Raw genomic sequence first — 114340 nt, forward strand, 5'->3', positions numbered from 1 at the left:
CCGCGTCCAGCTCGAACAGGGGACGAGGGTCGTCGGCGTAGTCCGAGGCCCGGCGAAGCTCCACGCCCGGGGGCGGGTCCTGGAGCGGGGGGAGCGTGCCGTTAGCCAGGTCCAGACGCAGGAAGTAGGCGGAGCGGCTGGGGCGGTAGCCGTGCGACCGGGCGAAGGCGCGGTTGCCCGGCTCGTCCAGGACCCAGGAGTACAGCCGGGCCGCCCCGTGTTTCGCCAGGTGTTCTTCGGCGGCCCGCACCAGCAGTGTGCCGACGCCGCGGCGGGTGTGCCCGGGATGCACGTACACGTTGATGTTGCCCTGGCCGGGCTCGGTGCTCTCGTGGGACAGGTGCACCTGCGCGGTGCCGATCACCTCGCCGTCCGCCACGGCCACCAGGGGCCGGTAGTGGGCGTCGGGGTGCAGGTGGGTGAGGTCGTGGACGAGCGAGTCGGGGGTGACGAGTATGTACGGCATCGCGAGGTGCCGGACGCGGGCGAAGCCCTTGAGGTCGGCCGGCGCGTCGGGGCGCAGCTCCCGGATCATCACGGTCATGGTGGGGCACGCTACGGCGGGGACCGGCGGGGCGCCTCCCATTTTCCGTTGGGTCCACGCGTACGCGTGCGGGACAATCACCCCGTGACCTTGAAGATCCACATCGAGGACGGGGCGCCTCCCTACGAGCAGGTGCGGGCGCAGATCTCCGAGCAGGCGCGGTCGGGGGTGCTGCCGGTGGGCCACCGGCTGCCCACGGTGCGCGGGCTGGCCGAGTCGCTCGGGCTCGCTGCGAACACGGTCGCCAAGGCCTACAGGGCACTGGAGGCGGACGGCGTGATCGAGACGCGGGGGCGCAACGGCACGTTCGTCGCCGCCGCGGACTCGGCGGCGGCGCGGGAGGCCGCGGCCGCCGCGCAGGCGTACGCCGAACGGGTGCGGCGGCTCGGGCTCACCGAGGACGACGCGCTCGCCGCCGTGCGGGACGCCCTGCGATCGGCCTACGGGGAGCGGTAGGCCTTCTCGGAGCGGCGGCCGCGGCGTCACCGGCGCGGCGGGACCTTCTGCCGGTCACCGGTGAGCGCCGGGGTGCGGGTCACCGCCAGCCCCGCGCTCCTGCCCGCCCGCGCGAACACCACCGCGTCCTGGACCGCCGCCCCCGTCGGGTCGTTGTTGAAGTAGGCGTACACGTCCCGCTCGCCCGGCCAGGTGGTGGCGATCCGGTCGACCCATGTCTCCAGCGACCGCCGGCCGTAGTGCGGCCAGGCCCGGGCGCGGCCCACGTGGAAGCGGACGTACCCCCAGCCGGCCGTCCGCCACAGCGGCGTGACCGGGCGGGCGTAGGCGTCGGCCCAGCACAGGGCGGCGCCCCGGGCCCGCAGGACCTCGCGCACCCGCGGTGTCCACCACGAATCGTGGCGCGGCTCGACCGCGACCCGGGTGCCGGACGGGAAGCACGCCAGGCAGGCGTCGAGCAGCCCCGGATCCGCGCGCAGGGTCGGCGGGAGCTGGAGCAGCACCGGGCCCAGCCGGTCGCCGAGGCCCGCCGCGTGCGTCATCAGGCGGTGCACCGGCTCCTCGGGGTCCTTCAGCCGCTTGATGTGGGTGAGGAACCGGCTCGCCTTCACCGCGACCAGGAAGTCCGCCGGGACCCGCTCCCGCCAGTTCTCGAAGGTCTCCCGCGCGGGCAGCCGGTAGAAGGCGTTGTTGACCTCCAGGGTGGCGAAGGCGGCGGCGTACTCCTCCAGCCACAGCCGTGCGGGGCACCCCGGTGGGTACAGCACGCCCCGCCAGTCCTTGTACTGCCAGCCCGATGTCCCGACGAACAGGGTCATACGCCCATCAAAGCACCGGCGCCGGCCCGCAGAGACCCGTCACAGGTACAGACCCGCGTCGGCCCCCTCGCGCGGCTCCGGCAGTGCCGTCGGTGACGTGCCCCGCCGCAGCGCGTACAGCTCGGCGAGGGTCGCTCCGTCGCGGCCCACCCCTTCCTCGGTGCCCAGCCAACTCACTGCCTCCCGGCGGGTCAGCCGGCCCACCTCGATGCGGGCCAGGCACCGGCCCGGACGGACCACGGCCGGGTGCAGGCGCTCCAGGTCCTCATTGGTCGTCACCCCCACCAGCACGTTGCGCCCCTGGCCGAGCAGGCCGTCGGTGAGGTTCAGCAGCCGGGACAGCGCCTGGCCCGCGGTGTGCTTGGCCTCGCCGCGGATCAGCTCGTCGCAGTCCTCCAGCAGGAGCAGCCGCCAGCGTCCCTTGCCCGCCGTGTCCTCCTCGCCGATGGCGATGTCCATGAGGTAGCCGACGTCGCTGAACAGCCGCTCCGGGTCCAGGACGCAGTCCACCTGGCACCAGTCGCGCCAGGACCTGGCCAGGGTCCGCAGCGCCGAGGTCTTGCCCGTGCCGGGCGGGCCGTGCAGCAGGAGCAGCCGGCCCGCGATGTCCTCGGGGGTCGTCTTCATCAGCCGGTCCATGGCGTCCGCGACCGGGGCGGTGTAGTTCGCCCGGACGTCGTCCCAGGTGCCCGCCGAGATCTGCCGGGTGGTGCGGTGCGGACCGCGCCGGGGCGAGACGTACCAGAAGCCCATCGTCACGTTCTCCGGCTGCGGCTCCGGCTCGTCCGCGGCGCCGTCCGTCGCCTCCTCCAGCTTCTTCGCGGCCAGCTCGGCGCTGGTCGCGGTGACCGTGACGTCGGCGCCCCGGTTCCACCGGGAGATCAGCAGCGTCCAGCCCTCGCCCTCGGCGAGGGTCGCGCTGCGGTCGTCGTCGCGGGCCGCGCGCAGCACCCGGGCGTCCTCGGGCAGCAGGGTGGCGCCGGTACGCACGCGGTCGATGTTCACCGCGTGCGAGTACGGCTGCTCGCCCGTCGCGAAGCGGCCGAGGAACAGCGCGTCGACGACGTCGGACGGCGAGTCGGAGTCGTCGACGGTGAGCCGGATCGGCAGAGCGTCGTGTGGGTTCGCGGACATGCCGCCATGATCTGTCACGCGGGCGCCGTGCGCACCCGGTTTCCCCCGCGCGTCCTGTGCCGGCGCCCGGACGGAGCCCGTCGTGGGCCGAGCCTGCCGCACCCCTGTCCCGCGGATGATTTCCGCCCGTACTGTGGTCCTTGATGACACGTCATGGGGGGAATATGGGGGCGGGTCGGTGGCGGCTCACCGCGCTGCTCGGCGTGGGAGCGACGGCGGTGGCCCTGCTCGTGGCCCTGATCAGCACGCTGCCAGGCGGCGCGAGCACCGAGGGCACCACACGCGACGGCGACAGGGTGCACGGCACACCGGCCACCCCGCGCAACGCGGACGTGCCGGACGTCGGCTGGGGCTTCACCCACACCCAGTTCAGCGCAGACGAGGGCGGCGCGGCCGCGACCGGCCGGGTCGAGGCGCTGCTGTCGAAGGACGGCGGCCTGCCGCAGAACCAGGCGATCATGGGCTGGGGCGCCGACAACCCCGAGCCGGTCAAGGGGCGTTACGACTTCGAGGCGCTGGACCGGCGGATCGACTTCGTCCGCGCCTCGGGCGGCACCCCGGTGATCACGCTGTGCTGTGCACCCGACTGGATGAAGGGCGGCCGGGCCGGCGCGGACAACACCGACTGGAGCCAGAAGGCCCTGGAGACCGCCCCCGACCGCGACCACTACAAGGACTACGCGGCCCTCGCCGCGACCGTCGCCAGGCGCTACCCGGACGTACGCCACTTCATCGTCTGGAACGAGTTCAAGGGTTTCTGGAACAACGCCGGGGGCCGCTGGGACTACGAGGGCTACACCGACCTCTACAACCTGGTCCACAAGGCGCTCAAGCAGGTCGACCCCAAGATCATGGTGGGCGGACCGTACCTGGTCATGGACAGCGTCGACCCACGGCACCAGGACGCCTCCACCGTCCTGCGCGGCCCTTGGGGAGCCATGGACCAGCGGGTCCTGGACGCCTTCGCCTACTGGAACCGGCACAAGGCGGGCGCCGACTTCGTCGTCGTGGACGGCTCCAGCTACACCAAGGACGACGACCTGCTGCCCGACGAGTTCCACGCCACCGACAAGCTCACGGACGTCGGCCGCTGGGTACGGCGGCAGACGGGCGGACTGCCGCTGTGGTGGGCCGAGTACTACGTCGAGCCCGCCGACCGCAACGACGACCGCAAGGAGTGGTCCGAGCCGCACCGCGTCGCCGTACAGGCCGCCGGCCTGATCGCCATGGCCAAGGGCGGTGCCTCCACCGGCTTCTACTGGAACCCGGAGAACCGCACGGGCGCCTGCCCCGGCTGCCTGTGGACCCCGACCGGCTCCTCCGGCGGCGGCCGGGCGCTGCCCATGCACGACCTGGTCTCCCGCTTCGGCCGGGCGTTCCCGCCGGGCACCGGGTACAGGACGGTGTCCGTCGCCCCCGACGACGTGCCCAACGTGCGCGTCCTGGCCGACGACCGGACGGTCCTGGTGGTCAACACCCTGAACCGCACGATCAGCGCGCAGGTCGACGGCAGGCGCTTCGACCTGAAGGCGTACGAGGTGAAGTGGCTGCAGCGGTAGGTCGCCGCAGCCGCTCCACCCGACGCGTGCTCAGCCGCCTCCCAGTGTCAGGAACCGCTGCACCAGCGATGCGAACAGCACCGCAAGCAGCGGCAGCGAGAACCAGAAGCTGCTCCGGAGCCACCGCAGCCGGCGCACACTGGGCCGCATCGCGACCCGGACGAGCTCCCGGGCCGTCAGCATCACCGTCAGCGCCAGCGCCGCGAGTCCGCCGGCCACCGACCACGGCGTCCACGTCACCTTCGGCCCGATCGGACCCGGATGCGGCTCGGGCACGGGACCGCCGGGCCGCTCGCGCAGCTCGTACAGGGTCACGTCGTCGTTGGCGAGAACCTTCCTCAGCTCGCGCCGGTCGTCGAGGTTGCGCACGAGCCGCGACTCCCAGGCGGCCGAGTAGCCCACGTCCATCCGCAGATACGTCACCTGGCTGCGGTTGATCATCAGGTACGCGTTGGGACCCGCGTCCTTCAGCGACTCGACCAGCCCGGAGACCAGCACCGGGTCGGCCGGCGCCAGGGTGGGCACGTAGTCGACGCGCTCCATGTCCCGCGCGCCCCACGGCATGGCCGGAGTGACGTTGGTGGCCGGGTCGTTGCTCAGCCACAGCAGCCGCACCGTCGGCCGGTCGTGGGCGTACACGTAGTCCATGGCCGCGACCTCGCCGGGCCGGATCCGCTCGAAGGTCTCGTTGCCCCACCGGGCGACCAGGAAGCCGCCCATCAGCAGCAGGCCCGCCATCAGCGCGGCCAGCGGCGCGAGGCTCACCCGGTCCTTGTCCCGTTCCTCCGCGGTGGCGCCGGTGCGCGGGAAGAGCGCGAGCGCGGCGAGCAGCGCGGCCCCGGGCAGCGCGAACATGAAGACCCGCAGCGCCATCTCGCCGCCGTAGGACTGCATGCCGAAGCCGAGGAACGGCACGAAGCTGAGCACCAGCAGCGACCGCTCCCGGTACTTGTGCTCGCGCCGCCGCCACCAGCCCCAGCAGGCGGCTGCCATCACGGAACCGGCCAGCAGCACGCGTGCGTACAGCACCAGTTGGTGGGTCGAGTCGCCGCCCTGGATGCGGCCCGAGACGGACGTCGAGACATTGCTGCCGACCCCGCCGACCCCGCCGAACAGCTCGTCGAAGTGCCCCGACCAGTACGGCTCGGCCATGAAACCCAGCCAGAAGGCCGCCATCACCGCGAACAGCACGGGCAGGCCGCGCAGTTCGGACCTGCGGACCAGGACCAGCACGGCCAGCACACCCAGCATCACGAACGGGGTGAGCTGGTGCGCCGGGACGCTCGCGGCGAACAGGCCGATCACCACCAGAAGCAGCACCGCCCGCTGTCGCCGGTCGGCCGGTTCCACCTCCGCCTCGCCCGGCCGCGCCGTGGTCCACAGCATCCGCGGCGCCCGGAACCAGACGAGGAGGATCGCCACGAACGCCAGGTACAGCAGATAGGTGAAGCCCTGCGGGGAGAAGTAGTCCTGGCCCACCCAGCCGCTGAGCACGAAGATCCACACACCGGTCCATCTGGCCCGCCAGCTCGCCCGCAGCGAACGGGTGAGCAGGAACATGGGGGGCAGGTAGAGCAGTTGGACGGTCAGCGGCCACCAGCGGATGACCTCGGTGAAGTCGCTCAGACCGCAGGCGCGGGCGACGAAGGCGGCCACCGCGAAGAACCCGGGCCAGCTCCACCGCGCGTCCAGGTCCGGCACGGCCGAACCGGTGCGGTCGATGAAGTCGATGAAACCGAGGTGCTGCCAGGCGGTGGCGAAGCGCGGCGCGCTCTCGATCACCGCGGGCAGCGCGTGCAGGGAGACGACGGTGGCGACCAGGGTGACCAGCAGCAGCGTCCGGTGCTCGCGGCGCAGCCACAGCAGCGCGGCGAACACCCCGGTCAGCAGCGCCGCGCCGGCCAGGGTCGGCAGCGGCAGCACCGAGATCAGGCCCAGGCCGCCCATCCGGTCCAGGTCGGAGTCGCCCAGGCGCAGCGCGGGCACCCAGTACAGCAGCAGCGCGGTGATCAGCAGGCAGCCGAGCAGGACACCGGCCCGGGTGGGGACGAGCCGCTCCCGCCAGGAGGGGCCGGGGCCGCCGCCCCGGGCGGGAAGGGACTCCTCCGCCGAGGCCTCTTCCTCCGGGGCCGCCGCCTCTACGACGGACCGGTCCACGGCCGCGGAGGCCGCCTCCGGTACGTCGGCCGAATCGCCGGTGGTGTGTGTCCCGTCCGGTACGACGGCACGCTCCTCCGTCCCGAACGGGGCGTCCACCTCCGGTCCGCCGGCCGGTCCCAGCTCCTGGACGGGCAGCCCCAGGGCCTGCGGCCCGTGCGGTCCGGCCGGCGGCCGGCCGGGGGCGTTGGCGGTGGTGCCGGCGGGCGGGGTGCCCGGTCCGGGCCGTACGTCCGGGCGGCGCTCCACGTGGTCGAAGTCGGCCTGGATACCCAGGGCGAGGGTGTCGGACTCCAGCGCCCAGGCGGGCGTCCGGTGCGGCGTGGTCCGGGCGGGGGCCTCGCGCGCCCCCAGATCGGCGAGGTCCCCGTCGGGTGCCGTGTCGTCGGGGACGCCCACGGCGGGCCCGGCCCTGACGGTCCGGTACAGCTTCGGCGCGGCGATCGCGACGATCACGGCGAGGCTGGAGATCTCCGCGACGCCGGCGCCGGTCAGCCCCATCCGGGGGAGCAGCAGCAGCGTCAGACCGAGCACCAGCGCGCACAACAGGCCCTGGAGCCAGGCCAGTCCGGCGGTACGGCTCTGGGCGCGCAGCACCGCGAAGTACGTCTCCATCACGACCCGCAGCAGCGCGCCGACGGCGAACCAGCGCAGCAGCGGGGTGGCGGCGTTGGCGTAGCCCTCGCCGAAGACGTGCAGGATGTACGGGGCCAGCAGGAACAGCAGCCCGCAGATGGGCAGCATGATGCGGGCCATCCGCTTCAGCGCGGCACGGGTGTTGGCGGCCAGCCGGGCCGGGTCGTGCGACCCCTCGACGGTCAGCGAGGCGCCCATGTTGATGGCGAGCAGGTTGACCGTGCCGCCGATCGTGGTGGTGATGTAGAAGTACGCGTTGTCGGCGGAGCTGACCTGCGCGGCGATGATCACCGGCACCAGGTAGACGACCGCGAGGGAGAACAGGGAGCCGGTGTAGTCGCCCGCCAGGAACCGCCCGAGCTCCTTCGCCGTCGGCGGCCGGGCGTGGTCCTCGGTGGCCCGTACGTGCCGGGGCACCAGGCGCCGGAACACCAGCCAGCCCAGCGGCACGATGGAGAAGGCGATCGCGGCGACCCAGGAGACGAAGACGCCGGTCGTCGGGATCGCGGCGGCCAGTCCCACCAGCAGGGCCAGTTTCACCGCCGAGAACGCGGTGTTGCCCACCGGGACCCAGGGCGCGCTGCGCAGTCCGGTCAGCACCCCGTCCTGGAGGGTGAGCAGGTTCCAGGCCATGACGGCGACGACGAAACCGAGACCGTGGGCGAGTCCGTGCAGGAAGCGGTACGACGGTCCCCACACGTCGAGGGTGAGCAGGAACACCCCGGCCGCGCACGCCACGATCACCGAACTGCCCATGTACGTGCGGGCGATGAGATGCCGTGTGGCACGGCCGGAGATAGGGATGAAGCGGGCCAGGGCGCCGGTGAGGGTGACCGCGGTCAGTCCGGCGAGGAGCTTCATGGCGGCGATGGCGGCCGAGCCCTGGCCGACGGCGTCGTCGGAGTAGTAGCGGGCGGCGACCAGCCAGTAGCCGAGGCCCAGCACCGCGGAGATCCCGGTGTTGAGCATCAGCGCGTAGGCGTTGCGGAACAGCGGGTTGCCGCCGGGGGACCGGCCCCGTCCGGGCAGTCGCAGACGGCGCCCCGGCTGCTCGGGCGCCTCCGGCCCGGTGGCCGATGCCTCGGTGGTGGTGGTCGTGTCAGACACGGGTACGGATGGCCTTCCGGCGGACCTGTCGGGCTCTGCGGACCATGGCGTAGCCCTTGGTGAGGGCGCGGTCCCTGGCGAAGTTGCGGGTGATCGCGCGGCCCTGGACGATCCGCTCGAACTCCTCGGTGGTCGTACTGCGGCGCACGGTGAGCCGCCGCAGGGCGTACGGGCCCTGACGCCGGCGGGCGAGGTCGTTGCCGACGGCGAGGGCCTGGGTGAAGCCGGCGGCCCGCACCAGGGTCCGCACCCGGTGGCTGGAGTAGCCGTAGGGGTAGGCGAACGAGGCCGGCACGGAGCCGAGTTCGGCGGCGACGACCTCCTTGCAGCGGATCAGTTCCGACCACAGGGTGTCGTCGTCGAGCTGGTCGAGCTGCGGATGGGTGTGGCTGTGCCCGCCGATCTCGACCCCGCCGGCGGCGAGTTCGCGCACCTGGTCCCAGTCGAGCATGGTGTCCAGGCCGCCTCCGGTGTCGTGGGCGCCGCGGATCCAGCCGGTGGAGACGAACAGCGTGGCGGGGAAGCCGTAGTGGTCCAGCGTCGGCAGGGCGTAGCGGTGCACGCCCTCGTAGCCGTCGTCGAAGGTGATCAGGACGGGGTTCGCGGGCAGTGGGGGCAGGCCGGTGCCACGCCAGTGCCCTGCCAGCCGGGCCGTGGTGACCGGCTGGAAGCCGCGGTCCTTGAGCACGGCCATCTGCTCCCCGAACGCCTCCGGCGTCACGGACAGTTCCCGGGTGGCCTCGTTGGGCTCCGCCGAGACCGCGTGGTACATGAGCACGGGCACGGGGGGCACGCCGGCACGGCCGTTCATACGGAAGATCCCTCCTCGTTCCGCCCGGCCGTCCCGCCGGGCGGGGCCGGCGCGGTCCTTCCGCCGGGCGGGGTCTGGGCGGCCCCTTCGATCCCGGACACCGAGAACGTCGTGCCGGTCCGCCGCGCCCTGGCGGTGCCGACGGCGTAGCCGCTCGCGGCGGTGAGTACGCCGGCGACGATCGCGCCGGCGCGGCCCGCGGCGCCCGGGCGGGCCAGCAGGGCGTCCCGCAGCCCGCGGGCCAGACCGGCGGGCAGCACCCGGGTGGTGTAGCGGCGCTCGGACTCGAGGCCCTTGGCAGCGCCGACGCTCCGCGCGACCAGCGCCTTCGACAGGCCCTCGGCGTAGACGCGGGTGCGGAAGTAGCGGAAGTGCTGGCGTGCCTCGGGCACCCGGTGGTGGATGACCGCCCGGTCGTCGATCAGGAGGACCGCGTCGGGCCGGGCCCGGGTGAGCCGGATGCACAGCTCCGTCTCCTCGCAGCCCAGGGGCCGCTTGTCGCCGTCGCGGCCGATCCCCGTGGCGAAGCCGCCCGCCGCGTCGAACGCCGTGCGCCGGAAGGAGGCGTTGCCGCCGAGCACGTTGCGCACCCGGACCCGGCCCGGCGGCAGGCCGCGGTAGGTGCAGCCCACCACCCAGTCGAACTCCTCGGGGAACCAGGCCGGCCGGCGGCCCGACGCCCAGACCGGGACCGTCCGGCCGCCGATCGCCATCACGCGCGGGTCCGCGTACCCCTCGGCGAAGTGCCGCAGCCAGTCCCGCTCGGCCACGGCGTCGTCGTCGAGGAAGGCGACGACCTCGCCGCGGGAGGCGGCGATACCCGTGTTGCGGCCGGCGGACAGGCCGCGCGGACCGGCGTTGGCGAGCACCCGCACCTCGCCGCCGCCCAGGTCCTCCGCGTACTCCTCGGCCAGCCTCGCCAGCAGTGCCGGGTTGTGGTCCACCACCAGGAGGATCTCCAGGGCCGGCCGGGACTGCGCCCGCACCGAGGAGACCGCCGCGAGGATGTCCTCCCAGCGGTCCTCGGTGTAGACGCAGATCACGACGGAGATGCCGAGACCGCTCAAGACGCCTCTCCCCGCACCGCGTCGAGCATCGGCGACCGGCGGATCCGGCGCGCCTCGCGGCGCAGTTCGCGCCGGTTGGAGCGCTCCCCGAGGATCACCTTCAGCACCCGCAGCCCGTCCCGCACGGCACGCAGATTGCTCATGCCGTGGATGCGCAGGTACTCGTGGCTGGGGATCTCCTGCACCTTCAGCCCGGCCTTGACCACTCTGATGTTCATCAGCGTCTCGACCTCGAAGCCGGTGCAGTCCAGCTCGATCTTGTCCAGGCAGTGCCGCCAGAACGCGTTGTACCCATAGCACAGATCGGTGTAGCGGGCGCCGAACTTCTGGTTGACCACGGTGCACAGGGCCCAGTTGCCGAGCTTGCGGATGAAGGTCATGTCGTCGGTGCCGCCGCCGTTGGCGAACCGGGAGCCCTTGGCGAAGTCCGCGCCCGAGACCAGGGCGGAAACGTAGGAGACGATCTCGCCGCCGTCGGCCGATCCGTCCGCGTCGACCATCACGATGATGTCGCCGGTGCACTCCTCGAAGCCGGTGATCAGGGCATCCCCCTTGCCCTTGCCGCGCTGCCCGACGACCTTCACCTCGGGCCACAGTTCCCGTGCCACCTCGACGGTGTCGTCGGTGGAGTTGCCGTCCACGAGAACCACTTCGTGGATCCAGTCCGGAAGCGTCTTGAAGACGTAGGGCAGGTTCTCCGCCTCGTTCATGGCGGGGATCACCACGCTCACCGGCGGGGTGATGGCCAAGTGCGAGGAGATGGGCCGGTATTCCGCGGCGAGCGTCGGATCCTGTTCCGACGAAGGCGAGCGCAGAACGGAACTCATGACTGGTCTTCCCTCTCGTCCGGCGGACCGCCCACACCTCGGGCGGCCCGGCTGTGTATCCGGTTCGAAAGGGGGGTTGATCACCCGGGGCGCGCCGGAACGGTTCTGTCGGACACGCCGGGTGAGCTGGCAAAGCTGTCCGGCGTGCCGCGGAACGGCAGCCGGTCGCGCGGCACGGCTCGGTCACACCTGCGGTCACCGAGCACGGCACCCCCCTACCGCGCTCCGCGCCAGAACGTCCCGGCCCCTGAGCCCTCCCCTTGAGCCGCTTGCAGACGGTCCGATGCGGGTGAGATGTACGACGGTATTGACGATTGCACCAGTATGGCAAGACCTGGAACCAGGTCTCACGTTTTTGTTGGTTTTGTCGTAACGCGACCCTGTGCGTGCTGTTCAGTGCCTGGAGCGGATTTGTCCGATGCGCTTCAGAGCCCGGTCCGCGGGCTCGAACAGCTCCGGCCGCGACAGCACCGCGTTGCGCAGCGCCCGGACCGGGGCGCGGCGCGCCCGGTGTCCGACCGCCACCGGGTGACGTCGTGTCACCCACCCCTCGGACACGTTGAGTTCGCGTGTCTTCAGGGAGTCCTTGTACTCCTTCTGGCCCCGGCCGAGATCCAGGTACGCGATGCCGTCGGCGGCAGCCGCCTCGGCCATGCGCAGATGCAGGACCAGTCCCGGGGAGAACTTCGCGTACGCCGGGTCGTAGGCCGGGAACCAGCAGGCCAGCACTCGTTCGGTGCGCAGTCCGAAGTGGGCGGCGACCGGCCGGCCGTCCGCGTACAGCACCGACAGAATGCCCGCGAAGGGGTCCGAGCGGGTGTGGAAGAGCCGCGTGACCAGGCGGTTGATCCACTCGGAGGCGAAGCGGTCGCTGCGCCCGGTCCGCCGGTACTGGGCGGACTTCCAGGCCATCAGCCGGCGCAGTGCGGCGGGGTCGCGCTCGTCGTGGACGTAGCGCACCGGGCCCGCGTCGCGGCCCAGCTTCCGGTCCTTGGCGAGCGTGGTCCGGGTGAACTTCGGGGAACGGTCCCGCAGTTCGCGCAGATAGGTGTCGTACCCCTGGTCGATGTCCATGACCGGGGACGGGAAGGTGCCGGAGGCTCCCGCCTCGAACGGCTCCTGGCCCGCCACCAGGTGGTCGAACTCCCAGACGGCCAGCGAGCAGGCCCGCAGCAGCTCACGGGCGTCCCAGGTGAAGCCGGGCCGGTGGACCAGGCCCTGGCAGTCGGAGACGCCGAGCCCGACGGCCCGGCCGACGCCGGTGGCCGATCTCTGGAACGGGAAGAACGCGGCGGGCTCGCCGTCCTCGCGGATCACCGCGATCCGCACGCCGCGTCTGCACCGGCCCACCGCGAGCGCGAACTCGGGGGACAGGAAGGGGTTCGCCAGCTCCTCCGCGCCGTGCAGATGAGCCTTGGACTGCATCGCGGTCCACGCCGCCCGGTCGGCGGCCGTCAGCTCGCCGGGGCGGTACACGCTGATGTCCACGTCAGGAGCCCTGTCTTCTCGCCGTACGGCCGCGCCCGCGCCGCACCAGAACCAGCAGGAGAACGAGGGAGCAGAACGCGGTGACGGCCAGCAGTCCGCCGCCGACGGACCACCGGTGCACGGCGAGCATCCCCTGGGCGACCAGCATGTCGAGGGCGACCGCGCCCGCGACCGAGGCGAGGGCGCGGCCGAAAGGATCCAGCCCGCGCAGCGCGGCGGCGATGGCCGCGGCCGGCGCCGCGAGCAGGAAGAACAGCGTCAGCGGGCCGCGCAGTGGAGAGCCGGAGCCGGTGAGCGCGAGCAGCGCGCCGGTCCCCCCGGCCGTCGTCGCGGCGCCCGCGAGCAGCGGTGTCAGGTCCCTCCCCGGACCCGGCCGCGCCCGCTGTGTGCCCGGTGTCGCAACTGACTTGATGCGTATGGTCTGCATTGGCGACTTTGCCCCCCGAAGCGCCGGATGCCGGGCTTCAATGTCGCGCAGCCCCGCTGCCGCGTCAAGACGCGGAGGCGGCCGTACGGGTTCACGCGCGCCCGCGCGCCCCTCTTGAGCGTCCGGTTCCATACCTCCCAACCCACTTGTGCCACAGCGGATTTCGTTGATCGTTGGAAAGTTTTGGCATGGACACTTCCTGTCAACACGCGTAGCTGCTACCACGGTTACGGCAGAGATCCTGCTAAAGGGAGGTTCCATGAGACGAAGTTCCCGAATTTCCGCCTATGTCGGCTCTCTCCTCCTGACCCTCGCCCTCGCCCTGACCGGGGCGACGACGGCGCAGGCGTCCCAACTGGCGGCGACCGGGCCGTATGTGGCCCTCGGCGACTCCTACTCCTCCGGTGTGGGCGCCGGCAGCTACATCAGCTCCAGCGGCAGTTGCAACCGCAGTACGAACGCGTACCCCTACCTGTGGAACGCCGCCCACTCCCCGTCCTCGTTCTCGTTCAACGCCTGCTCGGGCGCCAGGACCGACGACGTGCTGGCCAACCAGCTCGGCTCGCTCAACTCCGCCACCGCCCTCGTCTCGATCACCGTCGGCGGCAACGACGCGGGATTCTCCGACGTCATGACGACCTGTGTGCTGCAGTCCGACAACGACTGCATCTCGCGGATCAACACCGCCAGGGCGTACGTCGACTCGACGCTGCCCGGCAAGCTGAACAACCTCTACTCGACGATCAGCGCCAAGGCCCCCAACGCGCGCGTGGTCGTCATCGGCTACCCCCGCTTCTACCTGCTCGGACAGCTCTGCCTGGGCCTCAGCGAGGCCAAGCGCTCCGCCATCAACGGCGCCGCCGACTACATCGACGCCGCCACCGCCAAGATCGCCGCGAACCACGGCTTCGTCTTCGGCGACGTCCGCACCACCTTCACCGGCCACGAGATCTGCTCCGGCAGTTCCTGGCTGCACAGCGTCAACTGGCTCAGCATCGGCGAGTCGTACCACCCGACGGCGGCCGGCCACTCCGGCGGCTACCTCCCGGTGTTCACCAAGGCCGCCTGACCCACCGTCACCACCAGGCCGTCTTCCCGGCCCGAAGCGGAGACTCCCGCCCGCAGGGGTCTCCGATTCGGGCCGATCCGTTCCGGGACCCCCGGACGACGACGGCTCAGCCCAGCGCCGCCGCCGCCCCCTTGAGCATCAGCCCGGCTCCCAGCGCGACGACCACGCAGGCCGACCCGAGCGGCGCGGACCTGCGCACCAGAGCCGCCGCCGGGCCCGCGGTCCAGCGGGGCCGCCCGTCCAGCAGCCGGTTCATCCCGCTGCCCAGCCTGACCACGGCGAACCCGGCCGCGGTGAGGGTCAGGGCGAGCCCGACGCCGTACGCCACCACGAGCAGCAGCCCGAACCAGGCCTGCCCCATCGCCGCCGCGCCCACCAGGACCACCACGGCCGACGGACTGGGCACGAGCCCGCCGGCGAAACCCAGGAGCAGGGTGCCGCGGAGCGTGGGGACGGCGGGGTGGGTGTGGGTGTGGCCGCCGTGGGTGTGTTCCAGGCCGTGGTCGTGATCGTGGCTGTGGGTGTGCCCGTGTCCATGACTGTGCCCATGCCCATGCCCATGCCCGTGGCTGTGCCCGTGGTCGCGGTGGCGCCAGGCGCGGCGTACGAGGGCGGCGCCCCCCAGGGTGACCAGGACGCCGCTCGCGATGCCCAGCCAGGCGATCACCGACGGCGCGGCCGCGGAACCGGCGGCGACCAGCAGCCCGAGGGCGACCACGCCAAGAGTGTGCGTGACGGTCACCGAGGCGGCCAGCGGCAGCACGTCCCGCATACGGGCCCGGCCGCCCCGCGCCGCAGCCATCGCCGCCATCACGGTCTTGCCGTGGCCGGGGGCCAGAGCGTGCAGGGCGCCGAGCCCGACCGCGACGGCCAGGGCGAGGGCGGCGAAGCCGAGGGTGAGGTCGTGCCGGGCGACCAGGTCGTCCAGGGCCCGCGTCCAGCGGTCGGCGCCGCGGGGCAGCACGGAGGCGGCGGGCGCGTCGCGCCGGTCGTCGGCGAGCGCGGGGCCGCCCGGCCGCACCCGCAGGGACGCGGCGGCGGTGTCGGCGGGGGAGGACAACAACTGCGCCGGATAGCCGGTCAGTTCATGCGACACGGAGGTCGTCGGCACGTCGGACGCGGTGAGCGTCATCCGGTCGCCGCGTGCCGTGATCTCCCGCCAGCCGGGCCCGGACGCCGCCTCCGCGCCCCGGAAGCCGACGGCGACGGTGGCGTCCTCGGGCAGCGGCGCGCTCAGCCCGCACTCCACCCGGAGGGTGTCGAGCCCCGCCTGGCCGGGGCGCACGCGCGCGTGGCTGCTGTGCGCGGTGAGCGCGACCCCGCGTCCGTCGACGGTGACGGCGCTGTCCCGCGCGGCCTTCTCGCACCGCTGCCGGGCCCACGCGGCGAGGCCGGTCCGCTCGATGTCCGGCTTGGCCTGGGTCGCCGGGATCTCGGCGAGGTCCTCGACGTGTTCCACGCGGAGCGCGCCGGGGGAGGCGACCAGTCCGTCGTAGCGGTTGACGGTGAAGTTCCCGAGCGGGTGGGCGCTCGCGGCGCCGGCCGGGACGAGGACGAGCGCGCAGGCCGCGGTGAGGGCGGCCGCGGCGGCGCGGAGCGTACGGAGGTGCTTCACCGTGCTGCCTCCAGGGACTTCAGGGCCGTACGTGCGGCACGGGCTCCCAGCGGCGAGAAGCCCGGGTTCAGCCGCAGGGCGGCGGTCAGGTGGGTGCGGGCGTCGTCGTCGTGGCCGGTGGCGCGCTCGATCATGCCGCGGTGGTAGAGGAGCGCGGCGTTGCGGTAGCCGGTGGCCGTGGCCTGCCGGGCGTGGGTGAGGGCCTCCTGGGCGCGGCCGTTCCGGTACAGCGCCCAGGCGAGCGCGTCCGCGGTGTGCACGGTGTGCCGGCGGGCCCACTCGGCACGGGCCGCGCGCAGCGCCGCCCCGGTGTCGCCGTGGTCGGCCGCCGCGAGCGCGGTGTCGAGGTCCGCGTTGACGCCGCCCGCGCGGGCGAGCGCGATCCAGGCGTCGACGAGGGCGTACTGGTTCTCCGCCTCCGCCCGGTCCCCGGTGGCGGCGCGGGTCTCGTACAGCTCCCCGAGTTCGACGAGCGGACCGGGCAGCGGGTAGCGGGAGACGACGTCCTCCAGGTCCCTGACGGCGTCGGCGCGGTCACCGCTCGCCGCCCGGGCGCGGGCGCGGCCCTCCAGAGCGGGCAGGTAGCCGTCGTCGGCGGCCAGGGCCCGCGCGTAGTGGCCGAGGGCTTCCTTGTACTCACCCTGGTTCCAGGCGAGTTGGCCGAGCTGGGTGGCGACGTAGGCGATGTCGCCGCGGGCGGTGGCGGAGGCGAGCGCCTGCTCGAGGACGCGGCGGGCGGTGGTGACGTCGCCGCGCAGTTCGCGCACGTAGGCGTAGCGCGTGAAGACCGGTACGCCCGGGCGCCGGGCGTCGGCGGTGTCGGCGGCCTCGGACGCCTCGTCGTACCGGCCGAGTTCCACGAGGGCGTCGATACGGGAGCACAGGGCGCGTTCGCTGTAGGGGTTCTGCTTCAGGGCCCGGTCCGCGTGGGCCAGGGCGCCGGCGAAGTCGTGCCGGGCGGCGGCGAGGGCGGCGCGGCCGGCGAGGGCCTGTTCGTTTTTGGGCGCCAGCTCCAGCGACCGTGCCAGCGCCTTCTCGGCCTGCGGGTACCGCGCGGGGTCGCCCTTGGTCCGCGCCTCCTCGACGTAGGCGAGCCCGAGGGCGGCCCATCCGCCGTGGTCCTTGGGCTGCGCCCGGAGATGCGCCTGAAGGGATGCGACGTCGGCGCCGCGACTTCCGCCGACGAGCGGTTCCGGCGCACCGGCCGCGTGGCCGGCCGCCCCACGGCCGTCCCGCGCCGCCCCCACGGCCAGAGCGCTCCCGGTCATGACCACGGCCAGCAGCACCACCATGCCGGCCATCGGCCCCCACCGCCGCCGACGCCCCTTCCCGCCGCCGCGCCCGTCCAGGGGTGCCGGAGCGGTGACGGTGTTGCCGTGGGGGTCTTCGGCCCCGCGTTCCCGCGCGGCGGTGGTGCCGTCCTGCGAACCTTCGGCCTCGCGCTCGGCGGGGGTGGCGGGGGCGTCGTCCCGCGGGTCTTCGGCTCCGGGCTCCGCCGGGGCCGTGGGGGTGTCCTCGTGCGGGTGTTCGCGGTGGTCCTCCCTCGGCGGGGCCGCCGGGACACGGTCGTGCTCCGGGGGTCGGGGTTCCGGGGGCGGCGTCGGGCCCGTGGCGTGTTCGTCGTTCGAAGGGGTGGGGTCGTCGCGCCGGGCCATGCCCTCTCCTTGGTCGCCTCAGTGGTTCGGGCCGTGTCCGAGGTACGGCCGTGGGGTGGGCGGCGCGGCCCGCGTCGTGGGGGATGGGTGGAACGCGGACCGCGCCGGTCGGTGGGGGTGTGGGTCAGTACGCGCGCTGCGAGCGGCGGCGCCACCAGGACAGGCCCGTGCCGAGCAGCAGGACTCCGGCCGCTCCCGCGGCCGCCGAACCGGCCATCAGCATCGTGTCGCCGGAGCCGCCCTTGGGCCGCAACGCGTCGGCCAGCCCGCTGCGCACGTCCGCGCTCGTGCCCGCGGCGGCCCGTGCCTGCGAACCGGACGCCGGCTCGGCCACGTACGGGAAGGAGTTCTCGAACTCCCTGTCGTTCGCGTCGACCCCGTCGCTCAGGTCGTTCTTGGCGCCGAGCAGCGCGCCCTCCATCACCAGGAGCGCGGCGTCGACCACGTCGTCGCTGAGCCGGCGGCCGTTCGGGAAGCCCGCGGTGTCGCCGTCGAGGACGCCAAGACGCTTCGGGTGCGGGCTCGGCGCGATCGAGGTGTTCAGCCGCAGCTGCTCCGAAGGCCTCACGTACGGCGGCTGGTTGAGGTCCTTCACGCCCTTGAGGAACACCTCCACGAGATCGTCGCGCGGCTCGGCGGGCGCCTTGATGTCGTAGATCTGCTCGATGAGCTTCGGCAGCTCGGGATGGGTGACGTTCCCCAGGAACTGCGCGTCGCCGTCCGGCGAGGACGCGTTGAACGTGTCCTTGTCCTTCTGCGGGTTGACGACCTCGTTGACGAGCGGGTTGCCCAGGCGCGAGACCTGCGTGAAGGCGCCGCGGGCGTTCTTGCGCTGCGTCGTCGACCAGATGCCCACAACCGGCTGCCCGGCCGACTGGCGGATCAGGTCGTTCGGCACCTGGAGGGCGATCGTATTGACGTTGTAGCCGGCGAGCGTGTCGTTGCCGACCTCGGAGAGGTCACCGCCGTACAGCAGGTCGAAGACGCGCAGGTCCGCGAAGAACGGGTCGTCGGCCTGTCCGGCGAACGTCGCCGCGCCCGCCGCCGTCCGGTGGACGGCCTGCTTGCGCAGTTCGCCGTAGTCCGGCATCGACGCCTTGCCGACGTTCGACGGTGCCACCGGCACAGCGTCCGCCAGCCGTGTCCTGGACACCTGCCTGTGGTGGCGGAACTTGATCAGGTCGACGTCGTAGGTCTGGGTCACGTTCAGGTTCGGGTCGTCCAGGCTGTGCACCGGACCCGTGTTGTAGAGGAACGTGTTCTTGTTCTTGACGTGCGTCCTGAACGTGTACCGGAAGATCAGGTCGCTCTGCGCGTCACCGTCGTTGTCGATGTGCAGGTCGTACTGGGCGTCGTCCGCGAACGTGTAGAAGTTCGGACCCCCGGCCGGCTCCTCGAACGGTATCCAGTTCGCCACGATGGTCGTCGTGTCGGGCTTGTCCGGACTGACGAACGCGTACAGGTCCGTGTTGTCGTACTGCGGTGTGCCCGAGATGAGCGGCGCCTCCCGGTGGCTGGAGGCCGCGGCCCGCCCGGGTTCGAGCACGGCCGTGCCGGCGGCCGCGAGACTTCCGGCGGCCAGCGCGCCGCAGAGGAGAGAGGCGAGGCCTCTGCGTCCCTCCCCGGGAGCCGAACGCCTGGGGGCGCCCCCGCCGCGCCTGGGGAGACTGGGGAAACTTGTCATGCCGATCCGTCCTCAGTGCCGACTTGCCTGTCGCATGGGGATTCGGAGACCGGGCCGGTCCGGATGGGTCCGTCACCGGATTTCTTTTCTTCCGGTCCGACCCGCGTTTTCGGCCCGCCGATCCGTACCTCTTCAGAGGGGCGCGCACGCAGCACGCCCCGCGTGCGCGAGGACGGGCCCACTGCGGCCGGCGGAGAGGGGACGGCGGGTGGAGGCGGACGAGCTTCTGGTGCTCGTGGCGGGGGGCGACCACAACGCGTTCGAGGAGCTGTACGGGCTGGTGTCCGGGCCCATCTACGGCCTGGTGCGGCGCGTGGTGCGCGACCCCGCCCAGTCCGAGGAGGTCGCGCAGGAGGTGCTGCTCGAACTGTGGCGCTCCGCCCCGAGGTTCGACCCCGGACGGGGCAGCGCCCTGTCCTGGGTGCTCACCCTCGCCCACCGCCGCGCCGTCGACCGGGTGCGCAGCGCCCGCGCCGCGGGCGAGCGGGAGCAGCGCGAGGCCGCGCGCGCCGCGTCGCCCGCCTTCGACCACGTCGCCGAGGAGGTCGAGGCAGGCCTGGAACGCGAGTGGGTACGGCGCTGCCTGGACCGCCTCACCGCCCGGCAACGCCAGTCCGTCACCCTCGCCTACTACGACGGCTATACGTACCGTGAAGTGGCCGAGCGGCTGTCCCTGCCGCTGGGCACGGTCAAGACGCGGATGCGCGACGGGCTCATCCGGCTGCGTGAATGCCTGGGATGTGCCGCATGAGCCTGCTCGACCGCCTGCTGCGACGCGAGGACCCGCACTCCCTCGCAGCGCCCTACGCCCTCAACGCGCTGGAACCGGCCGAACGGGTCCGCTTCGAGAAGCACCTGCGGAACTGCCCCGCGTGCGCCACCCAGGTGCGGGCCCTGGCCGAGGACGCGGTGCGTCTGGCCCGGTCCACCGCTGTACCGGCGCCCGCCGCGCTGCGCGAGCGGGTGCTGGCCGCGGTGCGCGACATCCCTCAGGACCCCGCGCCGGCGCGGGAGCGCACGCCCCAACTGCCGCCGCACGTCTGGGGCACCCGGCCGCCGCCCACGCGCACCCGTGCGCCCCGGCCGCGCCCCCTGTTCGTGCCGTTCGCCACGGTGACGGCCGCCGCGGCCCTCGTCGTGGCGGCGCTCTTCGCCGTCCAGGCGAACCGGACCCAGGATGAACTGGCGGCCCAGCAAAACCGCGCACGTGAGATCGACCACGTCCTCGCCGCACCGGACACACGGGCCGCCACCAGCCTGGACGCGCAGGGCCGCAGTATAGGAGTGATCGCTTCCGCCTCCCGGGGACGGGCCGTGGTGACCCTGGGCGGGTACGCGGACCCGCCCAGCGGCCGAGTGCGCCAACTGTGGGTCATGCGCCCCGGCGCGCCACCGCGCTCCCTCGGCCTGTTCGCGGATGACGCGCCCCTGGTCGTCGTGGGTCTCACCCGGTCGGCTGCATCACTGGCCGTGACAGTGGAGCCCGACGGGGGGTCACCTCAGCCCACTACGCAACCAATTGTTCAACTCGCCTTGAAATCTGTCGGATTCGGAGAGTAATCGTCAACACCCCTCCAGGGAAGGTGAATCCTGGCACCGCGATACACGAGTGCCCCAACGGGGCGATAGGGTTACCCTGCCCGGGCCGGGTGGACTCGTACGGGTGGGGAGTGACATGGAGCAGATAACAGTGCGCAGCAGGGCCAGGATCCCTGCGATCACTTGCGGGAGCAGCGCGACCAGCTCGCGTCTCGACCGCCATCTGTCGGTGCTGGCCGGCCCAGCCGTGCCGCAGCGGGAGACGGCCGAGGCGACGTCGCTGATGCGCGAGCTGACCGCACGTGGTCCGCACGACCGCACGGGCAGGCGCGCCCGGGTCCACCGCGTGTCGCTGTTCGCACCGCTGCGCCGGCTGCGCCGCTCGCTGTTCGGCGCGCGCTGAGTCCCGGTCGGCGGCCGCCAAGCCGGCTCGTCCGACCCGCGTTCAGACCATCACGCCGTCCCGGCGCGGCGCCGCGATCCCGCCGTCCGTCATTCCCGCGGCACGCGGCGCCCCAGTGTGCTGTCCGAGCGCGGGTACTTCCCCGTGCCCGGCCCGGTCCCGCCCGGCAGCGTGATCGGCGGCAGCGGCGCCCTGAGCGGCCGACCGGCGTCCCCACCTCCCGCCACCGCTCCCGGGCCGCCGGTACACGTCCCTCGGACACACGCAGGCGATGCCCGCGCCCTCCAGCCGGGCGCCGTCATGGCCCTGTACAACTACGTCCCCCCCGGCAAGGGACGGGTTCGCGCCGCGCGGCTGAGGCAGCCCCTCAGAGCAGGGCGAACTGACCCTCCGGGCCCTCCTCGCGGTGATCGAGGACCGAGGCCGGGCGGCGGGCCGCAGCCGGTACCGGCAGGATTCCCGCGGCGCGCAGGCCGGTCGCGGTGATCGGCGCCGTCACCGTCAACGCCTCGCGCAGCGGCCGGAGTTCCGCCAGCAGGGCGAGGACCGTGATCAGCTCCAGCAGCTCGGACGTCCACGCCTGCGGCCAGGTCGCGGGCCGGACGGCCGCGAGGGTGCCCGGTTCGCCCTGGGCGGTCCTGGCGGCGAACCACTGCTCCAGGACCCGCTCCGAGCCGGCCTCGAAGTCCCAGGCCTGCGGCGGGACGGGGGAGACGCGGCCCTCGTCGAGGTGCAGGGTCTCCTCGTCGCGGTCGTAGCTCAGGGTCAGCGGGCGTGCGGGCAGCGGGGCACGGACGTAGGGGCGGCGGCCGCCGGGAAGTTTGGGGCGCTCGCCGTCGCGGCGCATCAGCCACAGCGTCCTGCGGCCCAGTTCCACTCCGGCCGCCCAGACCCCGGCGTCCCCGGTGAGCGGGACCACCGGGCCGTCAGGGCCGGGGCGGGCCGCCGCGAGCGTCCAGGCGAGGACGTCCTCCGGGGCGGGGCGGTGCCCGAGACGGGCGGTGAGGTGGTCCAGCAGGCCGGGCGCCAGGTTCGGTTCCGCGGCCGCCGGACGGCGGTACAGGGGCCGGACGCGGCCCGGGCGCAGGAGGGGGAGCAGGGACGTCGCCAGCAGGGGCGGTCCGGTGCCGGACGCGGCGGCGGTCTCCGCCACGAAGACCTGACGCGCGTCCGCCACCCGCCACAACTCGGGCCGGGCCGCGTCGATCAGACGGTGGTCGGGGATCAGCCACTGCTCGTCGAAGGGCGCCACGAGCACACGGGCCGGCTCCGGACAGGGCCCGGAGGCGCGGATCAGCCTCTCGGTGCCGCCGGACCGGCCCGGCAGCTGCCCGACGGCCGTGTACGGCGTGCGCGAGCGCGTCGGCTCGAACAGGGCCTCCCGGCCGGGGCCCCGGGCCTTCAGCAGGGCCTCCCAACGGGCTTTGAGCGAGCCCGCGTCGGGGGCCACCGGCCACCCCCGGCCCAGCCGCGGCGGTGCGACGGACCACGGCATGAGGTCGGCCAGCGGCGGAGCGTCGTGGTGCGTCACGCCGGGCATCGTACGACCTGTCCCGGGCGGCCGGGTCAGGTTGCGTCGAGGGTGACCGAGAAGGAGAAACGGTCCCCCCGGTAGTGGATCACCGCCACGTCCAGCGGCCGCCCCGCCGTGTCGTAGGTGATCCCGGTGTAGTGCAGGATCGGGCTGAGCAGCGGGACGCGCAGCAGCCGCGCCGTCTCCGGATCGGCCAGCCGGGCCTCGACGGTGTCCGTGATCCGGCTGATGTCCGCGCCCGCCACGTCCCGCAGCACCTTGGTCATCGGCCACCGCACCAGATCCTCCGGCGCCATCCGGCGGGCCAGCTCCGGACGGACGTAGTTGCGGGCGTGGTTGGTCGGCTCACCCGTCTTCTCGTCGCCGCGCAGCCGGTGGTACGCCGCCACCTCGTCCAGACCGGGGAAGAACTCGGCGAGTTCGGCGGGCACCGGCTCCGTGCCGTGGGCCAGCAACTCGGTGGTCATGCCGGACTGCTGGGCCACGATGGCGTCCACCGAGCCCAGCAGCCGCACCGGGGCGCCCCGCCGGGCACCGGGCTCGATGAACGTGCCGCGCCGCCGGTGCCGGGTGATCAGCCCCTCGTCCTCCAGCTCCTTCAGAGCCTGACGCATCGTCAGCACACTCACCCCGTAGTGCCCCGCCAGTTGTTCCTCGGTGGGCAGGCGCAGCGGGTCCTGGGGTGAGCGGCCGAGGATCGAGGCGCGCAGCGACTGCGACACCTGGTACCACAGCGGCAGCTTGCGGTTCAGCACGATCGAATCCGGAGCGAAGGAGGTCACGGGTCATCCGTACCGGTAGGTAATCGATCAAGGCAAGGGTCTCTCGTTTGGATCAGGCCGGATCAGGGCCCGCGAGCCCGGCATGATCCGAACGAAGGGCCCTAGGGGCGGAAGTTCCGCTCCAGCCCCTTCCATACGTCGTCGTACCGCCGCTGAAGCTGCTCGGCCCCGGCCGCGTGCGGGGTGAGCGTGAGCGGCCAGCGCGTCTCGAACATGAACGCCAGCCCGTCGTCCACCTTCTGCGGCTTCAGCTCCGCCGCGCTCGCCCTGTCGAAGGTCTCCCGGTCCGGGCCGTGCGCCGACATCATGTTGTGCAGCGAGCCGCCGCCCGGCACGAAGCCCTCCGCCTTGGCGTCGTAGGCGCCCTCGATCAGGCCCATGTACTCGCTCATCACGTTCCGGTGGAAGTACGGCGGCCGGAAGGTGTCCTCGCCGACCAGCCAGCGCGGCGCGAAGACGACGAAGTCCACGCCGGCCAGACCCGGGGTGTCGGAGGGCGAGGTCAGCACCGTGAAGATCGACGGGTCCGGGTGGTCGTACGAGATCGTGCCGATCACGTTGAAGCGGCGCAGGTCGTAGACGTACGGCACCAGGTTGCCGTGCCATGCCACCACGTTGAGCGGGGAGTGGTCGTAGGTGGCGGTCCACAGGTTGCCGCAGAACTTGTTCACCACCTCCACCGGGCCCTCGGTGTCCTCGTAGGCGGCGACCGGCGCGCGGAAGTCCCGGGCGTTGGCCAGCCCGTTGGCGCCGATGGGGCCGAGGTCGGGGAGGCGGAAGGGGGCGCCGTAGTTCTCGCAGACGTAGCCGCGGGCGGTGGCGTCGAGCAGCTCCACCCGGAAGCGCACCCCGCGCGGGATGAGCGCCACGTCGCCCGGCTCCGCCTGCAGCAGCCCGAACTCGGTGCGCAGCAGCAGCCCGCCACGCTCCGGCACGATCAGCAGCTCGCCGTCCGCGTCGCTGAAGACGCGCTCCATCGAGGAGTCGGCGTGGTAGAGGTGCACGGCCACGCCGGTGCGCTGGGTCGCGTCGCCGTTGCCGCCCAGGGTCCACAGGCCGGCGAGGAAGTCCGTGCCGCGGGCGGGCTCCGGCAGCGGGTTCCAGCGCAGCCGGTTCGGGTCGGGCACCGTCTCGGTGAACGGCGCCGTACGGATCGTGCCGTTGCCGGTCCGGGTGAACGCCGGGTGGGCGGCCGACGGGCGGATCCGGTACAGCCACGAGCGGCGGTTGTGGGCCCTCGGCTCGGTGAACGCAGTACCGCTGAGCTGCTCTGCGTACAGCCCGAGCGGGGCGCGCTGCGGGGAGTTGCGGCCGTCGGGCAGCGCGCCCGGAACCGCCTCGGAACCGTGCTCGTTGCCGAACCCGGAGAGGTAGGTCAGTTTCTCGGCGGTCCTGCGTGCGTCCCCGCTCATGATCGCTCCCTTGCAACCTGATTCCTATGGAACACCGTAGGATTGCGTTTTCCGGGGCGCAAGACCCCCTACTCCGGGCGGAGGACGGAACCCGACTTCCGGGGGATCCGCCGGGTCGGGCCGCTGCTCTACGCTCCCCGTCATGTCGTCGTGGACGCGGGGATCACTCGCTGCGCTCGCGGCCTCGGCCCTGCTCTTCGCCGGGCCGGCGGGCTGTGGACGGAAGGCTGGGCACGGGCAGGGGGACGAGAGGCCGCCCGAGCCCGTGGGCAAGCTGCTCGACCACACCGACGAGGAGGGCCGGCGCTACCGCGAGGTGGACCGGAAGACCGCTCCCGAGGTCCGTGTCGAGGTGCGCCCGGGCTCCGGCGGCGACTGGAACGTACGGCTGGCCGTGCGCCGCTTCCACTTCTCCCCGGCCGGCACGCCGGCCCGCGCGACCTCCGGGCGCGGCCTCGCCCAACTGCTGGTGGACGGCCGGCTCGTCGTCCGCCTGCGCGCCCCGGAGTACCGCCTCTCCGGCGGGCTCGTGCCCCACGGCACCCATCACGTCACCGTCCGCCTCCTCGCCGACGACGGCACGGTCTGGGCGGTGGCCGGCGACCCGGTCCAGTCCACGGCCGACATCACGGCCGCGCCGCAGGACCAGGGCGGGTCGTCCCCGGCCGTGTCCGCGAGGCCGTAGCGGGGCTGCCGGGAGGCGCGCTTCACCCGCCCGCCGGGGGAAGGCATGATGAAGCCGTGTCCCACCCCGCCCCGCTTCGCCGCACGCCCGTCCAGCGGCGCAGTGCCGAACGGCTGACCAGGATCCTCGACGCCTGCGCCGACCTCCTCGACGAGGTCGGCTACGACGCGCTGACCACGCGGGCCGTCGCGGCGCGCGCCGGTGTGCCCATCGGCTCGGTCTACCGCTTCTTCGGCAACAAGCGGGCGATGGCGGACGCGCTGGCCCAGCGCAACCTCGACCGGTACACCGAGCGCGTCGCCGGGCGGCTGAAGAAGGCACGGAAGGCGGGGAAGGCGGGGAACGGCGGATGGAGTGCCGCCATGGACACCGTCCTCGACGAGTACCTGGCCATGAAGCGGACCGCCCCCGGGTTCTCCCTCGTCGACTTCGGCAACCAGATCCCCGTCGGCGTCCGCCGCGCCGAACCCAACCACCGCGTCGCCGACCGGCTCACCGAGCTTCTGGCCGGCCACCTGGGCCGCGTGCCGGACGACGACCTCCGCCGCACCTTCCTGATCGCCGTCGAGACCGCCGACACCCTGGTCCAACTCGCCTTCCGCGTCGACGCGCAGGGCGACGAGCGGATCATCGAGGAGATGCGGCGGATGCTGCGCGCCCACCTGGCGCGGGCGCTGGACTGAGGCCGTTTCCCCCATGCCGTGAGGTGTCCGGCGGGGAGGGGCGGAACACGGTTGCTCCGGCCGGGCGAAAGCTGACGGCGCGTCGGGTGCGGGTCGCCTCGTGACGCGAGCGCATATGAAAGACAGTCAGTCGAAAGAGCGATTTGTATGAAAATCGTCTGACTCGGAGGAACGCACATGCCCACCCTGACAATCCCACGCACCTTCGGCTCCCGTGCCGTCGCCGTCGGTCTGACGGCCCTGACCGCGGCCGGTGCCACGTGGCTGGTGGCGCCGTCCGCCATGGCCCAGGGGGAAGCCGGCGACATCAAGATCCACAGGGTGGGCGTGCCCTTCGGCGTCTCGAAGGACGACCCCGTCGCCTGCCGGTTCTACCTGGACGCCGTCAACTTCGACGTCCTGCCCAACGTGACCTACACCATCCACGCGCAGCCACCGCTGCCCAACAGTGCCACCGTCACCGGCGCCGTCGCCCTGGGCGCCGGCGCCGGCCACACCGAGCCGCTGGGGCTCGCCGACGGGCAGTACAAGCTCTCCTGGACCATCGACGGTACCTCCAAGGAGAAGATCTTCCGCGTCAACTGCCGCGGTGACAACGGCCGGCGCGAAGGGGCGCAGGGTCCCGGCCGCCAGATCGAGGACCAGGGCCGCGGCCGCGACGACCGGGGCCGCGGTCACGAGGATCACGGGCGCGGCAACGAGGTGTCGGGCCCGGTCCGCGACGACCGCGGCGGCCCACGGGGCGGTGTCCAGGCGGGCGGCGGCGGCCTCGCCTCCTCGGTCGCGGCGTTCTCGCCGGTGACCGGGGCCGCGGCCGTGGGGCTGGTCGTGGTCAGTGGGGTCGTGTACACGCGGCTGGTCCGCCGGCGCCCGCATGGCGCCGCGTAGGCGCAGACGCAGGCCCTGGTACCGGACCCGCGCCTACCGCCTGGCCAGGACGACTGTGCTCGCGGTCGTCCTGGTCACGGCCGGGAACCGGTGCGGTGGACAGCACGACGGCACCGCGCCGGAGCGAGCCGCAGGGCCGGGCGCGGTGGCCCCGGCCCACCCGGGCCCTTCCGGCGCGGACGGCGACGGCGCGGCCGGCGACGGGGCGAACGGCGGCAGGGCCGGCGGCAGCGGCACACACCGCGGCGGTGGCGGCACGGACGGAGCGAACGGCGACGGCCCGGCCCGCGGCAAGTCCCCCTCGCCACGGCCCGGTTCTCCCTCCCCGCGCCGGCCCTCGCCGCTGCCCCGCTCTCCCGCGACCACCCTGCGCATCCCCTCCCTCGGCGTCGACGCGCCGATCATCCGGGTCGGCCTCGACGGCGACCGGGAGCTGAAGACGCCACCGGTCGACAAGCCCAAGCTCGTCGGCTGGTACGACGGCGGCCCCACACCCGGGGAGCCCGGCACGGCGGTCGCGGTCGGGCACCGCGACACCAGGACCGGCGCAGCCGTTTTCGCCGGACTCGGCCAGCTCGGTCCGGGCCACCGCATCGAGGTCCGGCGCCAGGACGGCCGCACCGCCGTCTACACCGTCGACAAGGTACGGGTCTTCGACAAGGCCCGCTTCCCGGACAAGGAGGTGTACGCCACGTCCCGCCGCCCCGAACTCCGCGTGATCACCTGCGGCGGCCTCTACACCCACAGAGCCGGCTACTCCAGCAACGTCGTCGTCTTCGCCCACCTGACGTCGACGACCTGACACCGCGCGGCGCGGCGGGCGGGTGGCCCACGACCGGCCGCCCGCCCTTGAACATGATCGTCCGCCGTCTCGTCTGGCGGACGCCGGCTTCCGATCCTGCCCGGTCTCTTCCCCCCGGCGCGCACCGTCCGTTAACTTCCGTGACTCATACGCCCCGTACGACCCGCACGAGGCGTTCGACCCGCGGAGCCTCAGTGCTCTGGTGAGTCCCGGGGGAATGCCTCATGACACGCGCCATCTCTCTGCACGACGTGAGCAAGACCTACGCCAAGGGCGTCCGCGTGGTGGACCGCCTCTCCCTCGACATCGCGCCCGGCGAGTTCCTGGTGCTGCTCGGGCCGTCCGGCTGCGGGAAGTCCACCGTGCTCAGGATGATCGCCGGACTGGAGGAGATCACCGAGGGGCAGTTGCTGCTCGACGGCGAGTACGGCAACGAACTGCCGCCCTCCGGACGGGACATGGCGATGGTCTTCCAGAACTTCGCGCTCTATCCGAACATGACCAGCCGGGACAACATCGGCTTCCCGCTGCGCATCGAGTCGCCCGGCACGGACCCCGCCCGCCGTGTCGACGCCACCGCCCGGATGCTGGGCATCGAGGACCTCATGGACCGCTTCCCCAGCCAGCTCTCCGGCGGCGAACGCCAGCGCGTCGCCATGGGCCGCGCGATCTCCCGGCACCCCTCCGCCTTCCTGATGGACGAGCCGCTGTCCAACCTCGACGCCAAGCTCCGCAACCACCTGCGCGCCGAGATATCCAAGCTGACCCGGGAGTTGGGCGTCACCACGGTCTACGTCACCCACGACCAGTCCGAGGCGATGTCCCTGGGCGACCGGGTCGCCGTCCTGCGCGGCGGCGTCCTCCAGCAGGTGGACACCCCGCGCGCGGTCTACGCCCTGCCCCGCAACGTCTTCGTGGCCGCCTTCATCGGCACCCCGCGCATCAACCTGCTGCGCGGCCTGATCCGCGCCCCGCTCGACGGCGCCATGACCATCAGCCTGGGCAAGCAGTTCCTGCGCCTGCCCGAACCCCTGTCCCTGGACCACCAGTTGCTGCGCGTGCAGCAGGGCCGGGAGGTGATCGTGGGGCTGCGTTCGGAGGCCGTCCGGATCGCCCCCAAGTTCTCGGCCTCCTCCCGGCGACCGGGAGTCCCCGCGCCCGCCGCCCGACCCGGGGAGGTGGCGATCACCGGGCTGGTGGAGCACATGGAGTTCCAGGGCCACGAGGTCCTCGTCCACTTCAACACCGGCTCCCGCCCCGCCGTCGTACCGGACCTGGAGGCCCCGCGTCCCACCCGGCGCCCGACCCGGCGGCGCCGGCGCGAGGGCACGGTCCTGAACCGGCTGCGGGGCCGGGCGGGCGGCCTGCGCGCGGGCCCCGTGGTGGTGCTGGACCACCCCTCAGGCCCCGAGCCGGATCCGGTCGCCGCGCCCGACCCGCGCCTGCCCGGCGACCTCGTCGTGCGGACCACGCCGGACATCGAACTGCGGCACGGCATGCAGGTGCCGCTCCTGGTCGACCTCGCCCGCCTGTTCGTCTTCGACCAGCGCGGCGAGCGCATCTGCCCGGCCCCGGACCGCCTGCCCGACCTGGAGGAGTGAGGCGCCCCGGCGGGGCGAACGTTGCCTGTCGGGACGCTAGTTTATGGACCGTCACCAGCTTGCCCGCGACAGTGATCACGCGGACGAGACCGACGACGGCCCCCGCCCCGGAGGAGCACGATGAAGGCACACGACGGCATGTACATCGACGGCGCCTGGCGTCCCGCCGCGGGCCGCGACGTCATCGAGGTGGCGAATCCGTCCGACGAGCAGGTGATCGGCACCGTGCCCGCGGGCACCGCCGAGGACGTCGACGCGGCCGTACGCGCGGCCCGCGCCGCCCTGCCCGGCTGGTCCGCGACAGCGCCCGCCGAGCGGGCCGCCCGGCTGGGCGCCCTCCGGGACGTGCTGGCGGCCCGCGAGGAGGAGATCGCCGAGACCGTCACCGCCGAACTCGGCTCGCCGCTCGCCTTCTCCCGTACGGTCCACGTGGGCATGCCGATCGCGGTCGCCGGCTTCTACGCCGAGCTCGCGGCGACGTACGCCTTCGAGGAGAAGGCCGGCAACTCCACCGTGTTCCACGAGCCCGTCGGCGTGGTCGGGGCGATCACCCCCTGGAACTACCCGCTGCACCAGATCGTCGCCAAGGCCGCACCCGCGCTGGCCGCCGGCTGCACCGTCGTCCTCAAGCCCGCCGAGGACACCCCGCTCACCGCCCGGCTGTTCGCCGGGGCGATCGACGAGGCCGGGTTCCCGGCGGGCGTGTTCAACCTGGTCACCGGGGCCGGCCCGGTCGCCGGACAGGCCCTCGCCGAGCACCCGGACGTGGACCTGGTCTCCTTCACCGGCTCCACCGCCGTCGGCAGGCGGATCGGCGCGATCGCGGGCGGCGCCGTCAAGAAGGTCGCCCTGGAACTGGGCGGCAAGTCCGCCAACGTCATCCTGCCGGGCGCCGACCTCGCCAGGGCGGTGAACGTCGGCGTCGCCAACGTCATGTCCAACTCCGGCCAGACGTGCAGCGCCTGGACCCGCATGCTGGTCCACCGCGACCGGTACGAGGAGGCGGTCGAACTGGCCGCGACGGCCGCCGCCAAGTACGGCGAGCGCATCGGCCCCGTGGTGAACGCCGAGCAGCGGGCGCGTGTGCGCGGTTACATCGAGCAGGGCGTCGCCGAGGGCGCCCGCCTCGTCGCGGGCGGCCCCGAGTCCCCGCGCGAACGGGGCTACTTCGTCAGCCCCACCGTCCTCGCCGACGTCACCCCCGGCATGACCGTCGCCCAGGAGGAGATCTTCGGCCCGGTCCTCACCATCCTCCGTTACGACGACGAGGAGGACGCCCTGCGCATCGCCAACGGCACGGTCTACGGCCTCGCCGGCGCCGTCTGGGCGGCCGAGGAGACGGAGGCGGTGGCCTTCGCCCGCCGCATGGACACCGGCCAGGTCGACATCAACGGCGGCCGCTTCAACCCCCTCGCCCCCTTTGGCGGCTACAAGCAGTCCGGCGTGGGCCGCGAACTCGGCACACACGGACTCACCGAGTACCTCCAGACCAAGTCCCTCCAGTTCTAAGGGAGTCACGCCCCATGGCCGTACGTGCCGCCGTTCTGCCCGCCGTCGGGTCTCCGCTGGAGGTCACCGGGATCGAGCTGCCGGAGCCCGGGCCGGGCCGGGTCCGGGTGCGGCTCGCCGCCGCCGGGGTCTGCCACTCCGATCTGTCGCTGACCAACGGCACCCTGCGGGTTCCGGTGCCCGCCGTCCTCGGGCACGAGGGCGCGGGAACCGTCGTCGCGGTCGGCGAGGGCGTCACCCGGGTTGCGCCCGGCGACGCGGTGGTGCTCAACTGGGCCCCCTCCTGCGGGACATGCCACGCCTGCTCGCTCGGCGAGGTCTGGCTGTGCGCCAACGCGATGAACGGCGCCGCCGACGTCCACGCCCGCACCGCCGACGGCACCGAACTGCACCCCGGCCTGAACGTCGCCGCCTTCGCCGAGGAGACGGTGGTCGCCGCCTCCTGCGTGCTGCCCCTCCCGGACGGCGTTCCGCTCACCGACGCCGCGCTCCTCGGCTGCGCCGTCCTCACCGGCTACGGCGCCGTCCACCACGCGGCGAAGGTGCGCCCCGGCGAGACGGTCGCGGTGTTCGGCGCCGGCGGGGTGGGGCTCGCCACCCTCCAGGCCGCCCGGATCGCGGGCGCCGAGAGGATCGTCGCCGTGGACGTCTCCCGGGAGAAGGAGGAACTCGCCCGCCGGGCGGGCGCCACGGACTTCCTCCCGGCCACGGCGGACACACCCCGCGAGATCCGCGCCCTCACCGGGAAACAGGGCGTCGACGCCGCCGTGGAGTGCGTGGGGCGCGCGGTCACCATCCGGGCCGCCTGGGAGTCCACCCGCCGCGGCGGCCGCACCACGGTCGTGGGCATCGGCGGCAAGGACGAGCAGGTCACCTTCAACGCGCTGGAACTGTTCCACTGGGGCCGCACCCTGACCGGCTGCGTCTACGGCAACGCGGACCCGGCCAGGGACCTGCCCGTGCTCGCCGAGCACGTCCGCACCGGCCGGCTGGACCTGACCGCTCTGGTCACCGACCGGATCTCCCTGGACGACATCCCCGCCGCCTTCGAGAACATGCTGGCCGGCAAGGGCGGCCGGGCGCTGGTGGTGTTCTGAGACCCACGGCTCACGCCCGGATCAGGGCACGCGTTCCGGACGGGGCTCCTCGCGCGCCGTACGGGAGGTCCGGCGGGGCGGGCGGGAGCGGGAGACCGCCACTCCGGCCAGGCACAGGGCCCCGCCCACCAGGGTCACCGTCCCCGGCACCTCACCCAGCGCCAGCCACGACATCAGCACGACCAGGGCGGGTACGGCGTACGTCGTCGCGCCCATCCGGCTCGCGGTCGTGCGGGACAGCGCGTAGGCCCAGGTCGTGAAGGCGAGCGCGGTCGGGAACACACCCAGGTAGACCATGTTGAGCGTGGCAGGCAGCGGGGCACGGGCGGCCTCGTGGAGCAGTTGGCCGGTGAAGGGGAGGCAGACGACCGCGCCGACCAGGCACCCGAACGTCGTCACCTGCAACGCGCTCGCCCGGCCCAGCGCCGGCTTCTGGGCGACGACCCCGGAGGCGTACGCGACCGCCGCCAACAGGCACAGCACCACGCCGAACACCGAGGAGCCGCCCCCGCCCGACATCGACAGGCCCACGGTCACCGCGCCCGCGAACGACACCGCCATGCCCGCCAGCAGGCGCGGCGGCATCGGATCACCCAGCAGCCGCGCCCCGAGCAGCGCGATCAGCAGCGGGCCGACATTGACCACCAGGGCCGCGGTACCGGCGTCGACCTGCTGCTCGCCCCAGTTCAGGGCCACCATGTAGAAGCCGAACCACAGCAGCCCGGATATCGCGATCCCGCGCCAGGCCGCCCGCGGCGGCCACCCCTCCCGCCGCACCAGGCAGATCGCGCCCAGCGTCAGGGCCCCGGCCAGCAGCCGGCCGAGGGCGAGCGCGCCCGGCGAGTACGCGGCTCCCGCGCTGCGGATGGAGACGAAGGCGGAGGCCCAGAGCACCACGGTGACCGTGGCGGCCGCGGCGGCCGCGCGGGACGGGGAGACGTTCATCATGTTTCCTGAGGCTAGGCGGGCAGGGCAGGGCGAGGCTGGCGGATTTCGGACGGCCAGGGCGGGCTGGCGGCGTGTTCCCAGCGGTGCGCAATCAAGAGTCCGGCGCCGCCCGGAGTTCTGAGTATGCGAGCTGAGTATTCCGACGGATGCGGCGGTGGGCCCGTGGGCCGACGCTGGTCGCCATGAGTGACACACCGGTCAAGCAGCAGAACACGGCGGCCTTCTACGGCCAGTCGGTCGCCTCGTTCGCCATCGCCATGGCGGCCACCACCATCGGCATCTTCAGACTGAACGCCGACGCCTGGGTGCGCGCCTTCCTCGCCATCGCCGTCCTGTACCTTGTCACCTCCGCCTTCACCCTGGCCAAGGTGATCAGGGACCGCCAGGAGGCCGGGCGGATCGTCAGCCGGGTCGACCAGGCCCGGCTGGAAAAGCTGCTCTCCGAACATGATCCGTTCGAGAAGCTGTGACGCCCCGGGCCTCCGCACACCACTGGCCAGAAGGCTAAGCGAGCGCTCACCCTCGGCGGTATGGTGGACCCCCTGACGCGAAAGAGGGCGAGCGAGCGATGACTACGGCGGAGGAGACGGCCGGCGGCGACCCGCAGCCGTGGGGCGAGGTCACCCCGGACGCGGCCCGGCGGCTGCTCGTGGCCGCCGTGGAGGCCTTCGCCGAACGCGGCTACCACGCGACGACGACCCGTGACATCGCGGGCCGGGCCGGAATGAGCCCGGCCGCCCTCTACATCCACTACCGGACCAAGGAAGAACTGCTCCACCGCATCAGCCGGATCGGCCACGAGAAGGCACTGGAGATCCTGCGCACGGCCGCCCGGCGCGAGGGCAACGCGACGGAGCGGCTCGCCGACGCCGTGAGCTCCTTCGTGCGCTGGCACGCGGGCGGGCGCACCACGGCCCGTGTCGTGCAGTACGAGCTGGACTCGCTCGGCCCGGACGCCCGTGCGGAGATCCTCGCCCTGCGCCGCCAGGTCGACGCCGAGGTGCGCGGGATCATCGAGGACGGCGTCGCCTCGGGCGAGTTCGACGTGCTGGACGTGCGCGGCACCACGCTGGCCGTGCTCTCCCTGTGCATCGACGTCGCCCGCTGGTTCAACGTCGACGGCCCCCGCACGCCCGAGGAGGTCGGCGCACTGTACGCCGACCTCGTGCTGCGGATGGTCGGGGCCGGACAGCCCCGTCCCGAGAGGGACTAGAGGTAGTACCGCACCACCGACTCGGCCACGCACACCGGCTTGTCGCCGCCCTCGCGTTCCACGGTGAAGGCGACGGTCACCTGCGCCCCGCCCGGTACCTCGTCCACGCCGGTGATCACGGCGGTGGCCCGCAGCCGCGAGCCGACCGGGACGGGGGCGGGGAAACGGACCTTGTTGGTGCCGTAGTTGACGCCCATCCGCACGCCCCGCACCTCGATCAGCTGCGGCCCGAAGACCGGGAGCAGCGACAGGGACAGATAGCCGTGGGCGATGGTGGTGCCGAAGGGGCCCGCGGCGGCCTTCTCCGGATCCACGTGGATCCACTGGTGGTCGCCGGTCGCGTCGGCGAAGAGGTCGATCCGCTTCTGGTCGATCTCCAGCCATTCGGTGTACCCGAGCGGCTCGCCCACCGCGGCCCTGAGTTCGTCGGGGGACGTGAAGATCCTCGGCTCCGCCATGTGTCCGGCCTCCCGCCTCGCGGATGAAGTCTAAGCAACTGCTTAGCATGGTCGGGTGAGGGGCCGCTGTCAACGGACCGGGCGGGTGGCGCGGTGGGTAGGCTCTGAGAGGTGCCCCAGATTCCCGAGAAGATCCACGAGCTGAGCGTCGGCCAGGTGGCGGCGCGCAGCGGCGCCGCCGTCTCCGCTCTGCACTTCTACGAGTCCAAGGGCCTGATCAGCAGCCGCCGCACATCGGGCAACCAGCGCCGCTACTCCCGCGACACGCTGCGCCGGGTCGCCTTCGTCCGGGCGGCGCAGCGCGTGGGCATCCCGCTCGCCACGATCCGCGAGGCGCTCGCCCGGCTCCCGGAGGAGCGCACGCCCACGCGGGAGGACTGGGCCCGCCTCTCGGAGGCCTGGCGCTCCGAGCTCGACGAGCGCATCAGGCAGCTCAACCGGCTGCGCGACCACCTCACCGACTGCATCGGCTGCGGCTGCCTGTCCCTGGACACCTGCGTGCTGTCCAACCCGGACGATGTCTTCGGCGAACGCCTGACGGGCTCGCGCCTCATGGCGGAGCGGGGGAGCAGCCCCGGCCGCGCGTAGGCCCCTCGCGCCGAAGCGGCCATCGCCGCGCCGGATTCCTCGCACTGCCCCACGGGATACGCCGGTCCGACGCCCCGCGAGGCGCGCCGATCCGTACGGTGCCGGCGGCCGGCAGTCTCTCCGGCCGCCGGGCGGGCGGGTTCCGAGGCATCCCCGTCAGCCGCCCGGCGGGACCGGCGCACCTTGCCTCAAGCGCCTGCCGTCGTGGTCACGCGGACATCAACAGCCGCCCCCGCCTGGCGTACGCCAGGGCCTCGGGGCCGAGAACGGGCAGCGGGACCAGTATCCCGCAGTTCGCGCAGACCGGCCCGGACGACGGCTCGTGATCCAGGTCGTGGGACCAGCCGAGCCGCTCACCGCCGCACACCGGGCACGACGCGCCCGGTTCGCGCTCCAGCGCGGCGATCAGCCGGCGCAGCACCTCGGCCAGCGGTTCGCGCGGGTGCACCCGCGGGTCGTCGCACCAGGCGACCCCGAATCCGCCCCAGGTCATCCGGTGCCAGTCGTCCACGCTGCCCGGCCTGCGCAGCCCGTCGTGCTTCTCCTGCTTGCGGCGCCTGGCGAACCCGGCCTCGTAGTCGAGCCACACCGAACGCGCTTCTTCCAGTTCGTCCAGTGCGGCCACGAGCCGCACCGGATCGGGGGACCTGTCCTCGGGACCGAACCCGGCCCGCGAGCACAGATGGTCCCAGGTCGCCCTGTGCCCATAGGGAGCGAACCGCTCGAGGCACTTGCGCAGCGAGTAACGCCGCAGCGCCAGATCGCACCGCGGGTCCCTCACCTGTCTCGCCAGACTCCGGAAACCGGCCATCGCCCTGCACCTCCGTCACACCTGCATCCGCACTTCGGTCACTGCGGCGTCTTCGTGCGGAGCCGTCACGACGGCTCCGCCGGATAGACGTGCCGACGTCCCATCCGGCTCCATCCGTTTTCCGATGCCCGCCATAACGCCGCCCTGGTTGACCTTCACGGGGTGGCGCCGAAAAGTGACGCACGTTCATCTTCCCCCTGGGGGGATACCGGCGGTAACGTCCGGCACCACCCCTCGGGAGGAGTTGCCATGCCACGGCGCACCCCACACAACGCGCTCGACAGACTGAGAACTCCCCGCACATTCCCCGGGTTCCTGAAGACCGCCTCGGTATGCGTTCTCATTGCCGGTCTTTTGTCACCCTTTTCTCAAGCGGCGGCGGCCGGAACCCCGGCCGGCGCCGCCGCCGCGACCGCCGCGGCCGCGAACGACTACTGCGGCGGTCAGTGCTCCGACATCCTGCCGCCCGGCGAGAACGGCAACGCCACCCTCGCCCAGGTCCTCCTCAACCAGGCCCTCGGCATCCAGCCCGACCACGCCGAGGACCAGCTCGGCCCGTACGCGAACCTGGCCACGGGCTACCCGGCGCTCACCGACGCGAAGATCAACTCCTTCTTCAACGACGCCTCGTTCGGCGTCCCCTCCGGACAGATCGCGTCCACCGAGAAGCCGGCGGGCCGCGCCGACGTGACGATCGTCCGCGACAAGAAGACCGGTGTACCCCACATCACGGGCACCACCCGTTACGGCACCGAGTTCGGCGCCGGGTACGCCGCCGCCCAGGACCGGCTGTGGCTCATGGATGTGTTCCGGCATGTCGGCCGCGGGCAGCTGACCTCCTTCGCCGGCGGCGCGGCCGCCAACCAGGGCCTGGAGCAGGAGTTCTGGCGCAACGCCCCGTACACCGAGGCCGACCTCCAGGCGCAGATCGACCGCGCCGTGGCCGGCAACGGCGCCCGCGGGCAGCAGGCGCTCGCCGACGTGAACGCCTACCTCGACGGCATCAACGCCTACATCGACGCCTCCGACTCCGGCCGCTACTTCCCGGGCGAGTACGTCCTGACCGGCCACAAGGACTCGATCACCAACGCCGGTACCATCGCCCACTTCAAGGTCACCGACATGGTCGCGCTGGGCTCCGTGGTCGGCGCCCTGTTCGGCTCGGGCGGCGGCGGCGAGGTGAACAACGCGCTGTCCCTGCTGGCCGCCCAGTCCAAGTTCGGAGTCGCGGAGGGCACCAGGATCTGGGAGTCCTTCCGCGAGCGCAACGACCCCGAGGCCGCCCTGACCGTCCACGACGGCAGGAGCTACCCGTACGCGACGAAGCCCGACGACCCCAGGGGCCGGGCGCTGCCCGACGCCGGCTCGGTGGCCCAGGAACCCCTGGTGTACGACCGCACGGGCAGTGCCACGGCCAAGACGGCGCGGGGTGCCACCTCCTCGGCCGCGAAGAGCGCCCTGTCCTCCGCCCGGCGCGGCATGTCCAACGCCCTCGTGGTCGGCGGCGAGCACACCGCGAGCGGCCACCCGGTCGCCGTCTTCGGTCCGCAGACCGGCTACTTCGCGCCCCAGTTGCTGATGCTCCAGGAGATCCAGGGTCCGGGCATCAGTGCCCGCGGCGCCTCCTTCGCCGGGCTGAGCATGTACGTCGAACTCGGCCGCGGCCAGGACTACTCGTGGAGTGCCACGACCTCCGGCCAGGACATCGTCGACACCTACGCCGTCGAACTGTGCCAGGACGACTTCCACTACCTGTACCGCGGCACCTGCACGGCCATGGACAAGGTCGAGCAGCCCAACTCCTGGAAGCCCACCGTCGCCGACGGAACGGCGGCCGGCTCCTACACCATGCGCGTGTGGCGCACGAAGTACGGCCCCGTCGAGTACCGCGCCACCGTCGGCGGCAGGAAGGTCGCCTACACCACCCTGCGCTCCTCCTACCTGCACGAGGCCGACTCGATCGTCGGCTTCCAGATGCTCAACGACCCCGACTTCGTGAAGGGCCCGGAGGACTTCCAGAAGGCCGCGCAGCACATCAACTACACGTTCAACTGGTTCTACGCCGACTCCCGGCACACCGCGTACTACAACAGCGGCGACAACCCGGTGCGGGCGAACGGCGTCGACGCCGAGTTCCCGGTGTGGGCACAGCCGGCGTACGAGTGGCGCAACTGGGACCCGGCGGCCAACACCGCGGACTACACACCGCCCTCCGCCCACCCCGCCTCCGCCGACCAGGACTACTACATCTCCTGGAACAACAAGCAGGCCCTCGACTACTCCGCGGCCGCCTGGGGCAACGGCTCCGTGCACCGCGGCGACCTGCTGGAGGACCGGGTGAGCAAACTGGTCGCGGCCGGCGGCGTGACGCGCGCCTCGCTGGTGAAGGCGATGGCGGACGCGGCCGTGACCGACCTCAGGGCCGAGGACGTGCTGCCGAACCTGCTGAAGGTGATCAACAGCTCGCCTGTGACCGACTCCACGGCCGCGGCGGCGGTGGGCAAGCTCCAGGCATGGCTGGCCGCGGGAGCGAAGCGCACCGTGACCTCGGCCGGCTCCAAGGCGTACGCCAACGCCGAGGCCATCAGGATCCTGGACGCCTGGTGGCCGCTGCTGGTGAAGGCCGAGTTCGAACCGGGGCTCGGCAGCGACCTCTACGGCGCCTTCACCGCCAATCTGCCGGTCGACGAGTCACCGTCGGCCGGACACGGCCCGACCGGCTCCCACGCCGGAAGCGCCTTCCAGTACGGCTGGTGGAGCTATGTCGACAAGGACATCCGGGCGGTGCTCGGCGAGTCGGTGCAAGGTCCGCTGGGCCGGACGTTCTGTGGCGGCGGCACTCCGAGCGCCTGCCGCGACACCCTGATCAGCACGCTGAAGCAGGCGGCGGGAGCGAAGGCGGCCCAGGTCTACCCCGGCGACGACGAGTGCTCCGCGGGCGACCAGTGGTGTGCCGACTCGATCGTCCAGCGTGCCCTGGGCGGCATCAAGCACGGCAGGATCAGCTGGCAGAACCGCCCGACTTTCCAGCAGGTCGTGGAGTACACCGGCCACCGGTAGGGCCTCGCGAACGCGGGGTCCGAGCCAGGCGGCGGGCCGGTGTCAGTGGACGCGGCCCGCCGCCAGCACCACCCGCGCCAGTTCCGGGTGCAGGATGTCGCTGTGCGCGCCGGCCGGCGGGCCGCCGCGCCTGACCACCTCGGACACGTCCACGTTGACGCATCCCGACACCGGGAACGGCCCGGCCAGCGCTGCGGTGAGGCTGCACGCGCGCGTGCCGGGCACCGCCCGCACTCCGTCGTGCCCCATCGCGCCCCAGGCGGGCCCGAGCAGGGCGCCCACGTCGACGCCGAGCACCGACCGGTCGTCGTCCGCCATCCGCGAGGCCAGCGGATACAGCGTGCCGAGGGCCGTGTCGAAGCGGGAGTGGCAGCACACCAGAGGGCCGTCGACACGGCGCTCCCGGCCCCGCAGCACCCCGCCCGCGCGCGGATCGCCGGGCAGCCGGGACGTGAACGCGTAGTGCGAGAAGGCGCCTTGGAGCAGCGTCACGGACTTCACCGTCCGTGCGCCCTCGGGCAGCCCGCCCAGCGCGAACGACACCAGCCGCCCGCCGAAGCTGTGCCCCACCAGATGGACCCGCACCCCGGGCGCCGACTGCGCGAGCCGCCCGAGCACCGGGCCGAGCCCCCGCTCACCGACGACGCCCGCGCGCCGCTTCATCGTGTAGTACGTCGCCTGCCGCAGCAGTTCCTTGGCGCCGTTCCACGGGTTCGGCAGCGTGAACGACCGCTGCCCGCCCGGGTCCTGGAGTCCGGCGAGGGCGCCGGCGAACTCGGCGCAGACCTCCGCCGCGGGCCGTGCGAACATCGCCGGCTCGCGCTGCGGCACGCCCTCCGTCACGGTGTCCGCCGCGAACCGGGCAGCCGGCCCCGGCGACACGTCCTCCGTCAGCCGCCCCAGGAGCCGTCCGAACTCCTCCAGCGCGGCCGGCTCCCGCGCGGGGCCGTCCAGCATCCGCGCGAGCGCGTCGACCACCTCTGCCCGCCCGGGGAAGGTGTCCCGCAGTGCCTTGCGGGTGTCCTTGTCGAGTGCCGTCGACGGCACCGGTCCGGCGGCGGTGGAGCGGGGGAAGTCGGGGATGGGCTCGTCGCAGAACCGCATCGAGGGCCACACCACCCCGACGTACCCGATCCCGGCCGCCGGGGCGAGCCGTGGGATCGGCGCGAAGAAGCGGCCGTAGAGCCGGGTCGCGCCCGAACGGTCGTTGTTCCAGCCGTGCGCGAAGACGATCAGGTCGCGCACCGCCCGCCGTCCGGCTCCGGCGAGCAGCCGGTCCCGCTCGGCGCCGTCCACGTCCCCGTCGGCGTCGAAGGTCAGCTCCCAGTAGGGCGCCACACCGATGTCCGGATCCGCCATGACCGGCCCCCTCGTCCCCAAAGGCTCAGCGATGTGTCGGGCATCGTCCTGCCAACGGGGGAGAGGGGCCAGGGGGCACGGCACCTCAGTAGAGGAGGTACTGCTTCCGGATCCTCCGGAACGCGGCCAGCTCCTGCCGCCAGGCCGCCACCACCTCGTCGGTGTCCGCCCCGGCGTCGATCATCGTGCGCACCCGGGTGGAGCCGGTGAGCTTGTCGATCCAGTTGTCCGAGCGCCAGGCGAAGCCGCTCCAGACCCGCTTGGCGGTCACGAGCAGACCGATCCCGGTCCGCACCGGATCGAAGGCGTCCCGGTTGTGCACATGGATCTGCACGCCGCCGACGGTCCTGTCCTGGAACTTGGAGAAGGTGGGCGCGAAGTAGGCCTCCCGGAAGTGCACCCCCGGCAGGTGCAGCGCGCCGGCCGCGGCCGCCCAGCGCCCGTCGACGCCCTCCGCGCCGAGCAACTCGAAGGGGCGGGTGGTGCCCCGGCCCTCCGACAGGTTGGTGCCCTCGAACAGACACGTCCCGGAGTAGACCAGGGCGGTGTCGGGGGTCGGCATGTTCGGACTCGGCGGCACCCAGGGCAGCCCGGAGGCGTCGTAGAAGTCCGAGCGTCGCCAGCCGGTCATCAGGACGGTCTCCAGCGGGACCGGCGTGGTCAGGAACTCGCCGTTGAACAGCCGGGCCAGCTCGGCGACGGTCATACCGTGCGCCTGCGCGATCGGCTGCCGTCCCACGAAGGTCGCGAACTCGGGGCGCAGCACCGGACCGAGCGCCTCCCGGCCGCTCACCGGGTTGGGCCGGTCGAGCACCACGAACCGCTTGCCGGCGAGGGCCGCGGCCTCCATGCAGTCGTACAGCGTCCAGATGTAGGTGTAGAAGCGGGCGCCCGCGTCCTGGATGTCGAAGACCACCGTGTCCACGCCCGAGGCCGTGAAGACGTCGGCGAGCGGCTGCCCGCTCTTGAGGTACGTGTCGTACACCGGCAGCCCGGTGGCCGGGTCGTCGTAGCGGCCCTCCGAGCCGCCTGCCTGCGCGGTGCCGCGGAAGCCGTGCTCGGGGCCGAAGACGGCCACCAGGTTCACCCGGCGGTCGGCGTGCATCACGTCCACGATGTGCCGCACGTCCCGGGTGACGCCGGTCGGGTTGGTGACCACCCCGACCCGCTGCCCGCGCAGCGAGGCGTAGCCCTCGGCGTCCAGGCGCTCGAAACCGGTGCGCAGCGGGCGGTTGCCCCCGGGGGCGGCCTGGGCCGGGGCCGCCACGGCTCCGGAGGCCGCGGCGGCGGCGGTGGTGGCGAGCAGGCTCCGTCTGGACAGCTTCATACAGTGACCTCCGTGATCGCTGCGGGTGTCATGTTCACGCACGCTAGCGTGCGCCCGTCCCCCAGGGAACGAAGCGGACGGCGCCTCCTGCGGAACATGTCTTCCAGCACCACATACCGACTGGTTAGTCTGGAGCGGCGGAGCCGTTCCGTGTCATGCCACAGCCAGGCCGAAGGAGACCGATGGTGCAAGCCGTGCAGGGTGCGGGAGTGGTGGTCACCGGAGCCGGCGGCGGGATCGGCGCCGCGCTGGCCCGCCGGTTCGCCGCCGAGGGCGCCCGCGTCGTCGTCAACGACCTCGACGCCGACCGGGCGGCGGCCGTCGCCGCGGAGATCGGCGGCACCGCCCTTTCGGGCGACGCCTCCGAGGTCGTCGCCGCGGCCCGCGACGCGCTCGGCGGCACGGTCGACGTCTACTGCGCCAACGCGGGCCTCGGCGCGGGCGGTTCCGAGGCGGCGGGCGAGGAGGTGTGGGCGCACGCCTGGGACGTCAATGTCATGGCCCACGTCCGCGCCGCCGAGACGCTGCTCCCCGGCTGGCTGGAACGCGGCAGCGGCCGGTTCGTCTCCACCGTGTCCGCGGCCGGGCTGCTCACCATGATCGGCGCCGCCCCCTACAGCGTCACCAAGCACGGCGCGTACGCCTTCGCCGAGTGGCTGTCGCTGACCTACCGCCACCGCGGGATCAAGGTGCACGCGATCTGCCCGCAGGGCGTGCGCACCGACATGCTGGCCGCCACCGGCAGCGCCGGCGACCTGGTGCTCCGGCCCACCGCGATCGAACCGGAGGACGTGGCCGATGCCCTGCTCCAGGGCATCGCCGAGGACCGCTTCCTGATCCTGCCGCACCCCGAGGTCGCCAAGTTCTACCGGGCCCGGGCCGCCGACCCGGACCGCTGGCTGACCAGCATGAACCACATGCAGCGGACCTGGGAGGAGACCGGCTGACACCCGGGGAACGGGGGCGACCGGGGCCGACCGGGATCCTGCCGGACGCGCCAGGGGCGGCAAATGGGAAGATCCTCCGTCGGGAACCGCGTTCCCCCAGGCAGTAAGCGAGCAGGAACACGGAAGGCAGGTGGCGGCAGGTGCCCAGGACGACGGACTCAGGAGGCACGCCGGTGCCGCAGCGGCTCCTGGCCGCCGCCACCCGGCTCTTCGCCGAACAGGGCTACGACCGCACCTCGGTGCAGGAGATCGTCGAGGCGGCCGGCGTCACCAAAGGGGCGCTGTACCACTACTTCGGCTCCAAGGACGACCTCCTGCACGAGGTGTACGCGCGCGTGCTGCGCGTCCAGCAGGAGCGCCTCGACGCCTTCGCGGACGCCGACGAACCGGTCGAGAAGAGGCTGCGGGACGCGGCGGCGGACGTGGTGGTCACCACCATCGAGAACCTCGACGACGCCATGATCTTCTTCCGCTCGATGCACCATCTCGGCCCGGAGAAGAACAAGCAGGTGCGCGCCGAGCGCCGGCGCTACCACGAACGCTTCCGCGCGCTCATCGAGGAGGGCCAGCGGGCCGGCGTCTTCTCCACGGCGACACCGGCCGACCTGGTGGTCGACTACCACTTCGGCTCCGTCCACCACCTGTCGACCTGGTACCGCCCCGACGGCCCGCTCGGCCCCCAGCAGCTCGCCGACCATCTGGCCGACCTGCTGCTGCGGGCACTGCGGCCCTAGGACCTTTCGTTTGGATCAGGCCGGGCTCGCGGGCCCTGGCACCACGCCTCGCGGCGTTGTCGTCGGTTGGCAGGGCTCCGCCCTGCCGCCCTCCTCCGCCTTGCGACGCTCCCCCACTGCCTGAACGGCGTGGGAGGTGCCCCCAGCACCAGACCCCGCTCCCTGATCCGGCCTGATCCAAACGAAAGGCCCTAGCCGATCCGCGCGGCGCCACCGGTTCACCCCGGTGACCGGTGCCCCTTCAGGCGCTCGTAGGCGGCCAGCCCGTCCGGTACCCACTGCCACTCGTCCAGGCGGCGTTCCACCTCGTCCTCGGGGAGGAAGTCGTACCAGGCGACCTCCTCGGCCTGCGGGCTCACCGGCAGCTCGCAGCGCACCTGGTAGACCGCCGACCACCAGGTACGGCCCGCGCCGTCGTCGTACAGGAACTTGAAGAGGTACTCGGGGCGGGGCAGCCCCGTCACGCCGAGTTCCTCCTCGGCCTCGCGCAGGGCCGCGTCGTCGTAGGACTCGCCCGCGCCGACCACCCCGCCGACGAACATGTCGTGGAGCGAGGGGAAGACCAGCTTGGTGGAGGTGCGCCGGTGGACGAAGAGGCGGCCCTCCGCGTCCCGGGCCTGCACGAAGACACAGCGGTGGCGCAGCCCATCGGCGTACACCCGGCCGCGCGGGGACTGCCCGACGACGCGGTCGTGCTCGTCGACGACGTCGAGGATCTCGTCAGCAGCGCTCATACGGCCATCCAAGCAGGCCGCCGTCGCCGGCGGCGCGGCGCGGGACTCAGCGTGGCTGCAGGTCGCGTTTCTGTTCCGGTACCGCGCCGCACGGCATCGCCGGGTGCATGCCGAGCAGGACGATGCCCGTCACGATCGCCGCGAGCCCCGAGGCCTCCCAGGCCAGCGCCCCGGTGTCGGTGCGCAGCCGGTCGCCGAGGAAGCCCACCCCGCAGGCGATCCCGGCCAGCGGCTCGGCCGCGGTCAGCGCCGGCAGGGACATGCGCAGCGGCGCCGTCTCGAACGCGCTCTGCACCAGGATCAGCCCGGCGACGCCGATCACCAGCAGGCCGTACGGCTGCCAGCCGGTGAACAGCTCCGTCCAGCCGCCCGCCGAGAACCGCTGCCCGCTCACCCGGGTCAGCGCGTCCTGCACGCCGTACAGCAGCCCGGCGGCCACCGCCAGCAGGACCGGTCCCCAGCTCAGCCGGGAGCGCTTGGCGTAGGCCGTCAGCAGCAGGGCCAGGCCCACCATCACGCCGATGATCAGCCAGTGCCGCAGCGGGTCGGTGACGGCGCTGCCCGCGTGCGGCCGGCCCGCCACGATGAACGCGGTCACGCCACCGGCCAGCAGCGCGAGCCCCGCCCAGCCCTGGCCGCCCAGGGGCTGTCTGGTCTGCCGTCGGGACAGCGCGAGGGCGAACAGCAGGTTCGTGGCCAGCAGCGGTTCCACCAGCGAGATCTCGCCCCGGCCAAGGGCGAGGGCGCCCAGCACCATGCCGCCGATCATCAGCCCCAGACCGCCCAGCCAGCGCGGTACCCGCATCAGGTCCAGCAGCAGCCGGGGCGAGAGGAAGTCGCGGAGCGGTGCCCGCTGGGCCGCGTTCTGCTGGAGCACGAAACCGAAGCCCAGACAGCAGGCCGCGCTCACGGCGAGAATCACAACCAGAACCGACACGCTGCGTACCTCGATCATCCGGCCGGGCCACGGGGTGCGTAGTGGCCGACTGTAGCGTTCCGGGACCCGGTCCGCCGCCGGGATGGCCCGGATTCGGGCGGATCGCGCGGTCACGACGCCCCGCGGCCGGGGGCGCCGGCGTGGCCACTGGCCGTGCCGGGACCGGCGGCGACCGCCGCGCCGTCGCGTAGGCCACAGGAGTGACCCTCCCGCCGGAGGGACCGCCGCCACGACCCGGTGACCCGCCCTCTTCGCAAGTGGCGCCTGGGCAGCGGCAGTTGACGCGTGTAACGCACGGCTGACCCTTGACGGGGTGCGTTGGCTGGGGGTTTGCTGTCCGTGATCAGCCGATGGCAAGCCGATGACCGACGAGCAAGCCGAGGCCGGTGAGCCGAACGGGGGCCGCTCCCGGGGCGTGCGCCGGGCCACGAAAACAAAGAGCGCGTGAGGAAGTTCCGCGGTGTCCCCACCCCCGCCTCCCCTCGGACGCGGCCGCAAGCGCGCCGCCCAGGCCTTCGACACCGCGCTCGACGACACGGAACTCCGCGAGGCGCGCGCGGCGTTGGCGCAGGGAAGGTGGCAGGCGGTGCGCTCGCTGCTGGTGCGCACCAAGGACGACTGGGACCGCCGCGGCCACCGTGTCACCGTCCTCGCGGAGGAGTCCCACACCGCGGCCTGGACCCGTGACTGGCTGCTCGCCGAGCCCGAGTCCGCCGACGCCTCCGTCCTCCTCGGTATGTCCCTGGTGCAGGGCGCCCTCTCCGGCAGGGAGAAGCCCGACCGGGCCCGCGAGGCATGCCGGACGGCGGCCGGGCTGGCGCCCGCCGACCCCACGCCCTGGCTCGGCCTGCTCCTGCTGGAGCGGGGCCTCGGCGACGAGGAGGAGGTCGTCCGCCTCTTCGACAGGATCCGCCAACGCCATCCCGACCACCACCACGCCCACCACCTGATGGTGGCCCAGCTGGCCGAGCGGCACGCCGACGCCGGCCCCGACCCGCTGCACGAGGTCTACGACTTCGCCAACTGGGCCGCCGAGCAGGCGCCCGCCGACTCGCCCCTCGCCATGCTCCCGGTGGTCGCGCACGCCGAGCGCTACCGCGTCCTGGCCGGCGCGGGACACGCGCAGGCCGACCCGGCCGCCTCCGGGCACTGGACGGGCCGCAGGGCCCGGCAGGTGATGAAGGCCGCCTTCGACTGGTGGCTGGAGTGGGAGCAGGAGGACCATCCGCGTCGCCTGGTCGATCTGAACTTCCTCGCCCACGCCAAGCACTGCGAGGGCCGGGGTGCCGAGGCCGCCGCCCTGTTCCACCGCATCGGCGACCATCCCGCCCAGGCGCCGTGGGCGTACCCCGACCGAGATCCGTACACCGCCTTCCGCATCGCGCGCGCCGCCGCGCTCGGTGCGGTGTAGTGCCCAGCAACCCCGTACGCACCACGACCCCGACGCCCGAAAGGACGAACCCCCGATGACGACGGGCAGTTCGAGCACGAACAGATCCACCGCCGACGGTGGCGGCATCAGCACCTTCAAGGGGCAGGAGCGCGCCCTGCGCGCCGACCGCCTCGGCACGGGGGGTCTGCTGCTCTCCGTGCTCGCCGCGACCGCCCCGCTCATGGTGGTCGCGGGTGTCATGCCCACTACATTCGCGGTGATGGGGATCGTCGGGCAGCCGCTGCTCTTCGTGCTGCTCGGCACCGTACTGATCCTCTTCAGCTTCGGTTACGCGGAGATGAGTCGCCACGTCCACAACGCGGGCGCCTTCTACGCGTACATCTCCCGGGGCCTCGGCGGCACGGCGGGCGCCGGCGCGGCGCTCGTCGCCCTCGTCGCCTACAACGCGCTCCAGGCCGGCATCTACGGGATCTTCGGCTTCGAGGTCTCCAACCTGTTCGCCACCTACGCCGACCTCACCGTCGCCTGGTGGATCCCCGCGCTCGTGGCCGCCGGCGTCGTCGGCGCGCTCGGCTGGCTGAAGATCGACGTCAACGCGCGCGTGCTCGGCGTCCTGCTGGTCATCGAGGTCGTACTCGTCGTGATCTTCGACGTGGCCGCGATCGCCGACCCGGCCAAGGAGGGCCTGTCCCTGCACGCCTTCAACCCGGACACGCTCGCCGGCGCCGGCATCGGCACCGCGCTGTGCTTCTGCATCGCCGCCTTCCTCGGCTTCGAGCAGGCCCCGGTGTACGCCGAGGAGACCAGCCGCCCGCACGTCCTGGTCCCGCGCGTGATGTTCCTCGCCGTCGCCGGCGTCGCCGTCTTCTTCGCGATCAGCAGTTGGGCACTCACCATCGCCACCGGCCCCGCGGCGATCATCGGCACGTCCCAGAAGGAGAGCGCCGGACTGCTGTTCACCCTGACCGAATCGCGGCTCGGCGGCACCTTCACCGACGTCCTGCACGTCCTGTTCGTCACCGGGATGTTCGCGGCCATGCTGAGCTTCCACAACGTCGTCGCCCGGTACGCCTTCGCCATGGGCCGCGAGGGCCTGCTCCCGGCCGCCTTCGGACGCACCTCCAGCTCCAGCGGCGCGCCCGCGACCGGATCCCTCTCGCAGACCGTCGTCTCGCTGGTCATCGTGATCGCCTTCGCCGTCACCGACGACAAGCCGACCGGCGACCCGACCGCGCCCGTGCTGCACCTGTTCACCTGGTTCGGCAACCTCGGCGCGCTCGGCGTCATCGTGCTGATGGCGGCGGCCAGCGTGTCGGTGATCGTCTTCTTCGTACGGCGCGGCGCCGCGGCCGCGCAGGCCTGGCGGCTGGTCACCTCCGCCGTGGCCGGCCTGGCCCTGCTGGTGATCGCCACCTACACGGTCAAGGACTTCGACGTCCTGGTCGACGCCGGCCCCGGCTCGCTGCTGAGCCGGGTGCTGCCCGGCATCATCGGCCTCGCCCTCGTCGTCGGCCTGGTCCAGGGAGCCGTACTGCGCTCCCGCCGGCCGGAGGCGCACGCCCGCATCGGCCTGGGCAACGAGGCCTTCCAGCTGGAGAAGGCGGCCGAGGCGGCGGAGACCGCTGAGGCGGCGGAGGCGGCTGAGACGGCGTCCTAGGCCCGGGTACGGAAACCCCGGGTACGGAAAAAACAATGACGGAAGTCTGACGAGCACTCGCGATCCCTGGCCCGCCCGGGGCGCGGGTGTTCGAATGAAGACGTGAACCCCGAACTCCCCCAGGACGAGGGGCGGCCAGAGGAGGAGGGCCGCCCCGTCGGCCGCCGCGTCTTCCTCGCCACCCTCGGCCTCGGCGCCCTCGGCGTGGCCACCGCGCCCACACTCCAACGCGGCATGGAGGGCCTGCTCGGCGCGGTGTCCGGCAAGGACCCCACCGGTCTGACCGGCCTGCTGCCGAACGGCGGCGGCTTCCGCTACTACTCGGTCGCCGCCTCCGTCCCGCACAAGGACGCCACGGACTACCGCCTCACCGTCGACGGCCTCGTCGACCACCCCGCCACCTACACGCTGGACGACCTCAGGGCCCTGCCCCGGACCCGGCTGGTCCGCGACGTCCAGTGCGTCACCGGCTGGCGGGTGCCCGGCACCCCCTTCGAGGGCGTACGGCTCTCCCGGCTGCTCGACGCGGCCGGAGTGCGGGCGGGCGCCCGGGCCGTCCGCTTCACCTGCTTCGACGGCACCTACACCGAGAGCCTCACCCTCGCCCAGGCCCGCCGCCCCGACGTGCTCGTCGCGCTGCGCATGCAGGGCAAGGACCTGGCCCACGCGCACGGCGGGCCGGTCCGCCTGTACGTGGCCCCCATGTACTTCTACAAGTCGGCCAAGTGGCTCTCCGGCATCACCGTCACCGACCGCGTCGAGCCCGGCTACTGGGAGAACCTCGGCTACGACGTCGACGCCTGGGTCGGCCGTTCGAACGGACGCAGCGATGTCCCTACGAGCTGACGCCCCGGCCCCGCCCGGCACCCGTGTCCGCCGCTTCACCCGGGCCGAGCGGTGGGTGCACCGGACCACGGCCGCGCTCATGGGCGTGTGCGTGGTCACGGCGGCCTGCCTGTACATCCCCCAGCTCGCCGAGCTGGTCGGCCGGCGCGAACTGGTCGTCCGCGTCCACGAGTGCGCGGGCCTCGCCCTGCCCGTACCGGTCCTGCTGGGCCTGGCCTCCCGCGCCTTCCGCGCCGACCTGCGCTTCCTCAACCGCTTCGGCCGGCACGACCGGGTCTGGTTGCGCGCCGCCCTGCGCCGCGACCGCCGGCCCGCCTCCCGCCCGGCCGGAAAGTTCAACGCCGGCCAGAAGATCTACGCCGCCTGGATCGCCGGGGCCGGCCTGGTCATGCTCGGCACGGGACTGATGATGTGGTTCACCCACCTCACCCCGGTGGCCTGGCGCACCAGCGCCACCTTCGTGCACGACTGGCTCGCCCTGACCGTCGGCGTCGTCCTGGCCGGCCACATCGGCATGGCCCTCGGCGACCCGGAGGCACGCCGAGGCCTGCGCACCGGCCTGGTGACCCGCGCGTGGGCGGACGAGCAGCACCCGCTGTGGCGGCCGTAGAGCCACCGCGCGGGCCCGAGAGCCGGCGGCGCGGGCACGAACGGAAGCGGCGGCCGTGACCGGGTGGTGCCCCGGTCACGGCCGCCGCCCGACCGCGTATCCCTAGGGCCTCTCGTTTGGATCATGCCGGGCTCGCGGGGCCTGGCACCGCTCCCCCAAGCTCTTCGAGCAGGGGGCACCCCCAGCGGCGTTGTCGTCGGTTGGCAGGGCTCCGCCCTGCCGCCCTCCTCCGCCTTGCGATGCTCCCCCACTGCCTGAACGGCGTGGGAGGTGCCCCCAGCACCAGACCCCGCTCCCTGATCCGGCCTGATCCAAACGAAAGAACCTAGATCACCAGGGACAGCAGCAGCACCAGGGCGCCCGCCACCACCGAGATGATCGTCTCCATGACCGACCAGCTCTTGATCGTCTGGCCGACGCTCAGCCCGAAGTACTCCTTCACCAGCCAGAACCCGGCGTCGTTGACATGGCTGAAGAACAGCGAGCCGGCACCGATGGCCAGCACCAGCAGAGCGGCGTGGGTGCTCGACATGTCGGCCGCGAGCGGGGCGGCCAGACCGGCCGCCGAGATGGTCGCCACGGTCGCCGAACCGGTCGCGAGCCGGATCGCCACCGCGATCAGCCAGCCGAGGAGCAGCGCCGGGATCGACCAGTCCTTGGAGATGTCCAGGACCATCTGGCCCACACCGGCGTCGATCAGCGTCTGCTTGAAGCCGCCGCCCGCGCCCACGATCAGCAGGATGCCGGCGATGGGCATGAGGCCCTTCTCGACGGTCGAGGAGATCCGCTCCTTGCTGAACCCGGCCGGCATCCCCAGCGTGAAGACGCCGAGGAGCACGGCGGCGAGCAGCGCGATCATCGGGGAGCCGATGACGTCGAAGACACGCTGGGTCATGTTCGCCGGGTCGTCCACGACGATGTCGACCAGGGCCTTGGCCAGCATCAGCACCACCGGGAGCAGCACCGTGGCCAGCGTGGCGCCGAAGCCCGGACGCCGCTGGAGCTCCTCCGACGGGCGCTGGGGCAGCATCCGCTCAGGGACGGGAACGTCCACCCAGCGGGCCGCGACCTTGGCGAACAGCGGACCGGCTATGACCACCGTGGGTATGGCGACGAGGATGCCCAGCGCCAGCGTCACGCCCAGGTTGGCCTTGACGGCGTCGATGGCGACCAGCGGGCCGGGGTGCGGCGGGATCAGGCCGTGCATCACGGACAGACCGGCCAGCGCCGGCACACCGATGCGCATCAGGGAGTAGTTGCCGCGCTTGGCCACCATCAGCACGACCGGGATCAGCAGCACGATGCCGACCTCGAAGAACAGCGGCAGACCGATCACGGACGCGATCAGCACCATCGCCCACGGCATCGCCCAGCCCCTGGCCTTCGCCAGGATCGTGTCGACGACCTGGTCGGCGCCGCCGGAGTCGGCGAGCAGCTTGCCGAGGATCGCGCCGAGGGCGATCAGCACGCCCACGCCGGCGACGGTGGAGCCCAGGCCGGCGGTGAAGCTGGCGATCGCCTTGTCGAGCGGTGCCCCGGCGACCGCGCCGAGCACCAGTGTTCCGATGGTCAGGGACAGGAAGGCGTGCAGCTTGAACCGGGTGATGAGCAGGACGATGACGGCGATGCCCACGAGTGCGGCGATGCCGAGCTGGGCATGGCCGGCCGAGGTGATCGGCGGGGGCGCGTCCGCTGCCAGCATCTCGACGCTGAGTCTGGTCACGGTGTTCCCTTGCTGGTGAAGAGGGACGGTGGGGAGAGGTGTGCCGCAGTCGGCGAGCGTGGGGGTGAGGCTCCGCGGCTCAGGGCCGCTGCTCCTCGGCGGACTGCGAAGAGCTGTCGAGGCCGTCCAGCGCGGACAAGGCGCGTGCGGTGATCTCCTCGGGCGACCCGGAGACGTCGACGTCGACGCCCCGCTCGTCCCGCTGGAGCGGCTCCAGCGTGGCGAACTGGGAGTCCAGCAGCGCCGTCGGCATGAAGTGCCCCTGACGCTGCGCCATCCGGTCCTCGATCAGCTTCCGGTCGCCCGTCAGGTGCACGAAGACGACGCCGGGAGCCGCGGCCCGCAGCCGGTCGCGGTACGACCGCTTCAGCGCCGAGCTGCTCACCACCCCGCCGAGCCCCGCCCGCCCGTGCGCCCAGGCACCGATGGCATCCAGCCACGGCCACCGGTCCTCGTCGCGGAGCGGGATCCCGGCCGTCATCCTGTCGATGTTGGCCCGCGGGTGGAAGTCGTCGCCCTCGGCGTACGGAACGCCGAGCCGGGCGGCGAGCAGGGGACCGATCGTGGTCTTGCCCGTGCCGGCGACGCCCATCACCACGACGACGTGGGGGGTACGCATCACTGCCTCGCTGTCTTCCTCGACATGGGACGCCGACATCCGGCGTCCGCCACACTGAAACCTATAGGTACGACTAATTCAAGGGTGTGTGACATATAAGTCTGACTTTTTGGGATCGTGATCCGCCCCGTACGCTGAGTGCATGAGCACACCGGGCCGAGGGCTGCACGGCCGCGTACTGGACACCCTCGGCCCCGCCATCACCGCGGGCGAGTACCCGCCGGGCAGCGTGCTGCGTACCGACGAACTCGCACAGCGCTTCGACGTATCACGCTCCGTGATGCGCGAGGCGGTGCGCGTCCTGGAGTCCATGCACCTGGTCGCCTCACGCCGCCGCGTCGGCGTGACCGTCCTCCCCCGGACCGAGTGGAACGTCTACGACCCGCAGGTCATCCGCTGGCGCCTGGCCGGCGCCGACCGGCCCCGGCAACTGCGCTCGCTGACCGTGCTGCGCTCCGCCGTCGAACCGGTCGCCGCGGGCCTGGCCGCCCGGCTCGCCACCCCCGAGCAGTGCGCCGAACTCACCGAGTGCGCCCTCGGCATGGTGGCCAACTCACGCGGCCACAACCGGCTTCAGGCGTACCTGGTCCACGACATCGCCTTCCACCGGGTGATCCTCGGCGCCTCCGGGAACGAGATGTTCGCCCGTCTCGGCGACGTGGTCGCCGAGGTCCTGGCGGGCCGCACCCACCACGAGGTCATGTTCGAGGAGCCCGACCCCGCGGCCGTCACCCTCCACGTCCAGCTCGCCGAGGCGGTCCGGGCCCGCGACGAGGACCTCGCCGAGCGGCTGACCCGCGAGATCACCACGGGAGCCCTCCAGGAACTGGACGTCCTGGCGCCGTAGCCCGGCGCTCGCCTCACTGCTCGGGGAAGTCCCCGTCCACGTACACCCACGCCCCGTCGACCCGCTCGAACCGGCTGCGTTCGAGCAGCGAGCCGCCGCGGTAGGACGCCCGGAACGTCACCGTCCCGGTGCCGTGGAAGGCCGATCCGTCCGTCGTGCCGAGGATCTCCAGCCCCGTCCAGCGCATCCCGGGATCGAGGTCGAGCCGCGCCGGCCGGGTCCGCGGGTGCCAGGTCCGCAGCAGATATCCCGCGTCCCGCCGCACGAAGGCGCAGTACCGCGACCGCATCAGCGCCTCGGCGGTCGGCGCGGCGGCCGCACCGCCGTGATAGCGGCCGCAGCAGCTCTCGTACGGCTCGGGCAGCCCGCACGGGCAGGAACGCGTGGTCATGCCCCCCATTCTGCCCGCGGCGGCGCACCCGCCCGCCGCCGGTACGGCCGCTGCCCCGGTTCGTCCCCTGCCCGTACGCCCTCCGCTCCCTCGCGCCCGTGCGGCACGGGCGCGAGGGAGGCACAGTGGAAGCACGGAGGCTACGCCGGGTCGCTCGTCGCCTCGACGCCGTGGCCTTGCCTCCCACCGGAGTTGAGGAGACACGGACGATGACTCGACCCGTCGGCAGCCGGCCTCCGTCCGTCAAGGAGTGGCGGCTCAGTCTGTACCTTTCGGAACACGACCCGGACACCACCGCCCGGATCGTCCTGGACACCGGCGACAACGTCATGGAGACCCGCGCGGAGGCCCGCCGCAATCCGTACGACAGGGCCGTGCCCGAGATCGGCGACGAACTCGCGGCCGGCCGCGCGCTGATCGCACTCGGCCGCGAGCTGCTGCGCGCCGCCGCGGGCGACATCGACGCGGTGGGAGCGCCCGAGGCCACGCCTCCCGCTCCCCTGTGGACCTCCAGGGAGTGAAGGAGCCGCACGGTGCTCTTCACGGACCGTATCGACGCGGGACGGCGGCTGGCCGCCCGCCTGGACCACCTCACCGGCCAGGACGTCGTGGTGCTCGGCCTGCCCAGGGGCGGCGTCCCCGTGGCCGAGGCCGTCGCGGACGCCCTCGGCGCACCGCTGGACGTGTGCCTGGTGCGGAAGCTGGGCGTCCCCTCCCATCCGGAGCTGGGCATGGGGGCGATCGGCGAGGACGGCGTACGCGTCCTCGGCGAGGACGTGCTGCGCGAGGCGCGCGTCACACCCGGGGAGCTCGCGCGCGTCGAGGAACGCGAACGCCGCGAACTCGACCGGCGTGCCGCGCGCTACCGGGGCGAACGGCCGCCCGCCGCCGTCGCGGGCCGGACCGTCGTGGTCGTCGACGACGGGGTGGCCACCGGCTCGACCGCACGCGCGGCCTGCCGGACGGTACGCGCCCGCGGGGCCGCGCGGACCGTGCTGGCGGTCCCCGTCGCACCGCCGGACTGGACGTACCGGCTCGGCGGCGAGGCGGACGAGCTGGTCTGCCTGGACACCCCGCCGGACTTCTTCGCGGTCGGCCAGTTCTACGCCGACTTCGCCCAGCTCGACGACGAGGACGTCGTCGCCTGCCTCCACCGGGCGGCGGCCCGCTCCCGCGGGGTCCCCGTCGACCGCGAGGTGGAGGTGGCGGCCGGCTCCGTGCGGCTCGGCGGCCACCTGACCGTGCCCCCCGGTGCCGTCGGCGTCGTGGTCTTCGCCCACGGCAGCGGCAGCGGACGGCACAGCCCGCGGAACCGGTTCGTCGCCGAGGGCCTGAACCGCGCCGGACTCGGCACCCTCCTGTTCGACCTGCTCACCGAGGAGGAGGCGGAGGAGCGGGCCAACGTGTTCGACACCGCGCTGCTGGCCGCCCGGCTCACCGCCGCCACCGACTGGCTGCGCGGCCGGCCCGGCACCGAGCGGCAGGCGGTCGGCTACTTCGGCGCCAGCACCGGCGCGGCCGCCGCCCTCCGGGCCGCGGCGGAACCCGGCGCGGACATCGCCGCCGTGGTCTCCCGCGGCGGCCGTCCCGACCTCGCCGGGCCGCGCCTGCCGGACGTGACCGCTCCCACGCTGCTGATCGTGGGCGGTGCCGACGACCTGGTCCTCGGCCTCAACCGCGAGGCGCAGGCCCGTCTGCGCTGCGAGAGCCGCCTCAGCGTCGTTCCCGGCGCCACCCACCTCTTCGAGGAGCCCGGCGCCCTGGAGACGGTGACCGAACTGGCCCGGGACTGGTTCACGGACCACCTGGCGGCCGCGCACGTGTAGCCCGGGGCCGGTACGCGGTGTGTGCCGGCGCGGTGCGCGGGCGCGGTGGGAACGCCAAAAACGGTGTCGACCGACAAGCGGTCGACACCGTCTTCTGGTGGTGTCCGAGGGGGGACTTGAACCCCCACGCCCGATAAAGGGCACTAGCACCTCAAGCTAGCGCGTCTGCCATTCCGCCACCCGGACGAGGTGTCTGTCGTGCGGGTCTTCCCGCGGCGACGAAGGAAACATTACCAGGCTTTCGGGCAGGTCCGATCACCTGCCCTGCCCCCAGGCCGCGCGGGCGCGGGCCGGGGCGGGAGGCTCTCTTGGGGTTGGCGCGGGGGAGGGGGAGGATGAGTGGACCACCGGCACACGGGGTGGCCACCAGCACACAGCGGGAGGAAGCAGCGTGAGCGAGACGGGCACGGCCAGGGGCGTCACCGGCGAGGACGAGGTCGTGGACCTCTGCCGCGAGCTGATCCAGATCGACACCAGCAACTACGGCGACCACTCGGGGCCGGGTGAGCGCGCGGCGGCCGAGTACGTCGCCGAGAAGCTCGCCGAGGTGGGCCTGGAGCCGAAGATCTTCGAGTCGCACCCGGGCAGGGCCTCCACGGTGGCCCGTATCGAGGGCGAGGACCCCTCCCGGCCCGCGCTGCTGATCCACGGCCACACCGACGTCGTACCGGCCAACGCCGACGACTGGACCCACCACCCCTTCTCCGGCGAGGTCGCGGACGGGTGCGTGTGGGGCCGCGGCGCGGTCGACATGAAGGACATGGACGCGATGACGCTGGCGGTCGTGCGCGACCGGCTGCGCAGCGGGCGCAGGCCTCCGCGGGACATCGTGCTCGCCTTCCTCGCCGACGAGGAGGCGGGCGGCACGTACGGCGCCCGGTACCTGGTGGACCGGCACCGGGACCTGTTCGAGGGGGTCACCGAGGCGATCAGCGAGGTCGGCGGGTTCTCCTTCACCGTCAGCGAGCAGCGGCGGCTGTACCTGATCCAGACGGCCGAGAAGGGCATGCACTGGATGAAGCTGACCGTGGCCGGCACCGCGGGGCACGGCTCGATGATCCACCGGGACAACGCGATCACCGAGCTGTCGGAGGCCGTGGCACGGCTCGGGCGGCACAGGTTCCCGGTGCGGGTGACCAAGACCACCCGCGCCTTCCTGGACGAACTGGGCGACGCGCTCGGCACCGAGCTCGACCCGGAGGACATGGACGGCACCATCGCCAAGCTCGGCGGCATCGCCAAGCTCATCGGCGCGACCCTGAGCAACACCGCCAACCCCACGCAGCTGGGCGCCGGTTACAAGGTCAACGTCATCCCGGGCGAGGCGACCGCGCACGTCGACGGACGGTTCCTGCCCGGCTTCGAGGAGGAGTTCCTCGCGGACCTGGACCGGATCCTGGGACCGAAGGTCAAGCGCGAGGACCTGCACGCCGACAAGGCCGTGGAGACCACCTTCGACGGGGCCCTGGTGGAGGCGATGCAGTCCGCGCTGCTGGCCGAGGACCCGGCCGCGAAGGCCATCCCGTACATGCTCTCCGGCGGTACCGACGCCAAGTCCTTCGACGACCTGGGCATCCGGGGCTTCGGCTTCGCGCCGCTGAAGCTGCCGCCGGAGCTGGACTTCGCGGGCATGTTCCACGGCGTGGACGAGCGGGTGCCGGTGGACGGCCTGAAGTTCGGGGTGCGCGTGCTCGACCGGTTCATCGACGCGTCCTGAGACGCGTCCTGAGGCGTGTCCTGCGATCCACCCGGTCTGTCATCACCGGCTTGACCCCGGTATTCGACCACGCGTGCGGGAATGACCGGGACGGGTGAATGCGACCATAAGCTCGTATCCCGATTAGTTCCTCCTCGTTACAGGTGATGCGATCAGCAACATGAGATCGCTTTTGCCAACGAGGAGGAATAATGATCAAGAAGGTCGTCGCTGCCGCGGTCGCCACCGGTGGACTGGTTCTCGCGGGTGCCGGGATGGCCGCCGCCGACTCGGGCGCCCAGGGTGCTGCCGTGCAGTCCCCGGGTGTCCTTTCCGGCAACGTCATCCAGGTGCCCGTTCACGTGCCGGTGAACGTGTGCGGCAACACGATCTCGGTGATCGGGCTGCTGAACCCCGCCTTCGGCAACACCTGCGTCAACCACTGACGTTGTGCCCCGCCCCGTGAGGGTCTGACTCCATCGACTCCGTGGGGGGTCTGAACCCGTCGGCCCCGGAGCGCCCGCCATGCGCTCCGGGGCCGACCGGTTTGCAGGCGCGGTCCCGACGTCGGAACTCCGACGGGTGCGGCCGCGCGTTCCGGAAGGTTCGAGAAGGTCGAAGGCAGGGATTCAGCAACATGCGACAGGTCACCCGCAAGGGCCTGATGACGGTGGCCGCGGCCACCGGTGTGATCGCCGCGGCGAGCGGTTACGCCCATGCCGACGCGGGCGCGTCCGGCGCCGCGTCCGGCTCACCGGGCGTGCTGTCCGGCAACACGGTGCAGGTGCCGGTGCACGTGCCGGTGAACGTCTGCGGCAACACGATCAACGTCGTCGGGCTGCTCAACCCGGCGGCGGGCAACACCTGCGTCCAGCAGGGCGGCAGCCACGCGGGCGGGAACAACGGCGGCTCCCACGCTGAGGGGCGCACCAGCGGCTCGCCGGGCGTCGGCTCCGGCAACACGGTGCAGGTGCCGGTCGACGTGCCCGTCAACGTCTGCGGCAACAGTGTCGACGTGATCGGCGTGGCCAACCCGGCCCTGGGCAACCACTGCGCCAACGGCGGCGGGAGCCACACCACGCCTCCCGGCGGCGACCGGGAGGTCCCGCCCGGCACGCCGAGGCACCCGGGCCACCCCGGTCACCCGAGCCACCCGGGACACCCGAGCCACCCGGGACACCCCGGTCACCCGAGCCACCCCGGGAACCCGGGGACGCCCGGGAACCCCGGCACTCCGGGAACGCCGGACACTCCGGGAACTCCTGGAAACCCCGGCACTCCGGGCACTCCCGAGACGCCTGGTACGCCCTCCACGCCTCCCTCCGCGGGTGGCGGCAGCGGCACCCCCGGTGGCTCGACGCGGGTGAACCACCCGGCCGCGCATTCAGTCACCGTGGCCGACAGGGCGCAACTCGCCCAGACCGGCAGCGAACTGCCGATGGGCACCGTCCTGCCGGTGGGCGCGGGCGCGCTGCTCGCGGGTGCCGTGCTGTACCGCAGGGCACGGGCCTCGGCCAGGTAGTCCGGCGACGGCCGAGTGTCAGGCGGCCTGACGGCTGTGCGCATGACAAGGCGGGCCTCGCGTCGAGCGGGGCCCGCCGTGGCTCGGGCCGCCTCAGCTCACCACGTGGCGCGCACCTGGCGGATGATCCGCCGGCGCAACCGCACCCTGCGGCTGCCGTCGCGCAGCAGGCTCAGACGGTGCAACTCCCAGTGTCCGTACTCGGCGTGGTCCGTCAGCAGACGTGCCGTCTCCTTGCGGGACACCCCGCGCGGGACATGCACGTCGACAAATTCGTATTCCGGCATCGCATCTATTGTGCGGGCTGGGGCCCGGTACGGATAGCGTCTGCACTATGTCTGATGCTGCGCAGCCCACCGCTGCCGAGGTACGCGCCGCCGCCGAGGCGGTCAAGACCGCGCTCGACCGCCACCTGGCCGCGGTCGAACGCCGGTCGGGGGACGAGGACCCGGCCGTCTACGAGGCGTTCAACCAGCTGGCCGCGGCCGCGGAGGCGTACGACGAGCTGCTCTACGACCGCTACGACGAGGTCACGCCCTTCGAGATCCCCGGTGACGACTCGCTGCCGCCGTACACGGGCCCCGAGGAACCGAACGCGATCAGCGTGCTGATCCGCCGCGACTACGCCGTGGCCGAGCCGCAGCGGCTGCTGGCGCAGGCCCAGCGGGTGGAGGCCGCGGACTCCGACGCCGTCCTGGGCACCGCCGAGGGCGCCTCCGGCACGGTGCACGGGGCCATCGGCATCCTGTTCGGCGAGTTCGAACCGGACGAGATCGCCTCCCGGCACAAGGAGTTCGGCCTGGAGGAGGGCGACTCCACACTGTGGGTCACCGCCGCGGACGAGCCCGCCGACCCGGGCGACTGGCTGGACGCCCCCTTCGAGCACGTCGATCCGGAACGGGTCGTGTGCCGCTTCGACGTCAGCGCGGTCTTCGACGAAGAGGACGACTTCAACGCGCCCCTCGACGACGACCTCGAAGAGGATGAGGACGAGGACCTCGACGAGGACGACTTCAACGCGCCCCTCGACGACGAGGACCTGGAACCGCTGGACGCGAACGACCGCTGAGGCCGTCGGCGGACCGGCGGCCGGCCGTTCCGCCCGGCCGCGCGCCGGTGGGCCGGGCCGCGCGCCGGGTGGTTCCGCGGCGGCCGAGTCGTGTGTTCCGGGCGGTCAGCCGGCCGTCCCCTCCTGGGCCCCGGGGTCCTGCGCCGGAGGCTGGAGCAGGGCGGGCAGACGGGTCGTACGGGGCTTGGCCGGGACCTCGGCAACGGCCCGCGGGAGCGCCTGCTCCACGCCGTGCACCACGGACAGATGCCGGGCGGCCCTGCTGAACGCCGTGCAGACCCACGGGCGGCTGAGCGCCTGTGCCGCGTCGCCGGGCAGCACCACGACCACCGCCGGCCACCGGCCGCCCACCGCCTGATGCGCGGTCAGCGCCCACCCGTGCCGCAGACGAGTCTCCACCCGCTCCTTCGGGACCACCACGAGGGCACCCGAACAGGACAGGTGCAGCCCCTCGGCGTCGGCCTTCACCACATGACCGGGCAGCGTACGGCCCGGGGCGGGGGAGTAGGCGACCCGGTCGCCGGGGTCGAAACCGCCGAAGCGGCCGGGCCCCGGGTTGAGCCGCTCCTTCAGCGCCGCGTTCAGCGCGCGCGTGCCGGCCGCGCCGCCGTGACCGGGGGTGATCACCACGGTCTGCTCGGCCGGGATGCCGATCGCCCGCGGCACCGAGTCCGCGACGAGCTGCACGGTCCGGTGCACGGCCTCGCCCGCGTCCCGCACCGGGACGATCACGACCTCCTTGCCGGGCGCCGCCACCTGGTTCAGCTCGCCCACGCCGATGCCGGAGACCAGCTCGCCCAGCGGGCCCGGGTCCGGCACGCGCGAGGCGATCTGCGGGCACACCCGCGCCGCCAGCAGATCCGCGAACACCCGTCCCGGTCCCACGGACCACAGCACAGTCGGATCCCCGGCCAGCACCAGCCGCGCCCCGTCCGGCAGCGATTCGACCAGCAGGGCCGCCGTCTCGACGTCCAGCTGGGGCGCGTCGAGCACGACGAGGAGGTCGAGGGCGAGGGAGCCGTCCTCGTCCCGGCCGGGGCCCTCGGCGCCGGACAGCAGTCCGGCCACCGTGGCGACGGGGGGCGCGGACGCCTCAGCGGGTGCCTGCGACTCCTGTGCTTGCGGGAGCCGCCGGAGGAGCTGCCCGAAGCCGTCCCGGCCGAGTGGGCTGTGGGCGGCGGCCCAGGTGCGCAGTCCGAGGCGCCGTGCCTCGCCCAGCAGCCGCGCGGGCTCCACGCGGGACGCCTCCCCGCCGGTGTGCAGCACCAGGCAGTGCCCGGCAGCGGCGCGGAGCAACTCGGCGGCCGAGCCCTGGGCGGAGGCGGCGGCCCGCTCCCAGTCCGGGGCCGAACCGCCTTCCTTCGGCGTGGAGTTGATCAGGTGGGCGAGTCCGTCGGCCAGGCTCTCCTCGGCGAGCGCGTACCGCTCCAGGCCGACGAGCACGCGCACCGGGCGCTCGCCGTCCTCGTCCGCCTCCTCGGCGGCCGGGGCGTCCTCCAGGGCGTCCTGGAACGCCAGGGCCTCGCCCTCCGCCAGCGTGGCGTTCAGGGCCGCCTCGGGATCGGGCACCGCCCGCTGGGCCAGGGCGGCGGTCAGCGCCGGGGCCTCCAGGGCCGTGTGCCCGGCGAGGGCGGCCTGCTCCAGCAGCCACACGGTGAAGGCCCGGCCGCGGCGCTCGTCGTCCGGGCCGCACTCCGCGCCGAGCAGGGCGCGCGCGAATCCGTCGGCCTGCTCCGGTCGCACGCCGGTGACGTGCAGCAACTGCCAGGGGTCCTCGTGCAGCCGCTCCTCCGCGCCCTCGCCGAGAGCCGCGGCGACCTGCGGCGCGAGCGTCTCCGGGGCGCCGCCCCGGGCCAGCACCCGGCCCACCGCCTCGACGGTCCGAGGCTCCGGAGCGGCGGGTTCGCCGGTGGGCTCGGGGGCTTCGGTCATCGGCCGCCGTGCCGGTTCGGGGGCCGGGCGGCGCGGTGCGGGCTCGGGCTCGGCGAAGACGGTGGCCGCGGGCTTCTCGCCGCTCTCCACGGCGCGCACGGCGGCCAGCAGGTCGGCCGCGGTGCCGCTGAGCCTGCCGCCGCTCTCGATCGGACCCTTCCGCTCGGCCTTCCGCTGCTCGATCCGTTGCCGCTCGACCCGCGCGTGTGAGCCGTCCGTGCCGTCCGCCGACGTGTCGGCCCGCCCGTCCTCCGCGCCTGCCCGCCCGTTCGCCTCCGTGCCGGGCCGTCCGTCCTCCGCGCCTGCCCGCTCGGCCTCCTCCGCGCCGGACCGCTCGTCCGTCTCGGCATCCGACTGCCCGTCGTCCGCCAAGCCGCCGTCGCCCGCGTTGCCCTCCGGGCCGCTGTCCGAGTCCGGAGCGGCGTCCGTCCCCCCGGCTTCCGGCGTGCCGCCGCCCGCGTCGGCCTCCGCACCGCCCCCCGGCGTACCGCCCTCCACGACCGGGCCGTCGTGGCGCTGGCCGTTGTCCGCCCCGGGGTCCGGGGTGCCAGGCCCGGTCTGTTCCGTGGTCTCCGGCTCCGTGCTCACAGCGTGCTCCAGTCGTGATCGGGATAACGGTGCACGGGCTCCGACACGTCGTCGAGGGCCCGGCAGATCTCGTCAGGAAGACTAAGCGCCTCCACTGACAGCACGGCCGTGAGCTGCTGCGCGTTGCGGGTGCCGACGATCGGCGCGGCCACGCCGGGCCGGTCCCTGATCCAGGCGAGGGCCACCTCGAGCGGGGTCACCGCCAGCCCGTCCGCCGCCGTGGACACCGCGTCCACGATGCGGCCCGCGGTGTCGTCCAGGTACGGCTCGACGAACGGCGCCAGGTGCTCCGAGGCGCCCCGCGAGTCCGGCGGTGTCGCGTTGCGGTACTTGCCGGTCAGCACGCCTCGGCCCAGCGGTGAGGACGGCAGCAGACCGACGCCCAGGTCCAGCGCGGCGGGCAGCACCTCGCGCTCCACGCCGCGTTGCAGCAGCGAGTACTCCATCTGCGTGCTCGCCAGCCGCGTCCGGGCGCCGGGCGCCGCGAGCTGCCAGGTCGCCGCCTTGGCCAGTTGCCAGCCGCAGAAGTTGGAGACGCCCGCGTAGCGCACCCGGCCGCTGCCGACGGCGAGGTCGACCGCGTGCAGGGTCTCCTCCAGCGGCGTGTGCGGGTCGAAGGCGTGGACGTGCCAAACGTCGACGTAGTCCGTGCCGAGGCGGGCGAGGGAGGCGTCCAGCGCCGCCAGCAGATGGCCGCGGGAGCCGTCGAAGCGCCGGTCCGGGTCCGGCACGCTGCCGGCCTTGGTCGAGAGGACCAGGTCACGGCGGGGAACGAGACCTTCCATGAGCCGCCCGAGCAGATACTCGGCCTGTCCGTCGCCGTAGACGTCCGCCGTGTCGACGAGGGTGCCGCCCGCCTCCCAGAACACCTTCAGCATGTCCGCGGCGTCGTGCTCGTCGGTGTCCCGGCCCCAGGTGAGGGTGCCGAGGCCGATGCGGGACACGCGAAGGCCCGTACGGCCGAGATGCCTCTGCTCCATGGTCGCGAGATTACTGGCCACGGCCGACACGTGGGTGACCTGTGGACAACCCGGTTTCCGCCCTCCTGGCAGGCGCCGCGAACCCGCCGTACCGCAGGTCGTGCACTGCCGTGGGCCGCGGCGCCGCGCTAGTGTTCCCCGCACAACGGACGTTACTGATGGGTAAGGGGAACGGCATGCAGCTCGGGATCAACCTCGGCTACTGGGGTGCCGGCATGGACGCGGACAACCTGGCCGTGGCGCAGGAGGCGGACCGGCTCGGATACGCCGTGTGCTGGGCCGCCGAGGCCTACGGCTCGGACGCGGCCACCGTGCTCACCTGGGTCGCCGCACAGACCGAGCGCATCGACGTGGGCTCGGCCATCTTCCAGATCCCCGCCCGGCAGCCCGCGATGACGGCGATGACGGCCGCCACGCTGGACTCGCTGTCCGGCGGCCGCTTCCGGCTCGGCCTCGGCGTGTCGGGACCGCAGGTGTCCGAGGGCTGGTACGGCGTGAAGTTCGACAAGCCGCTGGCCCGCACCCGCGAGTACGTCGAGATCGTCCGCAGGGCGATGACGCGGGAGCGGCTGACGTACGACGGCGAGCACTGGACGCTGCCGCTGCCGGGCGGCCCCGGCAAGCCGATCAAGCTGACCGTGCACCCGCAGCGTGAGCACATCCCGCTCTACATCGCCGCCATCGGCCCAAAGAACCTGGAGCAGACCGGCGAGATCGCCGACGGCGCGCTGCTCATCTTCCCCTCCGCCGACCATCTGGAGGAGACCGCCGTCAAGCACCTGCGCGCGGGCCGGGAGAAGGCCGGCCTGACCCTGGACGGCTTCGACGTCTGCCCGACCCTGCCGCTGGCCGTCGGCGACGACAAGGACGTGTCCCGCCTCGCCGACACCTTCCGCCCCTACACCGCGCTGTATGTGGGCGGGATGGGCAGCCGCAAGCAGAACTTCTACAACCAGCTCGCCCGCCGCATGGGCTACGAGAAGGAGGCCGCCGAGATCCAGGACAAGTACCTGTCCGGCGACAAGCAGGGCGCCGCGGCCGCCGTACCGCAGCAGCTCATCGACCAGACCACGCTGCTCGGCTCCGTCGACAGGATCGCGGACCGCATGAAGGCCTACGCGGCGGCCGGGGTGACCACGCTGACCCTCGCCCCCGCGGGGTTCACGCTGGAGGAGCGGCTCGCCTCGCTCCGGGCCGGCACCGAGGCCCTGGAGCGCTCCGGGCTGGCGTGACCGCCCGCCGCGACAAGAGCGGGCGGCACGTCCGGGAGCTTTTCGCGGCCGTGGTGGGGGCTCGGGGGTCTTCCCCGCCACGGCCGTCACGGAGAACAACGCGCCGGCCGCCGCCCGGTTACGCCCGCGCCCGGCCTTGTTCCGCCCGGCCAGATGCTCCGCGTGTCCGGCGTCCACGCCGTGTGCGTCTCCGAGCGGCCGGTGGGCCCTACAGCCAGCCCCGTCGCTTGAACAGCCGGTACAGCAGCATCTCCAGAAGGGCCATCAGCAGGATCACGGCCGGGTAGGACCAGAGCCGGCGCAGCTCGGGCATGTGCGTGAAGTTCATGCCGTAGATGCCGGCGATCATCGTGGGCACCGCGGCCATGGCCGCCCACGCGGAGATCTTCCGCATGTCGTCGTTCTGCTGGACGCCGGTCTGCGCGAGGTGCGCCGACAGGACGTCCGAGACCAGCCGGTCCAGGCTCTCCACCGAGTCGTTGACCCGGCTCAGATGGTCACTGACGTCCCGGAAGAAGGGCCGCGCCCGGTCGTCCACGAACGGCACCGCAGGGTTGAACAGACCCGTGCCGGTGCCGCCCAGGCGGGACATCGGCAGCGCCAACGGGCCCGTCGCCCGCCGGAACTCCGTGACCCGGCGCTTGAAGGCGTAGATCCGTGAGGCGGAGTTCCGCGAGCCCCCGTCCGGCGAGAAGACCTCCGCCTCCAGCTCCTCCAGGCCCGCCTGGAGCTCGGCGGCCACGTCCAGGTAGTGGTCGACGGTGGTGTCGGCGATCGCGTACAGCACGGCGGTCGGGCCGTGGCCGAGCATCTCCGGCTCCTGTTCGAGACGGTGCCGCACGGCGGCCGGCCCGTCGCCCTCGCCATGGCGGACCGTCACCACGAACGAGTCGCCCAGGAAGATCATGATCTCGCCGGTGGAGACGGCGTCGCCACGCGGCTCGTACTCCACGGGCTTGAGCACCACGAACAGCGAGTCCTCGTAGACCTCCAGCTTGGGCCGCTGATGTGCCTTCAGCGCGTCCTCGACCGCCAGGGGATGCAGCGAGAACTCCTCGCTGACCAGGCCGAACTCCTCCTCGCTCGGCTCGTGCAGCCCCACCCACACGAAACCCCCGGCGGCCCGTGCCGCGGCCAGGGCACCAAAGAGGCCGCCGGACCCCGATGTGCGGTGGCCGTCGCGATAGACGGCGCAGTCGACGATCACAGAGTGTGTTCTCCCTTCGTCCGGTCACCACCCGAAGCGTCCGTACGCCTACCCTGGCCGCATGCCCACGCTGATCCTCGTCAGGCACGGACGCTCCACCGCCAACACCGCCGGGCTGCTCGCCGGCTGGACCCCCGGGGTCGCCCTGGACGAACGCGGCACCGCACAGGCCGCGGCGCTGCCGGGGCGGCTCGACGGACTGCCGATCGCCGAAGTCGTCACCAGCCCGCTCCAGCGCTGCCGGGAGACCGTGGGACCGCTGCTGGACTCCCGGCCGGAACTGACCGAGCACACGGACGAGCGGATCGGCGAGTGCGACTACGGCGACTGGTCCGGCCGCAAGCTCGCCGAACTCAAGGACGAGCCGCTGATGGAGGTGGTGCAGGCGCACCCCTCGGCCGCCGCGTTCCCCGGCGGCGAGTCCATGCGCGCGATGCAGACCCGCGCCGCCGAGGCGGTGCGCGAGTGGAACGCGCGCGTGGAGCGCGACCACGGCGCCGACGCCGTCTACCTCATGTGCTCCCACGGTGACATCATCAAGTCCCTCGTCGCGGAGGCGCTCGGACTTCATCTGGACCTCTTCCAGAGGATCTCCGTCGAACCCTGTTCCGTCACCGCGATCCGCTACACCCGGTTGCGGCCCTTCCTGGTGCGGCTCGGCGACACCGGGGACTTCGCGTCCCTGGCGCCGCGCGAGGAGCAGGAAGGCGGCGACGCACCGGTCGGGGGCGGCGCGGGCGCACCGTGATCGTCGGCCGCAGTAGGGTGAAGCGGTCGCCCTCGACTTCCCCATTCAGACGTACTCACGATTCCCATGGAGACAGGACGTGTCCCGTCAGGTGTTCCTCTACGACCCCCCGGACCGCTTCGTGGCCGGCACGGTCGGGCTGCCCGGGCGCCGTACGTTCTTCCTCCAGGCCGCCGCGGGCCCCCGGGTGACCAGCGTGGCCCTGGAGAAGACCCAGGTCGCCGCGCTCGCCGAGCGCATGGACGAACTGCTGGACGAGGTGCTGCGCCGCAGCGGCGGCAGCGCCTCCGTGCCCGCCGTGGCGCCCACCGAGATCGCCGACAGCGACCCGCTGGACACTCCCGTCGAGGAGGAGTTCCGGGTGGGCACCATGGCGCTCGCCTGGGACGGCGAGGAACAGCGCATGATTGTCGAGGCGCAGGCCCTCGTCGAGCTCGACGCGGAGTCCGAGGAGGACCTCGCCGAGGCCGAGGAGCGGCTGCTCCAGGACGAGGAGAACGGCCCCCCGATGCTGCGGGTCCGGCTCACCGGCGCGCAGGCGAGGGCCTTCGCCAAGCGTGCCCTCGACGTCGTCAACGCCGGGCGGCCGCCGTGCCCGCTGTGCAGTCTCCCGCTCGACCCGGAAGGACACGTATGTCCGCGCCAGAACGGATACCGCCGCGGCGCGTGACGCCCGGCGCCGAGGCCGCCGAACTGCTCGCCCACGGTGAGCTGACCGTGCGCGGCCGCATCCGCGAGGCCTCCAACGCGGCACTGTTCTGCACGGTCGCCCTGGACGGCCGTGAGGCGTCCTGCGTGTACAAGCCGGTCGCCGGTGAGCGGCCGCTGTGGGACTTCCCCGACGGCACCCTCGCCGCGCGCGAGGTGGCGGCGTACGAGGTCTCCGAGGCGACCGGCTGGTCCCTGGTGCCGCCCACCGTGCTGCGCGACGGCCCGTACGGCGAGGGCATGGTCCAGCTGTGGATCGAGGCGACCCCCGAGGCCGAGCTGCTCGCGCTGCTGGACGCCGAGGAACCCGGCCCGGGGTGGAAGGCGATCGGCTTCGCCGAGGTCGGCGAGGGGCGTACGGCCCTGCTGGTGCACGCCGACGACGAGCGGCTGCGCCGTCTTGCCGTCCTTGACGCGGTGATCAACAACGCCGACCGCAAGGGCGGCCATCTGCTGCCGACCACCGACGGGCACCTCTACGGCATCGACCACGGCGTCACCTTCAACATCGAGAACAAGCTGCGCACCCTGCTGTGGGGCTGGGCGGGCGACCCCCTGCCGCCGGAGGTCCTGGCCGTCCTCGAGATGCTGCGGGACGCCCTGCGCGACGGCGCCGCGCTCGCGGCCCGGCTGGCTGCCCTGATCACCCCGGCCGAACTCGACGCGACCCGGGCACGGGTGACCGCACTGCTCACCTCAGGCGCCCACCCGGAGCCGGCCGGGGACTGGCCGGCGATCCCGTGGCCGCCTGTCTGAAAGCAGAGGGGGACTGGCCGAGAGCGGATGGGCCGACCACCTTTCGGGGTGGTCCGGTTCGAAGACGGGACCGCGGTCCGGTTACGCTCATGACATGCATGCCTGGCCCGCTTCCGAAGTCCCCGCCCTGCCTGGTGAGGGCCGCGACCTCAGGATCCACGACACCGCGACCGGTGGTCTGGTCACTCTCGACCCCGGCCCCGTCGCCCGTATCTATGTCTGCGGCATCACGCCGTACGACGCCACCCACATGGGGCACGCGGCGACCTACAACGCGTTCGACCTCGTGCAGCGCGTGTGGCTCGACACCAAGCGGCAGGTGCACTACGTCCAGAACGTGACCGACGTCGACGATCCCCTGCTGGAGCGGGCGCAGCGCGACGACGTCGACTGGGTGGAGCTGGCCGAGCAGGAGACCGCGCTGTTCCGCGAGGACATGACGGCCCTGCGGATGCTGCCGCCCCGGCACTACATCGGCGCCGTGGAGGCCATACCCGGCATCGTCCCGCTGGTCGAGAGACTGCGCGACCTGGGTGCGGCCTACGAACTCGAGGGCGACGTCTACTTCTCCGTCGAGTCCGACCCCCACTTCGGCGAGGTCTCCCGCCTGGACGCGGCGGCCATGCGGCTGCTGTCCGCCGAGCGCGGCGGCGACCCGGACCGCCCCGGCAAGAAGAACCCGCTCGACCCGATGCTGTGGATGGCCGCCCGCGACGGCGAGCCGAGCTGGGACGGCGGCTCCCTCGGCCACGGCCGGCCCGGCTGGCACATCGAGTGCGTCGCCATCGCCCTTGACCACCTCGGCATGAGCTTCGATGTGCAGGGCGGCGGCTCCGACCTCGCCTTCCCGCACCATGAGATGGGCGCCTCGCACGCCCAGGTGCTCACCGGCGAGTTCCCCATGGCCAAGGCGTACGTCCACGCCGGCATGGTCGCCCTCGACGGCGAGAAGATGTCGAAGTCCAGGGGCAACCTGGTCTTCGTGTCGAAGCTCAGGCGCGACGGCGTCGACCCCGCCGCGATCCGCCTCGCGCTCCTCGCCCACCACTACCGCTCCGACTGGGAGTGGACCGACCAGGTGCTCCGGGACGCCGTCGAGCGTCTGGACCGCTGGCGCTCGGCCGTCTCCCGGCCCGACGGCCCGTCCGCGGACGCGCTGGTCGAGGAGATCCGCGACGCCCTCGCCGACGATCTGAACGCCCCGGCGGCTCTCGCCGCGGTCGACCGCTGGGCGGCCCTCCAGCACGAGCGTGGCGGAGAGGACACCGGCGCCCCCGGCCTCGTCTCGCGCGCCGTGGACGCCCTGCTGGGCGTGGCTGTCTGACCCGGACGGCCCGACACGGCATCAGGGGCGGTGCGCACCAAGCGCACCGCCCCTGATCCGTTCACTCCTCCGACGAGTCGTTCCCGGCGTCGCCCTCGTCCGACTCCGCCTTCGGCGGTCGCGGCGGCCGGGACCGGCCACCGGAGCCGTCCCGCAGATACGAGCCGCCGTCGCCGCCGTCCGCCGTGGCGTGGCCGCCCGGCGATGGGCCGCCGCCGTCCCGGCGGCGCAGATACCGCTCGAACTCACGGGCGATCGCCTCGCCCGACGCCTCGGGCAGCTCGGCGGTGTCGCGGGCCTCCTCCAGCGTCTGGACGTACTCCGCGACCTCGCTGTCCTCGGCGGCGAGCTGGTCCACGCCCACCTGCCAGGCACGCGCGTCCTCCGGCAGCTCACCCAGCGGAATGCGCAGGTCGAGCAGGTCCTCCAGACGGTTCAGGAGGGCAAGCGTCGCCTTCGGGTTCGGCGGCTGGGACACGTAGTGCGGGACCGCCGCCCACAGCGACACGGCCGGGACACCCGCGTGCGTGCAGGCCTCCTGGAGGATTCCGACGATGCCCGTCGGCCCCTCGTACTTGGTCTCCTCCAGGTCCATGCGGCGGGCCAGATCCGCATCCGACGTGGTCCCGCTGATCGGGACCGGACGCGTGTGCGGGGTGTCGCCGAGCAGCGCGCCCAGGATGACGACCAGCTCCACGCCCAGTTCGTGCGCGAAGCCGAGCAGCTCGTTGCAGAACGAGCGCCAGCGCATGGACGGTTCGATGCCGCGGACCAGCACCAGGTCGCGTGGCTTGTCCCCGCCGACGCGCACCACCGACAACCTGGTCGTCGGCCAGGTGATCTTGCGCACGCCGCCGTCCATGAACACGGTGGGACGGTTGACCTGGAAGTCGTAGTAGTCCTCGGCGTCCAGTGCCGCGAAGACCTCGCCCTTCCACTCCCTCTCCAGATGCGCGACCGCGGTGGAGGCGGCGTCGCCGGCATCGTTCCAGCCCTCGAACGCGGCCACCATGACCGGGTCGATCAGCTCGGGAACCCCCTCGAGCTCGATCACCCAGCGCCTCCTTCCGACGTGCCCTCGCCTGACCCACCAACCTTACGGCGTTCGGCGGGGGCGTCCGCAGCCCCCTTGCACGGGGGAGTGAACGGATCACTGCCCCGTCCGAGTCCTTCGAACACCCCATGGTGGCCAGGCCGGGTCACCTCCCGTCGAGGAGGTCCCGCACCTTCGCCCGCACCTCGTCCGTGGCCAGGCCGCGGATCGTCAGTGTCGTACGCCGGCGCAGCACGTCGTCCGCCGTCCGGGCCCACTCGTGGTCGCGGGCCCAGACGACCTGCGCCCAGATCTCCGGGGCGTCCGGGTGGACGCGCTCGCCCAGTTCCGGGTTCTCGTTGGCCAGCCGGGCGATGTCGAAGGCCAGCGAACCGTAGTGCGTGGCCAGGTGCCTGGCGGTGTCGGCGGCCATGCGCGGGCCGGGCGCCGGACGGTCCACCAGGAGCCGGTGGGCGACCGCGCGCGGGTTGGCGATGCCCGGCAGCGGCAGCTTCCTCGGCAGCGAGGAGACCGGTTCGGGGCCCTCGCCCAGCGGGGCGCCCGGCAGCGACTCCAGCTTCCTCATCACGGTGCGGCCGATGTGCCGGAAGGTGGTCCACTTGCCGCCCGCCACGGACAGCATGCCGCCCCGGCCCTCGGTCACCACCGTCTCGCGCCTGGCCCTGGCGGTGCCCCCGGGGCCGCCCGGCAGCACCCGCAGCCCGGCGAAGGCGTACGTGATCAGGTCGCGGTCGAGCTGCTGGTCGCGGACGGAGAACGCGGCCTCGTCGAGTATCTGGGCGACGTCCTTGTCGTCGACCGCGACGTCGGCCGGGTCGCCCTCGTACTCCTCGTCGGTCGTGCCGAGCAGCAGCATGTCCTCCCAGGGGAGGGCGAACGTGATGCGGTACTTGTCGATCGGAGTGGCCAGCGCGGCCTTCCACGGGGAGGTGCGCCTCAGCACCAGGTGCGCGCCCTTGGACAGGCGGATGGACGGCGCCGCGTTTCGGTCCTCCATGCGGCGCAGATGGTCGACCCACGGTCCGGTCGCGTTCAGCACCAGACGGGCGTTCACCCCGAACTCCTCGCCGGACAGCCGGTCCCTCAGCTCGGCGCCGGTGACCCGGCCCCGGGTGAGGCGCAGGCCGGTCACCTCGGCGTGGTTGAGGACGACCGTGCCCGACTCGACGGCCGCGCGGACCGTCATCAGGGCCATGCGCGCGTCGTTCATCTGGTCGTCGCCGTAGACGGCCACGGCCCTGAGGTTCTCGGTGCGCAGCTCCGGCACGTCCTGCGCGGCCTTCGCCGGACTGAGCAGGTGGCCGACGCCGTCGCCGAAGGCGGACAGCGCGGAGTAGGCGAACACGCCCGCCCCGAGCTTCGCCGCGCCGTGCGGCCCGCCCTTGTACACGGGCAGGTAGAAGGTGAGCGGGTTCGCCAGGTGGGGGGCCACCCGGCGGGAGACCGCACGGCGCTCGAAGTGGTTCTCCGCCACCAGCCGCACCGCGCCGGTCTGCAGGTAGCGCAGGCCTCCGTGGAGCAGCTTGGAGGAGGCGGAGGAGGTGGCGCCGGCGAAGTCGCCGGCGTCGACCAGGGCCACCCTGAGACCGGACTGCGCGGCGTGCCAGGCGGTGGAGATGCCCAGGATGCCGCCGCCGATCACAAGGAGGTCGTAGGCGGCCTTCGAGAGCTGTTCCCGGGTCTCGGCACGGCTCGGGTTCGGGCCGAAGGAGGGCACCGTCCCCAGGGCGGGCACGGACTGCAGGGTGGACTGACCGGTCATCGCTTGTTCTTGCTCCTCGTCGGCTCTCGTCAGCTCTCGTCGTCGAGCCAGCCCATGGTCCGCTCGACGGCCTTGAGCCAGTTCTTGTACTCGCGGTCGCGGATGTCCGCGTCCATGCGGGGCGTCCACTCGGCGGCCCGGCGCCAGTTGGCGCGCAGATCCTCGGTGCTGCTCCAGAAGCCGACGGCCAGACCGGCGGCGTAGGCGGCGCCGAGGCAGGTGGTCTCGGCGACCATCGGGCGCACCACGGGTGCGTCGAGGAAGTCCGAGAGTGTCTGCATCAGCAGGTTGTTGGAGGTCATGCCGCCGTCGACCTTCAGCGCCGTCAGCTCGACTCCGGAGTCCTTGGTCATGGCGTCCGCGATCTCCCGCGTCTGCCAGGCGGTCGCCTCCAGGACGGCGCGCGCGAGGTGCGCCTTGGTCACGTACCGGGTCAGGCCGGCGATGACACCGCGCGCGTCGGAGCGCCAGTACGGGGCGAACAGGCCGGAGAAGGCCGGGACGAAGTAGGCGCCGCCGTTGTCCTCGACCGAGAGCGCGAGCGTCTCGATCTCGGCGGCGGTGGAGATCAGGCCCATCTGGTCGCGCATCCACTGCACCAGGGAGCCGGTGACGGCGATCGAGCCCTCCAGGGCGTAGACCGGCTTGTCGTCGCCGATCCGGTAGCCGACGGTGGTCAGCAGTCCGCTGTAGGAGTTGATGATCTTGTCGCCGGTGTTCATCACCATGAAGGTGCCGGTGCCGTACGTCGACTTGGTCTCGCCCTCGGCGAAGCAGGTCTGGCCGAACAGGGCCGCCTGCTGGTCGCCGAGCGCGGAGGCGACCGGGATGCCGCCGAGCAGGTCGCCCAGCCTGCCGCCCTTGATCTCGCCGTAGACCTCGGCCGAGGAGCGGATCTCGGGCAGGATCCGCGTGGGTACGCCGATCGACTCGGCGATCTTCTGGTCCCACTCCATGGTGTGCAGGTTCATCAGGAGGGTCCGGGACGCGTTGGTGACGTCGGTGACGTGCCTGCCGCCGTCCGTGCCGCCGGTGAGGTTCCAGATGACCCAGGTGTCCATGGTGCCGAAGAGCAGATCGCCCGCCTCGGCGCGCTCGCGCAGGCCCTCGACGTTGTCGAGCAGCCAGCGGGCCTTGGGGCCGGCGAAGTAGGAGGCGAGGGGGAGGCCGGTCTCGCGCCGGAAGCGGTCCTGGCCGACGTTGCGGCCCAGCTCCTTGCACAGGGCGTCGGTGCGGGTGTCCTGCCAGACGATGGCGTTGTGGACGGGCTCGCCGGTGTTCCGGTCCCAGAGCACGGTGGTCTCGCGCTGGTTGGTGATGCCGATGGCCTTGATGTCGTCGCGGGTGATGCCGGCCTTCGCGATGGCTCCGGCGACGACCTCCTGAACGTTGGTCCAGATCTCGGTGGCGTCGTGTTCGACCCAGCCCGGCCTGGGGAAGATCTGTTCGTGTTCCTTCTGGTCGACGGAGACGATCCGGCCGTCCCGGTCGAAGACGATGCAGCGGCTCGAGGTGGTGCCCTGGTCGATGGCGGCGATGAAGGGCCCTTCGCCGTGGGATGCGAGGCCGGCGGTGTGGGCGTCGGTCACTTGTCTGCTCCTGTGGTCCGTGGTCGATGGGGCGGGAGGACGGCGTTCCGGTGCGGCGCGGTGCCCGTCAGGCGAAGGCGGCGTTGTAGATGCCCGCGCCGACGGCGCCGCCGATGAGCGGGCCGACCACCGGGATCCAGGCGTAGCCCCAGTCGGAGCCGCCCTTGTTGGGCAGGGGCAGCAGGGCGTGGACGATGCGCGGGCCGAGGTCGCGGGCCGGGTTGATGGCGTAGCCCGTGGGACCGCCGAGGGAGAGGCCGATGGAGACGACGACGAGGGCGGTGATCAGACCGCCGAGGACACCGAGGCCGTTGCCCTGGTCGTTCAGGCCCTGGGTGAGGACGGCGAGGATCAGCACGACGGTGCCGACGATCTCCGTGGCGAGGTTCTGCACGGCGTGCCGGATCTCGGGGCCGGTGGAGAAGATGCCGAGGACGGGGCCCGCGCCCTTCTCCTGGGCCTCGACCGCCTTGGCGGCGGTGGTCTGGGCGCCGGGGCCGCCGACGATCTCCCGGTCGGTGAGGTGGGCGTGGAACTGACCGTAGTAGGCGACCCAGACCAGGGCCGCGCCGATCATGGCGCCGAGCATCTGGCCGCCGAGGTAGGTCGGAACGTCAGTCCAGTCGCTGTTCTTGATGGCCAGGGCGACGGTCACGGCCGGGTTGAGGTGGGCGCCGGAGAGCGGGCCCGAGATGTACACGGCCGTCATCACGGCGAACCCCCACCCGAAGGCGATGGCGAGCCAGCCGGTGTTGCGGGCCTTGGAACCCTTCAGCGTCACCGCGGCGCAGACGCCGCCGCCGAGCAGGATGAGTACGGCGGTACCGATGGTCTCGCCGATGAAGATGTCGGAGCTGGACACCCGCGACTCCTTTGTCCTTCGTCCAGAGGTGGCCGAAACCCCGGGTCCCTCCTGCCGGGGGCTCGCGCCCTCGTGGGTGAGGGCGATGCCGGCCCATGGCGTTGTCACACCCTAGCGCGTATTGCCGCAAGCTGTTCGACAATGCCGACCGTTGGACGGGAGTCTCGCCCCACGTTTCCCAACCGTCAAGGCCTCTCACCATCCGAACCACGATCACTACCGTCCGTCACATCCGCCGGGCCGGTGCGTTCCGACCGTCGGCGGACCGCGCCCGGCGGGAGCTGCTGGGGCGGTGGCTCCCGCCGTGCGGGCGCGGCGGCCCGCCGCGAGGGCTTCGGTCCCCGCCGTGCGGGCACGGCAAAGGCCGGTGTGCCCGGCGGCGCACCGGCCTCGTCGTACGGCAGGCAGAGGTCCGCGCGCGGACGCCGGCGGCTTCGGCCGGTTCGGAAGCGGCTGGCGCGCAGAGGCCCGCGGTGCGGCCCGGTCACAAACGGCCCGCGCGCGAACGCCGACGGCCTCGGCCGGGTCAGGAGCGGCCTGCGCGGAGAGGCCTGGGGCCCGGTCGGTCAGGAGCGGCCCGCGCGGAGAGGCCTGGGGCCCGGCCGGGTCAGAAACGGCCCCCGCGTAGAGGCCTGCAGCTCGGCCGGGTCGGGAGCGGCCCACGCGCAGAAGCCCGCGGTCCGGACGGCTCAGAAGCGGCCCGCGCCCAGGTCCCGGGAGACCGCGCGGGCGCAGTCGCGTACCGCTGCCACCAGGTCGTGGCGCAGTTCGCCGTCACGGCAGACGCGCTCCACGGCACCGGTGATGCCGACCGCGCCGACCGGCATGCGCCGCCGGTCGTGGATGGGGGCGGCGATGGAGGCGACGCCCTCCCAGGTCTCCTCCACGTCGGCGGCGTAACCACGCGCGCGCGTGACGTCGAGGATGTGCTCGAAGCCGTCGATCCCGCACACGGTCCGGTCCGTGAACGCCTTGCGGTCGGCCTCGACCGCCTCGCTGTGCGCCACCGGGTCGTACGCCGCCAGCACCTTGCCCAGAGCCGTGCAGTGCAGCGGCTGCATCGCGCCGATCTCCAGCACCTGCCGGCTGTCGTCCGGGCGGAAGACGTGGTGCACGATCAGCACGCCGTGCTGGTGGAGCACTCCCAGGTAGACGCTCTCCCCACTGGACCGGGCCAGATCGTCCGTCCACACCAGGGCACGCGCCCGCAGTTCGTGCACGTCGAGATAGGTGGTGCCCAGGCGCAGCAGCTCCGCGCCGAGCTGGTAGCGCCCGGAGGCCTCGTCCTGTTCGACGAAGCCCTCGTGCTGGAGGGTGCGCAGGATGCCGTGGGCGGTGCCCTTGGCGAGGCCCAGTGAGGAGGCGATGTCCGACAGGCCCAGCCGCCGCTCACCGCCCGCCAGCAACCGCAGCATCGCGGCCGCCCGCTCGAGCGACTGGATGTTCCGTGCCATCGCCGTCCTGCCTCCGTCCCCTTCGACCGCCGACGCCGCGACTGTGGCCGTAGCGCCCGTTCGGCAATGCCGAACACTACCGGTCCGTGCCGATCCCCCGCCAATGCCCGGCCGGCACCTGGTGCGCGACCGGGCCCCCGGGGGTCTTCCGGCCGCCATCCTCGTCCGCTTGGTGGACGCCGCGTCCGCCAGGGGCCGGTCCCGGCTACCCTGGCGGCGTGCGCCTCGCCCGGAGTGAGCCCTGCTCGCTTCACGGCAAGGCGCAAAGCCGACAGCCGTCGCACACCGAGGGAGCCCCTTCATGGCCGCGTTGCCGCCGACCCCTTCCGCCGACAGCCGGACCCGCGCGTCCGCCCTGCGTGAGGCACTCGCCACCCGTGTGGTGGTCGCCGACGGAGCGATGGGCACCATGCTCCAGGCCCAGGAGCCCTCGATGGAGGACTTCCAGCAGCTGGAGGGCTGCAACGAGGTCCTGAACGTCACCCGTCCCGACATCGTCCGTTCGGTCCACTCCGCCTACTTCGAGGTCGGCGTGGACTGCGTGGAGACCAACACGTTCGGGGCCAACCTGACCGCCCTGGGCGAGTACGACATCCCCGAGCGGGTCGCCGAGCTGTCCGAGGCGGGTGCCCGTATCGCCCGCGAGGCGGCGGACGCGTGCACCGCCGTGGACGGCCGCCCGCGCTGGGTGCTGGGCTCCATGGGCCCGGGCACGAAGCTGCCGACACTGGGCCACACCACCTTCGCCGCCATCCGCGACGCCTACCGGCAGAACGCCGAGGGCCTGCTCGCCGGGGGCGCGGACGCGCTGCTCGTGGAGACCACCCAGGACCTGCTCCAGACCAAGGCCTCCGTCATCGCGGCCCGCCGCGCGATGGAGACCGCCGGGTACGAGGTCCCGCTGATCGTGTCGGTCACGGTGGAGACGACCGGCACCATGCTGCTGGGCTCGGAGATCGGCGCCGCGCTGACGGCGCTGGAACCGCTGGGCGTCGACATGATCGGCCTGAACTGCGCGACCGGCCCCGCCGAGATGAGTGAGCACCTGCGCTACCTGTCCCGGCACGCGCGCATCCCGCTGTCGTGCATGCCGAACGCCGGCCTCCCCGTGCTCACCAAGGACGGCGCGCACTACCCGCTGACGGCGCCGGAACTGGCCGACGCGCAGGGGCACTTCGTGCGCGACTACGGACTGTCCCTGGTCGGCGGCTGCTGCGGCACCACACCGGAGCACCTGCGCCAGGTGGTCGAGCGGGTGCGTGACCTGTCCCCGGTCGAGCGCAGCCCGCGTCCGGAGCCGGGAGCGGCCTCCCTGTACCAGACGGTGCCCTTCCGGCAGGACACCTCCTACCTGGCGATCGGCGAGCGGACGAACGCCAACGGTTCGAAGAAGTTCCGCGAGGCCATGCTCGAGGGCCGCTGGGACGACTGCGTGGAGCTGGCCCGCGACCAGATCCGCGAGGGCGCGCACATGCTGGACCTGTGCGTGGACTACGTCGGCCGGGACGGGGTCGCGGACATGCGCGAGCTGGCGGGCCGGTTCGCCACGGCCTCGACGCTGCCGATCGTGCTGGACTCCACCGAGGTCGACGTGATCCGGGCCGGGCTGGAGCAGCTCGGCGGCCGCGCGGTGATCAACTCGGTGAACTACGAGGACGGCGACGGGCCCGACTCGCGGTTCGCGCGGGTGACGGCCCTGGCGCGGGAGCACGGGGCGGCGCTGATCGCGCTGACCATCGACGAGGAGGGCCAGGCCCGCACCGCCGAGAAGAAGGTGGAGATCGCCGAGCGGCTGATCGAGGACCTGACCGGCAACTGGGGCATCCGCGAGGAGGACATTCTCGTCGACTGCCTGACCTTCACCATCTGCACCGGTCAGGAGGAGTCCCGGGGCGACGGTGTGGCCACCATCGAGGGCATCAGGGAGCTGAAGCGGCGGCACCCGGACGTGCAGACCACGCTGGGCCTCTCGAACATCTCCTTCGGCCTGAACCCGGCCGCGCGGATCCTGCTGAACAGCGTGTTCCTGGACGAGTGCGTCAAGGCGGGCCTGGACTCGGCGATCGTGCACGCGAGCAAGATCCTGCCGATCGCCCGCTTCGACGAGGAGCAGGTCACCACCGCGCTCGACCTGATCCACGACCGACGCCGCGAGGGCTACGACCCGCTGCAGAAGCTCATGCAGCTCTTCGAGGGCGCCACGGCGAAGTCGCTGAAGGCGGGCAAGGCCGAGGAACTGGCCGCGCTGCCGCTGGAGGAGCGGCTCAAGCGGCGGATCATCGACGGTGAGAAGAACGGCCTGGAGCGGGACCTCGACGAGGCCCTGAGCACGCGCAGGGCCCTGGACATCGTCAACGACACCCTGCTGGACGGCATGAAGGTGGTCGGTGAGCTGTTCGGCTCCGGCCAGATGCAGCTGCCGTTCGTGCTCCAGTCGGCCGAGGTGATGAAGACCGCGGTCGCCCACCTGGAGCCGCACATGGAGAAGACCGACGAGGCGGGCAAGGGCACGATCGTGCTGGCGACCGTACGCGGCGATGTGCACGACATCGGCAAGAACCTCGTCGACATCATCCTGTCCAACAACGGCTACAACGTGGTCAACCTGGGCATCAAGCAGCCCGTCTCGGCGATCCTGGAGGCCGCCGAGGAGCACAGGGCCGACGTGATCGGCATGTCCGGGCTGCTGGTGAAGTCCACGGTGATCATGAAGGAGAACCTGGAGGAGCTGAACGCCCGCGGCCTGGCGACCGGCTACCCGGTCATCCTCGGCGGCGCCGCCCTGACCCGCGCCTACGTCGAGCAGGACCTGTACGAGCTGTACGACGGGGAGGTCCGCTACGCCCGTGACGCGTTCGAGGGCCTGCGCCTGATGGACGCCCTGATCGGGGTCAAGCGGGGCGTGCCCGGCGCGAAGCTGCCCGAACTCAGGCAGCGGCGGGTACGGACCGCCACCGCCCAGGCCGTGGAGGAGCAGCGCCCGGAGGAGGGGCACGTCCGCTCCGACGTGGCCACCGACAACCCGGTCCCCGAGCCGCCGTTCCGCGGTACCCGGGTGATCAAGGGCATCCAGCTCAAGGAGTACGCGTCCTGGCTGGACGAGGGCGCCCTGTTCAAGGGCCAGTGGGGGCTGAAGCAGGCCCGCACCGGCGCCGGGCCCACCTACGAGGAACTCGTCGAGACCGAGGGCCGGCCCCGGCTGCGCGGCCTGCTGGAGCGGCTCCAGACGGACAGCCTGCTGGAGGCCGCGGTGGTCTACGGCTATTTCCCCTGCGTGTCCAAGGACGACGATCTGATCATCCTGGACGAGCGGGGCAACGAGCGCACCCGCTTCACCTTCCCCCGCCAGCGGCGCGGCCGCCGGCTGTGCCTGGCGGACTTCTTCCGCCCGGAGGAGTCGGGGGAGCAGGACGTGGTCGGCTTCCAGGTGGTCACCGTCGGCTCCCGGATCGGCGAGGAGACCGCGCGGCTGTTCGCCGCCGACTCCTACCGCGACTACCTGGAGCTGCACGGGCTGTCCGTGCAGCTGGCCGAGGCGCTCGCCGAGTACTGGCACGCCCGCGTGCGTGCCGAGCTGGGCTTCGGCGGTGAGGACCCGGCCGACATGGAGGACATGTTCGCCCTGAAGTACCGGGGCGCCCGCTTCTCCCTCGGCTACGGAGCCTGCCCCGATCTGGAGGACCGCGCCAAGATCGCCGATCTCCTGCGTCCCGAACGCATCGGCGTCCACCTCTCCGAGGAGTTCCAGCTCCACCCCGAGCAGTCCACCGACGCCATCGTCATCCACCACCCGGAAGCCAAGTACTTCAACGCCCGCTGACCCGGGTCCGTCCTGGTCCCCGGGCGGCCCCGCGGACCTGAGCCGCGGGCGGTTCGTGCGCGCGTTTCCGTTGTGGGCGTCGTACACTTATCGGTCCATCGCAGGCCGGTTCCCCGTGTGGGAACCGGCCTGATCGTCCCCTAGAGGAGGTATGCGCGGATGACCAGCACGGTACCGGCGCTCGGAACCCGTATGGCCGAAGGCTCGGCCCTGCAGGCCGTGCTCCTGGACATGGACGGAACCCTGGTGGACACCGAGGGCTTCTGGTGGGACGTCGAGGTGGAGGTATTCGCCGCCCTCGGACACACGCTCGACGAGTCCTGGAGACATGTCGTCGTCGGCGGCCCCATGACCCGCAGCGCGGGCTTCCTCATCGAGGCCACCGGCGCCTCCGTCACCCTCGCCGAGATCACCACCCTGCTCAACCAGGGCTTCGAGGCCCGTATCGACGGCGCGCTGCCCCTGATGCCGGGCGCCGCACGGCTGCTGGCCGAACTGTCCGAGCAGCGGATCCCGACCGCCCTGGTCTCCGCCTCGCACCGCCGCATCATCGACCGCGTCCTGACCACGCTCGGCCCCCACCACTTCGCCCTCTCCGTGGCGGGCGACGAGGTCCTGCGCACCAAGCCGCACCCCGACCCCTACCTGCTGGCCGCCGCCGGACTCGGCGCGGACCCGGCCCGGTGCGCCGTCATCGAGGACACCGCCACCGGCGTCGCCGCCGCGGAAGCCGCAGGCTGCCGGGTCGTCGCCGTCCCCTCGGTCGCCCCCATCCCCCCGGCCTTCCGGCGGACCGTCGTCCCCAGCCTCGAGGACGTGGACCTGTCATTTCTGCGCGGCCTGATGACAGAAATGCGCTAACCGTTCACCCAGCGTGCCGCGTCGCGCGGGAAAAACACCTTCGCGGATGTCCGAACGAATTCGCAGCTCGCCGTATGGCCGAATTCCGGTACTCGTCTCCCTACATGTGGGTGTGACGTTCCCCACTCGCCAAGGGGTCGACAAGGGGCCCGTAGCGTGCTGTCCGCCTCCTTTCGGGCGCCGCGCGCGTGTCCTTGTGTCCCGTTTGGTGGGACGCTGCACGAATCCTTCCGGTGACGGGTTTCCGGTCCGTCCGCACCCGGTTCCGCAGCGTGATGGGAACTCAACTCCGGTGAACGCGAACGGTCCTGCGAAGGAGGACTAATCTCATCGCGAGAACATCGACCCTGCCCCTGTGATCCGTCGCGACATCCTGCATGCCGGATACACAGACATGACAGCTCTGGAGAAACTCGAGCATGAACCGCAAGACTTTGGTGCTGCCGGCCGTGGTCGGTCTGCTCGCGCCGGTACTCGCCGCGTGCGGCGGTTCCGACAGCGGCGGCAAGAGCGGCGACGCGATCGTCGTCGGCACCACGGACCGGTTCACCGCTGACGAGGAGGCCCCGGCGCCCATCGATCCGGCGTACGCCTACGACGTCGGCACCTGGAACATCCTGCGCCAGACCGTGCAGACGCTGATGGTCCAGCCCAAGGGTGACGGCGACCCCGTTCCCGAGGCGGCCGAGAAGTGCGGCTTCACGGACAGCGGCAACGAGCGCTACGCCTGCACGCTGCGCGAGGGCCTGAAGTTCTCGAGCGGCGAGCCCATCACCGCGGCCGACGTGAAGTTCTCCATCGACCGCGCCATCTCCATCAACGCCGACAGCGGTGTGTCCGGACTGCTGTCCACCGTGGACACCGTGGAGACCCAGGGCGACCGTGAGGTCATCTTCCACCTCAACACGGCCGACGCCATCTTCCCGTACAAGTTGTCGACGCCCGTCGCGGGCATCATCAACCCCAAGGACTACGACAAGACCAAGCTGCGCGACGGCTTCGCCGTGGACGGCTCCGGTCCGTACACCATGAAGGCCAACGTCAAGAGCGGCGAGATGGTCGACGCGGTCTTCACCAAGAACCCCAATTACCAGGGGACGTTGAAGCTCAACAACGACAAGGTGCAGATCCGCTCCTTCCCGGACGCCGACGCGATGGGCGCCGCTCTGGAGAAGGGCGACATCGACGTCATGACCCGCTCCATGTCGCCCGAGCAGATCCGCACGCTGTCGGCCGCCAACAAGGACAGCAAGGTCGGCATCGTCGAGACGGCCGGCCTTGAGATCCGCTACCTGGCCTTCAACACCGACGCCGCGACGGTGAAGACCAAGGCCGTGCGTGAGGCCATGGCCCAGGTCATCAACCGCAGCGAACTCGTCTCCGAGGTCTACGGCACCCAGGCCGAGCCGCTGTACTCGATGGTCCCGGCCACCATCACCGGCCACTCCAACTCCTTCTTCAACCGGTACGGCGACCCGAACGTGACCAAGGCCGGTTCGCTGCTGGAGAAGGCCGGAATCACCACCCCGGTGAAGCTGACGCTGCACTACACGACGGACCACTACGGTTCGGCCACCAAGAAGGAATTCGAGGTCCTTCGCAAGCAGCTCAACGACAGCGGCCTGTTCGACGTCGACATCCAGGGCACCCCCTGGGACCGCTTCCGCCCGGCGGAGAAGAAGGGTGACTACGACGTCTTCGGCATGGGCTGGTTCCCGGACTTCCCCGACGCCGACAACTACCTGGCGCCGTTCCTCGACAAGGGCAACACCCTCAACATCCCGTACGCCAACAGCGACATCCGCAACACCCTGATCCCGCAGTCCCGTCGCCAGGCCGACCGGCTCTCCGCGTCCACCAGCCTGACGACCATTCAGGACCTCGTCGCCAGCGACGTCCCGCTGATCCCGCTGTGGCAGGGCAAGCAGTACGTCGCCTCCCGCGACAACATCACGGGCACCGCGTACGCCCTCAACTCCTCGGCGACGCTCCAGCTGTGGGAGCTCGGCCGCGGTGTGAGCGGCTGATCCGCGAGCACGTCCACGACGAAGGGCGCCCCTTCCCGGTCTTCCGGGAAGGGGCGCCCTTCGTCGTCGAGTCGGTCCGCGGGGCCGCCCGCTACTGCGCGCCGGGGCGTACCAGTCCGCTCTCGTACGCGTACACCGCGGCCTGCACGCGGTCGCGCAGCCCCAGCTTCGTCAGTACGTGCCCGACATGCGTCTTGACCGTCGTCTCGCTGACGAACAGATCGGCGGCGATCTCGGCGTTGGACAGGCCGCGCGCCACCAGCTTCAGCACCTCCACCTCACGGTCGGTGAGGGTGTGCAGCGTGTCCGGCACCTGCTCCTCGCCGGAGGGCAGGTGCGTGGCGTACTTGTCCAGCAGCCGGCGTGTGATGCTCGGCGCGAGCATCGCCTCGCCGGCCGCGACCACCCGGATCGCCTGCACCAGCTCGTTGGCCGGCGCGTCCTTGAGCAGGAAGCCGCTCGCGCCGGCGCGCAGCGCCTCCACCACGTACTCGTCGAGGTCGAAGGTGGTCAGCACCAGCACCTTCGCCGGACCGTTCCGCTCCGGTCCTGTGATCTGCCGGGTCGCCTCCACGCCGTCCATCCGCGGCATGCGGATGTCCATCAGCACCACATCGGGCTGAAGGGCCCGCACCTGGTCCAGGGCCTGCAGGCCGTCTCCGGCCTCGCCCACGACCGCGATGTCCTGCTCGGCCTCCAGGATCATCCGGAACCCGGTGCGCAGCAGCGGCTGGTCGTCGACCAATAGGACGCGGATGGCCACGTGAGTCTCCTTCGCTAGTCCGGCCCCATTCTGCCCTGCGCCGTGCTGCCGGATTCCTCCGCCCTCACCGGCAGCGGATAGGGCGGGGGAGTGCCGCCGAACTCCGGGCAGTGGGCCCGGTGGTCGCACCAGCCGCACAGCTTGGTGGGGCGCGGCCGCCAGTCGCCGGTCTCGGTGGCCAGCCGGATCGCCTCCCACAGAGCCAGCAGCTTGCGCTCCACCCGCTCCAGGTCGGCGGGGACCGGGTCGTAGGTCAGTACGTCGCCGCTGCCCAGGTACACCAGTTGCAGCCGCCGCGGGATGACCTTCTTCAGCCGCCACACCACCAGGGCGTAGAACTTCATCTGGAACAGCGCGCCCTCGGCGTACTCGGGGCGCGGCGCCTTGCCCGTCTTGTAGTCGACAATCCGCACCTCGCCCGTGGGCGCCACGTCCACCCGGTCGATGATGCCGCGCAGCGTCAGCCCCGAGTCCAGCTCCGCCTCGACGAACAGCTCCCGCTCGGCCGGTTCGAGACGGGTCGGGTCCTCCAGCGTGAACCAGCGCTCCACCAGCCGCTCCGCCTCCGCCAGCCAGCGGGCCAGCCGCTCGCCGTCGGCGTCGTCGGCGAACAGCTCCACCAGCTCGGGCCGCGCCTCGCGCAGCCGCTGCCACTGGCCCGGGACCAGCGCCTTGGCCCGCGGCGCGGTCCGCTCCACGGCGGGCGCGTCGAAGAGCCGCTCCAGCACGGCGTGCACCAGCGTGCCCCTCGTCGCCGCCTCACTCGGCTTCTCCGGCAACCGGTCGATCACCCGGAACCGGTACAGCAGCGGACACTGCATGAAGTCCCCGGCCCGAGAGGGAGACAAGGACCTGGGCGGCACGACAGCCCGCCCGCTCGACGTCGCGTCCGTCCCGTGTCCACCCGCCGCGCCCGGCTCGTCCCCGTCCGGCACCGAGCCCGTCGCCGCGCCGCCGGCGACGGGGCGGCCGGCGGCTGTCGTGCGCGCCTCTGTTCCACCGCTGTCCGCGGTCACGAGATCGGCGGCGGGCGCCTGCGCGGGGACCGCCGGGGCCGGTGCGGCCGGGCGCTCCTGCGCGGCCCCTGGCGCGTTGTTGCGTGAGGGGGCCGGTCCGACGGCGTTGTGCGGGGTGCCGGGCTCGCCCTCCGTGCTCGTCTCCATGCCCCAGACCCTACGGCCCGCCACTGACAGTGACCCGGGGACGGTCATGTTGTGCGCGAAGAGGGGAAAACACTTGGGGTGCCGGGCATGAGCGATCGTCACGGCCGCATACCATCGACCCGAGACCTTCCGGCCGTCAGGCACGGGAGACTGCTTCGAACGAGGGGACACCGTGGACGTGAGCGGCGGGAGCGGACAGCCGCGTTCCGGCAAGGACGAGTCGGCAGAGCGCCGCACGGGCCCGGTCGACCCGGCCCCCGACTCCATGGGCCCGGGCACCGAGCCGGCCGACGCGGCCCCGCCCGAGCCGTCCCCGTTGACCGGCACCCCCGTCACCGGAGCGGAGGGCGACCCGGAAGAGCCGACGAGGGAGACGCAGGAGGCAGAGGGGACGGACGAGCCGAAACGCTCCGCCGACGCCCCCCAGCAGCCGCAGGCGACCGCCGACGTCCCGCAGGAGCCGTCCGGCACCGGCGATGCCTCAAAGGACCCGTCGGCCGGCCGCGACGTCCCGCGGCAGCCTCCCGCCACCCACGAGGCCCCGCAGGAGTCGTCGGCCACCGGCGACGCCCCGCAGCCGTCCGCCGCCGGCGACGCCCACCACGGCGCCCATCCCGAGCGCGGTTACGCCCACAGCGGTGACCCGGCCGCCGGACGTGAATCCGGCGCCCGTGCCGAGAGCCCGGCCCCCGCGCCCGGCGACCGCGACCGCCCCGAGACCCACCCCGACCGCGCTCCGGCCCGTTCCGGGGCCGGGCAGGAGCCGCCGCGGCGCCCCAGCGAGCCCAGAGGCGGGCTCCTCATGGGGCGGCCCTTCGGCGTGCCCGTCTACGTGGCGCCCAGCTGGTTCCTCGTGGCCGCGCTCATCACCTGGGTGTTCGGCGGGCAGCTCGACCGGGTGCTGCCCGAGCTCGGCGCCGCCCGCTACCTCGTAGCCCTCTTCTTCGCGGTCGCCTTCTACGGCTCCGTCCTCGTCCACGAACTCGCCCACACCATCGCCGCCCTCCGCTTCAAGCTCCCGGTCCGCCGCATCCAGCTCCAGTTCTTCGGCGGCGTCTCCGAGATCGAGAAGGAGGCCGAGACCCCCGGCCGCGAGTTCGTCCTCGCCTTCGTCGGCCCGCTGCTCTCTTTGATCCTCGCCGGCGTCTTCTACGCCGCCCTGCGGCCCGTCGAACGCGGCACGGTCGTCGGTGTCCTGCTGGCCGGACTGATGATCTCCAACCTCATCGTCGCCGCCTTCAACCTGCTGCCCGGACTGCCCCTCGACGGCGGACGCATGCTGCGCGCCGTCGTCTGGAAGATCACCGGCAGACCGATGAGCGGCACCGTCGCCGCCGCCTGGGTCGGCCGCGCGCTCGCCGTCGCCGTGCTGGTCGGACTGCCCCTGGTCACCCAGTCCGGCGCCCTCGGCGCCCCCGCCGAGGACAGCGTCGGCGTGGGCACCGTCACCAACGCCCTGCTCGCAGCCATCCTGGCCGCGATCATCTGGACCGGCGCCGGCAACAGCCTGCGCATGGCCCGGCTGCGCGAACACCTCCCCGAGCTGCGCGCCCGCGCCCTCACCCGCCGCGCCGTCCCGGTCGAGACCAACACCTCCCTGGCCGAGGCGCTGCGCCGCGCCAACGCGTCCGGCGCCCGCGCCCTGGTCGTCGTCGACGGCCACGGCGAGCCGCTCTCCCTCGTCCGCGAGTCCGCCATCGTCGGCGTACCCGAGCACCGCCGCCCCTGGGTCTACGCCAGCGAACTCGCCCAGGAGCTCACCGACGGCATGCGCGTCTCCGCCGAACTCGCCGGCGAGGACCTCCTGGACGCGCTGCGCGCCGCCCCGGCCACCGAGTACCTCGTGGTGGAGAACAGCGGCGAGATCTACGGTGTGCTGTCCGCGTCCGACGTGGAGCGCGCCTTCGTCAAGGCCATGGCCCGCCCGTCGCCCTCCGCGTAGGGCTCCCGGCGGGCCCCTCCGCGTGGTCGGAGGGCCCGTCGGGGACCGGTAGGCTGGTCACATGTCCGAACCGACCGGTGCCGCCCGCCGCCGCGGGCCCTTCAAGGTCGGGGACCAGGTACAGCTGACCGACCCCAAGGGCCGCCACTACACGTTCACGCTCGAGGCCGGGAAGAACTTCCACACCCACAAAGGTTCCTTCCCGCACGACGAACTGATCGGCGCACCCGAGGGCAGCGTTGTCCGCACCACCGGCAACGTCGCCTACCTCGCGCTGCGCCCCCTGCTCCCCGACTACGTCCTGTCCATGCCCCGCGGGGCAGCTGTCGTATACCCGAAGGACGCGGGGCAGATCCTCGCCTTCGCCGACATCTTCCCCGGCGCACGCGTCGTGGAGGCCGGCGTCGGCTCCGGCTCGCTGAGCAGCTTCCTGCTGCGGGCGATCGGCGACCAGGGCATGCTGCACAGCTACGAGCGCCGCGCCGACTTCGCGGAGATCGCCCAGGCGAACGTGGAGCGCTACTTCGGCGGTCCGCACCCCGCCTGGCAGCTCACCGTCGGAGACCTCCAGGACAACCTGTCCGACGCCGACGTCGACCGCGTCATCCTCGACATGCTCGCCCCCTGGGAGTGCCTGGAGTCCGTCTCCAAGGCACTCGTCCCCGGCGGCATCCTGTGCTGCTACGTCGCGACCACCACCCAGCTCGCCCGGACCGTGGAGTCCATCCGCGAGATCGGCTGCTTCAACGAGCCGACCGCCTGGGAGACGATGATCCGCAACTGGCACATCGAGGGCCTGGCCGTCCGCCCGGACCACCGCATGATCGGCCACACCGGCTTCCTGCTCACCGCCCGCCGGCTCGCGGACGGCGTCGAGCCGCCCATGCGCCGCCGCCGCCCCGCCAAGGGCGCCTACGGTGAGGACTACGAGGGCCCCAACGCCGACGGCGGCGCCACCCGCTGACGCGGCCCGCCACCACGCGCAACACACGGGCGCCGTGGTGGAGTTCCCGACGACCACCGGGAACTCCACCACGGCGCCCTCGCGTTGATCCCCACCCCGCCGTTCCCCCGCACTGTGACGTGTGGCACGATGCTGGCCACCCCCACCGGCACAGCCCTCGCAGGAGATGCTCCTAGTGCAGCAGTCCGCCGTTCCGGAACTGGCCCACACGCACACCCGCCCCATCCACTGGATGGCCACCGCCACCGCGGTCGCCGGTGTGGTCGCTCTCTCCTCGCTCGTGCAGCCCGGCGCGGCCACGGCCGCCCAGCCGCAGGGCCCCCGCACGCACTCCGCACCCGCCGCCGCGGCCGCCCCGGGCACCACCGGCGTGACCTTCCCGATCGACTGCGGCCCGGTGCGGGCCGTGGTGGCGAAGAAGGCCTCCGGGGACCTCGACGGGGACGGCCGGCCGGAGACCGTGGCCGTCGTGCACTGCGACGCCGCCATGGGCACCCCGCCCGACGCCGTCTACGTCCTCACCCAGGCCGTCGGCGCCGCCGAGCCGCGCGTGGTCGCCACCCTCGTCGAGGCCAAGGACCGGTATTCGGTCACGGACTTCGCCGTCCGTGACGGCGCGGTGACCGCCACCCTGCTCGGCTACTCCTCGCCGGACGTGCCCAATTGCTGCCCCGACCTCAAGGACGACGTGAAGTGGCGGTGGCAGAACGGCGCGTTCGTCCGCTCCACGGACGCCGGGGCGCGCGGTATCTGACCGCGTCCCGGACCACAGTCACTGAAAATGTGAGAAAACAGACAATGGTGACGCCTCGCGCCGAGGTTGTCACTCCGCGTCAGGTCCGTACACCTCGACCCGGTCCGCGACGCGGCGTACATGGATGCACTCGCCCGGGCACTCCTTGGCCGAGTCCACCACGTCCGTGAGGAGCGGAAGCGGCACGGGCGTTGCCGCTCCGGCCTCCTGAAGGAGCTCGTCCTCCGGGCCCTTCACATAGGCCAGACCGTCGATGTCCAGCTCGAACACCTCGGGCGCGTACTGTGCGCAGATGCCGTCGCCGGTACACAGGTCCTGGTCGATCCAGACCTCCAGGGCCTCGCCACCGTTCGAGGTCTGCTGCTGCACGGTCATCTCTCCTGCCGTATCACGTCGAGCCGTACGGGAATCCGGCCAGCTCTGACGGGTGTTGAACATGTCGACCCTACCTCTGCCCGCTTTCCAATCATGTTCGGTGGGTATTCCCCTGGCGTGAGGGAGAGCGCAAGGGTGAAGATCGGACACACCCCGACAGTCTTTGTGATCTAGGGGTTTCAATCGACACCCACCCAGGTAGGGTCTGGAAGCGTCCAGCTCCCCTTGGAGGAGGTGAGGACCGTGGCAGCCCACGACGACGACATGAACCGCGGCATCCGCCCGGGACGCGGGTCCGACGACCCGGCCGGGCAGATCGCCTACCTTGAGCAGGAGATCGCCGTCCTGCGCCGCAAGCTCGCCGACTCTCCGCGTCACACGAGGATTCTCGAAGAGCGGATCGTCGAGTTGCAGACCAACCTGGCCGGCGTCTCCGCGCAGAACGAACGGCTTGCGAACACGCTCCGCGAGGCCCGCGACCAGATCGTGGCCCTCAAGGAAGAGGTCGACCGGCTCGCCCAGCCGCCGGCCGGCTTCGGAGTCTTCCTGCAGGCCAACGAGGACGGCACCGCCGACATCTTCACCGGTGGCCGCAAGCTCCGGGTGAACGTCAGCCCCAGCGTCGAGCTCGACGAGCTCAGGCGCGGCCAGGAACTGATGCTCAACGAAGCGCTCAACGTGGTCGAGGCCATGGAGTTCGAGCGCGTCGGCGACATCGTCACCCTCAAGGAGATCCTCGAGGACGGCGAGCGGGCCCTGGTGCTCGGGCACACCGACGAGGAGCGGGTGGTACGGCTCGCCGAGCCGCTGCTGGACGTCACCATCCGCCCCGGCGACGCGCTCCTGCTCGAACCCAGGTCCGGCTACGTCTACGAGGTCGTGCCCAAGAGCGAGGTCGAGGAACTCGTCCTCGAAGAGGTGCCCGACATCGGCTACGAGCAGATCGGCGGCCTCGGCAACCAGATCGAGGCCATCCGTGACGCCGTGGAGCTGCCGTACCTCTACCCGGACCTGTTCAAGGAGCACGAGCTGCGCCCGCCGAAGGGCGTCCTGCTCTACGGGCCTCCCGGATGCGGCAAGACGCTCATCGCCAAGGCCGTCGCGAACTCGCTCGCCAAGAAGGTCGCCGAGGTCACCGGACAGGCTGCGGGCAAGAGCTTCTTCCTCAACATCAAGGGCCCGGAGCTGCTGAACAAGTACGTCGGCGAGACCGAGCGGCAGATCCGCCTGGTCTTCCAGCGTGCCCGGGAGAAGGCCGGCGAGGGCACCCCCGTGATCGTCTTCTTCGACGAGATGGAGTCCCTCTTCCGCACCCGCGGCTCCGGTGTCAGCTCGGACGTGGAGAACACCATCGTCCCCCAGCTGCTCGCCGAGATCGACGGTGTGGAAGGCCTGCAGAACGTGGTCGTGATCGGCGCCTCCAACCGCGAGGACATGATCGACCCCGCCATCCTGCGGCCCGGCCGCCTCGATGTGAAGATCAAGATCGAGCGTCCGGACGCCGAGGCGGCGAAGGACATCTTCGGGAAGTACCTCACCGAGCGCCTCCCGCTGCACGCGGAGGACGTCGCGGAACACGCGGGCGACAAGGACTCCACGGTCCAGGGCATGATCCAGACCGCGGTGGAACACATGTACGCCGAAACCGAGGAGAACCGCTTCCTGGAGGTCACCTACGCCAACGGCGACAAGGAAGTCCTGTATTTCAAGGACTTCAATTCCGGCGCCATGATCGAGAACATCGTGGGCCGCGCCAAGAAGATGGCGATCAAGGACTTCCTCGAGAAGAACCAGAAGGGCCTCCGCGTCTCCCACCTGCTCCAGGCATGCGTGGACGAGTTCAAGGAGAACGAGGACCTGCCGAACACCACCAACCCGGACGACTGGGCCCGGATCTCCGGAAAGAAGGGCGAGCGGATCGTCTACATCCGCACCCTCATCACCGGAAAGCAGGGCGCGGACACCGGACGCTCCATCGACACGGTGGCGAATACCGGGCAGTACCTGTAAAAGCAGGGTGGCTGCGGGTGCCCTCCAGGGGGTACCCGCAGTCGGCTGTTTCCGGGGCCACCGCATGGAGCAGGCAATGACGCAAATGATCTCCCCACCAGCGCAAAGGCGTTCTAGGCTCTTTCGTACCGCCGGGTCGCGCAGTGCGGGGACGGGCACCGCACAGGCACCCGGGCACGAGCGGTACTTGAGCGCCGCCCACGACCGAGGGCGCCGCCGGGCAAGGAGGGCCGCATGACCGTACGGCGAGTAATGGGCATCGAGACGGAGTACGGGATCTCCGTCCCCGGCCACCCCAATGCCAATGCCATGCTCACCTCATCCCAGATCGTCAACGCCTACGCGGCGGCCATGCACCGGGCCCGCCGGGCCCGCTGGGACTTCGAGGAGGAGAATCCGCTTCGGGACGCCCGGGGCTTCGACCTCGCCCGCGAGGCGGCCGACGCCAGCCAGCTCACCGACGAGGACATCGGCCTGGCCAACGTCATCCTCACCAATGGCGCACGGCTCTACGTCGACCACGCCCACCCCGAGTACAGCGCGCCCGAGGTCACCAACCCGCGCGACGCCGTCCTGTGGGACAAGGCCGGCGAACGGATCATGGCCGAGGCGGCGGAGCGGGCGGCCCAGCTGCCCGGCGCCCAGCCGATCCACCTCTACAAGAACAACACCGACAACAAGGGCGCCTCCTACGGCACGCACGAGAACTACCTGATGAAGCGGGAGACCGCGTTCTCGGACATCGTGCGCCACCTCACGCCCTTCTTCGTCTCCCGCCAGGTCGTCACGGGCGCGGGACGCGTCGGCATCGGCCAGGACGGCCACGAACACGGCTTCCAGCTCAGCCAGCGCGCGGACTACTTCGAGGTCGAGGTCGGCCTGGAGACCACGCTCAAGCGGCCGATCATCAACACGCGCGACGAGCCGCACGCCGACGCGGAGAAGTACCGCCGCCTGCACGTGATCATTGGCGACGCCAACCTCTCGGAGATCTCCACCTACCTCAAGCTGGGCACGACCGCCCTGGTCCTGTCCATGATCGAGGACGGCTTCATCGCCGTTGACCTGGCCGTCGACCAGCCCGTCCGCACGCTCCACCAGGTCTCGCACGACCCGGGCCTCAAGCGTCTGATCACGCTGCGCAGCGGCCGGACGCTCACCGCGGTGCAGCTCCAGATGGAGTACTACGAGCTGTCGCGCAAGTACGTGGAGGAGCGGTTCGGCGCGGACGCCGACGAGCAGACCAAGGACGTGCTGTCCCGCTGGGAGGACACCCTCAACCGGCTGGAGAACGATCCGATGAGCCTGGCCGGCGAGCTGGACTGGGTCGCCAAGCGGGAGCTCATGGAGGGCTACCGGCGACGTGACGGCCTCGACTGGGACGCCGCCCGCCTCCACCTCGTCGACCTCCAGTACGCGGACGTACGCCCCGACAAGGGCCTGTACAACCGCCTGGTGGCCCGCGGACGCATCAAGCGCCTGCTGGACGAGACCGAGGTGGACCGGGCCCGCAGGAAGCCGCCGGAGGACACGCGCGCGTACTTCCGCGGCCGCTGCCTGGAGCAGTACGCCGACGACGTCGCCGCGGCCTCCTGGGACTCGGTGATCTTCGATCTGCCGGGCCGGGACTCGCTGCAGCGCGTCCCAACCCTGGAACCGCTTCGCGGAACGCGTAATCACGTCAAGGAGCTCCTCGACCGCTGCCGTACCGCCGAAGACCTGGTCAGGGTGCTTTCCGGCGGCTGAGCGGATCTTGGACCGGGCCGCCCGCGCAGGGTGGAAATCCCCGGTGCCGGGAATCATCGAGGTGGCCCTCGTACGTTGGAGAAAGTGCGGGGCCGATGTCGGACCCGGCTTGTAGGGTCGGAACATCACCGATCGGCCGTAATGCCGACCATGTCGGGCGAACTGAGCGGGGTGAGGGTTATGGCAACGAAGGACACCGGCGGCGGGCAGCAGAAGGCCACGCGTTCCACCGAGGAGGTCGAGGAGCAGTCCCAGGACGCGCAGGCCGCGGACGACCTCAAGGAACGCCACGAGAAGCTGAGCGACGACGTGGACTCCGTTCTCGACGAGATCGACGACGTCCTGGAGGAGAACGCCGAGGACTTCGTGCGCTCCTTCGTGCAAAAGGGCGGTCAGTGAGCGCCTGAGAAGCGGTGGCGGTGACGGACGAGCCGGTTGACGAGGAGCTGCGTGCGGTGCGGTGGGACCGCGCCGCGCGCGGCCTTCGTTTCCGGGCGCCGGCCGTCGCGCGGGCGCCCGGTGTCAGGCTCCGGCGAACCGCCTCAGGGCTAGCGTTCTTCATGTGGATCACCCCCGCGGGACGGGTAGGGTCCGTGGCGTAATGTGCATCAACTGCAACTCCGGCCTCGGCCAGTTGAGGGACGATCCCGAAGCGGTGGACCGAGCTGCCGACCACCTGGAAGGAAACGTGTGGAAGCCAACACTCGTAGCACCGGGCGTCTGCCGGCCGCCTTCCTGACGCCCGGGTCCTCGTCGTTCATGGACTTTCTCGCCGAGCACCAGCCGGAGATGCTTCCGGGCAAGCGGCAGCTGCCGCCGACCCAGGGGGTGATCGAGGCGCCGCACGGGACCACCATCGTGGCGGTGGCCTTCCCCGGCGGCGTCGTCCTGGCCGGTGACCGGCGCGCCACCATGGGGAACATGATCGCGCAGCGGGACGTCGAGAAGGTGTTCCCGGCCGACGAGTACTCGGCGGTCGGCATCGCCGGCACCGCGGGTCTGGCGGTGGAGATGGTGAAGCTGTTCCAGCTGGAGCTGGAGCACTTCGAGAAGGTCGAGGGAACGCAGCTCTCCCTCGAGGGCAAGGCGAACCGGCTGTCGACCATGATCCGCTCCAACCTGGGCATGGCCATGCAGGGGCTGGCCGTGGTCCCGCTCTTCGCGGGGTACGACGTGGACCGCGACAGGGGCCGGATCTTCTCCTACGACGTGACGGGCGGCCGTTCCGAGGAGTGCGGCTACGCGGCCACGGGCTCCGGCTCGATCTTCGCGCGCGGCGCGATGAAGAAGCTCTACCGGGATGACCTGACCGAGGCCGAGACCACGACGCTGGTGGTCCAGGCCCTGTACGACGCGGCAGACGACGACTCGGCGACCGGTGGTCCCGATGTCGCCCGCCGGATCTATCCGATCGTCACCGTGATCACCGAGGACGGATTCCGCCGGCTCACCGAGGACGAGTGCTCCGAGATCGCCCGCTCGGTGCTCCAGCGGCGCCTGGAGCAGCCGGACGGCCCTCGGGCCGCGCTGCTGTAGCCCGGCGCCGGTTCTTCTTGTCCGGGGTGATCCAGTGACTTCTACAGAAAGGGACGGATAACCGGTGTCGACGCCGTTCTATGTCTCACCTCAGCAGGCCATGGCCGACCGGGCGGAGTACGCCCGCAAGGGCATCGCCCGTGGCCGCAGCCTGGTCGTGCTGCAGTACGCCGACGGAATCGTGTTCGTCGGTGAGAATCCGTCCCGCGCGCTGCACAAGTTCAGCGAGATCTACGACCGGATCGCATTCGCGGCGGCCGGCAAGTACAACGAGTACGAGAACCTGCGCATCGGCGGCGTCCGCTATGCCGACCTGCGCGGTTACACCTACGACCGGGACGACGTGACCGCCCGCGGCCTGGCGAACGTCTACGCCCAGACGCTGGGCACGATCTTCTCCAGCGCCGCGGAGAAGCCGTACGAGGTGGAGCTGGTGGTCGCCGAGGTGGGGGAGACCCCGGACGGCGACCAGATCTACCGGCTGCCGCACGACGGCTCGATCGTGGACGAGCACGGCTCGGTCGCGGTCGGCGGCAACGCCGAGCAGATCAGCGGCTACCTGGACCAGCGCCACCGGGACGGCATGTCCCTGGCCGAGGCGCTGAAGCTGGCCGTGCAGGCCCTGTCCCGCGACACCAACGGCAGCGAGCGGGAGATCCCCGCCGAGCGCCTGGAGGTGGCGGTGCTGGACCGTACGCGTCCGCAGAAGCGCAAGTTCAAGCGCATCGTGGGCCGTCAGCTGGCCCGCCTGCTGGAGGCCGACGGCGCGGCGACCGAGGCGGAGAGCGCCGACGAGGACGGCTCCGAGGAGAAGTAGTCCCGACCTCCGTAGTCCCGTTCCCGGGTGCCCCGGCCCTCCAGTGGGCCGGGGCGCCCGGGCGTTTCAGGGGGCTGGACGGCTTCAGGAGGGGCTGGGCGGCGCCGTGGAGCCCCGTACCACGAGCTCCACCGGGATGTCCCCGCCGTCCGGAGCGCGGCCCTCCAGGACGGCCAGCAGGGCGTGCATGCCCCGTTCGCCGAACAGTTCGGCGTCCAGCCGCACGGTGGTGAGCTCGGGGTCGATGGCGGTGGCGAGGGCGAGGTCGTCGACGCCGGTGACGGAGACGTCGTCGGGCACGCGCAGGCCGAGGCGGCGCAGGGCCTTGTACGCGCCGGCGGCGAGCTTGTCGTCGTCGCAGACCAGCGCGGTGGGCCGGGGCCCGGGGGCGCTCAGGGCGGCCTCGGTGGCGGCCCTGGCGTCCTCGATGGAGATGGGGGCGCGGGCGGTGCGCACGGAGGTGCCGGGCACCGCGCCCAGCCGGGCGCCGAGTTCCCTCGCCCGCACCTCGAAGGTCCAGGAGGCGACGTCCGCCGCGAGGTGCAGGAAGCGCCGGTGGCCGAGCCCGAGCAGATGGTCGGCGATCTGGCGTACGCCGTCGGCGATGTCCAGGTTGACGGTCGCGGCGCCCAGGCTGCCCGCGGGGTCGCTGTCCAGCATGACCAGCGGAAGCTGGTCGCCGCGGATCGCCGTCAGCGCGTCGGCGGCCATGGAGGAGGCGATCACGCCGTCCAGCGCGGCCTGGGCCGAGGCGAAGGGGTTGCGCGCCGGGCCGATGCCCTCGGGGGAGGGGTAGAGCACGACGCCGAAGCCGTGCTCGGCGGCGACGCGGGCGGCGCCGGTGTAGACGCCGGCGAAGAACTCGGTGGTCAGCACGGGGACGACCAGGAGAACGGTCCGGGTGCGGCCCAGGCGCAGGTTGCGGGCGGCGAGGTTGGGCCGGTAGCCGAGTTCCTCGGCCGCCCGGCGCACCCGTTCGGCGGTCGCCTGCGACACGCGGCCGCGCCACTTGTCGCCGAGGACCAGGGAGACGGCGGCCTGGGACACCCCGGCGGCGTGCGCGACGTCACGGCTGGTGGGGCGCGTGCTGCTTCGGGCCACCGCGGGGACGCTCCTTCGTCTGGACTGGTGAACAGCGCACATGGTACGTATGACCGAGTACGTTATACGTAACACCGGAGGTTGCTCCAGCACCTCGGGCGAACCGGCGGAAGGCGGGGCGATGGCTGTGGGGTTCGGGGGATACCTGGAGATCCTCAAAGCGAGGCACGCCGCCCGGCTGCTGACCGGCACGCTCGTGGGGCGGCTGCCCAACGCCACCGCGGCGATCGCCATCGTGCTGTTCGTCCGGGCGGAGGGCGGCACGTACAGTCTCGCGGGAGCGCTGGCGGCGGTGTACGGCGTGGCCAACGCGGTGGGCCAGCCCGTGCTCGGGCGCCTGGTGGACCTGTACGGGCAGCCCCGCGTCCAGTTGCCCGCCGCGCTCGCCTCGGCCCTGGCGATGACGGCCTTCGCCCTGACCGGCACGCAGCCGGCCGCCCTGGCGTACGCCTCCGTGGCCGCGGCCGGGCTCTTCACGCCGCCGCTGGAGGGCGGTCTGCGGGCCCTGTGGCCCTCGGTGCTGCGCAGGAACGACCAGGTCCACAGCGCGTACGCGATGGACGCCGTGGCACAGGAAGTGATGTTCACCGTCGGCCCGTTGCTCGTGACCCTCTGCGTCTCGCTGTGGTCGGCGCCGGCGGCGTTGGTGGTGCTGAACGGCATCGGGGTGCTGGGCGCGCTGTCCGTGGTCGTCTCGCCCCCTTCGCGGGCCTGGCGTTCGGAGCCGCGGGAGGCGCACTGGCTGGGAGCGCTGCGCTCGCCCGGTCTACTGGCCCTGCTCGGCGCGTTCCTCTTCGTCGGTGTCGCCATGGGCTCCATCACGGTGGCTGCGGTGCCCTATGCCGACGACCACGGTGGTGACGCGGTGTACGGCTGGCTGATGGCCGCCCTGGGGCTGGGCGCGCTGGTCGGCGGCACCGTCTACGGCGCCCGCCAGTGGGCGGGCGCGCCCGAACGGCGACTGCGGCTGCTGGTCGGTCTGCTGGCGGTGTGTTACCTGCCGCTGATGCTGATGCCCGGAGCGGTGCCGATGGTGGCGCTGACGGTGCTGTCCGGGGTGTTCCTGGCGCCGTGCATCGCCTGCGCGTTCATCATCGTGGACCGGCACGCTCCGGCCGGCACCGTGACGGAGGCTTTCTCCTGGCTGGTGACGACGTTCACCGTGGGCGCGTCCGTCGGAACGGGTGTCGCCGGCCCGGTGGTCCAGGAGGGCGGCGCGCTGTGGGGCTTCGCGGTGCCGGGCGTCGCCGGGGCCGTGTCGTTGCTGGTGTTGCTGCTCACCGGGCGGGTCCTCACAGCTCCCGCCGCAGGGGCGGTGGTTGCCGCTTCATCGGAAAATGATCCAAATCGTGCTGCCGAACCTCGTTTGAGCGCAGAGGATCGGGCGTAATGTTCAGTCATGGACCGCCGCATTTTCGGGCTGGAGAACGAGTACGGCGTCACGTGCACGTTCAGGGGACAGCGCCGCCTGTCGCCTGACGAGGTGGCGCGGTACCTCTTCCGCCGTGTCGTGTCATGGGGCCGCAGCAGCAATGTCTTTCTGCGAAACGGCGCCCGGCTCTATCTCGATGTGGGGTCACACCCGGAATACGCGACACCCGAGTGTGACAATGTGATCGAACTGGTCACCCACGACAAGGCCGGCGAGCGCATTCTCGAAGGACTCCTGGTGGACGCGGAACGACGCCTGCACGAGGAGGGAATCGCGGGCGACGTCTACCTCTTCAAGAACAACACCGATTCGGCGGGCAACTCCTACGGCTGCCACGAGAACTATCTGGTGGCACGGCACGGAGAGTTCTCCCGCCTCGCGGACATCCTCATCCCGTTCCTGGTCACCAGGCAGCTCCTCTGCGGGGCGGGCAAGGTCCTGCAGACCCCGCGCGGGGCGGTGTACTGCGTGAGCCAGCGGGCCGAGCACATCTGGGAGGGCGTCTCCTCGGCGACCACCCGTTCGCGGCCCATCATCAACACCCGCGACGAGCCGCACGCGGACGCGGAGCGCTACCGCCGGCTGCACGTCATCGTCGGTGACTCCAACATGTCCGAGACGACGATGCTGCTCAAGGTGGGCGCGACCGACCTGGTGCTGCGCATGATCGAGGCGGGCACGGTGATGCGCGACCTGACCCTGGAGAACCCGATCCGGGCGATCCGCGAGGTCAGCCACGACATCACGGGCCGCCGCAAGGTGCGCCTGGCCAGCGGCCGCGAGGCCTCCGCGCTGGAGGTGCAGCGCGAGTACTACGAGAAGGCCGTGGACTTCTGCGAGCGGCGCGGCATCCGCACCGGCACGGTGGAGCGCGTGCTGGAGCTGTGGGGCCGCACGCTGGACGCGATCGAGACCGAGGACCTCGACCGCATCGGCACCGAGATCGACTGGGTGATGAAGTACCAGCTCATCGAGCGGTACCGGGCCAAGCACAACATGACCATGTCGCATCCGCGGGTCGCCCAGATAGACCTCGCCTACCACGACATCCACCGCCGTCGTGGCCTGTACTACCTGCTGGAGAAGAAGGGCCAAGCCACCCGGATCTGCAACGACTTGAAGATCTTCGAGGGCAAGTCGGTGCCCCCGCAGACCACTCGGGCACGGCTGCGCGGCGACTTCATCCGGCGGGCGCAGGAACAGCGCAGGGACTTCACCGTCGACTGGGTGCACCTCAAGCTCAACGACCAGGCCCAGCGGACGGTGTTGTGCAAGGACCCGTTCCGTTCGGTGGACGACCGGGTGGAGAAGCTGATCGCCGGAATGTGAGCCCGGCGAAACGCGGATGCCGGTTCGAGGGCCCCGGAACGCCACACGGGCGCCGTACGTTCCCCGTACGGCGCCCCGCTCACACCGTAGAGTTGCGCGCACGCCATCAGAAGATCGACCGATTACGAGGCCCCCACCGTGCGCCGACGCTCACTTCTTCTTTCCGTACCCGCGGGACTTGTCACCCTGGCCGCCTGCGGCAACGACAAGACCGCTTCGAGCAAGGCCAGCGAGAGCGCGACGCCGTCCCCCTCCGAGCCGTCCGCCGCTCCGTCGCCGAAGATCGTCTCCGGGCCGCTGCCGGAGATCACCGCGGGCACGAAGTTCGGCGAGAAGCCGACCGTCGCCAAGGGCAGTGGTGCCCCCTCGAAGGACATCGCCGTCAAGACCGTGATCGCGGGCGGCGGCCGCACCATCGCGGAGAACGACTACGTCCAGGCGCACTACCTGGGCCAGATCTGGGACACGGCCAAGCTCTTCGACAACTCCTACGACCGCAAGGCCCCCCTGGTCATCCAGCTCGCCCAGGGCACGATCATCGACGGCTGGCGCTATGCCCTCGCCGGTAAGAAGGTGGGCAGCCGCGTCCTGTTCTCCGTGCCGCCCACCTGGGGATACGGCACGCAGGGCAACGCCCAGGCCGGGATCAAGGGCACCGACACGCTGGTGTTCGTCGTCGACCTCCAGGACACGTTCAACTCCAAGAGCTCGGCCAAGGGCAGGACGGTCGCCCAGGACAACGCGGACCTGCCCAAGGTCGGCACCAACACCGACGGCGCCGCTCCGTCCATCACCGTGCCCAAGAAGGCCGCGCCCACGAAGCTCGTGGCCGACTACGTGATCGAGGGCGACGGCCCCGTGGTCAAGCCGGAGAACACCGTGCTCGTCCAGTACAAGGGCGTGCTGTGGGCGGACGGCAAGGAGTTCGACTCGACGTACAAGCGCGACTCGCTGACCTCGTTCTCCCTCCAGCAGGTCGTCAAGGGCTGGGCCGAGGGACTGGCCGGCAAGAAGGTCGGCAGCCGGGTCCTGGTCGTCGTCCCGCCGGCCCTGGGCTACGGCGACAACCCGCCCCCCAACAGCGGCATCAAGAAGGACTCCGTGCTGGTCTTCACGGTGGACATCCTGGCGGCGATGTAGCACCGCGCGGCGGTCTCCCGGCGCGGGCGCACCCGGCGGGGATGCAAGACTGTTCAGGTTGTCTTGTTGTAGATGAGCAGGAGAAGCACGTGAGCATCGAGAAGCCCGAGATCGACTTCCCGGGCGGCGAGCCCCCGGCGGACCTCGAGATCAAGGAGATCTGGGAGGGCGACGGACCGGTGGCCAAGGCGGGCGACACCGTCTCCGTCCACTACGTCGGCGTGGCCTTCTCCACCGGTGAGGAGTTCGACGCGTCCTGGAACCGCGGTACGCCGCTCCGTTTCCAGCTCGGTGTCGGCCAGGTCATAGCCGGCTGGGACCAGGGTGTTCAGGGCATGAAGGTCGGCGGGCGCCGCCAGCTGACCATCCCGGCGCACCTGGCCTACGGCGACCGCGGCGCGGGTGGCCGGATCAAGCCCGGCGAGACGCTGATCTTCGTCTGCGACCTGGTCGCGGTCTGATCGTCCCGCACCGGATCCGCGCGGGATCCGATCATCCGGGGCCCATGCCTGTTCGGGCGTGGGCCTCGGCTTTTGTCCGTACGCCGCGGAGCGGTACGGTCATCGGTCGTAAGGACCATAGGGAAGGTGAAGGGCGTCGATGGCCATTGCCAAGGCCGAGCGGCTGATGAACCTGGCGCTGTGCCTGCTCGGGACGCGGCGGCCGCTGAGCAAGCGCGAGCTGCGGGAGTCCATCGAGGCCTATGTCGAGGCTTCCGGCCGGGACAGAGGCGTGGCCTCCGGCCGCGACAAGGGCGCCGGCTCCCCGGCGGAGAAGGGCGCCGCCGCGTCCGACGACTCCTTCAACCGCATGTTCGAGCGGGACAAGGACGACCTGCGTGAGCTCGGGCTGGTCATCGAGACCGTCGAGAGCCTGGACGGGGAGGTCGGCTATCTGGCCCGCCGGGACAGCAACCGGCTGCCGCCCATCACCCTGGACGCCGAGGAGGCCGCGGCGCTCGGTCTGGCCGCCAAGGTCTGGCAGCAGGCCCGGCTGGCCGGGGCGGCCAGCGGCGCCCTGCAGAAGCTGCGCGCGGCCGGACTGCCCGAGGACGTCGACCCCTACGAGACGCACAGTGCGCTGGAGCCCCGTATCCCGGTGCACGAGGCCGCCTTCGAGCCGCTGATGCTGGCCTGCCGCGACCGCCGGCCGGTCGTCTTCGACTACCGCAAGGCCAACGCCGCCCAGCCAGGCACCCGGCATGTCGAGCCGTGGGCGCTGGAGTGCTGGCGCGGCCACTGGTACCTGGCCGGCTTCGACCGCGACCGCGGCGCCGAGCGGGTCTTCCGGCTCTCCAGGATCACCGGCCGGGTCCGCTCCCGGGGCAGCGGCTTCACCGCGCCTGTCCCGGACGTCGTCACCGTTCGCGAGACCGTGGCGAGCTGGGCGGGCGAGAGCGCCGACCGCTCCGCGCGGATCCGGCTGCGCGCGGACGCCGGCTACCCCCTTCGGGCGAAGGCCACCGCCGTGCGGGAACTCGGGGACGGCTGGGACGAGTTGGACATCCCGTACGGGCACGGGCTGGACGCCTGGCTGGTGGAGTTCGGGCCGGACGTGGTGGTCGTGGAGCCGGCCGAGCTGCGGGCGGACGTGCTGGACCGGCTGCGTGCCGTGGCCAGGGACTGAGGGGGAGCGGAGCGACACTGTGGCAGGCAAACCGGTCAGGCCCACGAGCGCCATCGACCAGACCCGGCGGATGCTCTCCCTGGTGACGTACCTCAGGGAGCGCCCCGGCGCCCGGATCGAGGACGTGGCGCGCGCGTTCGGCATCACCGAGGACGAGCTGGTCTCCGACCTCGACGTACTGCCCATGTGCGGTACGAGTTTCCGCGGCGGCGACCTGCTCGACATCGACACCGACGGCGAGCGCATCTGGTGGCACAACCCGGCCGCGCTCGGCGCGGAGGCGGCCGAGCCGCTGCGGCTGGCCGCCGACGAGGCGACCGCGCTGCTGGTGGCGGCCCGCGCGGTCGCCACGCTGCCCGGACTGCGGGAGAGCGATCGGCAGGCGCTGCTGCGCGCCACGGCCAAGGTCGAGGCCGCGGCGGGCGAGGCCGCCGGGGCCAGCTCCCGGCTGTCGGTGACCTTCGAGTCCGAGGGCGGGGTCTTCGCCGACGTGGACCGGGCGATCTCCGAGCGCCGCCGGCTGTGGATCCGCTACTACTCGCCCGCCCGCGACGAGGTCACCGAGCGCGAGATCGACCCCATTCGCCTGGTCAGCGTCGGGCACACCTATGTGGAGGCCTGGTGCCGCCGCTCCGAGGCGCGGCGCACCTTCCGGCTCGACCGGGTCGCCGAGATCAAGATCCTCGACGAGCCCTCGGCGCCGCCCGAGATGGAGCTGCGTGACCTGTCCCAGGCCCTGGTGCAGCCGGCCGCGGAGGACCCGGAGGTGGTCGTCGAGGTCGGTCCCGGGGGCCGCTGGGTCGCCGAGTACTACCCGCACGACAGCGCCGATGAGCTTCCCGACGGCGGGCTGCGTATCACTCTGCGCACCCCGGATCCGGCGTCGCTGCGACGGCTGGCGCTGCGTCTGGGCCGCGACGGCCGGATCGTCGCCCCGCGGGAGCTGGCCGACAGCGCCCGGCAGGCGGCCCGTGAGGCCCTGGCGGCCTACGAGTCGGCGTACGACGGTGCCGGGACTCCCGCGGACGCCGTGGCGGCAGGGGAGCCCCGGGGTGCGGACGTGGTTCACGACGGTCGGTACGACAGGCAGGAGCAGGGGCTTTGAGCGAGTCGGCGACGGCTGGGGTGCGCGAGATGTCGGTGGCGGCGGCGTTCGCCGGAATGCGGAGCGTGACTCCGGTGGTCTTCCGGGCGGGCTGCCCCGACTGCCGGGGCAGGTTCGAGCTCACCGCGAGCGCGCTGCGCCTGGTGATCGGCGCCAGCAGCCGCACGACCTTCTACTCCTTCACCTGCCCCGACTGCGGCACCGCGGTCCGCAAGCCGGCCGGCGAGCGGATCGTGGAACTGCTCTCCGGCGGCGGGGTCAGCACCCTGCGCCTGCACTCGGCCCTCTAGGCTCGGCGTCATGGTGTGGGCGATGGCCGCGGTGGCTGTGGGGTTCGTGGGAATGGCCGTGCTCGCGGTGCTCGCCGTCCGGGTCTTCGTCGAGGCGCAGCGCCTGGGCCGTCAGGTCACGGAGTCGGCGCGGCGCATCAACCGGGCCGCCGAGGACCTGGAGCGGGCGAGCCTGAGCGCCGCCCGGTCGGTGGAAACGAGGTGAGTTCCGCCGGGAAAGTCCCGGAAGTTCCGAGCGCTGTGGGTTTTTGATCGTCACGCCCTGCCGTCCTGCCCCTGTGGCCGGGTACGCTGCTGGTCATGGCCCGCATAAGAGGCATGGGCCGCCCGAGCAGGAGTACGCGCGGGGATCGCTCAGCGTTCACCCCCGGGCGTTAAGATTGCTAGCCGGCACGATGGCCGGACACCTGTCCGAGTGGTCGGACATGTCCGCCACCCCGCCTCAGTGAGAAGGTGAAGACTTTATGTTCCGTGGCGCATTTGAGCCGTGGCATCTGGTGCTCCTGGTTCTGGTGATCGTCCTGGTGTTCGGCTCGAAGAAGCTTCCGGACATGGCGCGCTCGCTCGGCAAGTCCGCGCGCATCCTCAAGAGCGAGGCCAAGGCGATGAAGGACGAGAAGTCGACCCCTGCGGCCGGCTCGGCGACTCCGGCCGGTGAGGAGCAGCAGTCCCCGGCCCAGCGCACGATTCAGGCCGCGCCCGGTGACACGACCAGCTCTCGCCCGGTCAACGAGCCGACGGACACGACTCAGCGCTGACCGGACGACCGGAGGCCTTCCGGTCCGCTGCACGAGATGAGGGTGTGGGTTGCTGAAGTCTGCCCGCAAGAAGGAGAAGGACCCCGAGGGGCGGATGTCGCTCGCGGATCACCTCCGTGAGCTGCGCAACCGGCTCGGCAAAGGTGTCCTGGCGATCCTGGTCGTGACGATCGTCGCCGCCTTCTTCTACAAGGACATCGTCAACTTCATCACCAAGCCGGTGCTGGACTCGGTGGGGTGTGGGCAGTCCTTCCTCGACTTGGCCAAGTCGGAGAAGAACGGCGCCTGCGCGCACCTCACGATCAACGGCCTGCTGAAGCCGTTCACGCTGGCGCTGAAGGTGTCGTTGATGACGGGCGTGGTGCTGGCCTCGCCGGTCTGGCTCTATCAGCTGTGGGCGTTCGTCGCCCCGGGGCTGCACAAGCACGAGAAGAAGTACGGCTACGTGTTCGTCGCCGCCGGCTTCCCGCTCTTCCTCGGGGGCGCCTACTTCGCCTACCACGTGCTGCCCACCACCGCCAGGGTGCTGATCGACTTCACCCCCAGCGGTGTCGACAACCTGCTGCCGCTGGATGACCTGCTCAACCTGATCACGCGCATGGTGGTCGTCTTCGGGCTCTCGTTCGAGATGCCGCTCCTGCTCGTCATGCTCAACCTCACCGGCATCCTGTCCGGGAAGCGCATGCTCGGCTGGTGGCGGGGCATGGTCGTCGGCATCACGGCCTTCGCGGCGGTCGCCATGCCGAGCCCCGACCCGCTGACGATGCTGGCGCTGGCCGCACCGATCTGCGCACTGTACTTCGTCGCGGTGGCCATCTCCTTGATCAATGACCGGCGCAAGGACCGGCTGGCCGCGCTGGGACCGTCGGACGACGAGGCCTCCGAACTCGACCTCACACCCGAGGAGATCGGCGAGGTCGAACCCGTCACCACCCGCCGCGCCCTGCCCGAGCAGACCGAAACGGACCGGGTCAACGGGTACGACGACGTGACCTGATCATTACCGCGGATTCCCCGGCCGGCCGCTCGCACCGCGAGCGGCCGGCCTTTTCCGCGCCCGGGGACGATCGGGATAATGATCGTCCTGTTGTCGGTGCGGCCCGGTACGCTCGAAAGCACGATGACAGAGGACCTTTCACCGGCCGAGCGGTACGCGGCAGCGCGCAGGCGAGCTGCCGAGCAGGCCACCGCGCTCGCGGGATTCCGCGAGATGTACGACTTCGGCCTCGACCCGTTCCAGATCGAGTCCTGCCAGGCGCTCGAGGCGGGCAAGGGCGTACTGGTCGCCGCGCCCACGGGCTCCGGCAAGACGATCGTGGGCGAGTTCGCCGTCCACCTCGCCCTCCAGCAGGGCCGGAAGTGCTTCTACACGACGCCGATCAAGGCGCTGTCGAACCAGAAGTACGCCGACCTGTGCCGTCGCTACGGCAGCGGCAAGGTCGGCCTCCTGACCGGCGACAACAGCCTCAACTCCGAAGCCCCGGTGGTCGTGATGACCACCGAGGTGCTGCGGAACATGCTGTACGCGGGATCCCAGACCCTGCTCGGTCTCGGCTACGTGGTCATGGACGAGGTGCACTACCTCTCCGACCGCTTCCGCGGCGCCGTGTGGGAGGAAGTGATCATCCACCTGCCGGAGTCGGTGACCCTGGTGTCCCTGTCGGCGACCGTGTCCAACGCCGAGGAGTTCGGCGACTGGCTGGACACCGTCCGCGGCGACACCGAGGTGATCGTCTCCGAGCACCGGCCCGTGCCGCTGTTCCAGCACGTGCTGGCCGGGCGCCGGATGTACGACCTGTTCGAGGAGGGTGAGAGCCGGCGGAGGGCGGTCAACCCCGACCTCACGCGCATGGCCCGGATGGAGGCCAGCCGCCCCTCGTTCCAGGACCGCCGGCGCGGCCGTGCGATGCGCGAGGCCGACCGCGAGCGGGAACGCAGACAGCGGTCCCGGATCTGGACCCCGAGCCGCCCCGAGGTCATCGAGCGCCTCGACGCCGAGGGCCTGCTGCCCGCGATCACCTTCATCTTCAGCCGCGCCGCCTGCGAGGCCGCCGTCCAGCAGTGCCTGTACGCGGGCCTCAGACTCAACGACGAGGAGGCGCGCGAGCGGGTCCGCGCCCTGGTCGAGGAGCGCACCGCCGCCATCCCGGCCGAGGACCTGCACGTCCTCGGCTACTACGAGTGGCTGGAGGGCCTGGAGCGCGGTATCGCCGCCCACCACGCGGGCATGCTGCCGACCTTCAAGGAGGTCGTCGAGGAACTGTTCGTGCAGGGCCTGGTCAAGGCGGTCTTCGCCACCGAGACCCTCGCCCTCGGCATCAACATGCCGGCCCGCTCGGTGGTCCTGGAAAAGCTCGTGAAGTGGAACGGCGAGCAGCACGCCGACATCACCCCCGGCGAGTACACCCAGCTCACCGGCCGCGCCGGCCGCCGCGGCATCGACGTCGAGGGCCACGCGGTGGTGCTGTGGCAGCGCGGTATGAACCCCGAGCACCTGGCGGGTCTGGCCGGCACCCGCACCTATCCGCTGCGCTCCAGCTTCAGGCCGTCGTACAACATGGCGGTCAACCTGGTGGACCAGTTCGGCCGGCACCGCTCGCGCGAGCTGCTGGAGACCTCCTTCGCGCAGTTCCAGGCGGACAGGTCGGTCGTCGGTATCTCCCGGCAGGTGCAGCGCAACGAGGAGGGCCTCGAGGGCTACAAGGCCTCCATGACCTGCCACCTCGGCGACTTCACGGAGTACGCGCGGCTGCGCCGGGAACTGAAGGACCGTGAGACCGAGTTGTCCCGGCAGGGCGCGGCCCAGCGGCGTGCCGAGGCCGCCGTCGCCCTGGAGAAGCTCAAGCCGGGCGACGTCATCCACGTCCCCACCGGCAAGTTCGCGGGCCTGGCGCTGGTGCTGGACCCGGGCCTGCCCGCGGGCCGCTCCAACGGCCACCGCGGCCTGGAGTACCACGACGGCCCGCGCCCGCTGGTGCTGACCGCCGAGCGTCAGGTCAAGCGGCTGGCGGCCATCGACTTCCCGGTGCCCGTGGAGCCGCTGGAGCGGATGCGGATCCCGAAGTCGTTCAACCCGCGCTCCCCGCAGTCCCGCCGCGACCTCGCCTCCGCGCTGCGCACCAAGGCCGGGCACATCTCGGCGGAGCGGCACCGCAAGCAGCGCTCCCAGGCAGCCGACGACCGCGAGATCGCCCGGCTGCGCACCGCGCTGCGCGCCCACCCCTGCCACGGGTGCGACGACCGCGAGGACCACGCCCGCTGGGCCGAGCGCTACCACCGGCTGATGCGCGACACCAGGCATCTGGAGCACCGCATCGAGGGGCGTACGAACACCATCGCGCGCACCTTCGACCGGATCGTCGCGCTGCTGACGGAGCTCGACTACCTGCGCGGCGACGAGGTCACCGAGCACGGCAAGCGGCTGGCCCGGCTGTACGGCGAACTCGACCTGCTGGCCAGCGAATGCCTGCGCGAGGGGGTCTGGGAGGGGCTGGGGCCGGCCGAACTCGCCGCCTGCGTCTCGGCGTTGGTGTACGAGGCGCGGGTCAGCGACGACGCGACGGCGCCCAAGCTGCCCTCGGGGAAGGCGAAGGCGGCGCTCGGCGAGATGGTGCGGATCTGGGGCCGCCTCGACGCGCTGGAGGAGGACTTCCGCATCAACCAGACCGAGGGGGTCGGCCAGCGTGAGCCCGACCTCGGTTTCGCCTGGGCCGCGTACATGTGGGCCTCCGGCAAGGGCCTGGACGAGGTGCTGCGCGAGGTGGAGATGCCGGCGGGCGACTTCGTGCGCTGGTGCAAGCAGGTGATCGACGTGCTGGGCCAGATCTCCGCGGCGGCGCCGATGGAGGGCTCCTTGGTGGCCAGGAACGCGCGCAAGGCGGTGGACGGGCTGCTCCGGGGCGTCGTGGCCTACTCCTCGGTCGGGTAGGCGGAGCCGGACGATCGCATCGAACCACATGGCCCCGGCGAGTGCTGCCGGGGCCATGTGGTTTTCGTATGCCCGTACCGCGTCACGGTGCGTGTTCGAATCGTGTCGGGGCGTGCAAATATCCCGAGCGTACTCCCGTCGTGCGCCCCGTTTCAGGCCCTTGCTGAATATGACATGGCGATGATCCGACCGGATTATGCTCGCCCGCGGCGCAGTGAGTTGAGGTTGTTCGCGAGCTTGCTCCCAAGCGTCCTCGAACGCGCCGAAATCCGCGTCGATTTCATGACTTACCCCCACTGGAAGCTGCCCGAACCCAGCCGATTCTCCTCAGAGGGCTTACATGGTGAGTGTTCAATCGCCCCCCGGTGGCCGTGAACTTCCCTACGCGCGCGTGCTGTTGCTGCCCGCACTGGTGATGGCGGCGGCCACCGGGGCCGCCGTCGCCCTGGTGCCGGACCCGGCCCGCCTCGCCGTTGCCTGCTGCGGCGCCGTCGCCACCCTGCTGGTGCTCACCACGGGCGCCGAGGCGGTGCGCCGCGGGCGCGTCATCCGGGACGAGCGGGCCCAGTACGCCCGGCGCACCGCGGACCTGGAGGGGCGCCTGGCCGCCCACGACCGGGAGATCCACCGTCTCGCCTCCGACGTCCTGCCCGCCGCCATCGACCACCTGCGCGGCAACCACACACCCGCCGAGGTGATGCGCGACATCGTCGACGGACACCCCGAGTGGCGCGGGATCCCTCAGTCGCAGCGCGCGGTGGTGCGCATGATCCTCAAGATCGTGGACGACGAGGAGAACATCCGCGACTCCACCCAGCGCGCCTTCGTCAGCATCGCCCGGCGCGTCCAGGCGATCGTGCACCAACAGGCCAGGGAACTCAGGGAGATGGAGGAGGACCACGGCCGCAGCCCCGAGGTCTTCGACGACCTGCTGCGCATCGACCACGGCACCGCGCTGATCGGCCGGCTGGCCGACTCCGTCTCCGTCATCGGCGGCGGCCGCCCCGGCCGCCAGTGGCCCAACCCGGTCACGCTCTACAGCGTGCTGCGCGGTGCCATGTCCCGGATCCTGGAATACCGGCGGATCGAGCTGCACTCCATCGCCAAGGTCAACATCAAGGGCGTCGACGTCGAGCCCGTCATCCACGCCGCGGCCGAACTCCTCGACAACGCCACCCGCTACTCGCCGCCGCAGACCAAGGTGCACGTCACGGCCGTGGAGGTGCAGACCGGCGTCGCCATCGAGATCGAGGACGGCGGCGTCAGCCTGAACGAGGAGACACGCGCCCGGATCGAGCGGCTGCTCGAGGCGGCCAGGGCCGGCGTCGATCCGCTGGACCTCAGTGACACCCCCCGCCTGGGCCTCGCGGTCGTGGGACGGCTGTGCGCGAAGCACCGGATGCAGGTCTCCCTGCGGGCCTCCGCGTACGGCGGTGTCCGCGCGGTCCTCGTGGTGCCCGGCGAGATGACGACCACCGAACCCGCTCCGGGGCTCGCCCACGGCATCGGCGCCACCTCCGTGCCGCGTCCGGGGGAGGACGCGGTGGCGGGCCCCGAGCGCGCCCCGAAGAGACGCCGCCCCACCAGCCCCCGCGTCCCCGCCGCGGTCCTTCCGGCGGACGACGATGTCCCCGAGGTCACCGAGTGGACGGCGGGCGGTCTGCCGCAGCGCCGCAGCCGGGCCAGGGCCCCGCTGGGCCGGCGTGTCGCCGAGCAGGCCGCCGCCGAGCGGGCCGAGCGGGAGAGCGGGGCGGTGCGGGCCGCGTCCGGACCCGGGACCGCGCCCAGCAGGAAGGACCCCGAACCGGGCCTGTGGGTCGAGGCGTTCTGGGACGGGCTGAAGAAGGACAACCCGGGTCCGGACCCGACCGCGTTCACCCGGGAACCGACCGCGTATCTCCACCTGATCGAGGAGCCGGCCCGTGCCGAGGCCGACGTCCGGGCCGACGACGAGGGGGACCTCAAGTGATCCAGCAGCGAGCCAACTTCGACTGGATGCTCAAGGAGCTCCACGACAGCGTGCCCGGCATCGGGATGATCGTGGTCCTCTCGGCCGACGGCCTGCGCATCGCCCGCTACGGCGGCGACGGCGACGCCGCCGACCGGGTCGCCGCGGCCTGCGCCGGACTCCAGAGCCTCGCGTCCGCCGTCGCCGTGGAGATCCCGGGCAGCGACGGCCGGATGAAGCTGGTCGTCATCGAGATCGACGGCGGCTACTTCTACCTCATGTCCGCCGGTGCCAACGCCTATCTCGCGGTGCTCGCCGACATCCGCACCGAACCCGGACTCATGAGCGCCCGCATGCGCGACCTCGTGGTCCGCATCGGCGCCCACCTGACCAGTCCGCCGCGGCGGGGCGGGCAGACCGTATGAGCCCTCCGCGGCGCCAGAGGCGTTCCCCCGGGCACGAACCGCCCCCGCCGCCCCCCGAATCCGCCGGGCAGGGCGAGGAGAAGAACCCCGAGCGGCTGTACGTGGTCGCCGGGGCGGGCGAGGACGGCGCCCGCGCGGCCGTCGACCTGGTGACCCTGATCGTGGCGCGCGCCGAGCCGCCGCCGTCCGCCACCCCGGAGCAGGTGGCGCTGGTGCGGCTGTGCGCCGCCCCGCTGTCCGTGGCCGAGCTGTCGGCCTACCTCGGCCTGCCGTTCAGCGCGACGACGGCGCTGATCACCGAGCTGCTCGCGGCCGGCCGTGTGCAGGCCCGCGCGCCGATCGTCCGCCGGGCGGTCCCCGACCGACACCTCCTCGAAGCGGTGATGCATGGACTTCAAAGGCTCTGACGCCCTCCCCGGCCCGCGTATTGAGGACCATCTGCCGCACACGGTCCGGACAGCGGCGAAGATCGTGATCGTCGGCGGCTTCGGGGTCGGCAAGACGACCATGGTGGGCTCGGTCAGCGAGATCAGGCCGCTGACCACCGAGGAGACGATGACGCAGGCCGGTATCGGCGTCGACGACGACTACGGCTCGGAGTCCAAGACGGCCACCACCGTGGCGATGGACTTCGGCCGGATCACCGTCAGCGACCACCTGGTGCTCTATCTCTTCGGCACCCCCGGCCAGCAGCGCTTCTGGTTCCTGTGGAACGGGCTGTTCGAGGGCGCGCTCGGCGCGGTGGTGCTGGCCGACACCCGCCGGCTGGAGGTCAGCTTCGACGTCATGGGCCGTCTGGAGGAGCGCGGCGTGCCCTTCGTCGTGGCCGTCAACTCCTTTCCGGACGCCCCCCGCCACCCGGTCCCGGAGCTGCGTGCCGCGCTCGACCTGCCCGAGGAGATCCCGATCGTCGAGTGTGACGCGCGGCGCCGTTCCTCCAGCCGTGACGTGCTGTTGACGCTGACACGCTTCCTGCACTCCCTCGCCGTGACCGGCTCGACCGTCTGATCCGCGCCGGACGGCCCGTCCGCGCACCCACACCTCCTCCGTTCCCCGAAAGCGACCGCCGTGACGCCTGAACACGATTCCCCGACCGGTCCGGACGACCTCGCCCCCGCCCCGCCGCCCGGCTGCCCCGCGCACGGCACCGGGCCCGGAGGACTGCACCGGCTCCACGAGGCGCGGGACCTGAGAGTCCTCTACGAGCAACTCCGCGAGCAGTACGGCCCGGTGGCGCCCGTACTGCTCCACGACGACGTGCCGATGTGGGTGGTCCTCGGCCATGCCGAGAACCTGCACATGGTGAGCAGCCCCTCGCAGTTCACGAAGGACAGCCGTATCTGGACGCCGCTCGGGGACGGCACGGTCAAGCCCGACCATCCGCTCATGCCGCACATCGCCTGGCAGCCGATCTGCGCGCACGCCGAGGGCGAGGAGCTCAGGCGGCTGCGCGGCGCCGTGCAGGGCGCCCTGGAGTTCATCGACTTCCGTGCCCTGCGCCGCCACATCGGCCGCGCCACCCAGCGCCTGGTCAACCGGTTCTGCGAGACGGGCCGCGCCGACCTCGTCGCCCGGTTCACCGAGCATCTGCCCATGGCGGTGATGTGCCAGGTCCTCGGCATGCCGGAGGAGTACAACGACCGGATCGTGCAGGCCGCCCGCGACATGCTCAAGGGCACCGAGACCGCGATCGCCAGCAACGAGTACATCATGGACTGCCTGCTTCGGCTCACCGTCCGCCGCCGGTCCCGGCCCGAGGACGACCTCACCAGCCACCTCATCGACCAGCCGGCGGGCCTGACCGACGAGGAGGTCGGCCAGCATCTGCGCGTCGTACTCATCGGCACCTACGAGGCCAGCGCCAACCTGCTGGCCAACACCGTGCGCCGGGTTCTGACCGAGCCCGGTTTCCGGGCCCAGCTCAACGGCGGTCAGATGACCGTGCCGGAGGCGGTCGAGCAGTCCCTGTGGGACGAGCCGCCGTTCAGCACCATCTTCGGCTACTTCGCCAAGCAGGAGACGGAACTCGGTGGCCGGCGCATCCGCCGGGGTGACGGGCTGCTGCTGGGCATCGCGCCGGGCAACGCCGATCCCCGGGTGCGGCCCGGTCCGACGGCGGACATGCAGGGCAACCGCTCCCACCTCGCCTTCGGCGGCGGCCCGCACGAGTGCCCCGGCCAGGACGTCGGGCGTGCCATCGCCGACGTCGGCGTCGACATGCTGCTGACCCGGCTGCCGGACGTCCGGCTCGACTGTGAGGAGACGGAACTGCGCTGGACGGAGTCGATCGCCTCCCGCCATCTGCTGGAGCTGCCGGTGCGGTTCACGCCGCGGCCGCAGCAGGACGAGCGATCCAAGCCGAGCCACACCCCGCACCCGGTTGAGCCGTCGCGCCCGGAGTGGGAGATCGGCAGCGCGACAGCGGGGCGGCGGCCGGAGCGGTCGCCCGAGCCGTCGGCCACGGGCTCGGCGGTGCCGGACCCGTCGGCCGCCGTGGAGCCGGGTGTCGCACCGGCCGTCGAGGACCCGCACCTCGCACCGGCCGCCGGCGCGGCCCGCCCCCAGGGTGCCTGGCAGCGCCTCCTGCGCTGGTGGCGCGGTTACTGACGACCCGCCCACCCCGCGAGGTCGGACCAGGCCCGAAGCACCCGCCCGCTGGTGAACCGGTGCTCCGCCCCCGTGACCGGGTCCGTGAACTCCAGTGTCCGCGCCAGCAGTTGCAGCGGGCGCCGGAAGTCACCGGCGGGCACGGGGTCGGTCACCACCGGGTAGAGGGGGTCGCCCAGGATCGGTACACCCAGTGCGTTCATGTGCACCCGCAGCTGGTGCGTCTGCCCGGTGGCGGGCACCAGCCGGTACCGCCCGAGCCCGTCCGGGCGGTGCTCGGCGAGCTCCACGCGCGTGACGGCGTTCGGGTCGCCCGCCACCTCGCGGGCGGCCTGGACCCCGCGCTCCTTCACGATCCGGCTGCGCACGGTCCGCGGCAGGGTCAGTGCCGGATCGTACGGCGCCACCGCCTCGTACTCCTTGCGCACCAGCCGGTCACGGAACAGCGCCTGGTAGGCGCCGCGTTCCTCGGGCCGCACCGTGAACAGCACCAGCCCGGCGGTGAGCCGGTCCAGGCGGTGCGCGGCGCTCAGCGCGGGGATGCCCAGCTCCCGGCGCAGCCGTGCCAGGGCCGTCTCGGCGACGTGTGAACCCCGCGGGGTGGTGGCGAGGAAGTGCGGCTTGTCGACGACGACGAGGTGCTCGTCACGGTGCACGACCCGGAGCGGGAAGGGCACCGGCACCTCCTCGGGCAGCTTCCGGTGGAACCACACGTACATGCCGGGCTCGTACGGCGCGTCCGTCGCCACCGCCCGTCCGTCGGACCCGACTACCAGGCCCGCGTCGACCATGGCCCCGACCACCCCGGGCCCGGCCCCCGACAACCGCTCCACCAGATACGCCCGCACGGTGGCCCAGGACCCGGCGGCGGGCAGCCGTATCCGCACCGGGTCCACCCCGCGGCGCTGCGGCAGGGGAGAGGGCGGGGTACGGGTCTTGCGTCGCATCGACCGAAAGCCTACGAGGCCGCCCACGGCCCCGGGAAACCGGTGCGCCGACCGCCCGGCCGGTGGGCAGGAGCATGCATCCGCCCGCCCGCCTCCGGGGGGCTGACGCTGGAATGTCGCCACCGGGACCACGATATATCGCGTACGTTGACGTGCGCGCGGAGACGCGATATGTTCGTGGCCGGATATTCGGAAGCGAGGTGACGGTGATGGCCGGCGGGCGCAGAAGGCTGAGCAATCCGCTCGCGCTGACCGTGATGACCACGCTCTGGCAGAAACCGATGCACCCCTACGAGATCGCGCAGACCCTGCGCCGTCAGGGCAAGGACGCCAGCACAAAGATCAACTACGGCTCGCTCTACACGGTCGTGCAGAACCTGGAGGAGCGCGGCTTCGTCGAGGTGGTCGACGTCGAGCGCCGGGGCAACCGACCCGAGCGCACGATCTACGCGCTCACCGGGTCCGGCCGTGAGGAGATGACCCGGTGGCTGTCGGACCTCGTCGCCGTGCCGGCCAAGGAGTACCCGATCTTCGAGACCGCGCTCTCGCTGCTGGGGGCGCTGCCCCCGGACGACGTCGTGCGGCTGCTGGAGGAACGGCTGACCGCCCTGGAAATGCGGGTGGCGAGCGGACGGGCGGTGCTGGACAAGCTCTACGAGACGCTGCCGCGCCTGTTCCTCATAGAGGTCGAGTACCACCAGCACATGGCCGAGGCGGAGACGGAGTGGGTCCGCGGCTTCGCCCGCGAGATCCGCGAGGGCTCGCTGCCGGGCGTCGAGGGCTGGCGCCGGTTCCATGAGACGGGGGAGATCCCCGCGGAGTTCAAGGAAGCCGAGGAACGCCACTACCAGAAGTGAACTCGCCATGAGACAGACCCCGGCAGGGCTGTTGCAGCAGTCCCGCCGGGGTCTCGAACCCCGAAGCCGAATCCACCGTGAGGCTTCTCCGGGCGATCGAGGTGCGGCACACTCAGGATAGCCCGGCGCTCTCACGTGGATCATTCGGCGATCTTCGCCACCCATCCACGCACCACTCATCCAGGAGAGCTCCGCCATGAGTCCCACCCGGGCACCCGCCGTCGAGGCGCGCGGACTGATCAAGACCTATTCCGGCGACGTCACCGCCCTCAACGGCATGGACATCACCGTCGAGCCGGGCACCGTCTTCGGCCTCCTCGGCCCGAACGGCGCCGGCAAGTCCACCACCGTCAAGATCCTCACCACCCTGGCCCGCCCCGACGCCGGCGAGGCGACCGTGGCCGGCCACGACGTGCTGCGCCACCCGGACCGGGTGCGGCGCGCCATCGGCGTGGTCGCGCAGAACTCCGGCGCCGACCCGGTCGCCACCGGCCGTGAGAACCTCCGGCTCCAGGGCAGGCTCTACGGTCTGAAGGGCGCCGGCCTCGACCGGCGGGCCGACGAACTGC

General features: G+C 72.1%; 104 protein-coding genes, 1 tRNA gene and 1 pseudogene (2 of these 106 only partly in view). 65 read left to right on the forward strand and 41 right to left on the reverse strand.

Features of this window, described 5'->3' with window-relative positions; genetic code table 11:
* Positions 1 to 544, reverse strand: the 5' portion of a protein-coding gene (locus tag CG719_RS07245; RefSeq protein WP_100567679.1) for a GNAT family N-acetyltransferase. The gene continues 386 nt to the left of window position 1, outside the view; 544 of the gene's 930 nt are visible here — the first part of the coding sequence; the start codon lies at positions 542 to 544; its stop codon lies off the left edge, out of view.
* An 84-nt stretch (positions 545 to 628) separates the two neighbouring features.
* Between CG719_RS07245 and CG719_RS07250 the strand changes: the two genes are divergently transcribed.
* The gene (locus tag CG719_RS07250) at positions 629 to 1000 is read left to right on the forward strand and encodes a GntR family transcriptional regulator (RefSeq protein WP_199836552.1); all 372 of its coding nucleotides are present in this window, start codon (positions 629 to 631) and stop codon (positions 998 to 1000) included.
* Between the two features lie 26 nt (positions 1001 to 1026).
* Here the strand turns inward: CG719_RS07250 and CG719_RS07255 are convergent, their stop codons facing one another.
* Positions 1027 to 1818, reverse strand: coding sequence for a DUF72 domain-containing protein (locus CG719_RS07255; protein WP_100567681.1), 792 nt, complete (start codon positions 1816 to 1818; stop codon positions 1027 to 1029).
* A 39-nt stretch (positions 1819 to 1857) separates the two neighbouring features.
* A complete protein-coding gene (locus CG719_RS07260) occupies positions 1858 to 2952 on the reverse strand; it encodes a DUF5925 domain-containing protein (protein ID WP_100567682.1) in 1095 nt (364 codons plus the stop codon).
* Positions 2953 to 3095: 143 nt separating this feature from the next.
* Here CG719_RS07260 and CG719_RS07265 point away from each other — a divergent pair, with 143 nt between their 5' ends.
* A complete protein-coding gene (locus CG719_RS07265; protein WP_100567683.1) occupies positions 3096 to 4511 on the forward strand; it encodes a GH39 family glycosyl hydrolase in 1416 nt (471 codons plus the stop codon).
* Positions 4512 to 4541: 30 nt separating this feature from the next.
* Here the strand turns inward: CG719_RS07265 and CG719_RS07270 are convergent, their stop codons facing one another.
* The 6 genes from CG719_RS07270 to CG719_RS07295 all read right to left on the reverse strand — a co-directional run bounded on the left by CG719_RS07270 (position 4542) and on the right by CG719_RS07295 (position 13031).
* Positions 4542 to 8411 carry a hypothetical protein gene (locus CG719_RS07270; RefSeq protein WP_100567684.1) on the reverse strand — a complete coding sequence of 1290 codons (3870 nt, stop codon included), beginning with the start codon at positions 8409 to 8411 and terminating at the stop codon, positions 4542 to 4544.
* On the reverse strand, positions 8404 to 9222 hold the full coding sequence (locus CG719_RS07275; protein ID WP_100567685.1) for a polysaccharide deacetylase family protein: 819 nt from the start codon (positions 9220 to 9222) through the stop codon (positions 8404 to 8406). Before CG719_RS07275 ends, CG719_RS07270 begins: the two co-directional genes overlap by 8 nt.
* A complete protein-coding gene (locus CG719_RS07280; protein WP_100567686.1) occupies positions 9219 to 10289 on the reverse strand; it encodes a glycosyltransferase family 2 protein in 1071 nt (356 codons plus the stop codon). The genes CG719_RS07275 and CG719_RS07280 overlap by 4 nt, the downstream gene beginning before the upstream one ends.
* Complete coding sequence (locus CG719_RS07285) at positions 10286 to 11116, reverse strand: glycosyltransferase family 2 protein (protein WP_100567687.1); 831 nt, start codon at positions 11114 to 11116, stop codon at positions 10286 to 10288. Before CG719_RS07285 ends, CG719_RS07280 begins: the two co-directional genes overlap by 4 nt.
* Before the next feature lie 393 nt (positions 11117 to 11509).
* A complete protein-coding gene (locus tag CG719_RS07290; RefSeq protein WP_100567688.1) occupies positions 11510 to 12604 on the reverse strand; it encodes a GNAT family N-acetyltransferase in 1095 nt (364 codons plus the stop codon).
* 1 nt (position 12605) lies between these two features.
* Positions 12606 to 13031 carry a hypothetical protein gene (locus CG719_RS07295; RefSeq protein ID WP_234375480.1) on the reverse strand — a complete coding sequence of 142 codons (426 nt, stop codon included), beginning with the start codon at positions 13029 to 13031 and terminating at the stop codon, positions 12606 to 12608.
* Positions 13032 to 13290: 259 nt separating this feature from the next.
* On the opposite strand from CG719_RS07295, the gene CG719_RS07300 reads away from it, so the two are divergent.
* Entirely contained in the window at positions 13291 to 14100 is an 810-nt protein-coding gene (locus tag CG719_RS07300; RefSeq protein ID WP_100567689.1) for an SGNH/GDSL hydrolase family protein, read from the forward strand.
* 106 nt (positions 14101 to 14206) lie between these two features.
* Here CG719_RS07300 and CG719_RS07305 read toward each other — a convergent pair whose 3' ends face one another.
* The 3 genes from CG719_RS07305 to CG719_RS07315 all read right to left on the reverse strand — a co-directional run bounded on the left by CG719_RS07305 (position 14207) and on the right by CG719_RS07315 (position 19054).
* A complete protein-coding gene (locus CG719_RS07305; RefSeq protein ID WP_100567690.1) occupies positions 14207 to 15715 on the reverse strand; it encodes a nickel transporter in 1509 nt (502 codons plus the stop codon).
* On the reverse strand, positions 15712 to 17370 hold the full coding sequence (locus CG719_RS07310) for a tetratricopeptide repeat protein (protein ID WP_100567691.1): 1659 nt from the start codon (positions 17368 to 17370) through the stop codon (positions 15712 to 15714). The genes CG719_RS07305 and CG719_RS07310 overlap by 4 nt, the downstream gene beginning before the upstream one ends.
* Before the next feature lie 124 nt (positions 17371 to 17494).
* On the reverse strand, positions 17495 to 19054 hold the full coding sequence (locus CG719_RS07315; protein WP_100567692.1) for a DUF4331 domain-containing protein: 1560 nt from the start codon (positions 19052 to 19054) through the stop codon (positions 17495 to 17497).
* A gap of 208 nt (positions 19055 to 19262) precedes the next feature.
* Here CG719_RS07315 and CG719_RS07320 point away from each other — a divergent pair, with 208 nt between their 5' ends.
* The 3 genes from CG719_RS07320 (at position 19263) to CG719_RS07330 (ending at position 20996) form a co-directional block, all read left to right on the forward strand.
* A complete protein-coding gene (locus CG719_RS07320; protein ID WP_100567693.1) occupies positions 19263 to 19805 on the forward strand; it encodes a sigma-70 family RNA polymerase sigma factor in 543 nt (180 codons plus the stop codon).
* The gene (locus CG719_RS07325; protein WP_100567694.1) at positions 19802 to 20614 is read left to right on the forward strand and encodes an anti-sigma factor; all 813 of its coding nucleotides are present in this window, start codon (positions 19802 to 19804) and stop codon (positions 20612 to 20614) included. The genes CG719_RS07320 and CG719_RS07325 overlap by 4 nt, the downstream gene beginning before the upstream one ends.
* A gap of 115 nt (positions 20615 to 20729) precedes the next feature.
* On the forward strand, positions 20730 to 20996 hold the full coding sequence (locus CG719_RS07330; RefSeq protein ID WP_100567695.1) for a hypothetical protein: 267 nt from the start codon (positions 20730 to 20732) through the stop codon (positions 20994 to 20996).
* Between the two features lie 42 nt (positions 20997 to 21038).
* Here CG719_RS07330 and CG719_RS36265 read toward each other — a convergent pair.
* The 4 genes and pseudogenes from CG719_RS36265 to hmgA form a co-directional block, all read right to left on the reverse strand.
* A pseudogene (locus CG719_RS36265) lies at positions 21039 to 21290 on the reverse strand (CoA transferase); the annotation flags it as partial.
* A gap of 73 nt (positions 21291 to 21363) precedes the next feature.
* A complete protein-coding gene (locus tag CG719_RS07340; RefSeq protein ID WP_100567696.1) occupies positions 21364 to 22536 on the reverse strand; it encodes a type ISP restriction/modification enzyme in 1173 nt (390 codons plus the stop codon).
* A gap of 26 nt (positions 22537 to 22562) precedes the next feature.
* Entirely contained in the window at positions 22563 to 23312 is a 750-nt protein-coding gene (locus tag CG719_RS07345) for a GntR family transcriptional regulator (RefSeq protein ID WP_100567697.1), read from the reverse strand.
* Positions 23313 to 23413: 101 nt separating this feature from the next.
* Entirely contained in the window at positions 23414 to 24724 is a 1311-nt protein-coding gene (gene hmgA, locus CG719_RS07350) for a homogentisate 1,2-dioxygenase (RefSeq protein ID WP_100567698.1), read from the reverse strand.
* A 142-nt stretch (positions 24725 to 24866) separates the two neighbouring features.
* Between hmgA and CG719_RS07355 the strand changes: the two genes are divergently transcribed.
* The 7 genes from CG719_RS07355 (at position 24867) to CG719_RS07385 (ending at position 31989) form a co-directional block, all read left to right on the forward strand.
* Complete coding sequence (locus CG719_RS07355; RefSeq protein WP_100567699.1) at positions 24867 to 25409, forward strand: hypothetical protein; 543 nt, start codon at positions 24867 to 24869, stop codon at positions 25407 to 25409.
* Positions 25410 to 25465: 56 nt separating this feature from the next.
* Complete coding sequence (locus CG719_RS07360; protein ID WP_100567700.1) at positions 25466 to 26092, forward strand: TetR/AcrR family transcriptional regulator; 627 nt, start codon at positions 25466 to 25468, stop codon at positions 26090 to 26092.
* Between the two features lie 177 nt (positions 26093 to 26269).
* Entirely contained in the window at positions 26270 to 26980 is a 711-nt protein-coding gene (locus CG719_RS07365) for a hypothetical protein (protein WP_100567701.1), read from the forward strand.
* Positions 26967 to 27782 (forward strand): class F sortase, encoded by an 816-nt coding sequence (locus CG719_RS07370; RefSeq protein ID WP_100567702.1) that lies wholly within the window; start codon positions 26967 to 26969, stop codon positions 27780 to 27782. Before CG719_RS07365 ends, CG719_RS07370 begins: the two co-directional genes overlap by 14 nt.
* Before the next feature lie 224 nt (positions 27783 to 28006).
* Positions 28007 to 29383, forward strand: a complete 1377-nt coding sequence (locus tag CG719_RS07375) for an ABC transporter ATP-binding protein (RefSeq protein ID WP_100567703.1) — start codon at positions 28007 to 28009, stop codon at positions 29381 to 29383.
* Between the two features lie 120 nt (positions 29384 to 29503).
* Positions 29504 to 30892 (forward strand): aldehyde dehydrogenase family protein, encoded by a 1389-nt coding sequence (locus CG719_RS07380; protein WP_100567704.1) that lies wholly within the window; start codon positions 29504 to 29506, stop codon positions 30890 to 30892.
* A 14-nt stretch (positions 30893 to 30906) separates the two neighbouring features.
* Positions 30907 to 31989, forward strand: coding sequence for a Zn-dependent alcohol dehydrogenase (locus CG719_RS07385; protein WP_100567705.1), 1083 nt, complete (start codon positions 30907 to 30909; stop codon positions 31987 to 31989).
* A 21-nt stretch (positions 31990 to 32010) separates the two neighbouring features.
* Here the strand turns inward: CG719_RS07385 and CG719_RS07390 are convergent, their stop codons facing one another.
* The gene (locus tag CG719_RS07390; RefSeq protein ID WP_199836565.1) at positions 32011 to 32934 is read right to left on the reverse strand and encodes a DMT family transporter; all 924 of its coding nucleotides are present in this window, start codon (positions 32932 to 32934) and stop codon (positions 32011 to 32013) included.
* Positions 32935 to 33119: 185 nt separating this feature from the next.
* Here CG719_RS07390 and CG719_RS07395 point away from each other — a divergent pair, with 185 nt between their 5' ends.
* Both CG719_RS07395 and CG719_RS07400 read left to right on the forward strand, forming a co-directional pair.
* On the forward strand, positions 33120 to 33407 hold the full coding sequence (locus CG719_RS07395) for a YiaA/YiaB family inner membrane protein (protein ID WP_100567964.1): 288 nt from the start codon (positions 33120 to 33122) through the stop codon (positions 33405 to 33407).
* 98 nt (positions 33408 to 33505) lie between these two features.
* Entirely contained in the window at positions 33506 to 34150 is a 645-nt protein-coding gene (locus CG719_RS07400) for a TetR/AcrR family transcriptional regulator (RefSeq protein ID WP_100567707.1), read from the forward strand.
* On the opposite strand, the gene CG719_RS07405 is transcribed toward CG719_RS07400, so the two are convergent.
* Complete coding sequence (locus tag CG719_RS07405; protein ID WP_100567708.1) at positions 34147 to 34608, reverse strand: MaoC family dehydratase; 462 nt, start codon at positions 34606 to 34608, stop codon at positions 34147 to 34149. The genes CG719_RS07400 and CG719_RS07405 overlap by 4 nt on opposite strands.
* Before the next feature lie 111 nt (positions 34609 to 34719).
* On the opposite strand from CG719_RS07405, the gene soxR reads away from it, so the two are divergent.
* Complete coding sequence (gene soxR, locus CG719_RS07410) at positions 34720 to 35196, forward strand: redox-sensitive transcriptional activator SoxR (RefSeq protein ID WP_100567709.1); 477 nt, start codon at positions 34720 to 34722, stop codon at positions 35194 to 35196.
* A gap of 208 nt (positions 35197 to 35404) precedes the next feature.
* Here the strand turns inward: soxR and CG719_RS07415 are convergent, their stop codons facing one another.
* Positions 35405 to 36007: a hypothetical protein gene (locus CG719_RS07415; protein ID WP_100567710.1), complete on the reverse strand. Its 603-nt coding sequence runs from the start codon at positions 36005 to 36007 to the stop codon at positions 35405 to 35407.
* Positions 36008 to 36256: 249 nt separating this feature from the next.
* Here CG719_RS07415 and CG719_RS07420 point away from each other — a divergent pair, with 249 nt between their 5' ends.
* Entirely contained in the window at positions 36257 to 39067 is a 2811-nt protein-coding gene (locus tag CG719_RS07420) for a penicillin acylase family protein (protein ID WP_100567711.1), read from the forward strand.
* A 42-nt stretch (positions 39068 to 39109) separates the two neighbouring features.
* Here the strand turns inward: CG719_RS07420 and CG719_RS07425 are convergent, their stop codons facing one another.
* Positions 39110 to 40426, reverse strand: a complete 1317-nt coding sequence (locus CG719_RS07425) for a serine-threonine protein kinase (protein ID WP_100567712.1) — start codon at positions 40424 to 40426, stop codon at positions 39110 to 39112.
* A gap of 85 nt (positions 40427 to 40511) precedes the next feature.
* Positions 40512 to 41753, reverse strand: a complete 1242-nt coding sequence (locus CG719_RS07430) for an exo-beta-N-acetylmuramidase NamZ family protein (RefSeq protein ID WP_199836553.1) — start codon at positions 41751 to 41753, stop codon at positions 40512 to 40514.
* A gap of 182 nt (positions 41754 to 41935) precedes the next feature.
* On the opposite strand from CG719_RS07430, the gene CG719_RS07435 reads away from it, so the two are divergent.
* Both CG719_RS07435 and CG719_RS07440 read left to right on the forward strand, forming a co-directional pair.
* A complete protein-coding gene (locus tag CG719_RS07435) occupies positions 41936 to 42700 on the forward strand; it encodes an SDR family oxidoreductase (RefSeq protein ID WP_100567714.1) in 765 nt (254 codons plus the stop codon).
* Positions 42701 to 42840: 140 nt separating this feature from the next.
* Complete coding sequence (locus CG719_RS07440) at positions 42841 to 43434, forward strand: TetR/AcrR family transcriptional regulator (RefSeq protein ID WP_100567715.1); 594 nt, start codon at positions 42841 to 42843, stop codon at positions 43432 to 43434.
* A 218-nt stretch (positions 43435 to 43652) separates the two neighbouring features.
* Here the strand turns inward: CG719_RS07440 and CG719_RS07450 are convergent, their stop codons facing one another.
* Both CG719_RS07450 and CG719_RS07455 read right to left on the reverse strand, forming a co-directional pair.
* Positions 43653 to 44168, reverse strand: coding sequence for an NUDIX hydrolase (locus CG719_RS07450; protein ID WP_100567716.1), 516 nt, complete (start codon positions 44166 to 44168; stop codon positions 43653 to 43655).
* 46 nt (positions 44169 to 44214) lie between these two features.
* Complete coding sequence (locus CG719_RS07455) at positions 44215 to 45105, reverse strand: DMT family transporter (protein ID WP_100567965.1); 891 nt, start codon at positions 45103 to 45105, stop codon at positions 44215 to 44217.
* Between the two features lie 460 nt (positions 45106 to 45565).
* Between CG719_RS07455 and CG719_RS07460 the strand changes: the two genes are divergently transcribed.
* The 4 genes from CG719_RS07460 (at position 45566) to CG719_RS07475 (ending at position 49611) form a co-directional block, all read left to right on the forward strand.
* A complete protein-coding gene (locus CG719_RS07460; protein WP_100567717.1) occupies positions 45566 to 46516 on the forward strand; it encodes a hypothetical protein in 951 nt (316 codons plus the stop codon).
* Positions 46517 to 46571: 55 nt separating this feature from the next.
* Positions 46572 to 48155, forward strand: a complete 1584-nt coding sequence (locus CG719_RS07465; protein ID WP_100567718.1) for an APC family permease — start codon at positions 46572 to 46574, stop codon at positions 48153 to 48155.
* Positions 48156 to 48257: 102 nt separating this feature from the next.
* Complete coding sequence (locus CG719_RS07470; RefSeq protein WP_100567719.1) at positions 48258 to 49001, forward strand: molybdopterin-dependent oxidoreductase; 744 nt, start codon at positions 48258 to 48260, stop codon at positions 48999 to 49001.
* Positions 48985 to 49611: a cytochrome b/b6 domain-containing protein gene (locus tag CG719_RS07475; RefSeq protein ID WP_100567720.1), complete on the forward strand. Its 627-nt coding sequence runs from the start codon at positions 48985 to 48987 to the stop codon at positions 49609 to 49611. The genes CG719_RS07470 and CG719_RS07475 overlap by 17 nt, the downstream gene beginning before the upstream one ends.
* Before the next feature lie 325 nt (positions 49612 to 49936).
* On the opposite strand, the gene CG719_RS07480 is transcribed toward CG719_RS07475, so the two are convergent.
* Together CG719_RS07480 and CG719_RS07485 are read right to left on the reverse strand one after the other, a co-directional pair.
* Positions 49937 to 51334: a GntT/GntP/DsdX family permease gene (locus CG719_RS07480; protein WP_100567721.1), complete on the reverse strand. Its 1398-nt coding sequence runs from the start codon at positions 51332 to 51334 to the stop codon at positions 49937 to 49939.
* Positions 51335 to 51413: 79 nt separating this feature from the next.
* The gene (locus CG719_RS07485) at positions 51414 to 51953 is read right to left on the reverse strand and encodes a gluconokinase (protein WP_100567722.1); all 540 of its coding nucleotides are present in this window, start codon (positions 51951 to 51953) and stop codon (positions 51414 to 51416) included.
* Between the two features lie 142 nt (positions 51954 to 52095).
* On the opposite strand from CG719_RS07485, the gene CG719_RS07490 reads away from it, so the two are divergent.
* Complete coding sequence (locus tag CG719_RS07490) at positions 52096 to 52800, forward strand: FadR/GntR family transcriptional regulator (RefSeq protein WP_100567723.1); 705 nt, start codon at positions 52096 to 52098, stop codon at positions 52798 to 52800.
* A gap of 13 nt (positions 52801 to 52813) precedes the next feature.
* Here CG719_RS07490 and CG719_RS07495 read toward each other — a convergent pair whose 3' ends face one another.
* Complete coding sequence (locus tag CG719_RS07495) at positions 52814 to 53191, reverse strand: YchJ family protein (protein ID WP_100567724.1); 378 nt, start codon at positions 53189 to 53191, stop codon at positions 52814 to 52816.
* A gap of 209 nt (positions 53192 to 53400) precedes the next feature.
* On the opposite strand from CG719_RS07495, the gene CG719_RS07500 reads away from it, so the two are divergent.
* Together CG719_RS07500 and CG719_RS07505 are read left to right on the forward strand one after the other, a co-directional pair.
* Entirely contained in the window at positions 53401 to 53712 is a 312-nt protein-coding gene (locus CG719_RS07500) for a dsRBD fold-containing protein (RefSeq protein ID WP_100567725.1), read from the forward strand.
* Positions 53713 to 53724: 12 nt separating this feature from the next.
* Complete coding sequence (locus CG719_RS07505; protein WP_100567726.1) at positions 53725 to 55017, forward strand: phosphoribosyltransferase family protein; 1293 nt, start codon at positions 53725 to 53727, stop codon at positions 55015 to 55017.
* 98 nt (positions 55018 to 55115) lie between these two features.
* Here CG719_RS07505 and CG719_RS07510 read toward each other — a convergent pair.
* Positions 55116 to 55203, reverse strand: a tRNA-Leu gene (locus tag CG719_RS07510).
* A 205-nt stretch (positions 55204 to 55408) separates the two neighbouring features.
* Between CG719_RS07510 and CG719_RS07515 the strand changes: the two genes are divergently transcribed.
* The 3 genes from CG719_RS07515 to CG719_RS37330 all read left to right on the forward strand — a co-directional run bounded on the left by CG719_RS07515 (position 55409) and on the right by CG719_RS37330 (position 58235).
* A complete protein-coding gene (locus CG719_RS07515; protein ID WP_100567727.1) occupies positions 55409 to 56734 on the forward strand; it encodes a M20/M25/M40 family metallo-hydrolase in 1326 nt (441 codons plus the stop codon).
* Positions 56735 to 56925: 191 nt separating this feature from the next.
* Complete coding sequence (gene chpH / locus CG719_RS07520; RefSeq protein WP_100567728.1) at positions 56926 to 57159, forward strand: chaplin ChpH; 234 nt, start codon at positions 56926 to 56928, stop codon at positions 57157 to 57159.
* Positions 57160 to 57350: 191 nt separating this feature from the next.
* A complete protein-coding gene (locus tag CG719_RS37330) occupies positions 57351 to 58235 on the forward strand; it encodes a chaplin (protein WP_100567729.1) in 885 nt (294 codons plus the stop codon).
* 98 nt (positions 58236 to 58333) lie between these two features.
* On the opposite strand, the gene CG719_RS07530 is transcribed toward CG719_RS37330, so the two are convergent.
* Complete coding sequence (locus CG719_RS07530; RefSeq protein ID WP_100567730.1) at positions 58334 to 58522, reverse strand: DUF5703 family protein; 189 nt, start codon at positions 58520 to 58522, stop codon at positions 58334 to 58336.
* Between the two features lie 47 nt (positions 58523 to 58569).
* Between CG719_RS07530 and CG719_RS07535 the strand changes: the two genes are divergently transcribed.
* A complete protein-coding gene (locus CG719_RS07535; RefSeq protein ID WP_100567731.1) occupies positions 58570 to 59304 on the forward strand; it encodes a hypothetical protein in 735 nt (244 codons plus the stop codon).
* Between the two features lie 105 nt (positions 59305 to 59409).
* Here the strand turns inward: CG719_RS07535 and CG719_RS07540 are convergent, their stop codons facing one another.
* Positions 59410 to 61824: a helix-hairpin-helix domain-containing protein gene (locus tag CG719_RS07540; protein ID WP_100567732.1), complete on the reverse strand. Its 2415-nt coding sequence runs from the start codon at positions 61822 to 61824 to the stop codon at positions 59410 to 59412.
* Complete coding sequence (locus CG719_RS07545; protein WP_100567966.1) at positions 61821 to 62804, reverse strand: aldo/keto reductase; 984 nt, start codon at positions 62802 to 62804, stop codon at positions 61821 to 61823. The genes CG719_RS07540 and CG719_RS07545 overlap by 4 nt, the downstream gene beginning before the upstream one ends.
* A 176-nt stretch (positions 62805 to 62980) precedes the next feature.
* Between CG719_RS07545 and CG719_RS07550 the strand changes: the two genes are divergently transcribed.
* A complete protein-coding gene (locus tag CG719_RS07550; protein WP_100567967.1) occupies positions 62981 to 64036 on the forward strand; it encodes an LLM class F420-dependent oxidoreductase in 1056 nt (351 codons plus the stop codon).
* 208 nt (positions 64037 to 64244) lie between these two features.
* On the opposite strand, the gene CG719_RS07555 is transcribed toward CG719_RS07550, so the two are convergent.
* The gene (locus CG719_RS07555; protein WP_100567733.1) at positions 64245 to 65243 is read right to left on the reverse strand and encodes a magnesium and cobalt transport protein CorA; all 999 of its coding nucleotides are present in this window, start codon (positions 65241 to 65243) and stop codon (positions 64245 to 64247) included.
* A 61-nt stretch (positions 65244 to 65304) separates the two neighbouring features.
* Here CG719_RS07555 and CG719_RS07560 point away from each other — a divergent pair, with 61 nt between their 5' ends.
* From CG719_RS07560 to mshC, 4 genes are all read left to right on the forward strand, one after another.
* Positions 65305 to 65991: a histidine phosphatase family protein gene (locus tag CG719_RS07560; protein ID WP_100567734.1), complete on the forward strand. Its 687-nt coding sequence runs from the start codon at positions 65305 to 65307 to the stop codon at positions 65989 to 65991.
* Positions 65992 to 66070: 79 nt separating this feature from the next.
* Entirely contained in the window at positions 66071 to 66661 is a 591-nt protein-coding gene (locus tag CG719_RS07565) for a DUF3090 domain-containing protein (RefSeq protein WP_100567735.1), read from the forward strand.
* Complete coding sequence (locus CG719_RS07570) at positions 66625 to 67455, forward strand: SCO1664 family protein (protein ID WP_199836555.1); 831 nt, start codon at positions 66625 to 66627, stop codon at positions 67453 to 67455. The genes CG719_RS07565 and CG719_RS07570 overlap by 37 nt, the downstream gene beginning before the upstream one ends.
* A 94-nt stretch (positions 67456 to 67549) precedes the next feature.
* Positions 67550 to 68779: a cysteine--1-D-myo-inosityl 2-amino-2-deoxy-alpha-D-glucopyranoside ligase gene (gene mshC, locus CG719_RS07575; RefSeq protein ID WP_100567737.1), complete on the forward strand. Its 1230-nt coding sequence runs from the start codon at positions 67550 to 67552 to the stop codon at positions 68777 to 68779.
* Positions 68780 to 68840: 61 nt separating this feature from the next.
* Here the strand turns inward: mshC and CG719_RS07580 are convergent, their stop codons facing one another.
* From CG719_RS07580 to CG719_RS07600, 5 genes are all read right to left on the reverse strand, one after another.
* Positions 68841 to 69833 carry a PAC2 family protein gene (locus CG719_RS07580; RefSeq protein WP_100567738.1) on the reverse strand — a complete coding sequence of 331 codons (993 nt, stop codon included), beginning with the start codon at positions 69831 to 69833 and terminating at the stop codon, positions 68841 to 68843.
* Between the two features lie 145 nt (positions 69834 to 69978).
* Positions 69979 to 71595, reverse strand: coding sequence for a glycerol-3-phosphate dehydrogenase/oxidase (locus tag CG719_RS07585; RefSeq protein ID WP_100567739.1), 1617 nt, complete (start codon positions 71593 to 71595; stop codon positions 69979 to 69981).
* A 29-nt stretch (positions 71596 to 71624) separates the two neighbouring features.
* Positions 71625 to 73184 (reverse strand): glycerol kinase GlpK, encoded by a 1560-nt coding sequence (gene glpK / locus CG719_RS07590; protein WP_100567740.1) that lies wholly within the window; start codon positions 73182 to 73184, stop codon positions 71625 to 71627.
* A 67-nt stretch (positions 73185 to 73251) separates the two neighbouring features.
* Positions 73252 to 74046, reverse strand: coding sequence for an MIP/aquaporin family protein (locus CG719_RS07595; protein WP_100567741.1), 795 nt, complete (start codon positions 74044 to 74046; stop codon positions 73252 to 73254).
* Positions 74047 to 74735: 689 nt separating this feature from the next.
* Complete coding sequence (locus CG719_RS07600; RefSeq protein WP_100567742.1) at positions 74736 to 75500, reverse strand: IclR family transcriptional regulator; 765 nt, start codon at positions 75498 to 75500, stop codon at positions 74736 to 74738.
* Between the two features lie 301 nt (positions 75501 to 75801).
* Between CG719_RS07600 and metH the strand changes: the two genes are divergently transcribed.
* From metH to CG719_RS07615, 3 genes are all read left to right on the forward strand, one after another.
* Complete coding sequence (metH, locus tag CG719_RS07605) at positions 75802 to 79320, forward strand: methionine synthase (protein WP_100567743.1); 3519 nt, start codon at positions 75802 to 75804, stop codon at positions 79318 to 79320.
* 159 nt (positions 79321 to 79479) lie between these two features.
* A complete protein-coding gene (locus CG719_RS07610; protein WP_100567744.1) occupies positions 79480 to 80181 on the forward strand; it encodes an HAD family hydrolase in 702 nt (233 codons plus the stop codon).
* Between the two features lie 419 nt (positions 80182 to 80600).
* The gene (locus CG719_RS07615) at positions 80601 to 82208 is read left to right on the forward strand and encodes an ABC transporter substrate-binding protein (RefSeq protein WP_100567745.1); all 1608 of its coding nucleotides are present in this window, start codon (positions 80601 to 80603) and stop codon (positions 82206 to 82208) included.
* Between the two features lie 91 nt (positions 82209 to 82299).
* Here CG719_RS07615 and CG719_RS07620 read toward each other — a convergent pair whose 3' ends face one another.
* Together CG719_RS07620 and CG719_RS07625 are read right to left on the reverse strand one after the other, a co-directional pair.
* Positions 82300 to 82971, reverse strand: a complete 672-nt coding sequence (locus CG719_RS07620; RefSeq protein ID WP_100567746.1) for a response regulator — start codon at positions 82969 to 82971, stop codon at positions 82300 to 82302.
* 14 nt (positions 82972 to 82985) lie between these two features.
* Positions 82986 to 84134 (reverse strand): RecB family exonuclease, encoded by a 1149-nt coding sequence (locus tag CG719_RS07625; protein WP_234375481.1) that lies wholly within the window; start codon positions 84132 to 84134, stop codon positions 82986 to 82988.
* Positions 84135 to 84306: 172 nt separating this feature from the next.
* On the opposite strand from CG719_RS07625, the gene CG719_RS07630 reads away from it, so the two are divergent.
* The 3 genes from CG719_RS07630 (at position 84307) to CG719_RS07640 (ending at position 87794) form a co-directional block, all read left to right on the forward strand.
* Positions 84307 to 86076 (forward strand): site-2 protease family protein, encoded by a 1770-nt coding sequence (locus CG719_RS07630; RefSeq protein ID WP_100567747.1) that lies wholly within the window; start codon positions 84307 to 84309, stop codon positions 86074 to 86076.
* Between the two features lie 61 nt (positions 86077 to 86137).
* On the forward strand, positions 86138 to 87040 hold the full coding sequence (locus CG719_RS07635; RefSeq protein WP_100567748.1) for a tRNA (adenine-N1)-methyltransferase: 903 nt from the start codon (positions 86138 to 86140) through the stop codon (positions 87038 to 87040).
* Between the two features lie 175 nt (positions 87041 to 87215).
* Positions 87216 to 87794 (forward strand): hypothetical protein, encoded by a 579-nt coding sequence (locus tag CG719_RS07640; protein ID WP_100567749.1) that lies wholly within the window; start codon positions 87216 to 87218, stop codon positions 87792 to 87794.
* 69 nt (positions 87795 to 87863) lie between these two features.
* On the opposite strand, the gene CG719_RS07645 is transcribed toward CG719_RS07640, so the two are convergent.
* The gene (locus tag CG719_RS07645; RefSeq protein ID WP_100567969.1) at positions 87864 to 88169 is read right to left on the reverse strand and encodes a ferredoxin; all 306 of its coding nucleotides are present in this window, start codon (positions 88167 to 88169) and stop codon (positions 87864 to 87866) included.
* Between the two features lie 243 nt (positions 88170 to 88412).
* Between CG719_RS07645 and arc the strand changes: the two genes are divergently transcribed.
* The 6 genes from arc to prcA all read left to right on the forward strand — a co-directional run bounded on the left by arc (position 88413) and on the right by prcA (position 94278).
* Positions 88413 to 90179, forward strand: a complete 1767-nt coding sequence (arc, locus tag CG719_RS07655) for a proteasome ATPase (protein WP_100567750.1) — start codon at positions 88413 to 88415, stop codon at positions 90177 to 90179.
* A 234-nt stretch (positions 90180 to 90413) separates the two neighbouring features.
* Positions 90414 to 91925, forward strand: coding sequence for a depupylase/deamidase Dop (dop, locus tag CG719_RS07660; RefSeq protein WP_376493787.1), 1512 nt, complete (start codon positions 90414 to 90416; stop codon positions 91923 to 91925).
* Between the two features lie 180 nt (positions 91926 to 92105).
* Positions 92106 to 92324 (forward strand): ubiquitin-like protein Pup, encoded by a 219-nt coding sequence (locus tag CG719_RS07665; protein WP_100567752.1) that lies wholly within the window; start codon positions 92106 to 92108, stop codon positions 92322 to 92324.
* A gap of 61 nt (positions 92325 to 92385) precedes the next feature.
* On the forward strand, positions 92386 to 92664 hold the full coding sequence (locus tag CG719_RS37110) for an endonuclease domain-containing protein (protein WP_100567753.1): 279 nt from the start codon (positions 92386 to 92388) through the stop codon (positions 92662 to 92664).
* Entirely contained in the window at positions 92616 to 93461 is an 846-nt protein-coding gene (prcB, locus tag CG719_RS07675) for a proteasome subunit beta (RefSeq protein ID WP_100567754.1), read from the forward strand. Before CG719_RS37110 ends, prcB begins: the two co-directional genes overlap by 49 nt.
* A gap of 64 nt (positions 93462 to 93525) precedes the next feature.
* Positions 93526 to 94278 carry a proteasome subunit alpha gene (gene prcA, locus CG719_RS07680; RefSeq protein ID WP_100567755.1) on the forward strand — a complete coding sequence of 251 codons (753 nt, stop codon included), beginning with the start codon at positions 93526 to 93528 and terminating at the stop codon, positions 94276 to 94278.
* An 84-nt stretch (positions 94279 to 94362) separates the two neighbouring features.
* Here the strand turns inward: prcA and CG719_RS07685 are convergent, their stop codons facing one another.
* Positions 94363 to 95379, reverse strand: a complete 1017-nt coding sequence (locus CG719_RS07685) for a LacI family DNA-binding transcriptional regulator (protein WP_100567756.1) — start codon at positions 95377 to 95379, stop codon at positions 94363 to 94365.
* Between the two features lie 121 nt (positions 95380 to 95500).
* Between CG719_RS07685 and CG719_RS07690 the strand changes: the two genes are divergently transcribed.
* The 16 genes from CG719_RS07690 to CG719_RS07765 all read left to right on the forward strand — a co-directional run bounded on the left by CG719_RS07690 (position 95501) and on the right by CG719_RS07765 (position 111967).
* Complete coding sequence (locus CG719_RS07690; RefSeq protein WP_100567757.1) at positions 95501 to 96769, forward strand: MFS transporter; 1269 nt, start codon at positions 95501 to 95503, stop codon at positions 96767 to 96769.
* Between the two features lie 9 nt (positions 96770 to 96778).
* Entirely contained in the window at positions 96779 to 98140 is a 1362-nt protein-coding gene (pafA, locus tag CG719_RS07695; RefSeq protein ID WP_100567758.1) for a Pup--protein ligase, read from the forward strand.
* Between the two features lie 138 nt (positions 98141 to 98278).
* Positions 98279 to 99280, forward strand: coding sequence for an FKBP-type peptidyl-prolyl cis-trans isomerase (locus CG719_RS07700; protein WP_100567759.1), 1002 nt, complete (start codon positions 98279 to 98281; stop codon positions 99278 to 99280).
* A gap of 89 nt (positions 99281 to 99369) precedes the next feature.
* Entirely contained in the window at positions 99370 to 99741 is a 372-nt protein-coding gene (locus tag CG719_RS07705) for an FKBP-type peptidyl-prolyl cis-trans isomerase (protein ID WP_100567760.1), read from the forward strand.
* A gap of 139 nt (positions 99742 to 99880) precedes the next feature.
* Positions 99881 to 100906, forward strand: a complete 1026-nt coding sequence (locus tag CG719_RS07710; protein ID WP_100567761.1) for a helix-turn-helix transcriptional regulator — start codon at positions 99881 to 99883, stop codon at positions 100904 to 100906.
* Between the two features lie 19 nt (positions 100907 to 100925).
* Complete coding sequence (locus tag CG719_RS07715; protein ID WP_100567762.1) at positions 100926 to 102011, forward strand: helix-turn-helix transcriptional regulator; 1086 nt, start codon at positions 100926 to 100928, stop codon at positions 102009 to 102011.
* Positions 102008 to 102301 (forward strand): hypothetical protein, encoded by a 294-nt coding sequence (locus tag CG719_RS07720; protein ID WP_100567763.1) that lies wholly within the window; start codon positions 102008 to 102010, stop codon positions 102299 to 102301. Before CG719_RS07715 ends, CG719_RS07720 begins: the two co-directional genes overlap by 4 nt.
* Positions 102302 to 102311: 10 nt before the next feature.
* The gene (locus CG719_RS07725; RefSeq protein WP_100567764.1) at positions 102312 to 102506 is read left to right on the forward strand and encodes a hypothetical protein; all 195 of its coding nucleotides are present in this window, start codon (positions 102312 to 102314) and stop codon (positions 102504 to 102506) included.
* 259 nt (positions 102507 to 102765) lie between these two features.
* Positions 102766 to 103059, forward strand: a complete 294-nt coding sequence (gene tatA, locus CG719_RS07730; RefSeq protein WP_100567765.1) for a Sec-independent protein translocase subunit TatA — start codon at positions 102766 to 102768, stop codon at positions 103057 to 103059.
* Between the two features lie 49 nt (positions 103060 to 103108).
* Positions 103109 to 104056, forward strand: a complete 948-nt coding sequence (gene tatC, locus CG719_RS07735; RefSeq protein ID WP_100567766.1) for a twin-arginine translocase subunit TatC — start codon at positions 103109 to 103111, stop codon at positions 104054 to 104056.
* A gap of 78 nt (positions 104057 to 104134) precedes the next feature.
* Positions 104135 to 106987 carry a DEAD/DEAH box helicase gene (locus CG719_RS07740; RefSeq protein WP_100567767.1) on the forward strand — a complete coding sequence of 951 codons (2853 nt, stop codon included), beginning with the start codon at positions 104135 to 104137 and terminating at the stop codon, positions 106985 to 106987.
* A 340-nt stretch (positions 106988 to 107327) separates the two neighbouring features.
* Positions 107328 to 108956, forward strand: a complete 1629-nt coding sequence (locus tag CG719_RS07745; RefSeq protein WP_234375482.1) for an ATP-binding protein — start codon at positions 107328 to 107330, stop codon at positions 108954 to 108956.
* Entirely contained in the window at positions 108953 to 109360 is a 408-nt protein-coding gene (locus CG719_RS07750; RefSeq protein ID WP_100567769.1) for a roadblock/LC7 domain-containing protein, read from the forward strand. Before CG719_RS07745 ends, CG719_RS07750 begins: the two co-directional genes overlap by 4 nt.
* Positions 109357 to 109767 (forward strand): DUF742 domain-containing protein, encoded by a 411-nt coding sequence (locus tag CG719_RS07755; RefSeq protein WP_100567770.1) that lies wholly within the window; start codon positions 109357 to 109359, stop codon positions 109765 to 109767. Before CG719_RS07750 ends, CG719_RS07755 begins: the two co-directional genes overlap by 4 nt.
* Positions 109748 to 110368 (forward strand): GTP-binding protein, encoded by a 621-nt coding sequence (locus tag CG719_RS07760; protein WP_100567771.1) that lies wholly within the window; start codon positions 109748 to 109750, stop codon positions 110366 to 110368. The genes CG719_RS07755 and CG719_RS07760 overlap by 20 nt, the downstream gene beginning before the upstream one ends.
* Positions 110369 to 110428: 60 nt before the next feature.
* Positions 110429 to 111967, forward strand: a complete 1539-nt coding sequence (locus tag CG719_RS07765; protein ID WP_100567772.1) for a cytochrome P450 — start codon at positions 110429 to 110431, stop codon at positions 111965 to 111967.
* Here CG719_RS07765 and CG719_RS07770 read toward each other — a convergent pair.
* Positions 111961 to 112914, reverse strand: coding sequence for an RluA family pseudouridine synthase (locus tag CG719_RS07770; protein WP_100567773.1), 954 nt, complete (start codon positions 112912 to 112914; stop codon positions 111961 to 111963). The genes CG719_RS07765 and CG719_RS07770 overlap by 7 nt on opposite strands.
* Before the next feature lie 209 nt (positions 112915 to 113123).
* Between CG719_RS07770 and CG719_RS07775 the strand changes: the two genes are divergently transcribed.
* Together CG719_RS07775 and CG719_RS07780 are read left to right on the forward strand one after the other, a co-directional pair.
* Positions 113124 to 113771, forward strand: a complete 648-nt coding sequence (locus tag CG719_RS07775; protein ID WP_100567774.1) for a PadR family transcriptional regulator — start codon at positions 113124 to 113126, stop codon at positions 113769 to 113771.
* A gap of 196 nt (positions 113772 to 113967) precedes the next feature.
* Positions 113968 to 114340, forward strand: partial view of an ATP-binding cassette domain-containing protein gene (locus tag CG719_RS07780; protein ID WP_100567775.1) — the start only. Its footprint extends 656 nt past the window's final position; the window shows 373 of its 1029 coding nt (coding positions 1-373); its start codon is at positions 113968 to 113970; its stop codon lies beyond the right edge, outside the window.

Origin of the sequence: Streptomyces sp. CB01373, assembly GCF_002803075.1 — a bacterium.
Classification (GTDB): domain Bacteria; phylum Actinomycetota; class Actinomycetes; order Streptomycetales; family Streptomycetaceae; genus Streptomyces.

Coding starts and splice junctions, on each gene's coding strand:
- CG719_RS07255 (WP_100567681.1), bottom strand. CDS start 1,818: ATGACCCTGTTCGTCGGGACATCGGGCTGGCAGTACAAGGACTGGCGG.
- CG719_RS07260 (WP_100567682.1), bottom strand. CDS start 2,952: ATGTCCGCGAACCCACACGACGCTCTGCCGATCCGGCTCACCGTCGAC.
- CG719_RS07265 (WP_100567683.1), top strand. CDS start 3,096: ATGACACGTCATGGGGGGAATATGGGGGCGGGTCGGTGGCGGCTCACC.
- CG719_RS07275 (WP_100567685.1), bottom strand. CDS start 9,222: ATGAACGGCCGTGCCGGCGTGCCCCCCGTGCCCGTGCTCATGTACCAC.
- CG719_RS07285 (WP_100567687.1), bottom strand. CDS start 11,116: ATGAGTTCCGTTCTGCGCTCGCCTTCGTCGGAACAGGATCCGACGCTC.
- CG719_RS07295 (WP_234375480.1), bottom strand. CDS start 13,031: ATGCAGACCATACGCATCAAGTCAGTTGCGACACCGGGCACACAGCGG.
- CG719_RS07300 (WP_100567689.1), top strand. CDS start 13,291: ATGAGACGAAGTTCCCGAATTTCCGCCTATGTCGGCTCTCTCCTCCTG.
- CG719_RS07310 (WP_100567691.1), bottom strand. CDS start 17,370: ATGGCCCGGCGCGACGACCCCACCCCTTCGAACGACGAACACGCCACG.
- CG719_RS07315 (WP_100567692.1), bottom strand. CDS start 19,054: ATGACAAGTTTCCCCAGTCTCCCCAGGCGCGGCGGGGGCGCCCCCAGG.
- CG719_RS07325 (WP_100567694.1), top strand. CDS start 19,802: ATGAGCCTGCTCGACCGCCTGCTGCGACGCGAGGACCCGCACTCCCTC.
- CG719_RS07330 (WP_100567695.1), top strand. CDS start 20,730: ATGGAGCAGATAACAGTGCGCAGCAGGGCCAGGATCCCTGCGATCACT.
- CG719_RS07340 (WP_100567696.1), bottom strand. CDS start 22,536: ATGCCCGGCGTGACGCACCACGACGCTCCGCCGCTGGCCGACCTCATG.
- hmgA (WP_100567698.1), bottom strand. CDS start 24,724: ATGAGCGGGGACGCACGCAGGACCGCCGAGAAACTGACCTACCTCTCC.
- CG719_RS07355 (WP_100567699.1), top strand. CDS start 24,867: ATGTCGTCGTGGACGCGGGGATCACTCGCTGCGCTCGCGGCCTCGGCC.
- CG719_RS07365 (WP_100567701.1), top strand. CDS start 26,270: ATGCCCACCCTGACAATCCCACGCACCTTCGGCTCCCGTGCCGTCGCC.
- CG719_RS07370 (WP_100567702.1), top strand. CDS start 26,967: ATGGCGCCGCGTAGGCGCAGACGCAGGCCCTGGTACCGGACCCGCGCC.
- CG719_RS07375 (WP_100567703.1), top strand. CDS start 28,007: ATGACACGCGCCATCTCTCTGCACGACGTGAGCAAGACCTACGCCAAG.
- CG719_RS07380 (WP_100567704.1), top strand. CDS start 29,504: ATGAAGGCACACGACGGCATGTACATCGACGGCGCCTGGCGTCCCGCC.
- CG719_RS07385 (WP_100567705.1), top strand. CDS start 30,907: ATGGCCGTACGTGCCGCCGTTCTGCCCGCCGTCGGGTCTCCGCTGGAG.
- CG719_RS07390 (WP_199836565.1), bottom strand. CDS start 32,934: ATGAACGTCTCCCCGTCCCGCGCGGCCGCCGCGGCCGCCACGGTCACC.
- CG719_RS07395 (WP_100567964.1), top strand. CDS start 33,120: ATGAGTGACACACCGGTCAAGCAGCAGAACACGGCGGCCTTCTACGGC.
- CG719_RS07400 (WP_100567707.1), top strand. CDS start 33,506: ATGACTACGGCGGAGGAGACGGCCGGCGGCGACCCGCAGCCGTGGGGC.
- CG719_RS07405 (WP_100567708.1), bottom strand. CDS start 34,608: ATGGCGGAGCCGAGGATCTTCACGTCCCCCGACGAACTCAGGGCCGCG.
- CG719_RS07415 (WP_100567710.1), bottom strand. CDS start 36,007: ATGGCCGGTTTCCGGAGTCTGGCGAGACAGGTGAGGGACCCGCGGTGC.
- CG719_RS07420 (WP_100567711.1), top strand. CDS start 36,257: ATGCCACGGCGCACCCCACACAACGCGCTCGACAGACTGAGAACTCCC.
- CG719_RS07425 (WP_100567712.1), bottom strand. CDS start 40,426: ATGGCGGATCCGGACATCGGTGTGGCGCCCTACTGGGAGCTGACCTTC.
- CG719_RS07430 (WP_199836553.1), bottom strand. CDS start 41,753: ATGAAGCTGTCCAGACGGAGCCTGCTCGCCACCACCGCCGCCGCCGCG.
- CG719_RS07435 (WP_100567714.1), top strand. CDS start 41,936: ATGGTGCAAGCCGTGCAGGGTGCGGGAGTGGTGGTCACCGGAGCCGGC.
- CG719_RS07450 (WP_100567716.1), bottom strand. CDS start 44,168: ATGAGCGCTGCTGACGAGATCCTCGACGTCGTCGACGAGCACGACCGC.
- CG719_RS07465 (WP_100567718.1), top strand. CDS start 46,572: ATGACGACGGGCAGTTCGAGCACGAACAGATCCACCGCCGACGGTGGC.
- CG719_RS07475 (WP_100567720.1), top strand. CDS start 48,985: ATGTCCCTACGAGCTGACGCCCCGGCCCCGCCCGGCACCCGTGTCCGC.
- CG719_RS07485 (WP_100567722.1), bottom strand. CDS start 51,953: ATGCGTACCCCCCACGTCGTCGTGGTGATGGGCGTCGCCGGCACGGGC.
- CG719_RS07490 (WP_100567723.1), top strand. CDS start 52,096: ATGAGCACACCGGGCCGAGGGCTGCACGGCCGCGTACTGGACACCCTC.
- CG719_RS07495 (WP_100567724.1), bottom strand. CDS start 53,191: ATGACCACGCGTTCCTGCCCGTGCGGGCTGCCCGAGCCGTACGAGAGC.
- CG719_RS07500 (WP_100567725.1), top strand. CDS start 53,401: ATGACTCGACCCGTCGGCAGCCGGCCTCCGTCCGTCAAGGAGTGGCGG.
- chpH (WP_100567728.1), top strand. CDS start 56,926: ATGATCAAGAAGGTCGTCGCTGCCGCGGTCGCCACCGGTGGACTGGTT.
- CG719_RS37330 (WP_100567729.1), top strand. CDS start 57,351: ATGCGACAGGTCACCCGCAAGGGCCTGATGACGGTGGCCGCGGCCACC.
- CG719_RS07530 (WP_100567730.1), bottom strand. CDS start 58,522: ATGCCGGAATACGAATTTGTCGACGTGCATGTCCCGCGCGGGGTGTCC.
- CG719_RS07535 (WP_100567731.1), top strand. CDS start 58,570: ATGTCTGATGCTGCGCAGCCCACCGCTGCCGAGGTACGCGCCGCCGCC.
- CG719_RS07545 (WP_100567966.1), bottom strand. CDS start 62,804: ATGGAGCAGAGGCATCTCGGCCGTACGGGCCTTCGCGTGTCCCGCATC.
- CG719_RS07550 (WP_100567967.1), top strand. CDS start 62,981: ATGCAGCTCGGGATCAACCTCGGCTACTGGGGTGCCGGCATGGACGCG.
- CG719_RS07560 (WP_100567734.1), top strand. CDS start 65,305: ATGCCCACGCTGATCCTCGTCAGGCACGGACGCTCCACCGCCAACACC.
- CG719_RS07570 (WP_199836555.1), top strand. CDS start 66,625: ATGTCCGCGCCAGAACGGATACCGCCGCGGCGCGTGACGCCCGGCGCC.
- mshC (WP_100567737.1), top strand. CDS start 67,550: ATGCATGCCTGGCCCGCTTCCGAAGTCCCCGCCCTGCCTGGTGAGGGC.
- CG719_RS07585 (WP_100567739.1), bottom strand. CDS start 71,595: ATGACCGGTCAGTCCACCCTGCAGTCCGTGCCCGCCCTGGGGACGGTG.
- CG719_RS07600 (WP_100567742.1), bottom strand. CDS start 75,500: ATGGCACGGAACATCCAGTCGCTCGAGCGGGCGGCCGCGATGCTGCGG.
- metH (WP_100567743.1), top strand. CDS start 75,802: ATGGCCGCGTTGCCGCCGACCCCTTCCGCCGACAGCCGGACCCGCGCG.
- CG719_RS07610 (WP_100567744.1), top strand. CDS start 79,480: ATGACCAGCACGGTACCGGCGCTCGGAACCCGTATGGCCGAAGGCTCG.
- CG719_RS07615 (WP_100567745.1), top strand. CDS start 80,601: ATGAACCGCAAGACTTTGGTGCTGCCGGCCGTGGTCGGTCTGCTCGCG.
- CG719_RS07625 (WP_234375481.1), bottom strand. CDS start 84,134: ATGGAGACGAGCACGGAGGGCGAGCCCGGCACCCCGCACAACGCCGTC.
- CG719_RS07635 (WP_100567748.1), top strand. CDS start 86,138: ATGTCCGAACCGACCGGTGCCGCCCGCCGCCGCGGGCCCTTCAAGGTC.
- CG719_RS07645 (WP_100567969.1), bottom strand. CDS start 88,169: ATGACCGTGCAGCAGCAGACCTCGAACGGTGGCGAGGCCCTGGAGGTC.
- dop (WP_376493787.1), top strand. CDS start 90,414: ATGACCGTACGGCGAGTAATGGGCATCGAGACGGAGTACGGGATCTCC.
- CG719_RS07665 (WP_100567752.1), top strand. CDS start 92,106: ATGGCAACGAAGGACACCGGCGGCGGGCAGCAGAAGGCCACGCGTTCC.
- CG719_RS07690 (WP_100567757.1), top strand. CDS start 95,501: ATGGCTGTGGGGTTCGGGGGATACCTGGAGATCCTCAAAGCGAGGCAC.
- pafA (WP_100567758.1), top strand. CDS start 96,779: ATGGACCGCCGCATTTTCGGGCTGGAGAACGAGTACGGCGTCACGTGC.
- CG719_RS07710 (WP_100567761.1), top strand. CDS start 99,881: ATGGCCATTGCCAAGGCCGAGCGGCTGATGAACCTGGCGCTGTGCCTG.
- CG719_RS07725 (WP_100567764.1), top strand. CDS start 102,312: ATGGTGTGGGCGATGGCCGCGGTGGCTGTGGGGTTCGTGGGAATGGCC.
- tatA (WP_100567765.1), top strand. CDS start 102,766: ATGTTCCGTGGCGCATTTGAGCCGTGGCATCTGGTGCTCCTGGTTCTG.
- CG719_RS07740 (WP_100567767.1), top strand. CDS start 104,135: ATGATCGTCCTGTTGTCGGTGCGGCCCGGTACGCTCGAAAGCACGATG.
- CG719_RS07745 (WP_234375482.1), top strand. CDS start 107,328: ATGGTGAGTGTTCAATCGCCCCCCGGTGGCCGTGAACTTCCCTACGCG.
- CG719_RS07755 (WP_100567770.1), top strand. CDS start 109,357: ATGAGCCCTCCGCGGCGCCAGAGGCGTTCCCCCGGGCACGAACCGCCC.
- CG719_RS07760 (WP_100567771.1), top strand. CDS start 109,748: ATGGACTTCAAAGGCTCTGACGCCCTCCCCGGCCCGCGTATTGAGGAC.
- CG719_RS07770 (WP_100567773.1), bottom strand. CDS start 112,914: ATGCGACGCAAGACCCGTACCCCGCCCTCTCCCCTGCCGCAGCGCCGC.
- CG719_RS07775 (WP_100567774.1), top strand. CDS start 113,124: ATGGCCGGCGGGCGCAGAAGGCTGAGCAATCCGCTCGCGCTGACCGTG.